Origin of the sequence: Bacillus sp. NP157, from assembly GCA_018889975.1 — a bacterium.
In the GTDB taxonomy this organism is placed as follows: Bacteria; Pseudomonadota; Gammaproteobacteria; order Xanthomonadales; family Rhodanobacteraceae; genus Luteibacter.
Genome location: CP076546.1, coordinates 226,678 through 342,020 on the forward strand (window position 1 = coordinate 226,678; position 115,343 = coordinate 342,020).

The 115,343-nt window shown below is 66.4% G+C and carries 93 protein-coding genes, 2 tRNA genes and 1 pseudogene (2 of these 96 only partly in view); 63 read left to right on the forward strand and 33 right to left on the reverse strand.

Going from position 1 to position 115,343, the window contains the following annotated elements; translation table 11 throughout:
- The 19 genes from KPL74_01110 to KPL74_01200 all read left to right on the forward strand — a co-directional run.
- Positions 1-792, forward strand: the 3' portion of a protein-coding gene (locus tag KPL74_01110; GenBank protein QWT20622.1) for a methyl-accepting chemotaxis protein. Its footprint begins 1,194 nt before the window's first position; 792 of the gene's 1,986 nt are visible here — the last part of the coding sequence; its start codon lies off the left edge, out of view; its stop codon occupies positions 790-792.
- A gap of 4 nt (positions 793-796) precedes the next feature.
- The gene (locus KPL74_01115) at positions 797-7,246 is read left to right on the forward strand and encodes an Hpt domain-containing protein (GenBank protein ID QWT20623.1); all 6,450 of its coding nucleotides are present in this window, start codon (positions 797-799) and stop codon (positions 7,244-7,246) included.
- Positions 7,239-8,960 (forward strand): chemotaxis protein CheB, encoded by a 1,722-nt coding sequence (locus tag KPL74_01120; GenBank protein QWT20624.1) that lies wholly within the window; start codon positions 7,239-7,241, stop codon positions 8,958-8,960. The genes KPL74_01115 and KPL74_01120 overlap by 8 nt, the downstream gene beginning before the upstream one ends.
- The gene (locus tag KPL74_01125) at positions 8,957-9,427 is read left to right on the forward strand and encodes a chemotaxis protein CheW (protein QWT20625.1); all 471 of its coding nucleotides are present in this window, start codon (positions 8,957-8,959) and stop codon (positions 9,425-9,427) included. Before KPL74_01120 ends, KPL74_01125 begins: the two co-directional genes overlap by 4 nt.
- A 76-nt stretch (positions 9,428-9,503) precedes the next feature.
- Positions 9,504-9,701, forward strand: coding sequence for a hemin uptake protein HemP (locus KPL74_01130; protein QWT20626.1), 198 nt, complete (start codon positions 9,504-9,506; stop codon positions 9,699-9,701).
- A gap of 89 nt (positions 9,702-9,790) precedes the next feature.
- A complete protein-coding gene (locus KPL74_01135) occupies positions 9,791-10,354 on the forward strand; it encodes a hypothetical protein (GenBank protein ID QWT20627.1) in 564 nt (187 codons plus the stop codon).
- A 755-nt stretch (positions 10,355-11,109) separates the two neighbouring features.
- Positions 11,110-12,381: an efflux RND transporter periplasmic adaptor subunit gene (locus KPL74_01140; GenBank protein QWT20628.1), complete on the forward strand. Its 1,272-nt coding sequence runs from the start codon at positions 11,110-11,112 to the stop codon at positions 12,379-12,381.
- A 116-nt stretch (positions 12,382-12,497) separates the two neighbouring features.
- Positions 12,498-13,211, forward strand: a complete 714-nt coding sequence (locus KPL74_01145) for an ABC transporter ATP-binding protein (GenBank protein QWT20629.1) — start codon at positions 12,498-12,500, stop codon at positions 13,209-13,211.
- Positions 13,212-13,239: 28 nt separating this feature from the next.
- Positions 13,240-14,547 (forward strand): ABC transporter permease, encoded by a 1,308-nt coding sequence (locus KPL74_01150; protein QWT20630.1) that lies wholly within the window; start codon positions 13,240-13,242, stop codon positions 14,545-14,547.
- Positions 14,548-14,560: 13 nt separating this feature from the next.
- Positions 14,561-15,781: an ABC transporter permease gene (locus tag KPL74_01155; protein ID QWT20631.1), complete on the forward strand. Its 1,221-nt coding sequence runs from the start codon at positions 14,561-14,563 to the stop codon at positions 15,779-15,781.
- Positions 15,782-15,800: 19 nt separating this feature from the next.
- On the forward strand, positions 15,801-17,108 hold the full coding sequence (locus tag KPL74_01160; GenBank protein ID QWT20632.1) for an ABC transporter permease: 1,308 nt from the start codon (positions 15,801-15,803) through the stop codon (positions 17,106-17,108).
- Positions 17,108-18,295 carry an ABC transporter permease gene (locus KPL74_01165; GenBank protein ID QWT20633.1) on the forward strand — a complete coding sequence of 396 codons (1,188 nt, stop codon included), beginning with the start codon at positions 17,108-17,110 and terminating at the stop codon, positions 18,293-18,295. The genes KPL74_01160 and KPL74_01165 overlap by 1 nt, the downstream gene beginning before the upstream one ends.
- On the forward strand, positions 18,285-19,592 hold the full coding sequence (locus tag KPL74_01170) for an ABC transporter permease (GenBank protein QWT20634.1): 1,308 nt from the start codon (positions 18,285-18,287) through the stop codon (positions 19,590-19,592). The genes KPL74_01165 and KPL74_01170 overlap by 11 nt, the downstream gene beginning before the upstream one ends.
- A gap of 1 nt (position 19,593) precedes the next feature.
- Entirely contained in the window at positions 19,594-20,808 is a 1,215-nt protein-coding gene (locus KPL74_01175) for an ABC transporter permease (GenBank protein QWT20635.1), read from the forward strand.
- Positions 20,809-20,853: 45 nt separating this feature from the next.
- The gene (locus tag KPL74_01180; GenBank protein ID QWT20636.1) at positions 20,854-22,203 is read left to right on the forward strand and encodes a sigma-54 dependent transcriptional regulator; all 1,350 of its coding nucleotides are present in this window, start codon (positions 20,854-20,856) and stop codon (positions 22,201-22,203) included.
- A gap of 11 nt (positions 22,204-22,214) precedes the next feature.
- Positions 22,215-23,606, forward strand: coding sequence for a hypothetical protein (locus KPL74_01185; GenBank protein ID QWT20637.1), 1,392 nt, complete (start codon positions 22,215-22,217; stop codon positions 23,604-23,606).
- 65 nt (positions 23,607-23,671) lie between these two features.
- Entirely contained in the window at positions 23,672-24,640 is a 969-nt protein-coding gene (locus KPL74_01190; GenBank protein ID QWT20638.1) for an SPFH/Band 7/PHB domain protein, read from the forward strand.
- A gap of 5 nt (positions 24,641-24,645) precedes the next feature.
- Positions 24,646-25,098, forward strand: a complete 453-nt coding sequence (locus KPL74_01195; GenBank protein QWT20639.1) for an NfeD family protein — start codon at positions 24,646-24,648, stop codon at positions 25,096-25,098.
- On the forward strand, positions 25,091-26,374 hold the full coding sequence (locus KPL74_01200; GenBank protein ID QWT20640.1) for a threonine/serine exporter family protein: 1,284 nt from the start codon (positions 25,091-25,093) through the stop codon (positions 26,372-26,374). Before KPL74_01195 ends, KPL74_01200 begins: the two co-directional genes overlap by 8 nt.
- A gap of 6 nt (positions 26,375-26,380) precedes the next feature.
- On the opposite strand, the gene KPL74_01205 is transcribed toward KPL74_01200, so the two are convergent.
- The 4 genes from KPL74_01205 to KPL74_01220 all read right to left on the reverse strand — a co-directional run bounded on the left by KPL74_01205 (position 26,381) and on the right by KPL74_01220 (position 30,447).
- Positions 26,381-26,761 (reverse strand): tautomerase family protein, encoded by a 381-nt coding sequence (locus KPL74_01205; GenBank protein ID QWT20641.1) that lies wholly within the window; start codon positions 26,759-26,761, stop codon positions 26,381-26,383.
- Positions 26,762-26,851: 90 nt separating this feature from the next.
- Positions 26,852-27,175, reverse strand: coding sequence for an H-NS histone family protein (locus KPL74_01210; protein ID QWT20642.1), 324 nt, complete (start codon positions 27,173-27,175; stop codon positions 26,852-26,854).
- 1,111 nt (positions 27,176-28,286) lie between these two features.
- Positions 28,287-29,987: a proline--tRNA ligase gene (locus tag KPL74_01215; protein QWT20643.1), complete on the reverse strand. Its 1,701-nt coding sequence runs from the start codon at positions 29,985-29,987 to the stop codon at positions 28,287-28,289.
- A gap of 40 nt (positions 29,988-30,027) precedes the next feature.
- On the reverse strand, positions 30,028-30,447 hold the full coding sequence (locus KPL74_01220; GenBank protein QWT20644.1) for a DUF4124 domain-containing protein: 420 nt from the start codon (positions 30,445-30,447) through the stop codon (positions 30,028-30,030).
- Positions 30,448-30,604: 157 nt separating this feature from the next.
- Between KPL74_01220 and pssA the strand changes: the two genes are divergently transcribed.
- From pssA to rimI, 3 genes are read left to right on the forward strand one after another with little or no spacing between them, the layout of a single operon-like run.
- The gene (gene pssA, locus KPL74_01225) at positions 30,605-31,390 is read left to right on the forward strand and encodes a CDP-diacylglycerol--serine O-phosphatidyltransferase (protein ID QWT20645.1); all 786 of its coding nucleotides are present in this window, start codon (positions 30,605-30,607) and stop codon (positions 31,388-31,390) included.
- A 3-nt stretch (positions 31,391-31,393) separates the two neighbouring features.
- A complete protein-coding gene (locus KPL74_01230) occupies positions 31,394-31,864 on the forward strand; it encodes a hypothetical protein (GenBank protein QWT20646.1) in 471 nt (156 codons plus the stop codon).
- A 4-nt stretch (positions 31,865-31,868) separates the two neighbouring features.
- Positions 31,869-32,342: a ribosomal protein S18-alanine N-acetyltransferase gene (gene rimI, locus KPL74_01235; protein QWT20647.1), complete on the forward strand. Its 474-nt coding sequence runs from the start codon at positions 31,869-31,871 to the stop codon at positions 32,340-32,342.
- A 13-nt stretch (positions 32,343-32,355) separates the two neighbouring features.
- Here rimI and KPL74_01240 read toward each other — a convergent pair whose 3' ends face one another.
- Entirely contained in the window at positions 32,356-34,836 is a 2,481-nt protein-coding gene (locus KPL74_01240; GenBank protein ID QWT20648.1) for an FtsX-like permease family protein, read from the reverse strand.
- Positions 34,833-35,519, reverse strand: a complete 687-nt coding sequence (locus KPL74_01245; GenBank protein ID QWT20649.1) for an ATP-binding cassette domain-containing protein — start codon at positions 35,517-35,519, stop codon at positions 34,833-34,835. The genes KPL74_01240 and KPL74_01245 overlap by 4 nt, the downstream gene beginning before the upstream one ends.
- Here KPL74_01245 and KPL74_01250 point away from each other — a divergent pair.
- From KPL74_01250 to KPL74_01260, 3 genes are all read left to right on the forward strand, one after another.
- Positions 35,518-36,141, forward strand: a complete 624-nt coding sequence (locus KPL74_01250; GenBank protein QWT20650.1) for an arylesterase — start codon at positions 35,518-35,520, stop codon at positions 36,139-36,141. The genes KPL74_01245 and KPL74_01250 overlap by 2 nt on opposite strands.
- Before the next feature lie 121 nt (positions 36,142-36,262).
- Entirely contained in the window at positions 36,263-36,991 is a 729-nt protein-coding gene (locus tag KPL74_01255) for a response regulator transcription factor (GenBank protein QWT20651.1), read from the forward strand.
- A gap of 25 nt (positions 36,992-37,016) precedes the next feature.
- The gene (locus tag KPL74_01260; GenBank protein QWT20652.1) at positions 37,017-38,009 is read left to right on the forward strand and encodes a HAMP domain-containing histidine kinase; all 993 of its coding nucleotides are present in this window, start codon (positions 37,017-37,019) and stop codon (positions 38,007-38,009) included.
- Between the two features lie 87 nt (positions 38,010-38,096).
- On the opposite strand, the gene KPL74_01265 is transcribed toward KPL74_01260, so the two are convergent.
- From KPL74_01265 to KPL74_01285, 5 genes are read right to left on the reverse strand one after another with little or no spacing between them, the layout of a single operon-like run.
- Positions 38,097-38,597 carry a hypothetical protein gene (locus KPL74_01265; protein ID QWT20653.1) on the reverse strand — a complete coding sequence of 167 codons (501 nt, stop codon included), beginning with the start codon at positions 38,595-38,597 and terminating at the stop codon, positions 38,097-38,099.
- Positions 38,597-39,775 (reverse strand): hypothetical protein, encoded by a 1,179-nt coding sequence (locus KPL74_01270; protein QWT20654.1) that lies wholly within the window; start codon positions 39,773-39,775, stop codon positions 38,597-38,599. The genes KPL74_01265 and KPL74_01270 overlap by 1 nt, the downstream gene beginning before the upstream one ends.
- Positions 39,775-40,356, reverse strand: coding sequence for a response regulator transcription factor (locus KPL74_01275; GenBank protein QWT20655.1), 582 nt, complete (start codon positions 40,354-40,356; stop codon positions 39,775-39,777). Before KPL74_01275 ends, KPL74_01270 begins: the two co-directional genes overlap by 1 nt.
- A complete protein-coding gene (locus KPL74_01280; protein QWT20656.1) occupies positions 40,353-41,633 on the reverse strand; it encodes a hypothetical protein in 1,281 nt (426 codons plus the stop codon). Before KPL74_01280 ends, KPL74_01275 begins: the two co-directional genes overlap by 4 nt.
- Before the next feature lie 49 nt (positions 41,634-41,682).
- Positions 41,683-43,218: an oligopeptide:H+ symporter gene (locus KPL74_01285; GenBank protein QWT20657.1), complete on the reverse strand. Its 1,536-nt coding sequence runs from the start codon at positions 43,216-43,218 to the stop codon at positions 41,683-41,685.
- 295 nt (positions 43,219-43,513) lie between these two features.
- Between KPL74_01285 and KPL74_01290 the strand changes: the two genes are divergently transcribed.
- From KPL74_01290 to KPL74_01305, 4 genes and pseudogenes are all read left to right on the forward strand, one after another.
- Positions 43,514-43,885: a diacylglycerol kinase gene (locus tag KPL74_01290; protein QWT20658.1), complete on the forward strand. Its 372-nt coding sequence runs from the start codon at positions 43,514-43,516 to the stop codon at positions 43,883-43,885.
- A gap of 88 nt (positions 43,886-43,973) precedes the next feature.
- Positions 43,974-44,597, forward strand: a complete 624-nt coding sequence (locus KPL74_01295) for a LemA family protein (protein ID QWT20659.1) — start codon at positions 43,974-43,976, stop codon at positions 44,595-44,597.
- Between the two features lie 68 nt (positions 44,598-44,665).
- Positions 44,666-45,013 (forward strand): annotated as a pseudogene (locus tag KPL74_01300) (TPM domain-containing protein).
- Positions 45,014-45,513: 500 nt separating this feature from the next.
- Complete coding sequence (locus tag KPL74_01305; GenBank protein QWT20660.1) at positions 45,514-46,014, forward strand: TPM domain-containing protein; 501 nt, start codon at positions 45,514-45,516, stop codon at positions 46,012-46,014.
- Positions 46,015-46,201: 187 nt separating this feature from the next.
- Here KPL74_01305 and KPL74_01310 read toward each other — a convergent pair whose 3' ends face one another.
- The 3 genes from KPL74_01310 to KPL74_01320 all read right to left on the reverse strand — a co-directional run bounded on the left by KPL74_01310 (position 46,202) and on the right by KPL74_01320 (position 54,508).
- On the reverse strand, positions 46,202-49,222 hold the full coding sequence (locus tag KPL74_01310; GenBank protein QWT20661.1) for a TonB-dependent receptor: 3,021 nt from the start codon (positions 49,220-49,222) through the stop codon (positions 46,202-46,204).
- A gap of 269 nt (positions 49,223-49,491) precedes the next feature.
- Positions 49,492-52,404 (reverse strand): TonB-dependent receptor, encoded by a 2,913-nt coding sequence (locus KPL74_01315; protein ID QWT20662.1) that lies wholly within the window; start codon positions 52,402-52,404, stop codon positions 49,492-49,494.
- A 121-nt stretch (positions 52,405-52,525) separates the two neighbouring features.
- The gene (locus KPL74_01320) at positions 52,526-54,508 is read right to left on the reverse strand and encodes a prolyl oligopeptidase family serine peptidase (GenBank protein ID QWT20663.1); all 1,983 of its coding nucleotides are present in this window, start codon (positions 54,506-54,508) and stop codon (positions 52,526-52,528) included.
- 152 nt (positions 54,509-54,660) lie between these two features.
- Between KPL74_01320 and lgt the strand changes: the two genes are divergently transcribed.
- A complete protein-coding gene (gene lgt / locus KPL74_01325; protein QWT20664.1) occupies positions 54,661-55,500 on the forward strand; it encodes a prolipoprotein diacylglyceryl transferase in 840 nt (279 codons plus the stop codon).
- A gap of 10 nt (positions 55,501-55,510) precedes the next feature.
- Positions 55,511-56,305 carry a thymidylate synthase gene (locus KPL74_01330; protein ID QWT20665.1) on the forward strand — a complete coding sequence of 265 codons (795 nt, stop codon included), beginning with the start codon at positions 55,511-55,513 and terminating at the stop codon, positions 56,303-56,305.
- Positions 56,306-57,148: 843 nt separating this feature from the next.
- Here KPL74_01330 and KPL74_01335 read toward each other — a convergent pair.
- Entirely contained in the window at positions 57,149-58,255 is a 1,107-nt protein-coding gene (locus KPL74_01335; GenBank protein ID QWT20666.1) for an NADH:flavin oxidoreductase/NADH oxidase, read from the reverse strand.
- A 97-nt stretch (positions 58,256-58,352) separates the two neighbouring features.
- Here KPL74_01335 and KPL74_01340 point away from each other — a divergent pair, with 97 nt between their 5' ends.
- A complete protein-coding gene (locus KPL74_01340) occupies positions 58,353-59,228 on the forward strand; it encodes a LysR family transcriptional regulator (protein ID QWT20667.1) in 876 nt (291 codons plus the stop codon).
- A 61-nt stretch (positions 59,229-59,289) separates the two neighbouring features.
- Here KPL74_01340 and KPL74_01345 read toward each other — a convergent pair whose 3' ends face one another.
- Positions 59,290-60,321 carry an alpha/beta hydrolase gene (locus KPL74_01345; GenBank protein QWT20668.1) on the reverse strand — a complete coding sequence of 344 codons (1,032 nt, stop codon included), beginning with the start codon at positions 60,319-60,321 and terminating at the stop codon, positions 59,290-59,292.
- Between the two features lie 223 nt (positions 60,322-60,544).
- Between KPL74_01345 and KPL74_01350 the strand changes: the two genes are divergently transcribed.
- Together KPL74_01350 and KPL74_01355 are read left to right on the forward strand one after the other, a co-directional pair.
- Positions 60,545-61,033: a dihydrofolate reductase gene (locus KPL74_01350; protein ID QWT20669.1), complete on the forward strand. Its 489-nt coding sequence runs from the start codon at positions 60,545-60,547 to the stop codon at positions 61,031-61,033.
- The gene (locus tag KPL74_01355; protein ID QWT20670.1) at positions 61,033-61,956 is read left to right on the forward strand and encodes a Nudix family hydrolase; all 924 of its coding nucleotides are present in this window, start codon (positions 61,033-61,035) and stop codon (positions 61,954-61,956) included. The genes KPL74_01350 and KPL74_01355 overlap by 1 nt, the downstream gene beginning before the upstream one ends.
- Before the next feature lie 191 nt (positions 61,957-62,147).
- Here KPL74_01355 and KPL74_01360 read toward each other — a convergent pair whose 3' ends face one another.
- The 4 genes from KPL74_01360 to uvrA form a co-directional block, all read right to left on the reverse strand.
- Positions 62,148-62,903: an enoyl-CoA hydratase/isomerase family protein gene (locus KPL74_01360; GenBank protein ID QWT20671.1), complete on the reverse strand. Its 756-nt coding sequence runs from the start codon at positions 62,901-62,903 to the stop codon at positions 62,148-62,150.
- Positions 62,904-62,923: 20 nt separating this feature from the next.
- Entirely contained in the window at positions 62,924-64,381 is a 1,458-nt protein-coding gene (locus KPL74_01365) for a DUF4139 domain-containing protein (GenBank protein ID QWT20672.1), read from the reverse strand.
- Positions 64,382-64,576: 195 nt separating this feature from the next.
- Positions 64,577-64,999 (reverse strand): acyl-CoA thioesterase, encoded by a 423-nt coding sequence (locus tag KPL74_01370; GenBank protein QWT20673.1) that lies wholly within the window; start codon positions 64,997-64,999, stop codon positions 64,577-64,579.
- Positions 64,996-67,959, reverse strand: coding sequence for an excinuclease ABC subunit UvrA (uvrA, locus tag KPL74_01375; GenBank protein ID QWT20674.1), 2,964 nt, complete (start codon positions 67,957-67,959; stop codon positions 64,996-64,998). The genes KPL74_01370 and uvrA overlap by 4 nt, the downstream gene beginning before the upstream one ends.
- Before the next feature lie 139 nt (positions 67,960-68,098).
- On the opposite strand from uvrA, the gene KPL74_01380 reads away from it, so the two are divergent.
- The 4 genes from KPL74_01380 (at position 68,099) to obgE (ending at position 70,640) form a co-directional block, all read left to right on the forward strand.
- Entirely contained in the window at positions 68,099-68,617 is a 519-nt protein-coding gene (locus KPL74_01380) for a DUF2059 domain-containing protein (GenBank protein ID QWT20675.1), read from the forward strand.
- Positions 68,618-68,892: 275 nt separating this feature from the next.
- Positions 68,893-69,207 carry a 50S ribosomal protein L21 gene (gene rplU, locus KPL74_01385; GenBank protein QWT20676.1) on the forward strand — a complete coding sequence of 105 codons (315 nt, stop codon included), beginning with the start codon at positions 68,893-68,895 and terminating at the stop codon, positions 69,205-69,207.
- A 21-nt stretch (positions 69,208-69,228) separates the two neighbouring features.
- Positions 69,229-69,486, forward strand: a complete 258-nt coding sequence (gene rpmA, locus KPL74_01390; protein QWT20677.1) for a 50S ribosomal protein L27 — start codon at positions 69,229-69,231, stop codon at positions 69,484-69,486.
- Positions 69,487-69,572: 86 nt separating this feature from the next.
- Positions 69,573-70,640, forward strand: a complete 1,068-nt coding sequence (obgE, locus tag KPL74_01395; protein QWT20678.1) for a GTPase ObgE — start codon at positions 69,573-69,575, stop codon at positions 70,638-70,640.
- An 84-nt stretch (positions 70,641-70,724) separates the two neighbouring features.
- Here obgE and KPL74_01400 read toward each other — a convergent pair whose 3' ends face one another.
- The 3 genes from KPL74_01400 to rpsT all read right to left on the reverse strand — a co-directional run bounded on the left by KPL74_01400 (position 70,725) and on the right by rpsT (position 71,984).
- The gene (locus KPL74_01400) at positions 70,725-71,144 is read right to left on the reverse strand and encodes a type II toxin-antitoxin system VapC family toxin (GenBank protein QWT20679.1); all 420 of its coding nucleotides are present in this window, start codon (positions 71,142-71,144) and stop codon (positions 70,725-70,727) included.
- The gene (locus KPL74_01405; GenBank protein ID QWT20680.1) at positions 71,144-71,467 is read right to left on the reverse strand and encodes a hypothetical protein; all 324 of its coding nucleotides are present in this window, start codon (positions 71,465-71,467) and stop codon (positions 71,144-71,146) included. The genes KPL74_01400 and KPL74_01405 overlap by 1 nt, the downstream gene beginning before the upstream one ends.
- Before the next feature lie 253 nt (positions 71,468-71,720).
- On the reverse strand, positions 71,721-71,984 hold the full coding sequence (gene rpsT, locus KPL74_01410; protein ID QWT20681.1) for a 30S ribosomal protein S20: 264 nt from the start codon (positions 71,982-71,984) through the stop codon (positions 71,721-71,723).
- Between the two features lie 201 nt (positions 71,985-72,185).
- Here rpsT and murJ point away from each other — a divergent pair, with 201 nt between their 5' ends.
- From murJ to KPL74_01450, 8 genes are all read left to right on the forward strand, one after another.
- Positions 72,186-73,793: a murein biosynthesis integral membrane protein MurJ gene (gene murJ / locus KPL74_01415; protein QWT20682.1), complete on the forward strand. Its 1,608-nt coding sequence runs from the start codon at positions 72,186-72,188 to the stop codon at positions 73,791-73,793.
- Positions 73,794-73,881: 88 nt separating this feature from the next.
- On the forward strand, positions 73,882-74,838 hold the full coding sequence (locus tag KPL74_01420) for a bifunctional riboflavin kinase/FAD synthetase (GenBank protein QWT20683.1): 957 nt from the start codon (positions 73,882-73,884) through the stop codon (positions 74,836-74,838).
- Between the two features lie 19 nt (positions 74,839-74,857).
- A complete protein-coding gene (gene ileS / locus KPL74_01425) occupies positions 74,858-77,716 on the forward strand; it encodes an isoleucine--tRNA ligase (GenBank protein ID QWT20684.1) in 2,859 nt (952 codons plus the stop codon).
- A 41-nt stretch (positions 77,717-77,757) separates the two neighbouring features.
- On the forward strand, positions 77,758-78,258 hold the full coding sequence (lspA, locus tag KPL74_01430; protein ID QWT20685.1) for a signal peptidase II: 501 nt from the start codon (positions 77,758-77,760) through the stop codon (positions 78,256-78,258).
- A 75-nt stretch (positions 78,259-78,333) separates the two neighbouring features.
- Entirely contained in the window at positions 78,334-79,275 is a 942-nt protein-coding gene (gene ispH, locus KPL74_01435; GenBank protein QWT20686.1) for a 4-hydroxy-3-methylbut-2-enyl diphosphate reductase, read from the forward strand.
- Between the two features lie 42 nt (positions 79,276-79,317).
- Positions 79,318-79,393: transfer RNA gene (locus tag KPL74_01440), tRNA-Thr, on the forward strand.
- A 129-nt stretch (positions 79,394-79,522) separates the two neighbouring features.
- On the forward strand, positions 79,523-80,083 hold the full coding sequence (locus tag KPL74_01445; GenBank protein ID QWT20687.1) for a GNAT family N-acetyltransferase: 561 nt from the start codon (positions 79,523-79,525) through the stop codon (positions 80,081-80,083).
- A gap of 174 nt (positions 80,084-80,257) precedes the next feature.
- Positions 80,258-80,467 (forward strand): hypothetical protein, encoded by a 210-nt coding sequence (locus tag KPL74_01450; protein ID QWT20688.1) that lies wholly within the window; start codon positions 80,258-80,260, stop codon positions 80,465-80,467.
- A gap of 2 nt (positions 80,468-80,469) precedes the next feature.
- On the opposite strand, the gene KPL74_01455 is transcribed toward KPL74_01450, so the two are convergent.
- Positions 80,470-80,733 carry a hypothetical protein gene (locus tag KPL74_01455; GenBank protein ID QWT20689.1) on the reverse strand — a complete coding sequence of 88 codons (264 nt, stop codon included), beginning with the start codon at positions 80,731-80,733 and terminating at the stop codon, positions 80,470-80,472.
- 251 nt (positions 80,734-80,984) lie between these two features.
- Between KPL74_01455 and KPL74_01460 the strand changes: the two genes are divergently transcribed.
- From KPL74_01460 to KPL74_01495, 8 genes are all read left to right on the forward strand, one after another.
- Positions 80,985-81,383, forward strand: coding sequence for a hypothetical protein (locus tag KPL74_01460; protein QWT22561.1), 399 nt, complete (start codon positions 80,985-80,987; stop codon positions 81,381-81,383).
- On the forward strand, positions 81,380-81,976 hold the full coding sequence (locus KPL74_01465) for a GspH/FimT family pseudopilin (GenBank protein QWT20690.1): 597 nt from the start codon (positions 81,380-81,382) through the stop codon (positions 81,974-81,976). Before KPL74_01460 ends, KPL74_01465 begins: the two co-directional genes overlap by 4 nt.
- Before the next feature lie 10 nt (positions 81,977-81,986).
- A complete protein-coding gene (locus KPL74_01470; GenBank protein ID QWT20691.1) occupies positions 81,987-82,427 on the forward strand; it encodes a hypothetical protein in 441 nt (146 codons plus the stop codon).
- 8 nt (positions 82,428-82,435) lie between these two features.
- Positions 82,436-83,620, forward strand: coding sequence for a PilW family protein (locus KPL74_01475; protein ID QWT20692.1), 1,185 nt, complete (start codon positions 82,436-82,438; stop codon positions 83,618-83,620).
- 17 nt (positions 83,621-83,637) lie between these two features.
- A complete protein-coding gene (locus tag KPL74_01480; protein ID QWT20693.1) occupies positions 83,638-84,240 on the forward strand; it encodes a hypothetical protein in 603 nt (200 codons plus the stop codon).
- A 31-nt stretch (positions 84,241-84,271) separates the two neighbouring features.
- Positions 84,272-88,168 carry a hypothetical protein gene (locus tag KPL74_01485; protein QWT20694.1) on the forward strand — a complete coding sequence of 1,299 codons (3,897 nt, stop codon included), beginning with the start codon at positions 84,272-84,274 and terminating at the stop codon, positions 88,166-88,168.
- Between the two features lie 61 nt (positions 88,169-88,229).
- Positions 88,230-88,304, forward strand: a tRNA-Val gene (locus KPL74_01490).
- 110 nt (positions 88,305-88,414) lie between these two features.
- Entirely contained in the window at positions 88,415-88,747 is a 333-nt protein-coding gene (locus tag KPL74_01495) for a lipid-A-disaccharide synthase N-terminal domain-containing protein (protein QWT20695.1), read from the forward strand.
- Here the strand turns inward: KPL74_01495 and metH are convergent, their stop codons facing one another.
- Genes metH through KPL74_01510 form a run of 3 tightly spaced genes read right to left on the reverse strand, consistent with a single transcriptional unit; the run spans position 88,748 to position 93,467 of the window.
- Entirely contained in the window at positions 88,748-91,537 is a 2,790-nt protein-coding gene (gene metH / locus KPL74_01500) for a methionine synthase (GenBank protein QWT20696.1), read from the reverse strand.
- Positions 91,444-92,526, reverse strand: a complete 1,083-nt coding sequence (locus KPL74_01505) for a homocysteine S-methyltransferase family protein (GenBank protein ID QWT20697.1) — start codon at positions 92,524-92,526, stop codon at positions 91,444-91,446. The genes metH and KPL74_01505 overlap by 94 nt, the downstream gene beginning before the upstream one ends.
- A gap of 14 nt (positions 92,527-92,540) precedes the next feature.
- Positions 92,541-93,467: a metalloregulator ArsR/SmtB family transcription factor gene (locus tag KPL74_01510; GenBank protein QWT20698.1), complete on the reverse strand. Its 927-nt coding sequence runs from the start codon at positions 93,465-93,467 to the stop codon at positions 92,541-92,543.
- 170 nt (positions 93,468-93,637) lie between these two features.
- On the opposite strand from KPL74_01510, the gene KPL74_01515 reads away from it, so the two are divergent.
- On the forward strand, positions 93,638-94,798 hold the full coding sequence (locus KPL74_01515) for an acyl-CoA dehydrogenase family protein (protein QWT20699.1): 1,161 nt from the start codon (positions 93,638-93,640) through the stop codon (positions 94,796-94,798).
- A gap of 228 nt (positions 94,799-95,026) precedes the next feature.
- Here the strand turns inward: KPL74_01515 and KPL74_01520 are convergent, their stop codons facing one another.
- From KPL74_01520 to KPL74_01540, 5 genes are all read right to left on the reverse strand, one after another.
- Entirely contained in the window at positions 95,027-95,317 is a 291-nt protein-coding gene (locus KPL74_01520) for a BrnT family toxin (GenBank protein QWT20700.1), read from the reverse strand.
- A 213-nt stretch (positions 95,318-95,530) separates the two neighbouring features.
- Positions 95,531-97,960 (reverse strand): TonB-dependent receptor, encoded by a 2,430-nt coding sequence (locus tag KPL74_01525; protein QWT20701.1) that lies wholly within the window; start codon positions 97,958-97,960, stop codon positions 95,531-95,533.
- 391 nt (positions 97,961-98,351) lie between these two features.
- Positions 98,352-101,696, reverse strand: coding sequence for a multidrug efflux RND transporter permease subunit (locus tag KPL74_01530; protein ID QWT20702.1), 3,345 nt, complete (start codon positions 101,694-101,696; stop codon positions 98,352-98,354).
- A 12-nt stretch (positions 101,697-101,708) separates the two neighbouring features.
- A complete protein-coding gene (locus KPL74_01535) occupies positions 101,709-102,944 on the reverse strand; it encodes an efflux RND transporter periplasmic adaptor subunit (protein QWT20703.1) in 1,236 nt (411 codons plus the stop codon).
- Positions 102,941-103,597, reverse strand: a complete 657-nt coding sequence (locus tag KPL74_01540; protein QWT20704.1) for a TetR/AcrR family transcriptional regulator — start codon at positions 103,595-103,597, stop codon at positions 102,941-102,943. The genes KPL74_01535 and KPL74_01540 overlap by 4 nt, the downstream gene beginning before the upstream one ends.
- Before the next feature lie 266 nt (positions 103,598-103,863).
- Between KPL74_01540 and KPL74_01545 the strand changes: the two genes are divergently transcribed.
- The 4 genes from KPL74_01545 to KPL74_01560 all read left to right on the forward strand — a co-directional run bounded on the left by KPL74_01545 (position 103,864) and on the right by KPL74_01560 (position 111,549).
- A complete protein-coding gene (locus KPL74_01545; protein ID QWT20705.1) occupies positions 103,864-108,786 on the forward strand; it encodes an NAD-glutamate dehydrogenase in 4,923 nt (1,640 codons plus the stop codon).
- A gap of 128 nt (positions 108,787-108,914) precedes the next feature.
- Entirely contained in the window at positions 108,915-109,673 is a 759-nt protein-coding gene (locus KPL74_01550) for an NAD kinase (GenBank protein QWT20706.1), read from the forward strand.
- A gap of 12 nt (positions 109,674-109,685) precedes the next feature.
- The gene (locus tag KPL74_01555; protein QWT20707.1) at positions 109,686-110,630 is read left to right on the forward strand and encodes a 5'-nucleotidase; all 945 of its coding nucleotides are present in this window, start codon (positions 109,686-109,688) and stop codon (positions 110,628-110,630) included.
- A 292-nt stretch (positions 110,631-110,922) separates the two neighbouring features.
- Positions 110,923-111,549: a hypothetical protein gene (locus tag KPL74_01560; protein ID QWT20708.1), complete on the forward strand. Its 627-nt coding sequence runs from the start codon at positions 110,923-110,925 to the stop codon at positions 111,547-111,549.
- Positions 111,550-111,815: 266 nt separating this feature from the next.
- Here KPL74_01560 and KPL74_01565 read toward each other — a convergent pair whose 3' ends face one another.
- Positions 111,816-112,691, reverse strand: a complete 876-nt coding sequence (locus KPL74_01565) for a DMT family transporter (protein QWT20709.1) — start codon at positions 112,689-112,691, stop codon at positions 111,816-111,818.
- 209 nt (positions 112,692-112,900) lie between these two features.
- Between KPL74_01565 and KPL74_01570 the strand changes: the two genes are divergently transcribed.
- The 4 genes in view from KPL74_01570 to KPL74_01585 are tightly spaced (at most 22 nt apart) and all read left to right on the forward strand, a layout consistent with a single transcriptional unit that may run on beyond the window.
- Positions 112,901-114,070: an acyl-CoA dehydrogenase family protein gene (locus tag KPL74_01570; protein QWT20710.1), complete on the forward strand. Its 1,170-nt coding sequence runs from the start codon at positions 112,901-112,903 to the stop codon at positions 114,068-114,070.
- 10 nt (positions 114,071-114,080) lie between these two features.
- The gene (locus KPL74_01575; GenBank protein QWT20711.1) at positions 114,081-114,617 is read left to right on the forward strand and encodes a GNAT family N-acetyltransferase; all 537 of its coding nucleotides are present in this window, start codon (positions 114,081-114,083) and stop codon (positions 114,615-114,617) included.
- Positions 114,618-114,639: 22 nt separating this feature from the next.
- Entirely contained in the window at positions 114,640-115,251 is a 612-nt protein-coding gene (locus KPL74_01580) for a glutathione S-transferase family protein (protein ID QWT20712.1), read from the forward strand.
- 17 nt (positions 115,252-115,268) lie between these two features.
- On the forward strand, positions 115,269-115,343 hold the 5' end (the start) of the coding sequence (locus KPL74_01585) for a hypothetical protein (GenBank protein ID QWT20713.1). 2,190 nt of this gene lie beyond the right edge of the window; only the first 75 of its 2,265 coding nucleotides appear in the window; the start codon lies at positions 115,269-115,271; its stop codon lies beyond the right edge, outside the window.

The following is a 115,343-nucleotide window of genomic DNA, read 5'->3' on the forward strand; positions in this document are numbered from 1 at the left end:
CAGGCCACCGCCATGCACCTGGCCGACGCGGCCGAGCAGCAGGCGCAGCAGATCACCTCGGCGACCTCCGCGATCAACCAGATCGCCACCTCGATGGATACGGTGTCGAAGGACTCCGCGGAATCCGCCGACGTGGCGCAGCGCTCGGTGCAGATCGCATCGCGCGGTGCCGAAGTGGTGCGCGAAACCATCCAGGGCATGGATTCCATCCGTGACCAGATCCAGGAAACCTCAAAGCGCATCAAGCGCCTGGGCGAGTCGTCGCAGGAAATCGGCTCGATCGTGGAACTGATCAACGACATCGCCGAGCAGACCAACATCCTCGCACTGAACGCGGCCATCCAGGCCGCCTCGGCGGGTGAGGCGGGCCGCGGCTTCGCGGTCGTGGCGGACGAAGTGCAGCGCCTGGCAGAACGTTCCGCCAGCGCGACCAAGCGAATCGAAACGCTGGTGCAGGCGATTCAGTCCGATACCAACGAAGCGGTGAGCTCGATGGAACAGACCACCGCGGAAGTGGTGGCAGGCGCACGCCTCGCCGAGGATGCCGGTACGGCCCTGGGCGACATCGAGCGCGTGTCGAACGATCTGTCGGCACTCATCCAGAACATCTCGGCGGCAGCCCGCCAGCAGTCGGCGGCGGCGACGGATACGTCGGCCACGATGAACGTCATCCAGGAGATCACCTCGCAGACGTCGCTCGGCGCAAGCCAGACGGCGGAATCGATCGGTAACCTGGCCCAGCTCGCGAACGACCTGCGACTCTCCGTCGCGAACTTCAAGCTGCCGGGCTAATGCAGTGAGACTTCAAGACCATACCGATTTCACCACGCTGCACTGGGTCAAGGCGGAGCTCGACGACGCCTTGTCCAAGGCACGCCAGGCGCTCGAGTCGTACGTCGAGGATTCCCGCGACACCTACGTCATGCATACGTGCGCCGCGGACCTGCACCAGGTCCACGGCACGCTGCGCATGGTGGAGTTGTATGGCGCGGCGATGGTCGTGGGCGAGATGGAGCAGCTGGTCGCAGCGCTCATCGGCGACCGTGTAGCCCATCGCGACGATGCCTATGCCGCGCTGATGCGCGGCATGATGCAGATGCCCGATTACCTCGAGCGCCTGCAGAGCGGCCATCGCGACGTACCCATCGTGCTGTTGCCGCTGCTCAACGACCTGCGCGCCAGCCGTGGCGAGCAGTCGCTGCACGAGTCGGCGCTGTTCACCCCGAACCTGGATACCCCGCTGCCGGTCGGCGCGCCGGGTGCGTCCGATCCGGGCGTGGCCGAAGACCACCGTAGCGAGTTGCCCGAACTGCGCGCCCGTTTCCAGCAACAACTGCTGGCATGGTTCCGCGGGCAGGGGGGCGACCGCCAGTTGCTCGGCATGCGTGCGACGCTGGACAGCATCGCGGCCCGTTGTTACACCATCGCGGGCCGTCGCCTGTGGTGGATCGCCGCAGGCGTGCTCGAAGGCCTCGAGCGCGGCGTGCTGCGTGCCCACGAAAAAGACGTTCGCCAGCTCATCGGCCGCGTCGACCGCTCGATCCGCGAGCTGGTCGATGGTGGCGAAGAGGCCATGCTCACCGGTGATTCGGACGAGCTGGCCCGCAAGCTGCTTTATTACGTCGCGCAGGCCCGCCCGGGCAGCGAGCGCCTGGACGAACTGCGTCAGGCCTATCGCCTTGACGGCCTCCTGCCGCAGGCATCGGAAGTCGAGCACGCGCGTGGGTCCATGTCGGGCCACAACCGCGCGTTGCTGGACACGGTGTCCGTGGCGATCAAGGACGACCTGCTGCGCGTGAAGGAATCGCTCGACCTGTTCCTGCGCCGTCCCGATGGCGACCCGGCACAGCTCGGCCCGCAGGCCGACGTGCTCGACCGCGTGGGCGATACGCTGGGCATGCTGGCGCTCGGCGTGCCGCGCCGCGTCGTCGGCGAACAGCGCCGGATCATCGGCGAGATCGCCACGGGCGCGCGTGCGCCGGACGAAGAGTCGCTGCTCGACGTCGCCGGTGCGCTGCTCTACGTCGAAGCGTCGCTGGACGACCACATCGAGCGCCTCGGCGCCGAGGGCGAGACGCCCCTGTCGGACAGCGGCCCCTCGCCGCTGCCGCGCAGCGAAGCGCGCCACATCCTGACCGCGCTGATGCGCGAAGCCACCACGAACACCTCGCGGGTGAAGGACGCCATCGTCGCCTTCGTCGAGTCGTCGTGGGACCACGACCAGCTTGCCGGCACGCCGGACATGATGGCCGAGATCGGTGGCGCCATGCGCATGCTGGGCGCGCCGCGTCCGGCTGACCTGGCCGACGGCATCGGCATGTTCATCCACCGCGAACTGCTCGGCGATCGCCGCGTGCCGAACGGTGCGCAGATGGATCGGCTGGCGGATGCGCTTGCGGCGCTGGAGTATTACCTCGAAGCCGCCCGCGAGCATCGCGGTGGCCTGGACCACATCCTCGACGTCACCCAGCAGAGCCTGGCCGAACTCGGCTACTGGCCGCTGCCGGTCGATGAAGAGAATGAAGAGCTTGGCAGCGAAGCGCTCGAAACCATCGAGGCCGAAGCGGTCGAGCACATCGCCGTGCCGTCCAGCAGTGAAGACGTGGGCGAAACGGTTTCGACCTTCGCCGATACCTTCGACCTGATCGACGAGCCGCCGGCCGACGACGTCGTGCTGCCTGCGGCAGCCGAGGTGGCGCAGGCCGCCCCGGCACCGGAAGACGACTGGGTCGAGATCGAAGAAGAAATCGAGCAGGAAGTGGGCGGGACCGGCATGGCCGAGTTCGCCGGCTTCCAGGTCACCGTCGACGGTATCGACGACGAGATCCGCGAAATCTTCCTGGAGGAAACCCAGGAGGAAATCGACAACCTGCGCAGCGCCGTCGCCGCGTGGATGAAGGATCCGGAGCGCATCGAAGCGCTCACCCCGATCCGTCGCTCGTTCCACACGCTGAAGGGTTCCGGTCGCCTGGTCGGTGCCCGCCTGCTGGGCGAGTTCGCCTGGAAGGTCGAAAACATGCTCAACCGCGTGCTGGATGGCACGATCGGCCCGCACGAGGGCGTGCAGGCGCTGGTCGGCCATGCGGTCGACGCATTGCCGCAGCTCAAGGCCGCGCTGGAAGGCGATGCGCACGTCAACGCGCCGATCGGCGCGATCATGGAGACCGCCGATCGCGTGGCCATGGGCGACATGGCGTTCCTCGAGGACATCGCGCGCAATTCGGTCAAGCTGGTCCGCACGAAGGTGAAGCGCCGCGTGCCGCGCGACACCATCGCCGCGGTCCCGACGGCCGCGTTCGCCAGCTACGGTCGCACCCCCGAGCCCGAACCGGCCCAGGTGGAAGAGCCGGCTTACGTGGCGCCGCCGTTGCCGCCGGTCGACGCCGTGCTGCTCGACATCCTGCGCACCGAAGTGGCGCAGTACCTCAACATCATCCGCGCCAACCTCGCGCGTGCCGGCGACGGTCCGTTGCCGGTGGATGACGGGCTGCTGCGTGCCGTGCACACCCTGCACGGTGCCATCGGCATGGTCGATATCCCGGTGCTGATCCAGGTGCTGGCACCGCTGGAAGGACTGATCAAGCGCGTGCGCGCCTCTGGCGTGCCGCTGCGCGCGGCTGGCGTGGATGCGCTCACCGACGCGGCCGACCTCGTCGATCACGTCATGGACCTGTTCGATACCGTCGATCCGCGCGTGCCCGACGTTTCCGCGCTCGCCGCGCAGATCATCGCCTTGCGCGACGAGCAGCCGGAAGCCACGGTCGCGCATATCCTTTACGAGCCCGATCCGCTGCCGGTGGACGACGAGCCGGCCAGCGCGCTCGATGCCGTTGCCGATGAAATCGTTGCCGACGATGCCGTCGCCGACGATGTCGCCGTGGCCGCGCCGCTGTCGTCCGACGACGAAGCCGAGCTCGACGCGTTCCTGCACGAACACGAGCGTTTCGACAACGACGTGCGCGAAGCCGAGGCGCATCTCGCTGCCGACGCATCCGACGCCCATCGCGTCGAAGAGACGGCGACGAACGACGAGCTGGTCGCCGCGGAAGCGACGCCGGAGTCGCTCGAAGCCGAGCTCGAGGCGATGCTTGCAGGTGAACTGGCCAGCATCGAAGCCGCCGCTGCCGAAGCCGACGCACCTGTGGCTGAGCCTGTGGCTGGCGACGAGGCAGGTGACGAAACCGTCGACGAAACCGCATCGCCGGCTGTCGTGACCTCCGACGAACACATCGAGGAGCAGTTGCAGCCGGACGCAGGCGACGGGCAGGGCACCGACCTCGCCCCGATCCACCTGGCGGATGCCGAGCACGACCTCACCGCCGAGCTGATGGCGTCGCTGGAAGGCTTCGCGATCGACGTTCCGAAGATCGAAGTCACGCCGATCGGCAAGTACGACGCATCGCAGGACGCGGCGTGGCGCGCGCTCGTGGGCGAGACCGGCGACATGCCGGAACTGACCCTTGACGCTCCGTCGGAAAGCGAATCGGAAAGCGAGCCGGTCGTACACGCGGCCGACGCCGAAGCCGACGCCGAAACGCTCCCGCAGCCGATGTCGCACGACGGCGACGTCCTGCACCTCGACGACGGGGTCCTCGACGAACAGCCCGATGCGCGCCTGGCGTTCGAAGCGGACGTCACCGACGAAACCCAGCTCGATCCCGACCTCGCCTTCGAGCCTGAGCTGCAGTCGGAATCCGAGGCTGCTGCCGAGTCCGCGTCCGAGGCCGAGTCCGAGCCCGAGTCCGAGCCCGAAGCCCCCGTCACCATCGAAGACCAGTCGCACGAGCCGCGCGCCGAGCCCGTGCATGAACCGGTCGACGACGTGGCCCCGGCCCTCGTGCCCGAGCTGTCGCCCTACGCCGATATCGATCCCGACCTGCTCGAAGTCTTCGTCGAAGAAGGCCGCGAGATCCTCGACCACGCCGATGCATCGCTGGCGGCATGGCGCACCGAGCCGCAGCAGGGCGAGCATGTCGCCGCGCTGCAGCGCGACCTGCACACGCTGAAGGGCAGTGCACGCATGGCGGGCCTGCCGCCGGTCGGCGACCTCGCCCATGCGATGGAAGCCGTGCTCGATGCGGTCGCGGGTGGCCATCGCGAAAGCGACGACGCCTCCATCTCGGCCATGGAAAGCGGTTTCGATCGCCTCCACGGGATGATCCAGTCGATCGCGAAGCTGCGTCCGATCGGGCTCAGCGAAGCCGACATCGAACCGTTCGCCCGCCTTGCGGGTGCGCCGATCGCGCCGGACACGCTCACCGCGGAGAACTATCGCGACGAGCGCGAAGCCGCCGCGCAGCCGGAGCATGCGGAGACGACCGTCGTGCCGCCGGAAGCCATCCCGGTGCTCGACCGCGTTCTGCCCGACCTTCTTCCGGAAATGGAAGAAGAGGAGATCCAGCGCGCGTCGCAGGAACAGATCCGTGTCCGCGCCGACATGCTCGACACGCTGGTGAACCATGCCGGTGAAGTGTCGATCTACCGTTCGCGCCTGGAACAGCAGACGGCCAGCTTCCGTTCGGCGCTGACTGAGCACGAACAGACGGTGAGCCGCCTGCGCAGCCAGCTGCGCATGCTCGAAATCGAAACCGAAACGCAGATCATCGCGCGTTACCACCAGGAGCACCGGGACGCGGGCGCGACCAGCTTCGATCCGCTCGAACTGGATCGCTTCTCGCAGCTGCAGCAGTACTCGCGTGCTCTGGCCGAGTCGGTTTCCGACCTTGTGTCCCTGCAGACGATGCTGGACGACCTGACCCGCCAGACCGAAACGCTGCTGTTGCAGCAGCAGAAGGTCAACGCGGAGCTGCAGGAAGGCCTGATGCAGACGCGCATGTTGCCGTTCGATGCGATGGTGCCCAACCTGCGCCGCACGCTGCGCCAGGCCGCCTCCGACGTGGGCAAGCGCGCCCAGCTGGTGGTGGAGGGTGCCAACGGCGAAATGGACCGCAACATGCTCGATCGCATCAAGGCGCCGTTCGAGCACATGCTGCGTAACGCGGTGGCCCACGGCATCGAGACGCCGGAGACCCGCGAAGCGAGCGGCAAGAACGCCGAAGGCACGGTGCGTATCCAGGTCGCGCGCGAAGCGACCGAAGTGGTGGTGCGGCTGTCCGACGACGGTGCCGGCATGGACCGCGACGCGATCCGCGACAAGGCCATCGAGCGCGGCCTGCTGCGTCCCGATGCCCGCGTCTCCGACGACCAGATCTTCCAGCTCACCCAGGTGCCGGGTTTCTCCACCGCCGAAAAGGTCACCCAGGTGGCCGGCCGCGGCGTCGGCATGGACGTGGTCGCCAACGAGATCAAGCAGCTCGGCGGCACCCTGGCCATCGAATCGCAGCGCGGCACGGGAACCACGTTCGTGATGCGCCTGCCATTCACCCTCGCCGTGACCCAGGCCCTGATCGTCCGCATCGGCGAAACCAACTTCGCCATCCCGATGACTTCGGTGCATGGCGTGGCGAAGGTCGAACCCAACGAACTCGCCCATCGCATGGCGGACGAGCATTCGCAGTTCGAATACGCCGGCGAGGACTATGCGATCCACGACCTGCCGCAGCTGCTGGGCGTGCACGTGATCGCGTCGCCCGACGAAGGCGACATCCCGTTGCTGCTGGCCCGCTCGGGCGACCTGCGTGCCGCCATCCGCGTGGATGCCGTGCTCGGTTCGCGCGAAATCGTGGTCAAGCCGGTCGGCCCGCAGGTCAGTTCTGTGCCGGGTATCCTCGGCGCGACGATCATGGGCGACGGTTCGGTGCTGATGATCCTCGACCTCGCCCCGCTGGTGCGCCATGGCGTTGCCCGCCGTGCGTTCGAAGCGGAAGCGGCCCTGCCGCAGGCCCCGCGCAAGCAGGACGAAGTGCGCGTGAAGCCCCTGGTCATGGTGGTCGACGATTCGATCACGATGCGCAAGGTGACCGGCCGCGTGCTTGAGCGCCATGAGTTCGAAGTCATGACGGCGAAGGACGGCGTGGATGCACTCGAAAAGCTCAACGAGCGCGTGCCCGACCTGATGCTGCTCGATATCGAGATGCCGCGCATGGACGGTTACGAGCTCGCCACCGCGATGAAGGCGGACGAGCGACTGGCCGGCGTGCCGATCATCATGATCACCTCGCGTACCGGCGATAAGCATCGCCAGCGCGCCTTCGATATCGGCGTCGAGCGTTACATCGGCAAGCCCTATCAGGAGAACGACCTGGTGGTACAGATCAACGACGTGCTCGGGGTGCTCCATGGATGAGCGGGAACCGGCGGTCGCGCTGTTGTTCGATGATTCGGCGTTGTCCGCCCACCTGCGCGACGCCCTCGTCGAGCACGGTGCGCGGATCGTCTACGAATCCGACCTGAAGGCTTTCGCGCCGGCCGAACTGGTCGGCTCGTCCGCCGACGTGGTGGTCGTCGACCTCGACGATCCGAGCGATTCCGATCTCGATCGCCTCTATGAAACGGTCGAGGGCGGGCATCCGCGCCTGGTGTTCAACGACGCCGACGCGACCCGCGACCTTGCCGGCTGGGACCGCGCACGCTGGGCCCGCCACCTGGCCGCGAAGCTGGTCGGCAGTTCGCCGCTGGATCCGCCGCGACCCGGGGATGCCCGGGCGATCGAACCGCGCATCGCCGCGCTGGCGAGCGAACCGGCACCCGCCGAAGAGCTGCTGGCGGAACCGGTCGTCGACGATCTTTCGATCACCGGCGTACACGGCTATCCCGAAGCACCGATGGCCACGCTCGATGAGCCGCAGGCCCTGGTCTCGCTGGACAACGTGGCCGACATCGAAGGCGACGTGCCCGACGACCTGAGTTTCTCGACGACGCTGTCGTCCACCGACGAAGTGGAAGGCGCGGCGGATCCGGAAGACCTCGCCGCCGAGCTCGAAGCCGTGCTCGCCGAAGTGGGATCGGCCAACGTCGATGGCACCGATGGTATCGACGACTTGCCGTCGATGCCGCTCGAACTCACCGAACTGGCCTCGCTGGATCTCTCCGGCTTCGAGGTAGTTGACGAGACACCGCCGCCGGCACCGGCGCCGGAACGCGAATTCGATGCCAGCCAGTTCAGCCTGGCGTCGATGGAGGAGGGCGTTCCGCCCGCCGCTTCGCTGGCGACACCGACGCTGGAGATCACCTCGCGTTCGACTGAATACGCTCCGCCCCCGGCGCCCGAATGGGACCTGCTCGACCACGACACGATCGTGGCCGACGCTCCCGTGCGTGGCGACGCCGCCGACTTCGGCATCGAAACGATGAGTGCGGCCGAGTTCCTCGCGCAGGATATCGTCGACGACGGTAGCGTCGCGATCGAGAGCGGGCTGAAGCTCGAACTGGTGTCGCTGGAGGATGCCGTGGCGCCTCGCACGGACGGCCACTTCGCCCACGAGATGATCCTCGAATCGAATACCCGTGCCGTTCGCCGCGTGATCGCGCTGGCCGGCACGGTGGACAGCGAGGCATCGATCCAGGCGTTCATCGCTGGCATGCCGCAACGCATCCCCGCGACGGTGCTCGTCGTGGCCCATCACCTCGGTGACAGCCAGGCGTTCGCAGAGCGCCTCGGACGCAGCAAGGTCGCCGCCGACGGCGTGCCGACCAACCACGGCGAAGTGCTCGTAGTGCCGCGTGGCGCGCATGTGCAGGTACGCCGCGATGGCGGCGTGATCGTTCGCGAGGATGCCAGCGCGTCCAACATGGCCGGCCCGTCGATCGACGGTGTGTTCAGCACGCTCGCGGGTGGCTTTGGTGCCGACGCCCTGGCCGTGGTCTTCGCGGGCCGGGGCAACGATGCCGTGGCCGGCGCGCAGGCGATCTATGACGGCGGTGGGCGGGTCTGGGTTGAAACGGTGCCGCCGGACGACGAGCGCGGACACATGGTTACCGGCATCCGCGAAGAGCGGGTCGCTTCCTATGCCGGCGACGTTGGCGCCCTGGCGAAGAAATTGAACGAGGAATTCCCATGAGCGAGCCGTTACCGCGCGAAATCCGCTGCGTCCTGATCCCGAGCGGTGGCGTGCGCCTGCTGCTGCCCAACGCGGCCGTCGCGGAAGTGATCACGCTCGCCCAGGTCGCGCCGGTCGACGGCGCGCCGGAGTGGTTGCTGGGCCAGATCGAATGGCGCGGCTGGCACATCCCGCTGGTTAACTTCGACCACGTGGCGAAGCTGGCCGAGGACGCGCCCGCGCAGGCGGCCCGCGTCGCCGTGCTGAAGGCCATCGGCAATCGCCCGGACATGCCCTACATCGCCGTGCTTACCCATGGCTTCCCGCGCCTCACGACGCTCAATGCGGAGCTGTTGCTGCCGACCCACGATGGCCGCGACCTGCCGTTCGGCGTCCGTGCGCGCGTGCTGGTGCGCGACGACACCGCGGTGATCCCGGACCTGGAAGGCATCGAGTCCGCACTCGTCGAGATGAACGAAGCGGCCTGAGCGGCACATCGGGGCTTGACTCGTAATTGAGAATCATTATCATCAACTCCGCACCCTCACTTGCGGAGAGTTAGCCATGTTGATGAGAAGCCTGCCCCTGACCGAGACCGCCGGCCGAGACAAGGTCGTTCCGCTGCGTGCCAGCGCGGCCCCGACCCGTCGCGTCGAGAGCAAGAACCTGCTCGACGGCTCGCGCGAGCTGGTCATTGAGCACCAGGGCGCCGAGTACCACCTGCGCCTCACGCGCAACGACAAGCTGATCCTTACCAAGTAAGCACCCCTCTCCCCGACGCCAAGCCACGCGGTACCTCCCCGGGCCGCGCCAGCCAGGCCTCCGCTCCATCGCAGCAACCGGGAGGCGACATGTTCGGCTGGCTTTCGTCCTTCGGCGCGTCCACGCGCGCCCGCAGCACCCCCACCACGCGCTGGCTCGCGCTCGCGCCGCGCACCCTATTCGAGGGCCTGGGCCAGCTCGGCTGCGTGCTCTACCTCGCGCCACCGCTGCGTGGCGGCGCCCTCGACGCGCCGGCCGTGGACGGTTGCCTCGTCGAGTCGGCCGATCTCGCGCCGCTCTTGGTTGCCCGACACGTCGGTCTGACCTGCGCGATCACCGCCGAGGGCCCGCGCGAATGGATCGATTGCGTGGGCGTGGAGGGCGATACCGTCGCCCGAATTTACCTGTTGCCCGACACCGACTATCTCGCATGGGACGGTCTTTTCGCCGAAGCCCTGCCGATCGACGCCCCGAACCGCCGCGCGCCGAACCGCGAATGGTTGCGGACCTCGCGCGCGCGCGTGCTCACGTTCACCCGTCGCCGCATGACGGGCTTCACCGTGCTGGGGGCACGCGATGCGCGCATCTCCACGCTCGGCCACGGCGTGGCGCGCGACATCGCCATCTCCGAATCGGTCGGCATCGCCGGTTAGGTTCTGGATGCCTGCTTTGAATGGGGCGTCATAGCTTTGGCGCCACTGGCCGAAGACAGTGAAGATGAACGTTGCGATGGGATCGTTCGGCGTAGCCTGGCCTTTGTTCGGAGATGGCTTGGCGTCGGGTTGCTGAGTCGTCGTTGCGCTGACGTCCAGGCTTTCATCTTCGAGGTCCCCGTCGTCCGCCGAGTCGTCCTCATCGCCCTGGAAAGATCGATTTCCCCTCGGATTTGCTACCGTGTCCACCGCCTGACCGCTCAGCTTCTGCACGATCTCCTTTTGGCCCGACGTTGCAGGCACGTCGACGATGCCGCTGTAGTCCAACACCGTGTCGAATTTCTTTTCGTCTGACATAGAGCCTCCGTGGAGATGCGTCCGATCCTTCGACGAGAGGCTTCCGACCATACGCGCCGTGGGAACGACGTCGATAGGCCTTAAGCGATAGATGCACTCGCGCCGCGTCGTGGAAACAACCGGATGCCGCGCGCCGGCCGAAAACGCGTCGCCGTCCCACGCCCCTGTAGGAGCGCGCCTGCGCGCGATGGCGGCCACGGGCCGCCCCTGTAAAGACATCCCCACCGGCATGCGATGGCGTCTCCGTAGGGCTGCGGACGGAGCGTGTGTGTCCGGACAGTTGTCCGCGGACACCTCCCATCGTCATCCGTATTTACGTAAGTCACGGATTCTCGGCTGGATTTTTCGTTGGCACGCGGATTGCTGAAGTCCCTGGCAAGTACTCCAGGGAAGCCGCCATGATTCGTGACACCTCTGCCCAGGACCGCCTCGTCGAGGTTCGGCCCAGTCGCCACCGCAAGCTGCTGATCGCCGGTGGCGCGGTGGCCGTGCTTGTTGCCATCGGCTTCTCGGTGCCGAAGCTGGCCACGATGTTCTCGGCGGATAGCTCGGTCAGCGCCTCGCGCCTCACCTTCGGTACCGTCACCCGCGGCCCGTTCGTCCGCGACATCGCCGCCGAAGGCAAGGTCGTCGCCGCGGTGAGCCCGACCCTCTACGCACCGTACGGTGGTGCGGTGGTGCTCCAGGTCCACGCCGGTGACGTGGTGAAGAAAGGCCAGGTGCTGGCCATCGTCACCAGCCCGGAACTGACCAACAAGCTGGCCCAGGAACAGTCGGCCGCCGATGCCATGCAGGTCGAATACCTGCGCGCCCAGGTCGACGCCAAGAAGAAGCGCTCCGAACTGCAGAAGGCCTACGACAACGCGGTGGTCGACCAGACCGCGGCCGACCGCGACCTCAAGCGTTTCCAGGGTGCGTACGACAAGGGCGCCGTGATGACGGCCGACGTCGACAAGGCGAAGTCCGCGCTCGAGAAGGCCGCGATCACGCAGAAGCATGCGGCGACGGACCTCACCATGGACAACGACAGCCTGACCTTCGACATCCAGTCGAAGAAGCTCGCACACGATCGCCAGCTGCTGCTGGTGGAAGACCTCAAGCGCCAGGTCGAAGACCTCAACGTGAAGTCCCCGGTGGACGGCCAGGTCGGCCAGCTCTTCATCGCCGAGCGCGCTACGGTCGCCAAGGACGCGCAGCTGGTGAGCGTCATCGACCTCACCGCGCTGGAAGTCGAAATGAAGGTGCCCGAAAGCTTCGCCCGCGACCTCGCCATCGGCATGCCGGGCGAGATCGCCGGCAACGGCAAGACCTGGAACGGCAAGGTCAGCGCCATCTCGCCGGAAGTCGTCAATGGCGAAGTCGCCGCCCGCCTGCGCTTCGACGGCGAATCGCCGCGCCAGCTGCGCCAGAGCCAGCGCCTCTCCGTCCGCATCCTGCTCGACCGCCGCGACAATGTGCTCACCGTGCAGCGTGGGTCGTTCGTCGACGAGAGCGCCGGCCGCTACGCCTACATCGTGAACGACGGCATGGCCGATCGCCGCGACATCCGCGTCGGCGCCAGCAGCATCGACAAGGTCGAAATCCTCTCCGGCCTGAAGGAAGGCGACAAGATCGTCATCTCCGGCGCCGACACCTTCGGCGATGCAAAGCATGTAGCGATAGCTCGTTAAGCGTAAATCGTAAAGCGGTAGGTGGACGTTGCGCGCTGTTACTGACTATTGACGTTTCACGCTTCACGCCCTTGCCCCCTAAACCCTCGAAGTTCGTACGAAAGGAGCACCTCCTAATGCTAAAGATGACCCACCTCGCCAAGGTCTACCGCACGGAAGTCGTCGAGACCTATGCGCTTCGCGACTTCAACATCGACGTGAAGGAAGGCGAGTTCGTCGCCGTCACCGGTCCGTCGGGTTCGGGCAAGACCACCTTCCTCACCATCGCCGGGCTGCTCGAAACGTTCACCGGTGGCGAATACCACCTCGACGGCATTGAAGTCAGCCAGCTCAACGACAACGCCCGCTCGAAGATCCGCAACGAGAAGATCGGCTTCATCTTCCAGGCGTTCAACCTGATCCCCGACCTCAACGTGTTCGATAACGTGGAAGTGCCGTTGCGCTATCGCGGCATGAAGGCCGCCGAGCGCAAGCAGCGCATCATGGACGCGCTGGAGCGGGTCGGCCTCGCCTCGCGTGCGCGCCACTACCCGGCGGAACTGTCCGGCGGGCAGCAGCAGCGCGTCGCCATCGCCCGTGCCCTGGCCGGTTCGCCGCGCCTGCTGCTGGCCGACGAACCGACCGGCAACCTGGATACGCAGATGGCCCGTGGCGTCATGGAGCTGCTGGAAGAGATCCACCGCGAGGGCGCGACCATCGTCATGGTGACCCATGACCCGGAGCTCGCCGCGCGCGCCCAGCGCAACGTGCACGTCATCGATGGCCAGGTCGTCGACCTGTCCGAAGAGCCGCGCTTCCACGCGCACAACCAGCACGTCGTCCGTTCCTGACCTGGCCTCATCGCCGAAGGTGGCACCCATGTTCGCCTACTACCTCCAGCTCGGCCTGCGTAGCCTGCGCCGCAACCCGATGCTCACCGCACTGATGGTGATGGCCATCGGCTTCGGCGTGGCCGCGTCGATGACGACGTACTCAGTCTTCCGGGCGACGTCGCGCGATCCGATCCCGCAGAAGTCGCACGTGCTGTACAACACGCAGCTCGATGCGTTCGGGCCGGAAAACATCGAGAAGGGCGAGCCACCGCCGGCGCTGAGCTACACCGATGCCACGGCGATCCTGCGCGCACACAAGGCGACCCGCCAGGCGATCATCTATCCGGTGAGCGTGTCGGTGATCCCGGACGAGCCGTCGCGGCTGCCGATGCGTGAAGGGGCATATGCCGCCGGCGCGGACATGTTCCCGATGTTCGACGTGCCCTTCATCCAGGGCCAGGGCTGGACCCGCGACGACGACGAGAAACACGCCAGCGTGGTGGTCATCAACAAGGAACTGAACGAAAAGATCTTCAACGGCGGCCAGAGCGTCGGCAAGCAGGTCAATCTCGATGGCCGGCTGTTCCGCGTGGTCGGCGTGATCGACAACTGGGCGCCGCAGCCGGTGTTCTTCGACGTCCCGAACACGGGCGGTTTCGACGAAGGCGCGGCGGTGTTCATCCCGTTCACCCGCGCCATCGACATCCAGCTGTCCACCGCCGGCAACAACAACTGCGTGAAGGAGCCCGCGCCGGGCTGGGACGGTTACCTGCATTCGGAGTGCATCTGGCTGGCCCTGTGGAGCGAGATGGGCTCGCAGTCGGAAGTCGACGCCTACCGCAACTACCTCAATGGATACGCCGCCGAACAGCAGCGTGCCGGCCGCTGGAACTGGGCGCCGAACGTGAAGGTGCGCAACGTCGTGGACTGGCTCGACGTGCAGAAGGTCGTGCCGCCGGAATCGCAGGTTTCGCTGATCGTCTCGTTGGGCTTCCTGGTCATCTGCCTGGTCAACACCGTGGGCCTGCTGCTGGCGAAATTCCTGCGCCGCGCCCCGGAGATCGGCGTACGCCGTGCGCTGGGTGCATCGCGCAGCCACATCTACGCACAGTTCCTGATCGAGGCGGGCGCGGTCGGCGTGGCGGGTGGCCTGCTCGGCCTGGTCCTGACCGGGCTGGGCATCCTCGGCACGAAGCTGGTTTTTCCCGAAAATATCTCCCGGCTTGCCACCGTCGACCCCGTACTGATCCTGCTCACCCTGGCGACGTCGATCGCCGCCTCGGTGATCGCGGCGTTCTATCCCACGTGGCGCGCCGCACAGGTGCAGCCGGCGTGGCAGCTGAAGTCCAATTGAAGGCGCGCGGACCATGAACCTGCAGATCAAGCCTATCCTCGCCGCATTGCGCCGCCACAAGGCGGGCACCATCCTCATCGCGCTGCAGATCGCGCTGACTCTGGCCATCGTCTGCAATGCCCTGTTCATCGTGCACCAGCGCATCGAGCGCGTGCACCGCACCACGGGCATGGACGAGACCAACCTGGTCATCCTGCAGAACCGCTACGTGGGTACGCCCACGTCGTTCATCCCGCAGATGAAGACCGACGTCGAGGCGCTGCGTAACCTGCCGGGGGTCGAGTCGGCCTATGCCACCAACGCCTACCCGTTGCGCCGCGGCGGATGGTCCACCGGCATCCAGACCGAGCCGGACAAGACCAAGGACAGCCTGCCCAGCGCGCTGTACTTCGTCGACGAGCAGGCGCTGAAGACGCTCGGCGTGAAGCTCCTGGCCGGGCGTAACTTCAACCCGTCCGAAGTGGTGGTGGTGGGTCCGCAGACCACGCCGGCACCGCCGCAGGTGATCATCACCAAGGCCATCGCCGACAAGCTGTTCCCCAAGGGGGATGCGCTGGGCAAGACGATCTATTACTCGAAGGGCAAGCCCTCGACCATCATTGGCATCGTCGAAAAGCTGACCGTGCCCTGGATCGACTTCGACCACATGGATAACGTGACGCTGATGCCGGTGCGATTCGACAGTGGCTACCAGCAGTTCCTCGTCCGCACCAAGCCGGGCCAGCAGGATGCGGTGTTCAAGGCTGCGCCGACGGCCCTGTACGCCACCAACCGGATGCGCGTCCTGCCCGAGAAGTACGGTGTGCGCACCTTTGAGACCGTCCGTGCCACCGCCTATGAAGCCGACCGTGGGATGGCGATCCTGATGACCGTGGTCTGCGGCGTGCTGCTGGCCATCACCGCCGCGGGCATCGTCGGCCTGTCCAGCTTCTGGGTCGGCCAGCGCCGCAAGCAGATCGGCGTCCGCCGCGCACTGGGCGCACGCCGTTCCGACATCCTCAGCTATTTCATGACCGAAAACTTCCTGATCGCGTTGGGCGGCGTCATCGTCGGCACGGTCCTGGCGGTGGGCCTGAGCCAGTGGATGTTCACGCATTTCGAAATGCAGCGCTTGTCGTTCACCTACGTGCTGGTCGGCGTCGTCCTGCTCCTCGCGCTGGGCCAGGCGGCCGTCTTCGCGCCGGCGCTGCGTGCCTCGAAAGTGTCCCCCGTGGAAGCGACGCGCAGCGTCTGATTCGCACTAAGGAGCGGTGATGTTTGGTTATTACCTTGAGTTGGCCTTGCGCAGCCTGAAGCGCGGCAAGGCCCTCACGGCACTGATGGTGCTGGCGGTGGCGATGGGCATTGGCGCGTGCATGACGACCCTGACCGTCCTGCACGTGGTCTCGGGTGATCCCTTGCCGTCGAAGAGCCACCAGCTGTTCTACCCGCAGCTGGAGCCGCGCGACGAAGACAATCAGATATACGCATCGGGCGAGCCGCCCGAGCAGGTGTCCTGGGTCGATGGCATGAACCTGATGCGTGCACACCGGGCCGATCGCCAGGTGCTCATGACCGGTGGCATGTCGCCAGTGCAGCCCATCGACGGTTCGCTGGATCCGTTCTTCGCACACGCCCGGATGACCACGGCCGACTTCTTCCCAATGTTCGACGTGCCGTTCCATTTTGGCCGTGGCTGGTCGGCAGCCGACGACGAGGATCGTGCGCGCGTGGTGGTGCTCAGCCACGACATGAATGACCGGCTGTTCCACGGCGAAGACAGCACGGGGCGCACGGTCCGCTTCAATGGCAAGGAGCTGCGCGTGGTCGGCGTGCTGGAGCCGTGGCGTCCCCATCCGCACTTCTACGACCTCAATACGGGCAGCTACGCCGATACCGAAGAGGTTTTCCTGCCACTTTCGACCGGGCGTGCCATCCACGTGCAGCGCGCCGGTTCGCGTGATTGCTGGGGGCAGGGCAAGGCCGTGGAAGACCAGCTGGAAGCCGCGAACTGCACGTGGCTGCAGCTATGGGTGCAGATCAACGACCCGGCGAAGGTCGCCGACTACAAGGCATTCCTAACGCACTATTCGGACGAACAGCGCGCGGCGGGCCGGTTCAAGCTGCCGACAAACGTGCGCCTGCGCAATGTCGTGGAGTGGCTGGAATTCCAGCGCGTGGTGCCCAGCGACGTGCGTCTGCAGGTATGGCTGGCGCTCGGCTTCTTCGTGGTCTGCCTGGTCAATACCGTGGGGCTGATGCTGGCCAAGTTCATGCGTCGCTCGGGCGAGGTCGGCGTGCGCCGCGCGCTCGGTGCTTCGCGCCGCGCGGTTTTTGCCCAGTTGCTGACCGAGGCCGGCATCGTCGGCCTCGCGGGCGGCTTGCTGGGCATGTTGTTCGCACTGGGCGGCCTGTGGCTGGTACGGCAGCAACCCGATCAGTACGCATCGCTTGCGCACCTGGACCTGACGATGCTGGCGACGACCTTCGCGATGGCGATCGTTGCCACGGTCTTCGCCGGGCTACTTCCGGCGTGGCGCGCGTGCCAGGTCACTCCCGCCCTCCAATTGAAGAGCTCGTGATGCTGGAAATCCGCCCCATACTCTCGACCCTTCGCCGGCACAAGGTGACCGCGATGCTGCTCGTGCTGGAAATCGCCCTGACCTGCGCCATCGTGTGCAATGCGGTGTTCCTGGTGCGCGAGCGACTCGACTGGATCCATATCAGCAGCGGCATCGACGAAGCGAACATCGTGCAGGTCCGGCCGGTCAACGTCGACGGCGATGCGTCCGGCACCCACGCCCGTGCGCAAGCGACCGCCGCGGCGCTGCGCGAGCTGCCCGGCGTGGCCTCGGTGTCGCTGGTCAACCAGGTGCCGCTGGGCAACGAGTCCTGGAACTCCGGGATCAAGCTCGATCGCGAGATTGCCAAGCCGGCGATGCACGTCACCACCTATTACGGCGAACACCTGATCGACACGCTCGGCCTGCAGCTCGTCGCCGGCCGCGATTTCACGGACAGCGAGTACGCCTGGTTCGACGACGTGGTGATCGTCACCGAGTTCATGGCGCAGCGGCTGTTCAAGGGCAACGCCCTGGGCAAGACGATCTGGTACGGCGACGAGCCGCTGCGGATCATCGGCGTGGTGCGTAACGTCGTGCGCCCGAGCACGGACGATCGGGACGTGGTCTACGGCAGCGTCATCATGCCGATCCGCATGGTCGAATCGATGGGCGCAAGCTATGTGTTGCGCACGAAGCCGGGGCAGGCCGCCTCGGTGGTGAACGCGGCCGCGGCGACCCTGCGTGGGCTTGATCCCAACCGGGTCATCATGCAGAAGCGCACCTTCGCCGAGATTCGCAAGGCCTACTTCGCCAGCGACCGCGCCATGGCCAACCTCCTCGTTGGCGTGTGCCTGGCGCTGCTGATCGTCACCGCCCTGGGCATCGTCGGCCTCGGTAGCTTCTGGGTCTCGCAACGCCGCCGCCAGATCGGCGTGCGGCGTGCGCTTGGCGCGACGCGGCGCGACGTGCTGCGCTATTTCCAGACCGAGAACTTCCTGCTCGCCACCATGGGCATCGCCCTGGGCATGGTGCTGGCCTACGCCATCAACATCGTGCTGATGGTTCACTACGAATTGCCACGGTTGCCCTTCGCCTACCTGCCGCTGGGCGCGGTGATCCTCTGGCTGCTCGGCCAGGCGGCGGTGTTCGCGCCGGCCTACAGGGCGTCGAACGTACCGCCCGTGGAGGCCACGCGTGGCAACTGAACCGGGTTACCACCTTGAGATGGCCGTGCGCAGCCTGCGTCGCAACCCGGTCCTGACCGCGCTGATGGTCCTCGCCGTCGCACTGGGCATCGGTGCGTGCATGACGACGCTCACCGCACTGCACGTGTTGAGCGGCGATCCGCTGCCCGGGCGCAGCGACCACCTCTACACGCCACGGATCGAAGCCCGCTCGGCCGGGGGCGGCGAGACGGTGCTGCCGTTCCTGCTGACCTGGACCGATGGCATGGCGCTGCTCCACGCCGGCCGTGCGACCCACCAGGCGGTCATGGTCGGCGGCGCGGCGACGATCCATCCGGCCGATCCGTCGACCGATGCGTTCCTTACGTCGGCGCAATACACCAGCGCCGATTTCTTTCCCATGTTCGAGGTGCCGATGCAGTTCGGCCAGGCCTGGGCCGGCGCCGAGGACGAAAGCCATGCGCGCGTCGCGGTGATCAGCGATGCGCTCAACATGCGTCTGTTTGCCGGCGAAAACAGCGTCGGTCGTTCGATCCAGGTCAACGATGCGTCCTTCCGCATCGTCGGCGTGATGCTGCCGTGGCGGCCCGTGCCGCACTTCTACAACCTGGACACCGGCGATTTCGCCAAGGCGGAAGACGTCCTGGTGCCGCTGACGTCGGCGCGCGACGCCCACCTGCCGCGCAACGGCGGCATCGAGTGCTGGGCCGGTGGAAGTGGTGACGAAGAAAACATGGAAACGGCGCCGTGCGTCTGGCTGACAGTCTGGGTCCAGCTGGACGATGCCGCCGCCGTGAAGGCCTACCAGGCCTTCCTCGACGGCTACTCGCGCGAGCAGCACGCCGCGGGGCGCTTCGACCAGCTGCAGCCGGCCGCGCTGTCGAGCGTCAAGGCGCTGTTGGCCGAACGCCAGGTGGTTCCCAGCGACGTCCGCCTGCAGTTCTGGCTGGCGTCCGCGTTTTTCGTGGTCTGCCTGGTCAACACGGTGGGGCTGATGCTGGCCAAGTTCATGCGCCGTGCCGGTGAACTCGGTGTCCGGCGCGCGCTGGGTGCGTCGCGCGGCGACATCTTTGCGCAGCTGCTGGCGGAAGCCGCCATGATCGGCCTCGCCGGTGGGCTGCTCGGCCTCGGCTTCGCATGGCTCGGGCTGATGCTGGTCCGGATCAATCCCGATCGCAGCGCCCAGCTGGCGCACCTGGACCCGACCATGCTGGCGACGACCTTCGTCCTTTCGGTGGTGGCGGCGACGCTTGCGGGGTTGTTCCCTGCATGGCGCGTTTGTCAGGTACCGCCCGGCCTCCACCTGAAGGTCCAGTGACATGCGCCTCGACATAGCTCCGATCCTCGCGGCGCTGCGCAAGCACCGGGTGACCTCGACCCTGCTGGTGCTGCAGATCGCGCTGACCTGCGCGATCGTCTGCAACGCGGTGTTCCTCGTGTCGGAACGGGCACGCTGGATTGGCACGCCCAGCGGCATCGACGAAGACCGGATCGCGTCCATCGAACTTTCGGCCCCCGGCAAGGGCGTGGACATCCACGCGCGTACCGAGGCGGATCTCGCGACGCTGCGCGCGGTTCCCGGCGTCGAAGCGGCGTCGGTGATCAACTCCTTGCCCTTCGGTGGGCGTTCGTGGAGCAGCGGGGTGCGCCTCAGCCTCGACGAGAAAGTATCCACGGCCAGTGTCGCGATGTACTACGGCGAGTCGGTGGGCGAACTGTTCGGCGCGCGGTTGCAAGCCGGACGCTGGTTCCGCCCCGACGAGTACCGCTGGATCGACGACGTGTCGTTGAAGCGCGTGCCGAGCGCCCCGGTCGTGGTGGTCACCGCACCGTTCGCGACACGCCTTTTCCCTCGGGGTGACGCGCTGGGCAAGACGATCTACATCGGCGAAACCGCGTATCGCATCGTCGGCATCGTGCACTGGCTTGCGCATGCCGCGTCGGGTCGTGGCCAGGTGGGAGAGGCCGTGCTGGCGCCATGGCGGATGGTGCCAACCTATGGTGCGGGCTTCGCGATCCGCACCGCGCCGGGCCAGGCCGGCGCCGTGCTGCAAGCCGCCGCGGCCGCGCTGAGGAAATCGGATCCACGCCGTGTGGTAACCGACACGCAGACCTTCGCCGAGATCCGCTCCAACTTTTTCGCCAGCGATCGCTCGCTGACGGCGATGCTGGTCGGCGCCTGCGTGGTGCTGCTGGCGATCACCGCGCTGGGCATCGTTGGCCTGGCCAGCTTCTGGGTCGCGCAGCGGCGGCGCCAGATCGGCGTGCGCCGCGCCCTCGGCGCCACCCGCGGCGACGTGCTGCGCTATTTCCAGACCGAGAACTTCCTGCTCGCCAGCATGGGTATCGTCCTGGGCATGCTGCTCGCCTATGCGATGAACATCGTGCTGATGGTGCACTACGAGATTCCACGCCTGCCCTGGGGCTACCTGCCCGCCGGGGCAGTGACGCTGTGGCTGGTCGGCCAGCTGGCCGTGCTGGCCCCGGCCCTGCGGGCGGCATCGGTTCCCCCCGTGGAGGCCACCCGTGGCTAGAATGGCCGTTGCAACCTTTTCCGGGGGAGATGCATCCATGACCGCATGGCTAGGGACAAGATGCGCTGCGTACTGATCATTGACGATAACCCCGCCGTCGGCGAGGCCCTTTCGCTTGCACTGAGCCTGCGGGATATCCGCCCGCTGGTGGCGTTCACGCCGGAAGAAGGCCTGGCCACGCTGGCCCGCGAGCGCGTGGACGTGGTCATCCAGGACATGAACTTCACCGCCGACACCACGTCGGGCGAGGAGGGGGCTGACCTGTTCCGCGCGATCCGCGGTCGCCACACCGACCTGCCAGTGATCCTGCTCACGGCATGGACCCATCTCGAAGCGGCGGTGGAACTGGTCAAGGCCGGCGCCGCCGACTATCTCGCCAAGCCGTGGGACGACACCAAGCTGCTGGCGACGGTCGAGAACCTGCTGGAGCTTTCCGAGACCACCCGCGAAGTGACCCGCGCGCGCAACGAGCGTCGCCGCCGCCGCGAGGCACTGGAAAGCAAATATGACCTCGACGGACTGGTGTTCTCGTCCGAGGCCATGAGCCGCACGGTGGAGCTCGCCTGCCAGGTCGCCCGCTCGGACGTGCCGGTGCTGATTACCGGGCCGAACGGCGCCGGCAAGGAGCGCATCGCGGCGATCGTCCATGCCAATTCGCCGGTGCGCCGTGGACCGTTCATCGCCGTGAACTGCGGTGCGTTGCCGGGTGAGCTGATCGAAGCGGAATTGTTCGGTGCCGACGCTGGCGCCTACACCGGTGCGAACAAGGCCCGTGAAGGCCGCTTCGAACTGGCCGATGGCGGCACGCTATTCCTCGACGAGATCGGCAACCTGCCGCTGCCGGGGCAGATGAAGCTGCTGCGCGTGCTCGAGACCGGGCAGTTCGAACGCCTCGGTTCCGGCCGGACGCGCCAGGCCAAGGTGCGCGTGGTCAGCGCGACCAACGCCGACCTGAAGGCGATGATCGCAGCAGGCACCTTCCGCGAAGACCTTTACTACCGTCTCAACGTCATCGACGTGAACCTGCCGCCGCTGTCCGAGCGTAGCGACGATATCCTGCCGCTGGCCGAGTTCTTCCTCGACGGCAAGGCGGAGCTCAGCGAAGACGCGCGCGAAGCACTTCTCGCCCATGCGTGGCCCGGCAACGTCCGCGAGTTGAAGAATGCGATGGCCCGTGCCGCGCTGCTCGCGATGGGCAGCCGGATCGAACCGTCGCACCTGAACCTGCCCATGCCCACGCCCGCCAGTAACCGCAACCTGGACGAACCCACGCGTGAATCGGTCGAGGCCGCCCTGGCGACCGCGGGTGGGGTGATCAGCCGTGCGGCAAGCAGCCTCGGCCTGTCGCGCCAGGCGCTGTACCGGCGGATGGAGCGTTACGGGCTGGCGGTCTGATCCGCGCGACCATGAAACGCTTCTCGCTCGAGGGACGGATGACCATCGTCGTCGCGGCTGCGGCGATCATGGGCGCGCTGGTCTTCGCCGGCGTGGCGATCTGGCCTTTCCCCCAGGCGATGGCATGGTTGCACGCCCTGGCCGAGAAACCCGGCCAGCCCGTGGTGCCGGGTCCGCCGGAGCCCTTCGATACCAGCACGGCGCTGATCATCTGCCTGCTGGTGCTGGTCCCGCTTTCGGCGTGGATGTCGCACGTGCTGGTCGAGCCGATCCGTCGGCTGATCCGTGCGCTGGAAAGCGCCGTGGCCAGCTATCGCGACGGCGACTACAGCATGTCCATCGGCAGCGATCGCTCGGATGAACTGGGCGACCTGATCCGCATGCACAACGACCTAGGCACGATCCTGCGCGAGCAACGCCAGCATCTCGCCCAGCGCGAGCTGCTGCTCGACACCGTGGTGCAGAACACGCCGGTGGCGCTGGTGCTCACGGATGCCACCGGCAAGGTCACCTACGCGAACATCGCGGCCCGCCACCTGTTCAACGAAGGCCGCACGCTTGCCGGGCTGGACTTCGCGCGCGTGCTCGAAGCCATGCCCGAAAACCTGCGGGTCGCGGCGGAAGCGGGCGAGGACGCGCTGTTCACCGTGGAGATGGAAGGCAGCGAAGAGACCTTCCATCTGTCGCAACGCGGTTTCCGCCTGCAGGGCAGGCCACACAGGCTGCAGTTGTACCGGCGAATGACGCGCGAACTGTCGCGGCAGGAAGTGCATACGTGGAAGCGCGTGATTCGCGTGATCAGCCACGAGTTGAACAATTCGCTCGCACCGATTTCTTCGCTGTCGCACTCGGGCGCGGAACTGGCGCGGCGCGGCGACCTCGCGCGATTGCCCGGCGTGTTCGCATCCATCGGCGATCGCGCGAAGCATCTGCACGGCTTCATTTCGGGTTACGCCAGCTTCGCCAAGCTGCCGACACCGCAGGCCCGCGAGATCGCCTGGGGGCCGTTCCTCGAGGCGCTCGCGCTGCATGCGCGGTTCCGGCTGGACAGCGCGTTGCCAAAGCAGCCGGGCTGGTTCGATCCCACCCAGGTCGAGCAGGTGCTGATCAACCTGATCAAGAACGCCCATGAAGCCGGTGGCGACGACGATGAAGTGACCGTCTGCGTCCACGCCGTGGGCCGCGAATGCCTGATCGAGGTGGCCGATCGCGGCCCCGGTATGAGCGAAACCGTACTCGCCCAGGCCTTGTTACCGTTTTATTCCACCAAGCGATCGGGAACGGGGCTGGGCCTGGCCCTGGCCCGTGAAATCTCCGAAGCCCATGGCGGCCGCATTGGGCTGGCCAATCGCGAGGGTGGTGGCCTCAGGGTCACCCTGGTGTTGCCGGCCGGTCCCCACTAGCCGCGGATGGAACCGCCAGCGCTTCGCCTATACTCCGGAGGAATCCAGGAGAGGGAGTGAGGCACATGGGAAGCATCGTTGCGTTGTTTGTCGTCGTGGTCGCGGTCGTCGTGCTGGCCAAGCTGATCCGCATCGTGCCGCAGGGCTACGAGTGGACGGTGGAGATGTTCGGCAAGTACACCGGCACGCTCACCCCGGGCCTGCACTTCCTGATCCCGTTCGTCTACAACATCGGCCGCAAGATCAACATGATGGAGCAGGTGCTCGACGTCCCCTCGCAGGACGTGATCACCAAGGACAACGCCGTGGTCCGGGTGGACGGCGTGGTGTTCTACCAGGTGCTGGATGCCGCCAAGGCGGCCTACGAAGTGGCCAACCTCGAAGCGGCCGCGCTCGCCCTGATCATGACCAACATCCGCACGGTGCTGGGTTCGATGGACCTGGACGAGAGCCTCAGCCAGCGCGACGCGATCAACGCCAAGCTGCTCGGCGTGATCGACGACGCGACCCACCCGTGGGGCGTCAAGGTCACCCGCATCGAGATCAAGGACATTTCACCGCCGCGCGATCTTGTCGATGCCATGGCGCGCCAGATGAAGGCCGAGCGCGAGAAGCGCGCGAACATCCTCGACGCCGAGGGTTTCCGCCAGGCGGCGATCCTCAAGGCGGACGGCGAGAAGCAGTCCGCGATCCTCGAAGCCGAAGGCAAGAAGGAAGCTGCGTTCCGTGAAGCGGAGGCCCGCGAGCGCCTCGCCGAGGCCGAAGCGAAGGCCACCACCATGGTCTCGAACGCCATCGCTGGCGGCGACGTCAACGCGCTGAATTACTTCATCGCCACGAAATACGTCGATTCGCTAAAGGAAATGGCCAAGAGCCCGAACCAGAAGACCCTGTTGCTGCCGATGGAATCGGTGGGCATCCTCGGTTCGCTGGCGGGCATCGCCGAGCTGGCGAAGGATTCCCTGACCAGCCAGCGCGCCAACGTGCAGCAGCCGGCGCCGCAACCGCCGCGCACGCCGCCGCAGGTTCGCTGATCGCCATGGAAGCCCTGTCCATGCATTACATCTGGTGGATCGTCGCCCTGCTGCTGATCGGCGGCGAGGTGATCATGCCCGGCTACTTCATGCTGTGGATCGGCATCGCCGCCGCCGGGATGGGCATCGTGATGCTGGTGTTCCCGGACATGGGTGCGCTGGCCCAGGCCGTGCTGTTCGCGGTGTTCACCTTCGTCTCGTGCTTCGTCTACTGGAAGATGGTGCGGCCGCGCATCGCACGGGTGCCCTCCGGCAACGAGCGCCTCAACCGGCGCGGCGAACAGTTGATCGGCGAGACGTTCACCGTCTGCGACGCGATCGTCCACGGCCGTGGCAAAGTCCGCGTGGGCGACAGCGTCTGGCTGGTGACCGGCCCGGACCTGCCGGCCGGGGCGACGGTGCGCGTGCTCGGCGTCGACGGCACCACGTTGCGCGTGGAGGCGGTGGCCGTTGGCTGAGGCTGTGCCCCTGAGCGTGCCGGTGAGTTTCGCCACGACGGCGATCAACACCCGCATCGCCTTTCTCACTGAACTTGCTCGTCGACTGCATCAGTACGGCACCACGGCGCCGCGCCTGGAAACGGCCATCGCGCGTTCGGCGCAGCGGCTCGGCCTGTCGGCGGAAGTCTGGTCCAGCCCCACGGCGATCATCGTGTCGTTCGCCGACCTGGGGCAGGGCGAGGAGAGCGTCGCACAGGTGACCCAGGTAATGCGCCTGCCTCCGGGCGACGTGAACCTTGGCCGCCTCTGCGAAGCCGACCGGATCGCCGACGCGGTTATCGACGGCAAGCTGGAATTGCGCGAAGGCTTCCACCTGCTGCGCAAGCTGGGCGCGCCGGATACCTTCCGCGCCGAGCTGGGTGTCATCGCCAGCTATGGGTTGTGCGCGGCCAGCGTCGTGGCCTTGCTATTGCACAGCGCGTGGCCCGACCTGGTCACGGCCGGCATCATCGGCGTCGTCATCGGCTGCATCACCGTGGCATCGGGTAGCCGGCCGCGCCTCGCCGCCGCGAGCGAGGCGATCAGCGCGCTGGTGGCCACGATCATCGCCACCGTGGTGGCTGCTTACATCGTGCCGCTGGCGTTGAAGTCGGTGATCCTCGGCAGCCTGATCGTGCTGTTGCCGGGCATGGCGTTGACCACGGCGGTGCGCGAAATCTCCAGCCAGCACCTCGTGGCGGGCGTCGCCCGCATGGGTGGCGCCGTGGCGACCTTGCTGAAGCTGACCTTCGGCACCGTCGCCGCCACCCAGATCTGCGAAGCACTGGGCATCGTCCCGCACGACTACGCGCTGCCACCCCTGCCGGGCTGGGCCGACTGGCCATTCCTGGTGATGGGTGCGTTCTCGTTTGCCATCCTGTTCCGCGCCGCCACGCGCGACTGGCTGGTGGTGATGGCGTCGGTCATCGTCGGCTACCTGGCGACACGCTGGGGCGGGCAGATCTCGGGCTCGCTACCGGGCGCACCGTTCGGCGTGTTCATCGGCGGCGTATTGCTCGGGTCGCTGAGCAACGTCTATGCCCGCTATGCGCAACAGCCCGGTGCCGTGGTCCGCGAGCCCGGCATCATCCTGCTCGTGCCGGGCTCGGTCAGTTTCCGCAGCGTGTCCTACCTGCTCGACCACGATGCGTCGCTGAGCATGGATACCGGCCTGCTCGGCGTCACGTTGCTGGTCTCGCTGGTGGCCGGCCTGCTGTTTGGCGACCTGATCGTGGCGCCGCGCCGTTCGCTCTGACGACGGTCAGGGCGCGTACTGCGCCTCGCCGTTGCCGAACGACCAGTTCTCCTTCTTCACTTCGACCAGGCTGACCAGGACGTCGCCAGGCTTCACGCCGGGTGATTTGCCGAGATTTTCGGCGATCGCCTTGTAAAGCGCCTTCTTCTGGTCGAGCGTGCGGGTGTCGTTGAAGGTGATCTGGACGAAGACGACATCGTCGGTGCGATGGATGCCGAGATAATCCGGATCGTAGACGAGGCCTTCGGCACCGTGTTCGGCGATCACCTGGAAACGATCGTCGGGCGGAACGCCAATCGAAACGAGTGCGTCGTGGACACCTTTGCCAAGCGCGGTGCGATAAGCGGCGTCCTTTCCGCGACGGACATCGATGCGAATCAGGGGCATGGGAGATTCCTTAGGGAGGAGGTCACCCATCATATGCCCAAAAATAAACCCCGCCATTGGCGGGGTTTATTAGTGAACTGGCGATAGCGATCAGGCCAGCATGTCTTTTTCGCTGGTACCGGCTTTCAATGCCTCATTGAACCAGCGCGGGCGCTTGCCACGGCCCGACCAGGTCTGCTCGGCGTCTGCCGGATTGCGGTATTTGGCGGCCACCGTGGTGCCTGCACGCTTCGAGCGCGGGGCGCGCTGGCCGAACACGTCGTCGAAGGTGAAGCCTTCGGCCTTGATCATCGCGTTGATTTTGTCGCGAAGCGTGGTGACCTTCTCTTTCTGGAGCTCGGTCTGGCGGGTCTGCGCCTTGGCAATCAGCTCGGTGAGCTGGTTATGGTTGAGGTTTTTGATATCGACGGCCATGGCGTCCTCCCGAGTGGTGGTATCGACAATCCATTAGCCCGGAACTAATCCGCTTCCGGCTAATGGTGATTTGTCCCGATTGTGGACTAATGCCAGGCGAAAAGGGAGGCATTTGATTATCTGACCCCTAATATCAGGTAATTCCTACAAAGAAATAGTCCATCGCCCACCCAAATCTTGATCCAACCCCGGCAATTGGTCGTAACCTCGACCTCCGCGCGGCGCTCGTGCGTGGTCGCGGACACCCCGCGGCGCTCGGGCGTGGTCGCAGGACCAGCCCTCGGCGCCCACCCTCGCTGCTCAGACAGCGTTCTGGCGTGCGACAGGGAAGGGCTGCTCCGCAGCCCGTTTTCTTTATTGGCCTACGGCCGCGCACCAGGTGCCGGGCGGAGGTTCTTGATTCGGCATCCTGCCTCAACAAGAACGGCCGGCCATCGTGGCCGGCCCCCTTCGGGCTTTTCCCGCCCAGCCCCCTCGCCGCCACGAACTCGCCTCGAGGGTGGGCGCCGAGGGCTGTTCTTGCAGGCCGCGCGCGACATGCGGGAAACCGGCCTGGGGCCTGGCCCGACGCTGCGTGCTGTTGGTAGGAGCGCGCCTGCGCGCGATTGGGCGACAGGGCGGGGATGATTGAGCCTGATTGACCGATCCATGCGAACGCACTCGACGAACATCAACATGGTGATCGTGGACTAAGGCCATTGCTGTGTTTTGGCAAACCCATTCGCGCGCAGGCGCGCTCCTACAAGAGCCGCCGTGGCGTCGGGTCGTCCAAACCAGCTTGCGGGAACGTGGAGAAAGAGCCCTCGGCGCCTACCCTCGAGGCGAGTTCGTGGCGGCGAGGGGGGCGGGCGGAAGAAGCCCGAAGGGGGCCGGCCACGATGGCCGGCCGTTTCTGCCGAGACAGGATGTCGAGTCAGAAACCGCCGCCCGGGACCCGGTGCGCGGCCGCAGGCCCATAGATAAACGGGCTGCGGAGCAGCCCCTCCCTATCGCACGCCAGAACGCTGTCTGAGCAGCGAGGGTAGGCGCCGAGGGCTCTTCCTGCGACCAAGCCCGAGCGCCGCGCGGAGGTCGGGTCCTGCGACCAAGCCCGAGCGCCGCGCGGATTTGCCTACGGAGCGAGTAGCGCCAGCAGTTCCGCGCGGGTGACGTTGCGGGCTTCGGCGTCCGTGCGGGCGCGGTATTCGAACGTGCCGGCTTCGAGGCCGCGGCCGCTCACCACGACGCGGTGCGGGATGCCGATCAGCTCGATATCCGCAAACATCGAACCGGGACGCAGGCCACGATCGTCCAGCACCGTATCGATGCCCGCCTGCGACAGCTCGGCATACAGCGACTCCGCGGCTTCCGCCACGGCGACATCGTTCTTCGGATTGATCACGCACACGGCCACGCGCCAGGGTGCCATTGCATCGGTCCAGATCATGCCGTTCTCGTCGTGGCGCTGCTCGATGGCGGCGGCGACGATGCGGCTGACACCAACGCCGTAGCAACCCATGAACATCGTGCTCATCTTGCCGTTGCTGTCCAGCACGCCGGCGCCCATGGCCTCGGCGTACTTCTGGCCGAGCTGGAAGATGTGGCCCACTTCGATGCCGCGGGCCAGGCGCAGCGTGCCCTTGCCGTCCGGCGACGCGTCGCCGTCGACGACCTTGCGGATGTCTTCGACGCGGGTGACCTGCGCATCGCGGCCCCAGTTGGCGCCGGTGTAATGCGTGCCGTCCTGGTTGCCACCGCAGACGAAGTCGGCGAGCACGGCGGCGTCGCGATCGACGATGACCGGGATGCTGGCGGGCAGGCCGACCGGGCCGATGAAGCCCGGGCGCGTGCCCGTGGCGGCGAGGATCTCTTCTTCGCTGGCCAGCACCGGCTCGTCGCCGAGTTCGGCCAGGTGTGAGACCTTCACCTCGTTGACTTCGTGGTCGCCGCGCAGGCACAGGGCAACGACGCCCTCGATGCCACGGACGAGGATCGTCTTGACCGTCTGTGCCGCCGGCACGCCGAGGAAAGCGCTGACGTCGTCGATGGTGCGCTGGGTCGGCGTGTCGACGCGCTGCAGCGGCGCCGACGGGGCGGGGCGCTCGCTGGCGGGCGCGAGGGCTTCGGCCTTTTCGATGTTGGCGGCGTACTGCGAGCCGTCCGAGAACGCGATCGCGTCTTCGCCCGAATCGGCCAGCACCTGGAACTCGTGGCTGGCGCTGCCACCGATGGCGCCGGTGTCCGCGTCGACGGCACGGAACTCCAGGCCCAGCCGGGAGAAGATTCGGCTGTACGCGTCATACATCACCGCGTAGGTCTCGCCGAGCGATTCCGGGGTGAGGTGGAACGAGTAGGCATCCTTCATCAGGAACTCGCGCGCACGCATCACGCCGAAGCGCGGGCGGATCTCGTCGCGGAACTTGGTCTGGATCTGGAAGAAATTCAGCGGCAACTGCTTGTAACTCTTCAGCTCGTTGCGCGCGAAGTCGGTGATGACTTCCTCGTGCGTCGGGCCGTAGCAGAATTCCTGCTCCTTGCGATCCTGGATCTTCAGGAGCTGGCCGCCGAACTTCTCCCAGCGGCCGGTCTCTTCCCACAGCTCGCGCGGCTGCACCGAAGGCATCAGCACTTCGATGGCACCGGCGCGGACCATTTCCTCGCGCACCACGGCCTCCACCTTGCGCAGCACGCGCAGGCCCAGCGGGCTCCACGTGTACAGGCCCGAGGCCAGCTTGCGCAGCATGCCGGCGCGCAGCATGAGCTGGTGGCTGGCGATTTCCGCGTCGGCGGGTACTTCCTTGACGGTGGCGAGATGGAACTGGCTAAGGCGCATCGGGTCGGGATCGTCGGGTAAAACCGGGATTATAGGCCGGTTACTTGCAGTAGAGCGTCATCTGGGCCTGGTTGGTTTCCATCTGGCGCTTGCGGGCGGTGTCGTCCAACTGGGTCTGGCCACCCTTTCCGTCGTCCATGGTCACGACCTTTTCCTTGTTCAGGACGTCCATGTTCTTCCGCAGCTGGTCGCACAGCTTCGACCGGTTCGCGGCGTTGTCGGCGACAGCCGTGCCTGCCGGGGGCGTCGCGGCGGTCGCGGCCTTTGCCGGGCCGGCATCGCTGGAGGAGGGCGACGAGACGCCTCCCTTCATCTGGATCTTCTCCACCTTCTGGCTGCTGCCGGGCGGCGGCGAGTCCGAATAATGGGTGACGCCCTGGGCGTCCTTCCACTTGTAAGCCTGGGCGAAGGCCAGCGGGCAGGCGGCGACGAGCAGGATCAGGGCGATGCAACGGCGCATGCGGGCGTTCCCAGGCGATGGTGGAGAGTGGCGCACACATCTATCACCGCCCCCCGGGCTACGCAAGCGACGGCGTCGCGGTTCCTGCCGGTAATGCGCGGACTGACGGTTCACGGCGGCTGGGATAGACTGAAGGCCCTCTCAAAGACCAAGGCCCATGAGCGAACCGATTCCAGCCCGCAGGCCACGCCACCGTGGCATCTACCTGCTGCCGAACCTGTTCACGACGGGCGCGATGTTCGCGGGCTTCTACGCGATCGTCTCCGCCATCAACGCGAACTACGGCACGGCAGCGCTGGCCGTGTTCGTGGCCGCCATCCTCGACGGCATGGATGGGCGCGTGGCTCGCCTTACCAACACCCAGAGCGAGTTCGGCGTCCAGTTCGACTCCCTCTCGGACCTGGTCAGCTTCGGCCTGGCGCCGTCGCTGGTGCTGTACACGTGGTCGCTGTCCTCGCTGGTCGAGTACGGCCGGGTGTGGGGCAAGATCGGCTGGGCCGGTGCCTTCATCTATGCCGTGTGCGCCGCGTTGCGGCTGGCCCGCTTCAATACCCAGGTGGGCGTCGCCGACAAGCGTTACTTCCAGGGGCTGGCCAGCCCGGCGGCGGCCGCGCTGTGCATGTCCTTCGTCTGGACCATGACCAAGTTCGATATCCCGGGTAACCAGGTCGCGTTCTTCGCGCTGCCGCTGGCGGTCATCGCGGGCCTGCTGATGGTCAGCAACGTGCGTTACTACAGCTTCAAGGCCTGGCCGAAGGGCGACCGCGTGCCCTTCATCTGGCTGATCGCCGCCGTGCTGATCGTGGTCCTGCTGTTCATCGACCCGGCCCGCGTGCTGTTCGCCGGCACGGTGATCTACACCATCTCCGGTCCGGTAATGACGCTGTGGGGCCGCGCCACGCACCGCCGTCGCGTGCGTCGCCACGCCAAGGCCGCGGAATAAGCCATGGCCGCCGTTTCGCCCGGTCGACGCGAGCGCCTGCTGAAGGTCATGGGGGTTACCCCGTGGCGCTTGCGAGGCTCGGGCGTCGTGCGCGCGGACGGCGACGCAGCGGCAGCCAACGATGGCTTGCCGGGCGAACGCGTCGCCTGCGTCGTCGTGTTGCCCGCCGGTCCGAGCGAGCGTGAGCTGGAACTCGTCGGTCGCGCCCTGCGCGCGTCCGGACCGGTGATGGCGCGTGCGGCGCGGCTGGAAGCGGGTGAGCGCGGCCTTGGCCACGTGCCCGAGGCGGCGAATTACCTGGTCTTCGGCGAAGCCCAGGCACACGCACTTGGCCACGAATTGTCGGCGGCGGTGATGAGCGCCGCGCAGATCGTGCTGGTGGACACCCCCGCCGCGATCCTTGCCGACCCGGCCGCCAAGCGCCGCCTGTGGAATGGCCTGCGCGCCGTGGGCCGGGCGCTGGGCAGGGGCTGACGCCATGGTCGCCGTCGCACGCCCGTCCACCGAGGTCCGTGCCATGCGTCGGGAAGACCTGGACGCGGTGGTGGCGATCGAGCATGCGTCCTACGAGTTTCCCTGGAGCGCTGGCATCTTCCGCGACTGCCTGCAGGCGGGGCACAACTGCTGGGTGATCAGCCATGACGGCGAGATCGCCGGCTACGGCATCCTCTCGGTGGCCGCCGGCGAAGCCCATGTCCTGAACGTTTGCATCGGTAACGCCCACCGCGGCCTGGGCTACGGCCGGCGGATGATGCGCAGGCTGATCGACCTCGCCCGCTGGTACGGCGCCGAGCGCATCTTCCTTGAAGTGCGCCCGTCCAATCCCGTCGCTCACGCCCTATACGGCACGCTCGGCTTCAACGAGATCGGCCGCCGCCCGGCGTACTATCCGGCAAAACACGGCCGCGAGGAGGCGATCGTGATGGCGCTGGACATGCACGTCGGCGATTGAGGCCCTCCGGGCCTCACTCCCGCAACAGTGCCATCGGCGACGTCCTCAGCACGCTGCGCGTCCCGAACAGGCCAATCAGCATCACCACGAAAGCAGCCAGCGCGGCTGCGCCGAACAGTGGCCACAGCGGCGGCACGAAATCCTCGATGCGGAACACCGCGTGGCCGAGCCACAGGCCGGCACCTGCCGCGCCGAGGCCGGCGGTGAGGCCGGCGACCAGGCCGAGCAGGGCGAACTCACAGGCCGCGGCAAGGCGAAGCTGGGCACGGGTGGCACCAAGCGTGCGCAGCAGGGCGGCTTCCTTGCGCCGCTCCTGCGCGCTTGCGGCGAGCGCGGCGGTTAGCACGAGCGCTCCGGCCAGCAGGCTGAAGCCAAGCACCCAGCGCACGGCGCCACCGACCCGGTCGACGATCTCGCGGACCCGGTCGAGCAGGGCGTCGACGTCGATCAGGCTGAGGTTGCCGTAGTCGCGCGACAGCTTCGACAGCTGGTCGCCATGGCCGCGCGGCAGGTAAAAGCTGGTCAGCCACGTATGCGGCAGGTCGCCGGCGTGGGCCGGATCCACCATCAGGAAGAAGTTCACCCGGAACGAGGTCCAGTCGACCTTGCGCACGCTGGTGACGCGGGCATCCAGCGCGCCTTCGCCGACTTCGAAACGCAGGGTGTCGCCGAGCTTCAGGTGGTAGCGGTCGCGCCACGATGTGTCCACGGAGACCTCGGCCTGCGCGGGCGAGGCGCCTGGCCAGGTGCCGGCCACCACCTCGTTCGACGGCGGCAACTCGGCCGCCCACGACAGGCGTAGCTGGCGATCGGCGTTGTCGCGCTCGTCGTCGCGCAGGAACGGCAGCTTGTCCACCGGCGTGCCGTTCACCGCGGTCAGCTTGCCCACGGCGAGCGGCATCATGTTGGTCTTGGATGCGCCGATCTGCTGCAGTTGCTGGGCGAAGGCATCGCGCTGGTCGTCCTGCAGGTTGAGGACGAACCAGTTCGGGGTGTCGGCGGGAAGTTCGCGGCGCCAGCCTTCCAGCAGTGACGGCGCGATCACCGCCAGCAGCAACAGCGCGCAGAGGCCGAGCGACAACGCGGTGGCCTGGACCAGCGAGAGGCCGCGTCGGCGTGCCAGTGCCGCGAGGCCGAGGCGCAGGGCAGGGTGGGCGCCCGGTGCGACGCGGCGCGCGATGACCAGCAACAGCGCGGCCAGCAGCGCCGCCACGGCGGCGACGGCGGCAAGGCTCACGGCGAGGATGCCGGCCAGTTTCGCGGAGTCGCTCTGCAACCACATCAGGCCGACGGCGGTGGCCAGTGGGACGAGATAAAGCACGTCGAAGCGGCGCAGGCGGCGCTGCATCGATTCGCGGAACACGGCTACCGGCGGCACTTCTGCCAGCCGGACCAGGGGCGGCAGGGCGAAGCCGGCGAGCACGGCCAGGCCCATCGCCGCCGCCGCGAACGCAGGTGCGAGCGGCAGGCTGGTCGGGATGTTGTCGAACAGCTGGCGGGCGAAATACCACGCGCCTTCGGTCAGGCCCAGCGCGATCACGACGCCCACCGCAGCGGCGGGCAGCGCGAGCGCGGCCAGGGTCATCACCAGCAGCGACGCGATCTTCCGCCGCGGCGTACCCAGTGCGCGCAGCAGGGCCACTTCGCCTGCTTTGCGCCGTGCATAGCGGGCCGAGGCCAGCGCGATCGCGACGCCGGATAGCAGGGCCGAGAGCAGGGCCGTGAGCCGCAGGAAGGCACTCGCACGATCGAACGCGCTGCGCATGCGTTCCTGCATCTTCTCCGGCGTGATCAGTTCCGCACCGGCCGGCAGGCTGCCTTGTTCGACGCTTGACCGCCACCGGGCAACGGCGGACAGGTCGCCCGAGACCAGCAGCCGGTGCCGGGCACGGCTACCGACGCCGAGCAGGCCTGCCGTGGTCGCATCGTCGAGGTTCATCAGCGCACGCGGCGCCAGTGCAAACAGCTCGCCACCATCGGGCTGGCGCACCAGTTCGGCGGAGGCGACCAGGTCCTGGCCACCGATCTGCACGCGCTGGCCCGGCTTGATGCCCAGCCCGACCATCGCGCGATGATCGAGGTAGACCTCGCCGCGCGGCGGCCCGTGGGCGACGCGGCCATGGCCGTCGGCGCCGCTGACTTCCAGCGTGCCGCGCAGCGGATAGGCGGCGTCACTGGCCAGTACGTCGAGCAACTGGCTGTGCTCGCCAACGAAGGCCACGCTGCGGAATTGCGCGCCGCGGGTCACCGCCAGCCCGTCCGCGCGTGCGGAGCTGGCCATGGCGTCGGGCAGGGGGGCTGGCGCCGAGACGCCGAGGTCGCCGCCGATCAGTTCAGCCGCACTGGCGAGGATGCCGCGCTCGATGCGCGTGGAAAGGGTGGCGACGACGCCCAGGGCGACCACGGCCAGCACCAGCGACGCGGCCAGCGTGCGCAGTTCGACCAGGTGCCATTCGCGACGCAGCGTGCGCAGTGCAAGCCGCGTCACGTTCATGCGGGTACCCCGAGGCGGCCTTCGCGCAGCTCGGCCGAGCGGGCGCAACGAGCGGCCAGTCGCGGGTCGTGGGTGACCAGGATCAGGGTGGTGCCGTGCTGGCGGTTCATCTCGAAAAGCAGGTCACCCACGTGTTCGCCGGTGTGCTGGTCGAGGTTGCCGGTGGGCTCGTCGGCGAAGAGGATGCGTGGCCGATGGACGAAGGCCCGCGCCAGGGCGACGCGCTGTTGCTCGCCACCGGACAGCTGTGCCGGGTAATGGCGGCGGCGTGCGGCCAGGCCCACCGCGTCCAGTGCGGCGTGGGCACGCTCGCGCGCGCCATCGTCACCTTCCAGTTCGAGCGGAAGCATGACGTTTTCCTCGGCGGTCAGCGCCGGCAGCAGGTGGAACGACTGGAAGACGAAACCGACCAGGCGGCGGCGGATCGCGGCGCGGGCTTCTTCGTCAACCGCCTCGAGCGCCTGGCCGTCGATCTTCACCGACCCATCCGTCGGCACGTCGAGGCCGGCCAGCAAGCCCAGCAACGTGGTCTTTCCCGAGCCTGAAGCACCGACGATGGCGAAACTTTCGCCTGCGGCCACCGCGAGGTTCACGCCGGACAGGATATCCAGTCGTCCCTCCGGTCCGAAAACCGACTTGCTAACATCCACTACTTCAAGAAGAACACGGGAAGAATCGCTCATGCGTCGTAGCCTGGTCCTGGTGATGGTCGTGCTGCTCATGGTCTGTGGCGCCGTGGCCCACGCGGCGGGTGCGCCGCGCAAGGTGCTGGTGCTGGGCGACTCGTTGTCGGCGGCGCACAACATCCCGGTGGATGCCGGCTGGGTGCGTTTGCTGGACGCTCGCACAACCAACATGGCGACGCCGTGGACGCTGGTCAATGCCAGCATCAGCGGCGAGACCTCGCTGAGCGGGCGCAACCGACTGCCCGCGCTATTAGAGAAGGAAAAACCGGGCGTCGTGGTGATCGAGCTGGGCGCAAACGATGGCCTGCAGGGCCTTCCGCTGGACAAACTGGCCGCGAACCTCGAGGCGATGGTGACCGCGGCCCAGGCGGCCGGGGCGAAAGTGCTCCTGCTGGGGATCGAGCTTCCGGTCAACTACGGGCCGCAGTACCGCGATGGCCTGCGCAAGGTCTATGCGGACCTCGCCGCACGTCATAAGCTCGCGCTGGTCCCGTTCCTGCTCGACGGCGTAGCGCTCGACCCGACTCTCATGCAAGATGACGGGCTTCATCCCACGGCAAAGGGTGAGCCCCGGGTCGCGGCAAATGTATGGAAAGCGCTTGCACCCCTGCTCATGTAACTGACGAAACGTCGACGTACGCGTGCCCAGAATGAACGCATGTTTTCGGTCTTCACGCTGTTCTCACCGGTCCGGCCGTTAACTCTTCACATTTGTGAATCAGCGAAAGGAGAGTTGAGCGATGAGCAACCGCGACGAACAAGCTGGCCTGATCCTTCTTGTGGAAGACAATCGCCAGATCGCTGAAATGGTGGGCGAGTTCCTCGAGCGCCGGGGTTACTCCGTCGACTATGCAGCGGATGGCGTCAGTGGCCTGCACCTCGCCGTGTCCAACAGCTACGACGTCATCGTCCTCGACCTGATGCTCCCGGGCATGGACGGCCTCGATGTCTGCCGCAAGCTGCGCAAGGATGGCAAGAAGTCCACGCCGGTCCTGATGCTTACCGCGCGCGACACGCTTGAAGACAAGCTCGTTGGCCTCGAAGCCGGTGCCGACGATTACCTCGTCAAGCCGTTCGAAGTGCGCGAACTGGAAGCCCGCCTGCGTGCCCTGATCCGTCGTGATCGCCGCCAGGTGTCGTCGGAAGTGCTGACCGTGGGCGACATGACCCTCGACACGGCCACGCTGCGCCTGACCCGTGGCGGCCAGGAACTGACCGTCTCGCCGATCGGCCTGAAGCTGCTCGCCATCCTGATGCGTGAATCGCCGCGCGTGGTCAGCCGCCGCGACATCGAGCGCGAAATCTGGGGCGACACCCTGCCTGATTCGGACACCCTCCGCTCGCATCTGTACAACCTGCGCCGCGTGATCGACAAGCCGTTCGACCGCCCGCTCCTGCACACGATCCACTCCGCCGGTTATCGCCTCGCGGACCTCGACTCCGAGGTTGCCGCCTCGCAGACCGCCTGACGGGAATGCGGGCCGGAACTAACTGATGGCAGGCGAGACGACGCAGGGGACAAGGCGACGCAGGCGCGGATTCCGCGCTCACGTCGCCATCGTCTTCGGTTTACAGACGCTGGTGGTGCTCATCGCTTCGGTGATGACGGCCTATAACGTCGCGCCCCTCGGCGCGGCGCTGGCGATCATGCTCTGTTCGGGCGGACTGGCCTGGCTGGCGGTTTCGCGTGCGTGGCTGCCGATCGCCGCGCTGGCCAAGCTGCTGAATGGTTGGGACCCGGACCACCCGGACATGGCTGGCCTGGCGGCCGAGGGCGACAAGCGCTCGGACGGCGATGTCGCGTCGTTGATTCGTGGGTTGCATGGCTTGGCCACGCGTATCGAAGGTTTCGGCGAGCGCGAGCGCAACTTCACCCGCGACGCCAGCCATGAGCTGCGTAGTCCGTTGACCGTGATCAAGATGTCGTCGGACATGCTTGCCGACGAAATGGACATGTCCGAGTTCGGCCACCGTTCGCTGGAGCGGATCCGTCGTTCGACGCGCGAGCTCGAGTCGTTGGTCGAGGCCTTCCTGATCCTTTCGCGAGAGTCGGACCAGGGCCTGGCCGAAGAAGACTTCATCGTAAACAAGGTGCTTCGCCAGGAAGTGGACTACGCGCGCGAGTTGATCGCGGGTCGTCCGGTCGAGTTGATCCTCGACGAGCCGGCATCGTTCGCCCTGCATGCCTCGCCGCGGGTGTTCGCGGTGTTGTGCGGACAGTTGATCCGCCACGCGTTGCAGCAGACCGACCAGGGCACCATCGTCGTGACGGTGATGCCCGGCAGCGTAAGCGTGATCAACCCGGCGGTCGACGTGCCGGAGCCGGGCAGCCGGCGGCATGCGGCGGTCGACCGGCATGGCTTCGACCTGGCGATCGCACGGCGCTTGTCCGACCGCTTCCAGTGGCCGCTCGAGTTGCGCGCACTCCCCGGCGCATCCCGCGTCGCCAGCGTACGCTTCCCCAACCCCCAACCCATCGAAGCCTGACGCCCGCTCCCGCCGCTCCCGCCGCTCCTGTAGGAGCGCGCCTGCGCGCGACAGCCCCGCTGCGTCCTCGCACCACCGCGCAACCAGTTATTTAAACAACGCCTCGATACGCCCCGCCGTCAACGCCCCACTAACGGCCTTCCGCGACCCATCCGCATAAACCACCAGCGTCCGCGGCGTCTCCCCGCCCCATGTCGGGTCGAGCAGGAAATTGATCCGCTCCGGCGTCGCATCCGCATAGGCGCGCGAGGGCACGTCGTCCAGCTTCGCCCGCTTCAGCCGCGCCTCGAGCGCCTGTACCTGCGATGCCGGATCGGTGGCGACGAACACAAGCTCGACACCACCATGCGTGCGCTGGTAATCGCGCAGCGCGGCGAGGTTCTGCTCGCAATAAGCGCAATCGAGCGACCACAGGGCCAGGATCCTCGCCCCCTTCGCCGGCGGCGCGACCAGCGCCTTTGCGTCGGCCGGCGCCAGCGGCACCGGCGCGGCAGCGAATGCGGGCGAGGCAAACAGAGGCACGGCTGCCGCCAGGGCCACGCCCACGCAGGCCAGCCTGATCGTCGCCGTGCGCGGCCAGCGGCGCATCACTGCAACGCTTCCGTCGGCACCAGCCGGAACGTACCGCCAGGATTCCATGCCACGAAGGCGCGGTGATCGAGCAACACGAGCCTGGGCCAGCCCGATGGACCGTCAGTGTGGGCAATGCTGCGCGGATCCGAGAACGTCAGGCCACCGTCGGTGGACTGGCGAAGCATCAGCTCCAGGCCCTTGTCGGTCATCTGGTGCCAGGCGATCCAGACCTGCTTGCCGTCGACCGCGAGGTCGGCATGCGAGGCGCCATTACCGGCCACGGTGAACGCATGCTGGGGCGGCTTGCCCGGCGCCAGCTGGCCGTACGTGATCGTCGGCTTGCCATCGCCGGCGCTGAACCACACCGCATGGCGGACGCCCGTGCCATCGATGGCAAGCGACGGGCCGTGGTGCGGGCAGCCTTCGATGTGCCACTGCGTGAACGTGGCGCGCTGCACGTCGGGCGTGCCGCCGACGGGCAGGGTGGCGTAGGCGTGGTCGCGGATATTGTCGCCGTAGATCGCGCGGAAGAAGGCGTCGATGCTGCCGTCCGGCGCACGGGACAACGCAATGCGGCAGCACTCGCAGCTCTGGTCGGTGATCTTGCGCTCCGCGGCGAAGGTCGCGCCACGATCGGTCGACCAGCTGTAGTACGTGGCGGCGCCGAGGTAGGCCTTGTGGGCCTTGGTCGCGGCCTCGAGGTCGCGTTTGTCGATCCACGCAACGAGGATATTGCCCTTGCCGTCGACCGCCATCGAATCGAAGCGATGGGTGATCTCGGCGCGATCGGCATGCACGGTCTTCGGTGCGTCGAAGTGCGCGCCGTGGTCGAGCGAGCGCGAGAAGCGCACGAAGCCGGTCCACGGCGCCTTCCGCGGCTGCGACCAAGATACGTACAGCTCGCCCTTCGGGCCCAGCGCGATCTTCGGCCGGTTTTCGCCTTCCGCGTAGATCGGCTCGCCGGTGGGATTGACGATGGTGGAGAGCGCGAACTCGCGGCCCATGTCGTCGGAACGACGCACGCGCACATGCTCACCGATCGTGTCGACCACCCAGAGATGACCGCTGGCATCGATGGCGGCGTCGAAGCCGAGCGGTGCTTCGTGGCCCATCGCCATGCCGTGCATGTCGTCGGCGAGGGCGACGGCCGGCGCCAGGCAGGCCAGCCAGGCGAGTGCGTGCAGGCGCTTCATCAGGTTTCGTCCGGGCGTTCGCGTACGGGATGCTTGCTGAGCTTGCGCTGCAGCGTGCGGCGATGCATGCCGAGCCGGCGCGCGGTCTCGGAGATATTGCCTTCGCATTCGGTGAGCACGCGCTGGATGTGTTCCCACTCGAGGCGGCGCAACGGCAGCGGCGCGTCCGGTGCGTCGAGGAAATCGTCGGCATCGGCGGGGCCGGCGTCGCCATCCAGCAACGCGCGGACCACGGCGTCGGCGTCGACCGGCTTGGCGAGGTAGTCGTGCGCACCGCGCTTGATCGCCTCGACCGCCGTGGCGATCGACGCATAGCCGGTCAGCAGCAACACCCGCATGTCGGGCACCAGCGACTGCAGCTCGGGGATCAGGCGCAGGCCGTTCTCGTCGCCGAGCTTCAGGTCGAGCACGCAATAACGCGGCTGATGGCGGCGGGTGAGGGCGCGCGCATCGTCGGCGTTGTCGGCAGTGATCACTTCGAACCCGCGCGAACCCAGCGCGCGGCCGAGCACGCGTGCGAACGTCGCGTCGTCATCGACGATCAGCAGGGGGCGGCCGGTGGGCGGGGCAAGATCGTTCATGTGTGGTCTCCGATGACCGAGAGGGGCAGGCGCAGGCGCATCTGTGCGCCGTGGCCGGTATTGCTGGCAGCGAGTTCACCGTCGAGGCGTTCGGCCGTGGCTTCGGCCAGGGCCAGGCCGATGCCCAGGCCCGTCGCCTTCTGCGACAGGCCGAGGGTACCGAGTTCGTCGGCTTCGTCGAAGCCGGGGCCTTCGTCGGTCACCGTGAGCACGAGCCAGGGGCCTTCGACGCGAATGTCGAAGCCCACGTAGGCGCTGCCGTTCAACGAAGACGCTTCGACGGCGTTGTTCAACAGGTTGATCAGGGCATGGCGCAGGCCGGCGGGGGAGCGCAGGGCGAGACGCTCGGCGCCGGGTTCCACGCTCAATGCGACGTCGGCCTCGGGACGCAGCAGCTGGAAACGCTCCATGCAGACATGGATGAACTGGGCGACGGTGAGTCGCTCCGGCTCCTGGGAAAGCTGGGCCTGGCCGAACGCGACCATCTCGCGCAGGATCGTGCGGCAACGCTCCACCTGGCCGTCGAGCAGGTCGAGGTCGTCACCCAGTGCGTTGTCGCCCGCGTGTTCGCGGCGAATCTCCGGCAGCAGCGTACGCATGGTCGACAGCGGGGTGTTGAGTTCGTGCGCGGCACCGGCGGCCTGTGTCGCGATGGCCAGGATGCCTTCGTCGCGCAAGGCACGCTCGCGCACGCGCTGCACTTCGCCCTGTTGGGTGCGGATGGCCTTGGCCAGGTTGCTGATGAACACGCCGAGCAGGATCGCCATGATGACGAAGTTCACGCCCATGCCGGCGACGTACAGGTCGAAATCCAGGCTGGTGCTTCCCAGCGTCGGAAGCGGCAGGTGGTAAGGCACCAGCAGTACGTAGGCCACGCCGGTGAGGATGGCGACGAGGGACACGCCGACGATCGACAGCGCGGCCGCGGACAGCGCGATGGGCACCAGCAGCAGGGTGACGAAGGGATTGGAGGCGCCACCGGTGAAGTAGAGCAGGTAGCCGAGCACCAGCGTATCGGCCGCGATATGGACGACGGCCTCGCCTTCGCTGATCTTCCAGGGCATGCCCAGGCGGAACGATGCCGCCGCGGCGAACACCGCCAGCGTGCCGACACCGACCATCAGCGGCAGCAGCGGCACGTCGAGCTTCAGCAGCGTGACGCAGGACAGGATGGCGATGCTCTGCCCGGCGATGGCGCACAGGCGCAGCCAGGCCAGGGTGCGTGCCAGGACGAACGGACCGGAGCGTGATGAAGGGGTGTGGAGGTGGTCGCTCATGGTCTCTTCAAGGCAAAGGGCCGCCCTTGCGGGGCGGCCCTTGCCGGGGTTAGTAGTCTTCGTTGTGCACGGGCGGCACCGGCTGCACGTCGGCCAACGCGTGGTCGAGCGAAAGCTTGCGCATCAGCGGGAGCATGACGACCGCGATGACCGTGCAACCCACGCCGACGAACCCCAGCTTGTTGAACAGACTGGTGTAGACCGGGAGCGACTGCAGCGGATCGGTGATGTTGTCGGGGATGGCGGCGTAGTTGGCGACGACGCTGCCCATGTACTGGGCCACGCCAACGGCTACGTAGTAGGCGCCCATCATGAAGCCACCCATGCGCGCCGGCACGTAGCGGGCGATCATCGCGAGGCCCAGGCCGCTGACCAGGATTTCGCCCAGCGAGTAGGCGCCGTAGCCCCAGACCATGTACCAGGAGGAGATCTTGCCGTCGACGGCGGTGTGCGCGCCCAGGCCATACATGAAGAAGCCAGCGGCGACGGCGACGAAGCCGAGGGCGAACTTCGCGGCAACCGAGAAATCCTTGCCGTGCCTGCCGAGCGCGTTGTACAGCCAGACCAGGATCGGCGAGAGGATCACGATCCAGATCGCATTGAGCGACTGGAACTGCTCGGGGATCCAGTTGAAGATGTGCAGGCCGAACAGGTCGAAGGAGAGGTCGACGTTGCGCTGCGCGAACAGGTTCAGCGAGGTCGACATCTGCTGGTAGAAGATGAAGAAGGCGATCGTCTGCACCGTCAGCACCAGCGCGGCGACGAGACCGGCGCGCTCGCCGGGTTCCACGGAATAGATGAGGTAGGCGAAGATGCCGAGGACGACGACGCCCGCCAGATACACGCAGTATTCCGCAACCGTCTGGTTCTGGAGGATGACCGCAGACACGCCGATGATGGCGAGGCCACCGACCAGCACGCCCAGGATGTGCTTCATCGACGGGCGCGTTTCATCCGGAGCCGAGCCGATGTGCGCCAGGGTGTGACGCATGAAGAAGTAGTTGACGAGGCCGAGGACAAGGCCGATGGAGCAGACGCCGAACGCGGTATGCCAACCGAGGGCATCGCCGTAATGCTGGCCCACGTAGTCGCGGATCCACGGCGTGAGCAGCATCGAGATCGTCGAGCCGACGTTCACCGCCATGTAGTAGATGGTGAAGGCGCTATCGATCTTCACTTCGTCACCCTCGTAGATCTTGCGCACGAGGTTGCCGGCGTTCGGCTTGAACAGGCCGTTGCCGAGGACGATGACGCCCAGGGCGACGTAAAGGAAGACTGCGTTGTTCGTGGGGACCCAGAGCATCGCGTAACCGATCATCAGCACGACGGCGCCGGTGAGCATGGTGCGGCGGGTGCCCAGGAACTTATCGCCGATCCAGCCGCCGATGGCGGGGGTGGCGTAGATGAGGGCTGCGGCAGCGCCCCAGACGAGGTTCGAATCGGCTTCGGCGAAGCCGAGCTTCTTCACCATGTAGGTGACCATCAGCACCTGCATGCCGTAGAAGCCGAAGCGCTCCCACATTTCGATGAGGAAGACGGTGCTGAATGACTTGGTCTGTGAAACGGGCGGGTTCTGGATTGCCATTTAGATTCCGGAAACATTGGAAACAGCGAACGGCCCAAGAGGGCCGTTCCCGTTGCCATGACCCTGAACGGGGCCACAACCGGTCAAGCGTAATACAAATGGTCCGCCGGGTTGTGCTGCAGCGCCAGAGGGGCGCGGCGATACGCCACAAGGGAAGGCCGTAAGCTTGTGCGAAGACCGGCTGTGGCATCATAGAGGGCTGGAACCCAAGCCCTGACCGTCCATCATGTCGCAGCCCACCTACAACCCGACCCGCCCGGCGCCCTCGCTCGCCGCCCACCTCGGGGGCTGATCGATGGCATCCAACGTCAACCGCGGCCCGCGGCAGATTTTCGCGGCCTTCCAGTGGTCCATGAAGGGCCTGAAAGCCTGTTTCCAGTACGAAGCCTCGTTCCGCCTCGAGGTCCTCGTCGCCGTGATCGTCATCCCGCTGGGCCTGTGGCTGGGTAATGGCCCGGTCGAGAAGATTATTCTCATCACCTTCCCGATCCTGGTCCTCTCCGCCGAGCTGCTGAACTCGGCCGTCGAGGCGGTGGTCGACAAGGTCAGCCCGGAGTTCCACGAGCTGGCCGGAAGGGCCAAGGACATGGGTTCCGCGGCGGTATTCCTGCTGTTGGTCATGGTCGGCGTGAGCTGGGCGATGATCCTGCTGCCGCGGTATTTCTGACTCGACCATATGGCTTAGGGGCTGGGCCATCCGCCCGGGCCGGCTTTGGGTTAACGTGTGCCTCGCACACCCCAAGGACCCTGCCACCATGAAGACTTTCCTCCGCGCCTTTGCCCTCGTCGTGATCGCCGGGTTCCTCTCCGGTTGCGGCTATAACGCCATGCAGCGTGAGGACGAGGCCGTCAAGGCGGCCTGGTCCCAGGTGCTCAACCAATACCAGCGCCGTGCCGACCTGGTGCCCAACCTGGTCAACACCGTGAAGGGCTACGCCCAGCACGAAGAGCGCGTGCTCACCGAAGTCACCAATGCCCGCGCCAAGGTCGGCCAGGTGCAGCTGAGCCCCGACCAGGCCAACGATCCCGAGGCGATGGCGAAGTTCCAGGCCGCGCAGGGCCAGCTTTCCGGCGCGCTTTCGCGCCTGCTCGTGGTCAGCGAGAACTACCCGCAGCTGAAGGCCGACGGTTCGTTCCGCGACCTGCAGGCCCAGCTGGAAAGCACCGAGAACCGCATCTCCGTCGCGCGCCGTGACTACGTCGCCGCCGTGCAGTCGTACAACACGCTGATCCGCTCGTTCCCGAACAACCTCACGGCGAAGGTCATGGGTTACAAGGTCAAGCCGAACTTCAGCGTCGAGAACGAGAAAGCCATCTCGACCGCGCCGACGGTCGACTTCAATAGCACCCCGGCACCGGCGGCTTCGGCGGCCCACTGATGCCTCGCCTGGTGGCACGCTGGCTGTCCACGCTGGCCGTGCTCGCGCTGGCCCCGCTGGCGTCGCCGATGGCGGCGCTGGCGGCCGACGCGGCCGTGCCGAAGCTCGCCCGGCACGCCACCGACCTGACCGGTACGCTCAGCGCCGACCAGCTGAACCAGCTCGACACGCAGCTGACCGCCCTCGAAAAGGCCAAGGGCGCGCAGGTCGTCGTGCTGATGGTGCCGACCACCGAGCCGGATGACCTGGAAACCTATTCGCTCAACGTCGGCCGCCAGAACAAGGTCGGCCGCGAGGGCACCAACGACGGCGTGCTGCTCCTGCTGGCCAAGGACGACCGGCGTGTCCGCATCGAGGTCGGTTACGGCCTGGAAGGCGCGATACCCGACGTCATCGCCTCGCGGATCATTCGCGAATACATGGCACCCAAGCTGCGTACCAACGATTACTACGGCGGCATCACCGAAGCGCTCAACGCGATCACCCAACTGGTCAACGGCGAGCAGTTGCCGCCGCCGGTGCAGCCGGACGACAGCCATGAGCGCCGCCGCAGCGGGGGAGGGCATTTCCTCATCCCGTTGCTGTTCGGCGTGCTGTTCCTGCGCAGCGTGCTTGGCCGCGCACCGCTCGGCGTTCGTGCACCCATCGGCGGCATCGTCGCCGGCGGCCTCGGTTGGCTGCTGCTCAATTCGCTGTTCTTCGGTGCGCTTGGCCTGGTCGGCGGCGCGCTGCTGATGGCCATCCCGATGGGTGCCGGCCGCTCCATCGGCGGCGGTGGCTGGGGTGGTTGGGGCGGCTTCGGCGGTGGCGGAGGTTTTGGCGGCGGCGGCTTTGGTGGTGGTGGAGGCGGCGGTGGCGGTGGTTTCAGCGGCGGCGGCGGCAGCTTCGGCGGCGGCGGTTCGTCGGGGAGCTGGTGATGGATATGCAACGGATCTTCACCAACCTCTTCGGCGCCTGGTTCCAGATCGGCAAGCAGTTTCCCCCCGATGCGCTCGAGGCCATCGCACAGCGCGTCGGCGTGGGCGAGAAGACCCATCGCGGTGAGCTACGCGTCGCCATCGAGTCGCGCCTGCCGGTCGGCGAAGTCATGGCCGGCCTCACCGCGCGCGAGCGGGCGACATCGCTGTTCGCCCACCTGCGGGTGTGGGACACCGAAGAAAACTGCGGTGTATTGCTGTACGTGTTGCTCGCCGAACACCGCATCGAAATCGTCGCGGATCGCGGCATCGCGGCGAAGGTCAATGCGGCAGAGTGGGCGGCGATTACCGCGCACATGCGCGATGAATTTGCCAAGGGTCATTTCCGCGAGGCGGCGCTGACGGGCGTCGACGAAGCTGGCGCGTTGCTGGCCCGACATTTTCCTGCCGATGGTAAGCCGCGCGCGAACGAATTGCCGGACCAGCCGTTGCTGCTCTGACGTTCCGACTTTTCGCACTGCGCCGCTAGGCTCGTGTCGTCTTCGCGGTGTTGGCTTTCGCGCGCAGGCGCGCTCCTACAGAAGCGTTGCATGCGGCCTGGGTTTTTTCCGCACGTCGCGCGTGGCGGGGGCGGCAAAGAAAAAGGCCGCCTTGCGGCGGCCTTTTTCGACTCACGGGTACGACGACTTACAGGCTGAAGTCGTACTGCACCATCAGGCGCATGTAGCGCGGCGTCTGGTAGTACGTCGGCACACGGTAGGTCGTGCCGTAGTAGTTCGAGTCCGAACCATTCTCGCCGATCTCGTTGATCGCGGTCTTGGTGTCGTTGTTGAACAGGTTGATCACGTCCAGCTGCAGCGTCAGGCCCTTGGCGTATGCCGGGGTATAGACGACGTTCGGGCTGATCGACCAGTTCCACGGCAGGCGCTTCGCGGTGCCACGGCTCGAGATCTTGCCGTCGCAGTAGAAGAACTCCGAGTTGTAGCTCGGGATGCCGCCGACGGTTTCGTCGCCGCCGCCGAAGCAGCTGGTCGGACGACCAGACTCGAGCAGGCCGTTGACGCCAACCTGCCATTCCGGGGTGATCCGGTAGCCACCGTAGATCTTGAAGCTGTGGCGACGATCGTTCGGCAGGTAGCCGGTCGCGCCGACCATTAGTTCCGGGTAATCGAACGCGCTGGTCGTGCCGGTGTCGTCCTGGCCGTTATCCGACTTCACGAGGCCTTCCGTGTTGCCACGGTTCTTCGACCAGGTGTACGACGCGTTGACGTACCAGTTGTCCGTCGCCTTCTCGGCCGACAGGGTGACGGCTTCGTACGTGCGCTTCGCCTTCTCGCCGAACGCGGTGCCCGGCAGGGTGACGTTGCGCAGCTGGCCGCTGCCGTCGAGGTCGACGTCGACCGAGACCTTGCTGCCCGGGTTGTAGATGAAGCAGCCCGGCATCGTGGACGGCGGGGTGAACTGGTCGCCGTTGGCGTCCATGTCCAGGCCGATCGACTTGCCGTAAGCGTAGAACGGGCGCCAGTCGCAGGTATCGTCGATTGCGTTGTTGAGCTTGCGGTAGGTCGCCTTGGCGCCGACCACCCAGTCGTTCAGGAAATCGTTGTCGCTGGTGATGCGGTGCTGGATACCGAGGATGAACTCATCCTGCGAGTACGGCTTGAGATCCTTCGTAGCGACCGAGCGCGGGTCCGGGGTGGAACCGTTCTCGCCGTTCACGATCGACTGGCCGGTCAGCGGGGCGCCGAGGGTCGGCACGCCGGTCACCGGGTCGATGCTGGAGTAGCCGAAGTTCTGGATCGTGTAGTACGACGCGGTGGCGGCGCGCAGGGCGACGTTCGCGGCGATCGGCAGCGAGTAGCGGCCAGCGGTACCGAAGACCTTGGTCGTCGAATCGCCGAACACGTCCCACGAGAAGCCCAGGCGCGGCTGCCAGATGTTGCCCTGGCGGACGAAGTTCTGGCCGGCGCCGTTCTGGTTGTTGAACGAGTCGTTGCGCACGCCGATGTAGGCGAGGACCTTATCGGTCACCTGCCAGTTGTCCTGCAGGTACCACGACTTCTGGTCGATCGCGACCGAACCACCGGTGCGGTAGTTGTAGAGCGAGACGTAGTCCTGGCCCTGGGCGTTCGTGCGGTAGTAGTACAGCGCGCCGCCGGCGTAGCTCTGGCCCGAATCCGACTTCCACTTCTCGCGCGAGAAACCGCCCGACAGGTCGTGGTCGCCGATCTTCCAGTCCAGGTCGACGCGGTAAGCGGTGCGCTGGTCTTCGCCGTTGAAGCGGTCGATGGTGCTCGACAGGTAGCACGAGTTGACCGGATCGGTCAGGCCGCTCTGGGTGCTCGAGCGACGATCGATCACGTACGGGCAACCCTGGTTCGGGCTGTTGATGTTGCCGTCGTACTTGGTTTCGGTACCGTCGGCCGAGGTGTAGTCCGAGGAGTTCTTGGACTTCATCTTGCCCCACTGCGCCGTCAGGGTCAGGTCGTCGGTGAGGTAGCTGGTGTACTTGAACACGTTGACCGCGCCGCCGGTCTTGACCTGGCGGTTACCCAGGTAATCGGTCGTCGACGGGGTGCCGTCGGCGTTGATTTCCGAGTTGTAGTAGCGGTTGGTCGTGTGCTTGGTGTTGTTCATCCCCGTCCATTCGAGGATGTTCGAATCGTTGATGTTCCAGTCCATCTTGATGAGATAGAACGGGTCATCGTAGCGATTGCGCTCTGCCGGGGCCGACGAGGTCGCGCCAGGATAGGCGGTCGCGGTTTCCTTGTGCGACTGGAAGATGCCGTAGAAGAACAGCTTGTCCTTGACCAGCGCGCCACCCAGCCATGCCGAGTAGACGTTGTCGTTGTCGTTGTTCTTCTGGTACGTGCGGTAGAGGTTGCCGTCCTTCGTGTACGTGGTCGGCTGCTGCTCGCGGCCCCATGCCGGGGTGTAGACCCACGACGCGCCGCCCTTCCACTCGTTGGTGCCACGCTTGGTGATCACCGAGGTCACGCCGCCGGTCGAGAAACCGTACTGCGCGCCGTAGCCACCGGTCTGCACGTCGAGCTGCTGGATGGCCTGGAACGGCACTTCCGAGAACGACAGGTTGTTGTACAGGTTGGTGACGTTGAAGCCGTTGACGTAGTAGCTGTTCTCGGCGACCGAGGCGCCACCGAACGACGGCAGGTTGCCGAAGGCGGAGTCGCCCTTGACGGTGCCCGGGGTCAGCGCGGCGACGTCGACGACGTTGCGCGGGACCGGCAGTTTGTCGAGCTTGTCAGCGGTGAAGCTGGTGCGCGATTCGACCGAGGCGACGTCGATGGCCGACAGAGCGTTGGCCGAGACGGTCACGGTGTCGAGCGCCTGCGCGTCGGCGTTGCCGCCCGCGGCAGCCGCGAAATTGATCTGTGCGGACTGGCCGGCCACGACGTTGACGTCGCGGGTCGACACGGTCTGGCCGTTCTCGATCACGTTGATGCGGTAGCTGCCGATCGGCAGCGACGAGGCACGATAGTGGCCTGTCTGGTCGGCGGAAACGGTGCGCGCAGCGCCCGAGCCGAGGTTCTGGATCTGCAGGGTCTGCGACGCCGAGGCGGTGCCGTAGATGTCGCCGACGGTGCTCTGGGCATACGCGGTGCCGGCGAGCAGGCAGGCGCCGAGCGCCGATACGAGCGCAGTGCGCTTCAACACGCGAGAGCGCGCGAACAGGGTGGTGCTTGTCATGAGGTCAAAAACTCCCTGGCCCTGCGTAAAACGCAAGGCTGAACAGCTTGTAGTAGCGCCGCGATACGGCACTCGTTTGTGGGTGTGTGAGGTTTTCGGCGTGGGGACACCGACGTCGCGCCCACCTCGGGGCGAATGGCGACGTAACAGGAACATAACGCCGTCGTCATATGACTGCAAGCGTTTACGGCATTTCACGCACACTCGTGCGGATATCGCTTGATATCACTGGATATCGCGCAATTGTGCGAATGCGAGTGGTTCTCAGCTTAGAAGCGCTGTTGATAGCCGATGTAGAAATAGCGGTCGATATCGAATGCGGGGTTATACGGCGGGCTGCCGCCACCCGCGCTGGACACGTTGTAGTAGAACGGGCCCTTCTTCGCGAACACGTTATTGACGCCTACCCGGACGCTGCCATTCCATGGCGTCATCCAGCGGAACTGGAAGTCGTGGAAGGCGACCGAGCCCTTGCGGCTCACGCCGGTGACGCCGCTGATGACGTTGAGCTCGTCCGGGCGATTGCATTCTTCCGTGGCCGACCAGCACGAATCCTTCAGGCCTGAGTAATAACGCACGGTCCAGGTCGCACCGAAACGTTCGTAGCCCCAGTCCAGCGTGAGGTTGGAGCGCACGCGATACAGGCCCTGCACGCCATTCATGTAGCCCGCGAGCTGGCGCGGTTCCGCGCTGGCGCTGCTGCGCTGCGTGTAGTCCTGCAGGTAGGTGCTATCGGACGCCAGCGCGAACTCGCCGTAGCGCGTTTGCGGGAACCGGTAATGCATGCCCAGGTCGTAGCCTTCGGTGCGCAACGAGCCAAGGTTCACGAGGCTTTCGTCGAGCGAAGTAATGCGTCCGTCGGTGCTGCGCGTGAAACGCCCGCAATACGTGGGGTCGTTGCGCACATAGCAGAAATTGAGGATATCGCCGGCGAGGATCGGAGTAATGACGTCGCGAATATCGACTTTGTAATAGTCGAGCGTCATGTCCAGTCCGTCCAGATACACCGGGCTATAGACCAGGCCAGCCGTGCGGGTGATCGACGATTCCGGCTTCAGGCGTGGATTCGCGCCGGTGGTGAATGCGGTCGGATTCTGTCCGCCGGTGTTCGACGACACCTGTGCGCCCGACTGATCTACCTGGCGGTAATTGGCAGGCACGCCCGCGGCGGCGCAACGCGAGCGCACGGCGGCATCCGTTGCCGAGGCGCCGAATGCGCTGTCGCACGGGTCGAGGAAGCTTTCGAACGTTTCCGACGCGCCGGCATACAGATCCGACACGGTCGGCGCGCGGAAGCCCTGGGCATAGGTGCCGCGGACCAGCAGGTCATCGAACGGCTTCCAGCGGAAGCTGTATTTATTGTTGGTGCGGCCGCCGAACGCGGTGTAGTGCGAATAACGCGAGGAAGCGTTCACCGCCAGTTCGCGCGCCAGCGGCAGGTCGGCCAGCAATGGCACGTCGAATTCGAGGTAAGCCTCGTTGACGACATAGCCGCCATTGGTGGGGTCGCTGGCCAGTTGCGTGGTCAGGCCCGCGGAATCGGCCGGATCGGGCTCATAGCGGCCGTTCTCGCGGCGGTGCTCAAGCCCGCCCGCCACGCGCAGCGTGCCCGCGGGCAGGTCGACGATGCCACCGGTAAGGTTGGCGATGATGTCGTTGGTACGCGTGGTTTCGTGCGAGGTCGTCGTCGACGACACGTAACGCCACACCGCATCCGGCGTGCCGCCCGGGCCGGCGAGGATGTTCCACGGCACGCAGCCGGCGGCGCGATCAGCGGCATCGGCGCAGGCGACCTGGCCGTCGATGGTCGCGGTCGGGCCGAGCGCCTTGCGCGCGTTGACCAGGTTGATGTTGCCGCTGGTGGTGCGGCTCGCGCGGTCTTCCGAGTACGCGTAGGTCACGTCCCAGTTCCAGGCGTGGCCGCCCCAGTCGAACGTGCCCTCGGCGCCGGCGTCGGCGTGGAATACCTTCGATTTCGCCCAGTCCATGCGCGGCATTTCCACCGTGCGCCGGAAGAACGAGGTGTCGTAGCCGGGGAAGGGGTTGTACGCATTGGCGGGGTCGATGAACAGGCCATCGGCACGCCCCGTGGCGCTCTGCAGCGGGTAGCCCGACGCCTGGCTGCGCGTGTCGCGCACGCTGTAGGTCGCCATGCCACGCAGGGTGATGTCGTCGGTCAGGTTGTAGCGACCCGTCGCGAACAGGTTGCGCAGCTTGCTACCCGAGCGGAAGGTCATGTCGCGTGACGTGTTGTATTTGTCCGCGATGCTGTTGACGTCGTATGGGTGGTAGTCGGAGAGGTTCGCCGCGTCGGTCGCGCCGTGGTTGATCACGTAGCGGTTGGGCACCCAGCTGCCATCCGATGCATAGTTGCCGGCACCGGTGGTCCCGGCCGCACGCGGGTCGACGACGCCACCGTACGGGCCCATGTTGAATCCGTCGTCGGGATGGCGGGGGCCGTACGCGGTGCCGGTCAGCGAACGCTTCGCGTCGTCGATCGCATCGAGGTCTTCATAGCTAGCGCCGAGGATGACCGACGAGCGCTCAGTACTCTTGCCCCAGGTGAACGTGCCGTTCTTCTGCGCGCCGTCGCCCTTGCCATTGACGCCGTAGAGCACGTCGGCCGAGGCGCCTTCGAAGCGATCGGTGGTGATGATGTTGACCACGCCGCCGATGGCGTCGGAGCCGTAGATGGACGATGCGCCATCCTTGAGCACTTCGATCCGCTCGACGATCGCCACGGGGATGGTGGACAGGTCGGTGAGGCCGCCCAGGCTGGTCGTCCAGCGGCGGCCGTTGACCAGCACCAGTGTGCGCACGGCACCGAGGTTGCGCAGGTTGGCGTAGCGGCCACCAGCGTCGTTGCTGGAAGAGAGCGTGTCCTGCGGGGTGACCTCGGGCGTGGCCGCGGAGGGCATGCGCGCCACGATGTCGCCGAGGCTGGTCAGGCCGGTGGCGCGGATCGCCTGGCGATCCATGGTGTAGACGGGCTGGGCCGTCTCCACGTCGATGCCGCGGATACGTGAGCCGGTGACGGTGACATTGACCGGGGCAAGGGTCTCCGGGGTTTCACCGGCATCCTGGGCGCGTGACGCGCCGGATCCAAGGCAGGCGACCAGTGCCACGGCAAGCACCGCCCGCCGCGCCGCGACGTGGCGCTTTTGCCCGCAACTGACAACCATACCCCGACAACCTCCCGATCCCCGCCAGGTACCACCCGGACCCAGCGATCACGCGACCATAACGCTTGCGAGCGCAAGGGGCAACCGCCGGAAGGTATGGGGTTGCCCCTGCGGGGAGGGCTCAGAGCGAGGCGGTCTTTTTCGCCGCGCCATCGCCGATATTGCGGTCCAGGAACGCGGCGAGCTTGTCGTAGAGCTCCTCGACGTTCTCCGGCTTGACGAAGCCGTGCTTCTCGCCGGACTTGGTCAGGGTCTCGTACGGCTTGTGCGCCGCGTCCAGGGCAGCTTTCATGGCCTTGAACTGGGCGAACGGCGCGCGCTCGTCGTCTTCGCCGTGGACCAGCATGATCGGCAGGTCGAGCTTGTCGGCCATCCGGTCGGGCGAGTTGGCCACCAGCATCGCCGGGTCGGTACCCAGGGTCAGCTTCAGGTCGCTCAGGGCGCTCTTGCTCTGCTGGATGTCGCCCTTCTCGTACATCATCGGCAGGTCGTAAACGCCGGCGTAGCCCACCGCGCACTTGAACATGCCTGGCGCGCGGATCGGCGCCATCATCGCCGAGTAACCGCCGAAGCTGGCACCGAACACGCACACCCGCGAGGCGTCGGCGAAGTTCTGCGCGATGGCCCACTTCACGCTGTCGATCAGGTCGTCCTGGATGCGTGTGCCCCACTTCTGGTACCCGGACTGGACGAAGCCCACGCCGCGGCCGGCGGAACCGCGGAAGTTGACCTGCAGCACGAGGTAGCCACGGTTGGCGAGGAACTGGGCATCGGCTTCGTAGCCCCACTTGTCGCTGATGTCGAACGGGCCGCCGTGCGGCATCAACACCATCGGCAGGTTCGCCTCGCCCTTGCCCTTGGGGAAGGTGAGGATGGCTTCCAGTTCCTGTCCGTCGCTGGCCTTGAAATGCATCGAGCGCTGCTCGGACATCTTCGCCGGATCGATCCATGCCGCCGCCGTGATCAACGGGGACACCTTGAAGGTCTTCGTATTGATCAGCATCACGCGGCCGGGGTCGCGGTCGCTGTAGATGGAGAACATCAGTTCGGAACCATCCTCGCTGAACGAGTTGAAGTTGACGGCGTAGCCCGGGAATTTCTGCGAAATCGCCATGTGCAGGCGGGCAGTCGGATCGGTCTGGTCCACGTAGGTGACGGTGGGCAGCCCGGTCTTGGCGCGCGTGGCGAACGGGCGGTGCGGCGCCGGCGTCCAAAGATAGTTGGACGACACTTCGCTGAACTCATCACGGCGAATCACGCGCGGGTTGCCGCCGTCTTCATCCTGCTCCACCAGGGCGCCGCCCTGGCCGTGCGGGCTGTAGGTGGCGTACATGCGGGTGCTGCCCGACACCTGGGCGAACGGGGAAAACCGCTGGTGCTCGTCGTCAAGATTGACCTTGGCCCAGCCGCCGCTGGCGTCGCGATGGAACACCACCCACTTGTGGTCCGGATTGACGCCGAAGGTGAAGCGGGTGTTGCCCTGCGGATCGACCATGAAGTCCATGTCGCCGATGCCGACGTCGGCCATCTGGCGGCGCACGCTGGTCTTGGCGTCCACGTCGTAGAGCGTGCTGCGGTCCTGGTCCGACCAGGACACGGCACGCATGTAGAAATGGCCGTTGGCCGCGGGCGGGGCACCGTTGATGAAGCCCCAGCCCTTGTCGGTCGCGCGGGTGGCCGCGCGCTTGCCCACGTTTTCAAAGCCGTACAGGTAATCGGGGTTCTTGCCATCGATGTCGATGGCCATCAGCTCGCCGGTGTAAGTCGTGTTGCCGATCGAGCCGTCGACCTTGCCGCGGGCGACGACCAGTCGGGTGTTGCTCGCCCACATCACGTCCGCCGGTAGCTCGTAGGGAGGCATGCGGATCAGCGAGATCGGCTTGCTCATGTCGGCGATGCTGTAGATCGCCAGGCCGTGCGTCTTGCCGTCGGCATCGTGGAAGGCCATCGACACGTGCAGGCCGTCGGGCGACAGCTCGGGGTCGGTCAGCGGTTCGTGCCGGGCGAAATCGGCGGCCGGCACGAGGTCGGCGGCCACGGCGCCGGTGGCGCACGCGGAAAAGCACAACGCGGCCAGCAGCGGCCGGGCAAGGCGGAAGGTCATCTTCGTTTTTCCCCTGGTAAAGCGTCCATACCCGCCGTCCCTCTGGATGGCGTTCCGGCTGGCTCTATAGCCCATTCCGGGCCTTCCACACAAGGCAGCATGCGCCATGCCGTGGCGGTACACTGGGGGATCACCCTTTTTCGTGCCCGTCCATGGCCAATCCGTTCGTCGTCGAGTTCAACTCCGTTGCTGTCCAGCTGGGCCCGCTCAAGGTCCACTGGTATGGCCTGATGTACCTCGGCGGCTTCCTCGGCGGCTGGGCACTCGGCGAATACCGCCGCCGCCAGGGACGCCTCCCGGTCAGCGCGGACCGCTTCGGCGACCTGATGTTCTACTGCATGATGGGCGTGGTGCTCGGTGGCCGCGTGGGCTACATGCTGTTCTACACGGCGATCGACTGGATCTGGACCGACCCGCTGGCGCTGTTCCGGGTCTGGGACGGCGGCATGTCGTTCCATGGCGGCCTGCTCGGCGTGCTCGCCGCGGGCCTGTGGTGGTCGCGGCGCAACGGCGTAAAATTTTTCGACACCGTCGATTTCGTCGCGCCGCTGGTCCCGGTCGGCCTCGGCCTGGGCCGCCTGGGCAACTTCATCAACGGCGAGCTGTGGGGCAAGCCCACCGACCTGCCGATCGGCATGATCTTCCCGCACGCCCCGGACGCGCTGCCGCGCCACCCGAACCCGCTGTACGAATTCGCGCTGGAAGGCGTCGTGATGTTCACCGTGTTGTGGATCTTCTCGCTGAAGCCGCGCCCGCGCTATGCGGTGTCGGGCCTGTTCGGCCTGATGTACGGCGTGTTCCGCTTCATCATCGAGTTCGTCCGCGTGCCGGATCCCCAGCTCGGCTACCTCGCGTTCGGCTGGCTGACCATGGGCCAGATCCTGTCGCTGCCGCTGATCGCGGTGGGCATCCTGTTGTTGCTGATGTCGCGCCGCGCACCGTATGCGCCGGTCGCCACGCCGGCCGCCGAACCCGTCGCCTCGACCCGATAACGGCACCGCCATGCAGCCCTACCTCGAACTGCTCCGACATGTCCTCGACCATGGTGCCGACAAGTCGGACCGTACCGGCACGGGCACGCGCAGCGTGTTCGGCTGGCAGATGCGCTACGACCTGGCGAAGGGCTTCCCGCTCGTCACCACCAAGAAGCTGCACCTGCGTTCGATCATCCACGAGCTGATCTGGTTCCTGCAGGGCGATACCAATACGGCGTACCTGAAGGAAAACGGCGTCAGCATCTGGGACGAATGGGCCGACGAAAACGGCGACCTTGGCCCGGTGTACGGTCGGCAGTGGCGTGCGTGGCCGACGGCGGACGGCAAGGTGGTCGACCAGATTGCCTGGGTGGTGGATGAGATCCGCCGCAACCCGGATTCTCGCCGGTTGATCGTGTCGGCGTGGAACGTCGGCGAGCTGCCGAAGATGGCGCTGATGCCGTGCCATGCGCTGTTCCAGTTCTACGTGGCGAACGGCAAGCTGTCGTGCCAGCTGTACCAGCGCTCGGGCGACATCTTCCTGGGCATCCCGTTCAACATCGCGAGCTATGCGTTGCTGACGCACATGATCGCGCAGGTGACCGGGCTGGAGGTGGGTGATTTCGTCCACACCATCGGCGATGCGCACCTGTATTCGAACCACGTGGAGCAGGCGACCCTGCAGCTGACGCGCGAGCCGCGGCCCCTGCCGAAGCTGGTGCTCAATCCGGAAGTGACGTCGGTCTTCGACTTCCGCTTCGACGATGTGTCGATCGTCGACTACAACCCGCATCCGGCGATCAAGGCACCGGTCGCTGTCTAGCGCGCGGCGCTCGGGCTTGGTCGCAGGACCCGCGGCGCTCGGGCGTGGTCGCAGGACCAGCCCTCGGCGCCCACCCTCGCTGCTCAGACAGGTCCTCCGCGCTCGATAAGGTTGGCCGCAGCCGCGGCCCGTGTATTTGATTAGCCTTCGGCTGCTTGCTTGTGCGGAACTCGCCTCGAGGGTGGGCGCCGAGGGCTGTTCTTGCACGCCTCCGCAAGCCTTGTCCGTAGGAGCGCGCCTGCGCGCGAAAATCCAACCGGGCGAGGACGATGGAACCGATGCAAAGACTCGTGGAACGCCTTCGAATCACTTTGAAATGATGATCCTGGGCGCTGGGACCTGCTGCGTTTAGGCCATCCCATTCGCGTGCAGGCGCGCTCCTACAAGAGCTGTCGTAGCGTCAGGCCGTCCAATCCACCTTGCGGGAACGTGGAAGAAGAGCCCTCGGCGCCTACCCTCGAGGCGAGTTCGTGGCGGCGAGGGGGCTGGGCGGAAGAAGCCCGAAGGGGGCCGGCCACGATGGCCGGTTGTTCTTGTTGAGGCAGGATGCCGAATCAAGAACCTCCGCCCGGCACCCGGTGCGCGGCCGTAGGCCCATAGATAAACGGGCTGCGGAGCAGCCCCTCCTTTTCGCACGCCAGAACGCTGTTTGAGCAGCGAGGGTAGGCGCCGAGGGCTCTTCGTGCGACGACGCCCGAGCGCTGCGGGGTAGGCGCCGAGGGCTCTTCCTGCGACGACGCCCGAGCGCTGCGGGGTAGGCACCGAGGGCTGTCCTGCGACCACGTACGAGCGCTGCGGGGAGATGGGGAAAGAGGAATGCCCCAATCGCGCGCAGGCGCGCTCCTACGCGGGTTTCGTGGGGGTGTAGCGTTCTAGCCAGTGGGCGTAGGACGGGGGCAGGGTCCATGACGGGCGCGGCACGTCCAGCGCCATCGCCGCCTTGTACGGCCAGTGCGGATCCGACAGGTGGGCGCGGCCGACCATCACCAGGTCCATCTGGCCATCCGCGATCACGCGATTGGCCGCACGCGGATCGTCGATGCCCCACGACGATGCCACCGGCAGGCCGGCTTCGCGGCGCACGCGTTCGGCGATCGGACCAAGGAACGCCGAACCCCAGGGGATCTGCGTTTCGGCGATGGTGAAACCAACACTGACGTTGAGCATGTCCAGGCCGTCGGCGTGCATCTTGCGGACAAGGTCGATGGCTTCGACCAGTGTTTCTTCGTCGCGGCCGTCGTACTCGATGACGCCGAAGCGCGCCGTCAGCGGCAGGTGCTCCGGCCATACTTCACGCACGGCGGCCAGCGTTTCCAGCAGGAAGCGTCCGCGGTTTTCCGCGTTGCCGCCGTAAATGTCGTCGCGCTGGTTGCTGTGTGCGGAGAAGAACGTCTGCGCCAGGTAGCCGTGGGCGAAATGCAGTTCCAGCCATTCGAAGCCGGCGTCGCGGGCGCGCCGCGCGGAGGCGACGAAATCCGCCTTGACCCGGGCGATGTCGTCCTGGGTCATGGCGCGCGGCACGCGCGGCAGGCCGCGACCGTAGGCGATCGCCGACGGTGCAAGGGTTTCCCACGCGCGCGGGTCGGTCGTATCGATATGGTCGTCGCCTTCCCACGGGCGCTCGGCGTTGGCCTTGCGGCCGGCGTGGGCGATCTGGATACCGGGCACGGCGCCGGCGGACCGGATCGACGCCGCGATCCGAGCGAGGCCTTCGGCCTGGGCGTCGTTCCACAGGCCCAGGCACGCCGGGGTGATCCTGCCCTCGGGCGATACCGCCGTGGCCTCGACGATGACCAGCCCGGCGCCGCCACGGGCGAGGGCGGGGTAGTGGATCTGGTGCCACTCGTTCGTCAGGCCATCCACGGCGCGGTACTGGCACATCGGCGGAATGGCGATGCGATTGCGAAGGGTGATGTCCTTCAGCGAGAAAGGGGAAAAGAGGGCAGACATGGGACGTGTCTTCGGTTATCGGGGAAGGGCGTCACGATAGGGAGAACGAGATATAATAAGAAGCGCATATGACTAATGGTTTCCATAAGACTTCGTTATGATCAATCCGGCATGGCTCCGTTCGTTCCGTGCGCTCGCCGCCGAGGGCACGTTCACCCGTGCGGCCGAGTCGCTGGGGCTGACCCAGGCGGCGGTGAGCCAGCACATCCGTCAGCTCGAAGAACGCTATGGCGCGCTGCTGATCCGCCGCCCGCGCCGCGTCGAACTCACCCCTGCCGGCGAAGCGCTGCTGGCCTACTGCGACGAGGTCGCCCGTGCCGACCGATGCCTCACGTCGCGCCTGGCTGACGCCGATGCCATGCAGGGCGCCGTGTCCATCGTGACGCCGGGTAGCGTCGGCCTGTCGATCTACCCGAAGTTGCTGGAGATCCAGCGCCGGACGCCGGGCGTCGTCATCCGCCATCGTTTCGCGCCCGACGAGGAAGTGCTCGAAGCGGTGCTCGACAACCGATACGAGATCGGTGTGGTGTCTCGCCGGCCCGATGACGAGCGGATCGCCGTACGGGCGTTCTGCGAGGAAGCCCTCGAGCTGGTCGTTCCCGCAGGTGCCAGCGTCCATGGATGGGACGACCTGGTCCGGCTGGGCTTCATCGACCACCCCGACGGCCAGGCCATGGCCACGCGCCTGATGGCGCGCTGGTATCCCGGCAAGCGCAGCATGGCCGACGTACCGGTCACCGGCTTTACCAACCAGATCGGGCTGATCCTCGAGCCCGTCTCGCGGGGCCTTGGCTTCAGCGTCATGCCGCGGCATGCACGCCAGGCCTTCCTCCGTCCCGAAAGCATTCGCGTGCTGCAGGAATGCACGCCGGTGGTCGACGCCCTGTGGCTGATCCACCGTGCGGAATGGCCGCTTTCCCGACGGGCGCAGTACGTCATCGACGAACTCGACCGAGACCTGGCCAGGCACTGATCGACGACGCTGCACGCTGCGCCGAGGCACGGCACGGCGGGCACGGGATGTGGGCCGGCGCCTACAGCGTGCCGAAGGCTTCGCGCAGTCGATTGCCGACGAACGCCTGCGCCTTGCGGGCCTTTTCGAGCACCGCGGCCGCGCCGAAGAATTCGTGCGTCACACCCGTGTAGACCTCGCGCTGCACCGGCACGCCGGCATCCTGCAGGGCTTCTTCGAGCATGCCGCCGTCGCTGCGCAGCGGATCCAGCGTTGCATTGACGATGGTTACCGGGGGCAGGTCGTTGAGGTTCGCGTGGATGAGATCGATCCGCGGATCCTTGAGGTCGTCGGGATTGTTGGTGAGGTGGCCGACGAACCATTCGATCATGGCCCGGTTGAGCGGCTTGGCGATCGCATTCTCGATGTACGACTCGGTATGCAGGTTGCCGGTCTGCGCCACCGGGTAGACGGCGACGATGTGGCGGGGCGCGGCAAGCCCGGCGTCGCGCGCGGCGATGGCCGTCGCCACGGCCATGCAGCCACCGGCACTTTCGCCGACGATGGCCAGGCGGCCCGGATCGCCGCCCAGCGATGCAGCGTTGGCGGCGATCCAGCTCCAGGCATCGATGCAGTCGTTCCATGCCGCCGGGAACTTGTGTTCCGGGGCCTGGCGGTAGTCGATCGACACCACGATGGCGCCGGACTGGCCGGCGACGCCGCGGGCACCGCCGTCGTACACCTCCGCGCTCGCGATCACCCAGCCGCCACCGTGGATGTAAAGCACCACCGGGGCGTTGGCCGCGCCCTCGGGCGTGTAGACCAGCGCGGGCAAGCCACCGGCGCGCGTGGGCACGGTGATGCTGGTGCGGGCGACGCCGGGCACCAGCACCTGCGGGTCCATCGGCTTGCCCTGCTTGCCGAGCAGGCGCTCGACCGCATCGGCGATGGTGGGCTGCTGGCGCGCTTCGGCGGGCGACAGCTTCTCGATCGCCTTGGGCTCGAGCTCATTGAGGGCCGTCGCCAGTTCGTGCATGTCGTGATCCGCCCGGATCGCGCCGATGGCATCGGCAAGGGCGTTGACGATGGGGTTGGGCTTGCCTTGGCCAGTCATGGAATCTCCGAGGTGGTTGCGCAGGCACAGCGCCTGGAAGCATCCATGGTGGCCGGCGGGTCAATCAAAACGGTGTGCAGCGCAGGGCAGGGACCCGTCACATACGTCACGGCCTGCATCTTCAAACGACTGTTTCGTTCCCCCATCACATTCCTAGGACTACTATCTGCATCACACGGGCCATCGCGCCCGGCTCCCCAATGAATTGCTGAAAGGATGTTCCATGGCCGTCCACCTGGTTGCCGCGCTCGACGAAAACTTTGCCATCGGCAAGCAGGGCGGGTTGCCCTGGCACCTCCCCGACGATCTTCGCTACTTCAAGACGCTGACCACCGATCGCGCCGTGCTGATGGGCCGCAAGACGGCCGAATCGATCGGTCGCGCGCTGCCGGACCGGGTCAATTACGTGCTCTCGCGCAAGGGCGAAGCACCGTACCCGGGCCAGGTCACCGTGCGTTCCATCCCCGAAGCGCAGGCCAGCTGCGGCCACACGGGCCTGATGGTGATCGGCGGCGGTGAAGTCTTCCGCGAGGCGCTGCCCTACGCGCGCACGCTTTACCTGACCTGGGTCTACGCCTCGGTCGACGGTGCGGACGTGTTCTTCCCGGGCATCGACTTCAAGGAATGGAGCGAAGTGTCGCGCGTCCACCACAAGGCGGATGCGCAGCACGCGCATTCGTTCGACATGGTCGAATACGTCCGGAACGTCTGATGCACGTGGTGGCCGGCGTGCTGGTGGACGGCGCCGGGCGGATCCTCATCGCACAGCGCCCGCCGGGCAAGCACCTGGCGGGCATGTGGGAGTTTCCCGGCGGCAAGCTGGAGCCGGGTGAGCAGGCCATGGCCGCGCTGGAGCGCGAACTCGACGAAGAGTTGGGCATCGCGGTGGATCCGCTGTCGTTCGAGTCCCTGGTCAGGATTCCGTGGAACTACGGCGAGCGCAGCATGCTGCTCGAGGCCGTGACCGTGCGCGCCTGGAGCGGCGAGCCGCGGGCGCTGGATGCTTCGGCGATCGAGTGGCGGCTTCCGCGCGACATCGATCCGGCCATCCTGGCGCCGGCGGACCGGCCGATCCTTGCGGCGGCGTGGCTGCCCGAGCACGTGGCGATCACCCCGGCGGATGCGAGCGTGGCCGTGGCGTCGACGTGGCTGCGCGCAGCCCTTGCCCGCGGCGAGCGGCTACTGCAATGGCGTATGCCGGCTATGACGGTTGCTGCATCGCGCGAGGCGGTGGCGGCCCTGCTGCCCGAAGTCCATCGCTTCGGTGCCCACCTGTTGCTGTGCGACGACGTGGAAGGTGCACGGGCGCTGGGCGTCGGCGTGCAGCTATCGGCGTTGCGGCTTGAAGGGCTCTCTGAACGTCCCTTGCCGCTCGGCACCCTGGTCGGGGCGTCGTGCCACGACGCCGAAGGCCTGGCGCTGGCCGGTCGGTTGGGTTGCGACTTCGCGACGCTCTCACCCGTCGAGCCGGATGCCGGCAGTCCCGACACCCCGCCGTTGGGCTGGCCGCGTTTCGCCAAGTGGGTCGAGAACGCGTCGCTGCCGGTTTATGCGCTCGGGGGTGTCGGGCCAGACGACGTCGCGATGGCGCGGATGCATGCCGCCCAAGGCATCGCCAGTTCGCTATTTCTGTAGGAGCGCGCCTGCGCGCGATGGGCCTGATCCGTGCAGGAAACCCCGCGCGCGCGATGGGCCTGATCCGTGCAGGAAACCACCCGCGCGCGATGGGCCTGATCCCTGCAGGAAACCACCTGCTCGCGGTGGATGTGGCGTGGGTAGTGGCATCTTTCGCCACGCCCATCGCGCGCAGGCGCGCTCCTACACGGTCATTTGGCTTTGAGGCGGGCGACCAGGGCGTTGAGCACGGCCTGGGTTTCCTTGGCGAAGAAGTCGTCGATGAACCCGGCATCGAGCAGGCCGTTGGTATCGCCCCAGACCTCGAGCAAATCGGCGCGGGCGATGGCGCGCGTGCGCAGCATCGCGTGCGGCGGCGATTTGAGCAGCTCGCCCAGCCAGAGCACCGCGCGGGTCACCACCTGTTCCACCGTCGCCAGCTCGTCGACCAGGCCTAGCGCGTGCGCGGCTTCGGCGTCGACCATGGCGCCGGCAACCAGCAGGCGCTCGGCGCGGTAGCCGCCGACGAGGCGGCGCATCGCGAACTGGATCGGCTCGGGCACGGACAGGCCCACCTGCACTTCGTTCAGGCCGATCTTGTACATGCCGTGGGCCATGACCCGGTAATCCGCGAACAGGGACAGCACCGCGCCACCGGCAGGGCTGTGCCCGGTGATCGCCGCGACCACCGGAACCGGTGAGGCGGCGATGGCGCCGCACAACGCGAAGAAGTCGTTCCAGAACGTCTCCACGCCGGCACGGTCCAGCTTGAGCAGCGCAGGCACGTCGACGCCCGCGGAGAACATGCCCTGGGCGCCAGATAGCACGATGCCGCGTGCGCCGTTGACCGGCGCGTCCTGGATAGCCTCGCGCAAGGCGTTTACCAGTGCTGTATCCAGCGCATTGACCGGCGGGCGCGCCATGCGGATTTCGTGGATGTCGCCGTCGTGGGGAAGGATGTCCAGCATGTACGTGCCTCGGGTTGGGGTTAGCGCGGCGACAGGTCGGCGTCGGTCCAGCTGTAGCGTACGGCGAAGTCGAGGCTGGCGCTGCCATGCGCCGGCACGTCCACCTTGAACTCCAGCATATCGGGGGTGTTCTTCGAGGGCTTCACCGACGACGACACGAGGCTCCACGCACGCCAGCGGTAGGGATGTTCGCGCACCGTGACCACGCGCGCCGCATCGCCCGCATTGGTCAGGGTGATGCGGGTGCCTTCGTCGATCTGGTGGGCAGCGGCCGTGTAGGTGGTCTGTTCGCGCTTCGCGCGCAGGTCGAAGGCGTTGCCCAGGGAGATCGTGGCGTCCTCACCCTTCGGTGTGTCGTTGAAGCGGCCTTCGCCCAGCAGCTCCGCGTCGCCGTCGCGGTCATTGGTCATGACCCGGACGTAGCCGGCGGGCAGGCTGTCGAATGCCTTGAACTTCAGGCTGGTGGTGACTGGCACGCCGTCCGGCGGCGGCAAGGCCATCTCGCGCTGGCTGATCGGCACGTTGGCGAAGAAGCGCTGGCCGCTTTCGTACAGCGTCTCGCGTTCGCAAGCGAGTTCCCTGCGGTCGTAGAGGGGGGCGAGGGTGACACTGCCGTCGGGCAGGTCCACGGCGTGGGGCAGGGTGTACGTGCGCAGGTCGCCGAGGGTCGCCTGTGTCGGGTTGGCGTCGGCGCTGAAGCCCTGCGCGACCGGCGCACGGGCCATCATCATCACTGGCCTCGGTGCTGCCGACTTCGAACGCTGCGCGTCGCCCGCGACAAGCTTCAGCGAGACATCCTTCCAGTCGCGCCCGCTGCGATTGGCGATGCTGGCGCTGGCGTCGAACGCCATGCTGCAGGCACTGCCATTGGCGAGCGTCGCCACGTAGGCGGCGCGCCAGCCAAGGCCGGTGGTGGGGTAGTCGAGCTGGGCGGTGGTGTTGCCGGCGGCGGCGCCGTCGACGCGTACCTGCAGGGTGGAACCGCGGGCGATGCTGTCCTGGCCGGTAACGCGCAGGGCCGCGTAGTCGCGGACCAGGGCGAGGTCGCCATTCGCGGTGCGGATCACCATCGGGGTACCGCCCTGGACGAGCGTGCCGGAGGCGAGCTCCTGGCCGCCGGTGCCGACCACCTGCACCTTCTGGCCGACCAGCCCGGACACCGCGCCGTCGAAACCCTGGCCGAGCAGCAGCCGCTGCGAGACCACGCGGGTGCCCTTGCCGGGGAAGCGCAATGTCAGCGCTTCGCTGTCGAGTGCCGAGGGCAGGCCGCCGATGGAGAGGTCCTGCGTGCCGCCCTTGAGGTCGAAGGCGCGACGCTCGTGGACCACGGCGTAGCCATCGTTCGACACGGCGTCGCCGGTCGCCTGGAACAGCTGGTCACCGTCGGCACGGTAGAGGGTGAGGGCGGTGCGGTCGTTCGCGGCGAAGGCGGGCAGGGTCATGGCGCAGGCAAGGGCCAGAACGAGGGGGCGGCGCATGGGTCTCTCTCCGTGTAGATCGCGACGGCGATCATACCCGCAGGCTCCATGAACCTTTTCTGTAGGAGCGCGCCTGCGCGCGAAGAGGTGGTGCGAATGGGTTTCCAGTCGTGGCGGTCTGAGCCTGGTCGCCGTGGTCGGTGCTCACCGCGACGATGGACGACGATGGACACCCATTCGCGCGCAGGCGCGCTCCTACACGGCGTCGCGAATGACCTGGGGCAGCGGCACCGGGCGGCCGGTTTTGGTGTTGATCCAGACCATGGTGACGCTGCCGTCCGCGTGGATGCGGGTGGCGTCGGTGCTGTCGACGATGCGGTGGCCGACCGTCATCGAGCTGCTGCCCATCCGGTTGACGTATAGCTCGATCTGGATGTCGGCCGGCCATTCGATCGGCAAGCGATAGTTGATCTCGCTATGCGCCATCACCGGCGCGGCTTCTTCGCTGTACCAGCGGTCCGGCAGGGTCTGCAGCCACTTCAGGCGGGCTTCCTGGAGGTACACCAGGTAGTTCGCGTTATTGACGTGGTTGTAGGCGTCCAGGTCCTGCCAGCGCACGTCCATCGGCGTGATGAACAGCGGCAGCGGGGCGGACGTCGGGGAAGCGTCGGTGCTCATGCGGTCTTTTTCTTCTTTGCGGCCGGTGCCGCCTTGGTCGTGGTCTTGCCGGCGGCCTTCGTCGCCGTCGTCTTCTTTGCAGCAGCCGTGGCCGCCGGCTTCGTCTTCGCCGCGGCCTTCGGTGCCGGGGCAGTGCCCGGCTTCAGGTGCGGCAGCAGGAAGCGCCCGGTATGCGAGGATTTGGTCGCCGCCACCGTTTCCGGCGTGCCGCTGACCAGGATCTGTCCGCCGCCGGAACCGCCTTCGGGGCCGAGGTCGACCAGCCAGTCCGCCGTCTTGATGACGTCGAGGTTGTGCTCGATCACCACCACGGTGTTGCCGTGCTCGACCAGCCGGTGCAGTACGTCGAGCAACTGCTCGATATCGTGGAAGTGCAGGCCGGTGGTCGGTTCGTCCAGGATGTACAGCGTGCTGCCCGTGTCGCGCTTGGACAGTTCCTTCGACAGCTTCACGCGCTGCGCTTCGCCGCCGGACAACGTGGTCGCGCTCTGGCCAAGCTTGATGTAGTCCAGGCCGACCGCCCGCAGCGTTTCCAGCTTGCGCGCGATGACCGGCACGTTCTCGAACAGCTTGAACGCATCTTCCACCGTCATGTCGAGCACGTCCGCGATGGTGTGGCCCTTGTACAGGACCTCCAGCGTTTCGCGGTTGTAGCGCTTGCCATGGCAGACGTCGCAAGGCACGTACACATCGGGGAGGAAGTGCATCTCCACCTTGATCATGCCGTCGCCTTCGCAGGCCTCGCAGCGGCCACCGCGCACGTTGAAGCTGAAGCGTCCCGCCTGGTAGCCGCGCTGGCGCGCTTCGGGCACCTGCGAGTAGAGCTCGCGCAGCGGGGTGAACAGGCCGGTGTACGTCGCCGGGTTCGAGCGTGGGGTGCGGCCGATCGGCGACTGGTCGATGTCGACGACCTTGTCGAACAGGTTCAGGCCTTCGATGGACTCGTACGGCGCTGGCTGTTCGCCTGCCCCGTTCAGTTCCATCGCTGCGATGCGGTAGAAGGTGTCGTTGATCAGCGTGGACTTACCCGAGCCGGACACGCCGGTGACGCAGGTAAACGTGCCCACGGGCACGCGCAGGTCGACGTCCTTCAGGTTGTTGCCGGTGGCGCCCTTCAGCTCGACCCACTGGCCGTCCTTCGCCTCGCGGCGCTTCGCCGGCACCTTGATGCCGCGTTCGCCGCTGAGGTACTTGGCTGTGATCGAGCGCGGCGACTTCATCAGCTGTTCGAAGGTGCCTTCGCCGACGATGGCGCCGCCATGCACGCCCGCACCGGGGCCGATGTCCAGGATGTGGTCGGCGGCACGGATCGCGTCTTCGTCATGCTCGACCACGATCACCGTGTTACCGAGGTCGCGCAGGCGCGTAAGCGTGCCGAGCAGGCGCTCGTTATCGCGCTGGTGCAGGCCGATCGACGGCTCGTCGAGCACGTACATCACGCCGACGAGGCCGGCACCGATCTGGCTGGCCAGGCGGATGCGCTGCGCTTCGCCACCGGACAGGGAATCGGCCTGGCGATCCAGGGTGAGGTAGTTGAGCCCGACGTCGTTGAGGAAAGTCAGGCGCTCGCGGATCTCCTTGACGATCTTCACCGCGATCTCGCCGCGCCAGCCGGCGAGCTTCAGCGTGGCGAAGAAATCCAGCGCGTTGTCTATCGCCAGCGAGGTTATCTGGGGGATCGCCATGTCGGCGACGAACACGTTGCGCGCGGACGGATTGAGGCGCTGGCCGCCGCAATCCGGGCACGGATGGTCCGCGATGTAGCGCTGCAACTCTTCGCGCACCGCCACCGATTCGGTTTCGCGGTAGCGGCGTTCGAGGTTGTTGAGGATGCCTTCGAACTTGTGCTCGCGGGTGACCTTGCCGCCGCGGTCGGTGATGTAGCGGAACGGGATGAGTTCCTTGCCCGAGCCGTACAGCACGGCGTTCTGCTGAGTCTTGGTCAGCTGGCGCCAGGGCGTCTCCGCGTCGAAGCCGTAATGCTTCGCCAGGGAGATGATCATCTGGAAGTAGTACGCGTTGCGACGGTCCCAGCCGCGGATCGCACCGCCCGCGAGGCTGAGCTCGGGGTGGCCGACGACGCGCGCGGGGTCGAACACCTGGGTCACGCCCAGGCCGTCGCAGGTCGGGCAGGCGCCGACCGGCGAGTTGAACGAGAACAGGCGCGGCTCGAGTTCCGGCAGCGAGTAGTCGCACATCGGGCAGGAGAAACGCGACGAGAACACTTGCTCGGTCGCCTTCGCGTCGTCCATGTTGACCAGGATGGCGATGCCGTCGCCCAGGCGCAGGGCTGTTTCAAACGACTCGGCCAGGCGCTGCTTGATGTCGTCGCGCGGGCGGAAGCGGTCGATCACCGCTTCGATGGTGTGCTTCTGGCGCAGGGTAAGCGGCGGGACGGCGTCCAGGTCGTAGACCTCGCCGTCGACGCGCGCACGGACGAAGCCCTGCGCACGCAACTGCTCGAACACCTGGACATGTTCGCCCTTGCGCTCGCGGATGACTGGCGCCAGCAGCATCCAGCGCTTTTCGGCATCCTGCGCCATGGCCGAATCGACCATCTGGCTGACGGTCTGTGCCTCCAGCGGGATGCCGTGGTTCGGGCAACGGGGCGTGCCGACGCGCGCGTAGAGCAGGCGCAGGTAGTCGTACACCTCGGTGATCGTACCGACGGTGGAGCGGGGGTTGTGCGACGTCGACTTCTGCTCGATCGAGATGGCCGGCGAGAGGCCTTCGATCGTGTCCACGTCCGGCTTTTCCATCATCGAGAGGAACTGCCGCGCGTAGGCGGACAGGGACTCCACGTAACGGCGCTGGCCTTCGGCGTAGATCGTGTCGAAGGCGAGCGAAGATTTGCCGGACCCGGACAGCCCCGTAATGACAATGAGCTTGTCACGGGGCAGGTCGAGGTCGATGTTCTTGAGATTGTGCGTGCGGGCGCCGCGGATGCGAATGCTGTCCATGTGCCGACGTAGATGGGGGAAAGCGACGACTATACCAAGGGGTAGTGACGGTCAGGTCAGCCCCATGTCTCCACGACCTCGGCTACCATGCCTCGTCCCCCGGGGAGGGGCATCCACCATCATGAAGAGGAATCGAACCATGCGGAAATGGACAGGGATCGCAGCCGGCGTGCTGCTGGCGATGGGCGCGGCAGGCCAGGCCATGGCAGCGCCGCCCAGCGAGGCGCAGGTGCGCCAGCTGATGGACGCCGTGGGAATGGGCCGCATGCTCAGCCAGATGAACAGCCAGATGGCCGGCGTGATGGCGAACGCGCTGCCGTGCGTGCCGGCCAGCTACTGGCAGGGTTTCGTGGATGCGAATGCCACCAACCAGCTGATCGGCCGCATGGTGCCGGTCTACCAGAAGCACTTCACGGCCGAAGACATCGACGGCCTGCTCAAGTTCTACAAGTCGCCGCTGGGCCAGAAGGTCATCACCCAGATGCCGGCCACCATGGCCGAGGGCATGCAGGTCGGTAAGCAGTGGGGCCAGGAACGCGGCCAGCAGATGATTTCCCAGCTGCAGGGCCAGGGCACGCTGAACGCCCAGGGCCAGTGCCCGGCGACCGGCCAGGCCGGCAAGCCCGCCGCCACCCCGGCCCCCGCCAAGAAAAAGTAGGAGCGCGCCTGCGCGCGATCGACCGTGCCATGGACGGCGCGGTCGGCGAGGGTGACTGACCCATTGGCTCAATAAGATCTTGTTCGTATCACAATAAAATGTTGTTTTTATTGACTTTTGTATTCTGGACAACGTTGCGGACCCATTCGGTCGCGCGCAGGCGCGCTCCTACAACCGCCTGATTGACCTTGGCTTTTCGGCTCCGCTATAATTCGCGGTTCGTAACACCCGCAACACCCTAAAAAGAACTACATAATCAGTAACAGGAATCCATCATGAGCTACGCAGTCATCAAGACCGGTGGCAAGCAGTACCGCGTTATGCAGGGCGAAGTCCTGCGCGTTGAGTTGCTGCCCGCCGAAGTCGATGCCACCTTCACGTTCGAGGAAGTCCTCCTCATCGGTGAAGGCGAGTCGATCACCGTTGGCGCCCCGCTGGTCGCCGGTGCCACCGTCAGCGCGAAGATCCGCGCCCACGGCCGCGCCGATAAGATCCGCATCGTCAAGTTCCGTCGTCGCAAGCACTACAAGCGTACGCAGGGACATCGTCAGCATTACACCGAAATCGAGATCACGGGCATCAACGCCTGAGTCGCCGGAGGATATTGAGTCATGGCACATAAAAAAGGCGTAGGTTCCAGCCGTAACGGTCGCGATTCGAACCCGAAGTATCTCGGTGTGAAGATCTATGGCGGCCAGGCTGTCGAAGCCGGCAACATCATCGTTCGTCAGCGTGGCACCAAGTTCCACGCTGGCGTGGGCGTCGGCCTCGGCCGCGACCACACCCTGTTCGCGCTGGTCGATGGCACGGTTGCCTTCAAGACCCGCGGCGACAAGGGTCGCAAGTTCGTCGACGTCGTCCAGGCGTAAGCCGTACCGACGCGACAGCGAAGGCCCCGCCCAACGGCGGGGCTTTTCGTTTGTAAGGCCCCCTATTCATTACCCCAGGTTGTTCCATGAAATTCGTCGACGAAGCCCAGATTCGAGTCCAGGCCGGTAACGGTGGCAACGGCTGCGCCAGCTTCCGCCGCGAAAAGTTCATCCCGTTCGGCGGCCCCGATGGCGGTGACGGCGGCGACGGCGGCTCCGTCTGGCTGGTCGCCGACGAAGGCCTGAACACCCTGGTGGATTTTCGCCACATGCGTCAGTTCAAGGCCGTCCGCGGCCAGAACGGCATGGGCAGCCAAATGTATGGCAAGGGTGGCGAAGACACCGATATCCGCGTGCCCGTCGGCACCGTGGTCACGAACGTCGATACCGACGAGGTCATCGGTGACCTTACCTCGCACGGCCAGCGCCTGAAGGTCGCCGAAGGCGGTCGTGGCGGCCTCGGCAACATCCACTTCAAGAGCTCGGTCAACCGGGCGCCGCGCAAGGCCACGCCGGGTACGCCGGGCGAGGTGCGCGACCTGAAGCTGGAGCTGCGCCTGCTGGCCGACGTTGGCCTGCTTGGCTTCCCGAATGCCGGCAAGAGCACCTTCATCCGCGCCGTGTCGGCGGCGACGCCGCGCGTGGCCGATTACCCGTTCACCACGCTGCACCCGAACCTGGGCGTGGTTCGCATCGGCACCGACCAGAGCTTCGTCATCGCCGACATCCCCGGCATCATCGAGGGTGCGGCCGAGGGTGCGGGCCTGGGTATCCAGTTCCTTCGCCACGTGTCGCGCACCAGCCTGCTGCTGCACGTGGTCGACATCCGCCCGATCGACGGATCCGACCCGGTGGAGCAGGTGCAGACCATCGAGCGCGAGCTGGCCAGCTTCGACGCGGAACTGGTCGAGCGCCCGCGCTGGCTGGTGATCAACAAGATGGACGTGTTCGACGACGAGGAAGAGCTCGAGGCTGCCGCGAACGACATCGTCAATCGCCTCGGCTGGACGGCCCCGTCGTTCCTGGTCTCGGCCGCCGGCCAGCAGGGCACCCGTGAGGTCTGCCTGCAGGTCCAGCAGTTCTTCGACGCCGAGCGCGCCGCCCGCAAGACCGAAAAGGAAGTCATCGACGACGTCCGCATGCGCACCGAATAACGCGCTCCTGCTCAATCAGGTAGCAGAAAGCCGGCTTGCGCCGGCTTTCTTATAACTGCCGGTGTGACTTCCCCGGCACCATGGCTAGTCCGGCAGCATCTCGATGTTCCGTCTCGCGCACACATCGTGGAAGTCGCCGTGATTGAAGCCTACGAAGCCATCGATGCGCACCTCGGGGTCTTCCATGATCGACCGGAGGATGTGGTCTACCAGGCTGAAGGTATGCCCTCGGTTTCCGAGCGTGAAGTCGAGTGAGCTGTCGCGGTAAGGCAGGTCGTTGATGAGCTCGTTCCCGTCGCGCTTCAAGATCTTTCTGAGGCGTTCTCCGTCCGACGCATTGCGGGCAAGGCGCGTATCCACGAACTCAAAAAGAGTGGGCCAGGGAATGAGTAGATGATGGGTCGCCAGGTCTTCTTCCAGAATCAGGGCCGTGGTGTGGTGCCGATCTCCCTTGGTCAGGAGTGCGATCCAGAATCCGGTATCTACCAGGACTTTCTTGGTCATCAGGCGTCGTCCTGATCAGGCGTGGCGTCTCCATGTCCCTGCCAGGGCGATCCGCGCCGCTTGCCAGATATGAAGCGACCCCTGTTCTGACCGTCATCTCCCGTCCAGATGACGTAGATGCGGTCAGATTTCGAGACCGACACGTGCTCATCGATCTGCGTCTTCACGAAATCGGGCGGGTCGTCGGTTGAGGGAATGTCGAGCTTCAATACTGCGAGATTGTCGCCGCACTCTACCGCGCCGATATTGTCGAACCAGCGATATAGGCCCGGGTAATCGGCTTTAACCCCGAAGGCGTAGGAAATCCATATGGTCTTCTTCATGTCAGTCCTTTGGTTGAGCGGAGCCTGCTGTGGCTTAGCTCAAGCCTACGGTCTTCTCGTTCCAACGCCAGTCTCGTGTGCCTTGGTACGCTGTAGTCGTTCGCTGTATTGCTGTAGGGTGGTGGTTCGCAAGGGCGGCGCAAAAGGCGGAGTGTTTGGCGCGCTTGCCGTGGCTCTCGGCGTCGGCGCGCACTAGACAACAAAAAAGCCGGCTTGCGCCGGCTTTTTCGCGAACAGCGATGTCGCGCAGGCGTTAAGCCAGTTCGCGGATCTTCGCGTTCAGGCGGCTCTTGTGGCGAGCGGCCTTGTTCTTGTGGATCAGGCCGCGGGCGGCGTAGCGGTCCATGACCGGCACGGCGACGGCGTAAGCCGAGGCAGCAGCTGCCTTATCCTTGGCGTCGATCGCCTTGACGACCTTCTTCAGTGCGGAACGCACCATGGAACGCGCGCTGACGTTGCGCAGCCGGCGCTGCTCCGACTGACGCGCACGCTTCTTCGCGGACTTGATGTTGGCCAAGGTAAAGCTCCAGAGTTCGGTGGGTTTTAAAAAAGACGCCCATTGTGATGCCAAACTGGGGCAGCGTCAATAGGTTAGCCCCGCGCGGGGCGCCCGGGCGGGAGAGGCCGGCTCGGGATGCCCGGGACGTGCCAGAACGCGGACTGTCCGCCGACCGCCCGGCTTTGTCAAACTAGCGGTTTACCGGTAAGCCAGGCACGGATGAAAACCCCCAGCCTTCTCCGCGGCGTGCTGTCCTTCAGCGGCATGACCATGGTCTCGCGCGTGCTCGGCCTGGTCCGCGACATGGCGATCAACGCATCGTTCGGCGCCAACGCCGCCACCGACGCCTTCTGGGTGGCGTTCCGCATCCCCAACTTCATGCGCCGCCTGTTCGCCGAGGGCTCGTTTTCCACGGCCTTCGTCCCCGTGTTTACCGAGGTCAAGGAGACCCGTCCGCACGCCGAGCTGAAGTCCTTGATGGCGCGCACGTCGGGCACGCTCGGTGGCGTGTTGCTGATCGTCGCGGCGATGGGCGTGATCTTCGCCCCGCAGGTCACCGCGCTGTTTTCGCCCGGCGCGGTGGAGACGCCGGAAAAATTCGAGCTCACGGTGAGCCTGCTGCGGCTGACGTTCCCGTTCCTGCTGTTCGTTTCGCTGACGGCGCTGTGCGGTGGGGCCCTGAACAGCTTCCACCGCTTCGGCCTGCCTGCGCTGACGCCGGTGATCCTCAACCTGTGCATGATCGCCGGCGCGCTGTGGCTGGCGCCGAAGTTGCACACGCCGATCATGGCGATGGGCTGGGCGATCCTGGTGGCCGGCATCCTGCAGCTGGCGTTCCAGTTGCCGGCCCTGCGCCAGCTCGACCTGCTGGCGATCCCGCGCTGGGGCTGGCAGTCGCCGGACGTGCGCCGGATCATGCGACTGATGGTGCCGACCCTGTTCGGCTCGTCGGTGGCGCAGATCAACCTGCTGCTGGATACGGTGATCGCCTCGCTGCTGGTTGCCGGTTCGCAGAGCTGGCTGTCCCAGGCCGACCGCTTCCTCGAGCTGCCGCTGGGCGTCTTCGGCGTCGCGTTGGGCACGGTGATCCTGCCGTCGCTCTCGCGCCACCACGTGGGCAGCGATCGCGAGGGATTCTCGCGCGCGCTGGACTGGGGCCTGCGCACGACGTTGCTGATCGCCGTGCCGGCCATGTTCGCGCTGATGATCCTGTCGTTCCCGCTCGTGGCCACGATCTTCCAGCACGGCGCGTTCACTGCCTTCGACACGAAAATGGCCTCCCTGTCGATCTCCGCCCTGAGCTTCGGCCTGCCTGCGTTTGCCCTGGTCAAGGTCGTGCTGCCGGCCTTCTATGCGCGCAAGGACACGACGACGCCGGTCCGCGCCGGCGTGGCGTCGCTGGTCTCCAACATGCTGCTGAACGGGCTGTTCCTGGCCCTGCTGTTCGCCCTGTGGGCGTCGCCGGCACAGAAGGCCGGTTCGTGGATGCAGGCGCTGGCCAGCATTCCCGGCCTGCACATGGCCCTGGGCCTGGCCAGCGCCGTGGCCAGCTACATCAACCTGGGCCTGCTCTGGCGCTGGCTGGGCAAGGCCGGGGTGTACGAGCGCCAGCCGGGCTGGTCGCGCCACCTGCTGCGCCTGGCGGTGGCCTGCGCCACGATGTCCGCCGTGCTGCTCGCGGGCCTGCACGCGTGGCCCGAATGGAGCGACGTGGAAAAGTGGACCCGGGTAGGGCGCCTGGCAGTGCTGGTCGGGGCGGGCGGGGCGTCCTACCTGGCAGCCCTGTTCGCCATGGGTTTCCGCCTCTCGGAGCTGCGCGGCCGCTGATCCGGCGGGCCTCGCATTGTGCGGCGCAATGGGGCCGCTATACTGGCCCGATGGCTTTTATTCCGCACCGACTCCAGGGTGGCCGCGCATGACGCTGCGACTGCATCGCGACGTGGCAGGCGCCTGCCTGACACCGCAGGGTAGCGTCGTCGCGATTGGCGCGTTCGATGGCCTGCACCTCGGCCACCAGGCGATCCTCTCCGAGGTGCGCCAGCGCGCCGAAGCGCGCGGCCTCGCCCCGGCGGTCATCACCTTCGACCCGCTGCCGCGTGCCTTCTTCTCGAAGGAGCCCGTGCCGCGCCTGTCCGGCGTGCGCGAGAAGGCCGAGGGCATGACCGCTGCCGGCATCGTCGAGCTGCTTTCCCTGCGCTTCGACGAAGCGCTGACGACGATGTCCGCCGAGGATTTCGTCCGCCAGGTGATCGTCGGCCGGCTCGCGGCGCGCGAAGTCTGGGTGGGTGAGGATTTCCGCTTCGGCCATCGCCGTGGCGGCGACTTTGCCCTGCTGCAGTCGATGGGCGCCGAGCTGGGCTTCACCGCCCACGCGGTGGCGCCGGTGCTGGTCGACGGCGAGCGCGTCTCCTCGTCGAAGGTGCGCACGCTGCTCGCGGAAGGCCGCTTCGCCGATGCATCGACCCTGCTCGGCCGTCCCTTCGTCATCGACGGCCACGTAGAGCACGGCAAGCAGCTCGGCCGCGAGCTCGGCTACCCCACCGCCAACGTGCACCTGCGCGACCGGGTCAGCCCGATCCAGGGCATCTTCGCGGTGCGCATCGGCATCGGCGACGGCCCGTGCAGCTGGCCCGGCGTGGCCAGCCTGGGCTTCCGGCCCACGGTGAACGAAGTGACCGAGCCGCTGCTCGAAGCCCATCTGTTCGATTTCTCCGGCGATCTCTACGGCCAGCGCATCGGCGTGGAGTTTGTCCGCAAGTTGCGCGATGAAGAAAAATTCGACGGCCTGGACGCCCTGTGCGCGCAGATGCGCCAGGACGACCGCGCCGCCCGGCAGGCGCTGGGGATGAACCCCATCCTTGCCGATGCCTGACACACCACGGTTGCCCGCAATGACCCAGGACTACAAGAACACCATCAACCTGCCGCAGACGGAATTCCCGATGCGCGGCGACCTGCCCAAGCGCGAGCCGACCTGGCTGGCGAACTGGGAGCGCGTGGGCCGCTATGCGCAGATCCAGGAAAAGACCGCCCACCGCGACAAGGTGTTCGTGCTGCACGACGGCCCGCCCTACGCGAACGGCGCGATCCACCTGGGCCACGCGGTCAACAAGGTGCTCAAGGACGTCATCGTCAAGTCGAAGCTGATCGCCGGCTACCGCGCACCGTACGTGCCGGGCTGGGATTGCCATGGCCTGCCGATCGAGATCGCGATCGAGAAGAAGTTCGGCAAGGCCGGCGACAAGCTCGACGCCGCCGCGTTCCGGCAGAAGTGCCGTGAATACGCGCTGGCGCAGATCGACCTGCAGCGGACCGACTTCAAGCGCCTGGGCGTGCTCGGTGACTGGGAGCGCCCGTACCGCACGCTCGACTTCACCTACGAAGCCGACATGATCCGCGCGCTGGCGCGCATCGTCGACAACGGCCACGTGGTGCGCGGCGCCAAGCCCGTGTACTGGTGCTTCGACTGTGGTTCCGCACTGGCCGAGGCCGAGATCGAATACGCCGACAAGACCTCGCCGGCGGTGGACGTGGCGTACGACGCCGTCTATCCGAAGGAGATGGGCGCCGAGTTCGGCGTCGACGTCGGTGACGCGATCGTCGCCGTGCCGATCTGGACCACCACGCCGTGGACGCTGCCGTCCAGCCAGGCCGTGTCGCTCGGTGGCGAAATCGAATACTCGCTGGTCGAAGGCCCGGCGCGCGACGGCAAGCGCGTGTTGCTGGTGATCGCGTCGGCGCTGGCCGGCAAGGCGCTGGCGCGCTATGGCGTGGAAAACGCCGTCGTGCTCGGCCACAAGCAGGGCGCCGCGCTGGAAAACCAGCAGCTGAAGCACCCGTTCTACGACAAGCGCGTGCCGATCATCCTCGGCGACCACGTGTCGGACGAAGACGGCACCGGTGCCGTGCACACCGCTCCGGACCACGGCGCGGAGGACTTTGCCGTGGGCCAGCAGTACGGCATCGGTACGCTCAACTACGTGGACGGCCGCGGCGTCTATCGCAGCGACCTGCCGCTCGCGGGCGACGTCACCTTTGCCGGCATGCACATCTGGAAGGGCAACGACGCCGTCGTCGACCTGCTGCGCACCCGTGGCGTGTTGCTCGCCTTCGCGAAGCTCACGCACAGCTACCCGCATTGCTGGCGCCACAAGACGCCGGTGATCTACCGTGCCACCCCGCAGTGGTTCATCGGCATGGAAACGGCCGGGCTGCGCGACACCGCGCTGAGCTCGATCAAGTCCGTGCGCTGGGTGCCGGCGTGGGGCGAAGAGCGCATCCGCGGCATGGTCGAAGGCCGCCCGGACTGGTGCATCTCGCGCCAGCGCACCTGGGGCGTGCCGATCACCCTGTTCGTCGACAGGAACACGCACGAGCCGCATCCGGATACCGTCCCGCTGATGGAGAAGGTGGCGCAGAAGGTCGCGCACGAAGGCATCGACAGCTGGTTCAACCTCGATCCGCGCGAGCTGATCGGTGACGACGCCGACCGCTATGAGAAGGTCACCGACGTCCTCGACGTCTGGTTCGACTCGGGCGTGAGCCACTTCGCCGTGGTCGGCCAGCGGCCGGAACTGCAGGCGGGCGAAGCCAGCGAATACAAGGTGATGTACCTGGAAGGCTCCGACCAGCATCGCGGCTGGTTCCAGTCGTCGCTGCTGACCTCGGCCGCGATCAACGGCCGCGCGCCCTACGACCACGTGCTGACCCACGGCTTCACCGTGGACGCGCAGGGCCGCAAGATGTCCAAGTCGCTGGGCAACGGCATCGAGCCGCAGGACATCATGAAGACCCTGGGTGCGGACATCCTGCGCCTGTGGATCTGCTCGACCGACTACCGCAACGAGATGTCGCTGTCGGACGAAATCCTCAAGCGCGTCGCGGATACCTATCGGCGCATCCGCAACACGGCACGCTTCCTGCTCGGCAACCTCGATGGCTTCGATCCGGACAAGCACCTGCTTGCCACCGATGCCTGCCTGCCGCTGGACCAGTGGGCCGTGCAGCAGGCCGCGGATACGCAGGCCGCCATCGTCGCCGCCTACGAGCGCTACGACTTCCCGGAGATCGTCCAGCGCGTGCAGAACTTCTGCACCACCGAGCTGGGCGCGCTGTACCTGGACGTCACCAAGGACCGGCTCTACACGATGCCGACCGACAGCCATGGCCGCCGCAGCGCGCAGAGCGCGATGTACCGCATCGCCGAAGCGATGGTGCGCTGGATCGCCCCGATGCTGAGCTTCACCGCCGAGGAAATCTGGCAGCACCTGCCGGGTTCGCGCAGCGAGTCGGTGCTGTTCGAGACCTTCTACGAAGGCCTCGACGCGCGCCAGGATGCGGATGCCCGTGCGTGGTGGGGCAAGCTGCTCGCCATCCGCGAGACCGCCTCGCGCGTGCTCGAAGGCATGCGCAAGGCCAGCCTCATCGGTGCGTCGCTGGATGCGACCCTCACCATCCATGCCGACCTGCCCACGCAGTCGGCCCTGGCCGAGGCCGCGGGCGAGCTGCGCTTCTTCTTCATCACCTCGGACGTGGCGCTGGCCCCGCTCGAAGGCCGGCCGGCGACGGCGGAGCGGGTGGAGCTGGAGGGTGCCGAGGTCTACGTCTCGGCGGCCGTCACCGACTGGGCCAAGTGCATCCGTTGCTGGCAGCACCAGCCCGACGTGGGTGCGGATCCTGCACATCCGGAGATCTGTGGCCGCTGCGTCGGCAACGTCACCGGCGCCGGCGAAGACCGCCGCTGGTTCTGACCAGTGGCGCCCATGCTTTACCTCTACCGTAGGCTCGTTGCATGACTCTTCGCCCCCGCCCCAGCGCGCTGTCGTGGCTCTGGCTGACCGCCGGCATGATCGCGCTGGACCAGCTCACCAAGTGGTGGGCCCTGGTCGCCCTGCAGCCGGCCGAAACGCCGCATCCGGTGATCCCGGGCATCCTGAACTGGACGCTGACCTTCAACACCGGCGCGGCGTTCAGCTTCCTGGCGGACGGCGCCGGCTGGCAGCGCTGGTTCTTCGCGGTTCTGGCGATCGGGATCAGCGCCATCCTGGCTGTCTGGCTGTCGCGGACGCCGCGTGGTGACTGGCGCACGGCCGCTCCGCTGGCCCTGATCATCGCCGGTGCGCTGGGTAACCTCATCGACCGGCTGCACGCGGCGAAGGTCACGGATTTCATCCAGGTGTTCCTGGGCAGCTATCCGTTCCCGGTGTTCAACGTGGCCGATTGCGCGATCAGCGTGGGCGCGGCGGGGTTGATCGTGTTCAGCCTGTTCCAGGCTAGCCCGAAGAAGGCCTGAGGCCCCCCGGACCCCACCCATGCGATAATCCCGCCCATCCCCACCAGCGGCGCGATCGCCGCCCCGAGGCCTCCTTTGGACATCCTGCTCGCCAACCCCCGCGGCTTCTGCGCCGGCGTCGATCGCGCCATCGCCATCGTCGAGCGTGCGCTCGAGTCGTACGGCGCGCCGATCTACGTTCGCCACGAAGTGGTTCACAACCGCTACGTTGTCGAACGCCTGCGCGCCGATGGCGCCGTGTTCGTCGAAGAACTGGACGAAGTGCCGGACAACTCCACCGTGATCTTCAGCGCGCATGGCGTGCCGAAGGCCGTGCGCGAGGAAGCCGACCGCCGCGGCTTGCGCGTGTTCGACGCCACCTGCCCATTGGTGACCAAGGTGCACATGGAGGTGGCTCGCCTGGGCCGCGCTGGCCACGACGTGGTGCTGATCGGCCACGCCGGCCACCCCGAGGTGGAAGGCACCATGGGCCAGTGGAACCCGGCGAACAGTGGCAGCATCTACCTGGTCGAGTCCGTCGAGGACGTCGAGGCCCTGCAGCCGGGCCAGCCCGAGCAGCTCGCCTTCGTCACCCAGACCACGCTGTCGGTGGACGACACAATTGCCATCATCGGGGCGCTGCGCACGAAGTTCGCGTCCATCCACGGCCCGCGCAAGGACGACATCTGCTATGCGACGCAGAATCGCCAGGATGCGGTGCGCCGTCTCGCCGATGCCGTGGACCTTGTGCTGGTGGTCGGTTCGGTCAACAGCTCCAACTCCAATCGCCTGAAGGAACTGGCCGAAAAGCAGGGCGTCACGTCGTACCTGATCGACGGCGCAGAGCACATCGACCAGGCATGGATCGAGGGCAAGACCCGCATCGGCGTCACCGCTGGCGCCTCCGCGCCGGAAAAGCTGGTGAAGGAAGTCATCGCACGCTTGCAGTCGTGGGGCGCGGGCAGCGTCCGCGAGCTCGATGGCGAAGCCGAAAGCATCACCTTCGCGTTGCCCAGGGAGCTGCGACTTGCCTCTTGAGGCTTGCGCGGGGATCGTCACTCCCCTAGAATTCTGCGTCTCGCCGGGATAGCTCAGTTGGTAGAGCGCGTCATTCGTAATGATGAGGTCGTAGGTTCGATTCCTATTTCCGGCACCACATGCTTCCCCGATTGCCGTCGCGCGCTCGCGGAAGAAACGAAAAACCCGCCCTGGCGGGTTTTTTTATGCCCGCTGCCCGTGCGACCCGAGGCAGGTTATCGTTGCGCGAACCTACCAGGGAGGCCGCATGAACGCGACCCAGGACACGCATATCGACACGGCGCGCCTGCGCCTGGACGCGTTGGCCGCAGCCGATGCGGCCACGCTGTTCGCTTACCGCGGCGACGACGCCGTGGCGCGCTACCAGGGCTGGCGGCCGGCCGCCCTTGAAGATGCCGAGGCCTTCATCGCCAGCCAGTTGGCCGTCCCGTTTGCGACGCCGGGTGCGTGGTGCCAACTCGCCGTACGCGACCGCGCCTCGGGAGAGCTGCTGGGTGACCTCGGCATCCACTTCCCGGATTCGCCCGAGGGCGCCATCGAGTTCGGCGTGTCGTTGCGTCCGGACCGGCAGGGCAGGGGATACGCCCACGAAGCCATGCGTGCCGCCCTCGACCTCGCCTTCGGCGAGTGGGGATACCGTCGCTCGATCGGGTCGGTCGACCCGCGCAATGTCGCCAGCATCGCCCTGCTGCGCTCGCTGGGCTTTCGCCAGGAGGCGCACCACGTGGAGAGCTACTTCTTCCGAGGCGAGTGGGTCGACGACGTGATCTTTGCCCTGCTGGCGCGCGAATGGCGCCAGCGCGGCTGAACGGAGCGGGAAAGTTGGCCGAAAACGCTTAGGTGTGCCGTCGCCGGGAACACGGCACCTTCATGGCCGGCGTTCCATATCTCACGGGGCGGCTTGAGTGGGCAGACCGAGTGCGCAGGACCGGCGACACCTCCAGCGCGGTTGACGGCTGGGCAAACCTCAAGCGGACGCCCCATGACTCACCACCCCGAGCATCACTACCGCGGCTACGACATCCTTTGCAGTACGTCGGGCTATACCGTCATGCAGCGCCACGTCGAGGTGCTCAACGTCGGCGCCATGGACGCCGGCTCAGGCCTCGCGGACTGTGCGGAGGTGGACCACATGCTCGAGCACGCGCGCAAGGCGATCGACCGCCTGATCGAGGACGAAGGCCGGGGCTGAGCTCAGGCCGCGCTGGCGAGCCTGGCCAGCGCCGCCGCCGTCGGCGGTGACAGGTGGGCGAGTGCCGCGGCCGGCAGGAAGCGCCAGTCGGCGAGGCGGCGGGGCAGGCGCAGCGTGGGGCTGGCTTCGCGAAGGTCGCGCACGGCGTCTTCTGCCGAATCGAAGCGGCCGATCTCGACATTATCGCGCAGCGCGCGCCAGCGATGGCCGTGGCGGACGATGCGGAACAGGGCTTCGGATGAGGTGTGGACGTATTGCGCGAGCACGGTGTACGACTCCTTCGTGACCTCGCCATTGTCTCGTGCGCCTCGTGACCGTCTTGTTATCCCGGGACTACGGCAGGGTGTCGCCGCCGCCGCTTGTCGGTGAAACCCTGCCGCCCGTCGTCCGCCCCCTTGGCCTCGCCGCAGGCTCCGGTTAGCGTGCAATCGGCTGAATATCGGTCCAGGGGGACATCGTGGCTGCTTTCCTTTCGCGCCTTCCGGCGCGCGCCCAGCGTGGCTTCACGCTTATCGAGATGATGATCGTCGTGGCGATCATCGCGATCCTCGCCGCGATCGCCATGCCGATCTATCGCGACTACATCATCCGTACCCGCCTGAGCGAGGTGCAGGGGCTGATGTCCGGCGCGCGGACCTCGCTGGAGCAGTACTACCAGGACAACCGCAACTACGGACCGACCACGGGCACCGCCTGCGGCGGCACGTTGCCGGCGTCGAACTACTTCACCTTCACCTGCACCACCTCCAACTCCGGCCAGGCCTTCGTGCTGCAGGCGCAGGCGAAGGCGGCACCGGTGATGGGCTTCACCTACACGGTGGACCAGACCAACCTGCGCCAGACCACGGCGGCGCCGGCCCGGTGGAGCCAGAGCACAACGTGCTGGACCACCCGCAAGGACGGCAGCTGCTCATGATGCGCCGCGACGCCAGGGGCTTCTCGTTGATCGAGCTGATGGTGACCATCACCATCCTGTTCATCCTTGTCACGTTCGGCATCCCCAGCTTCCGCGATTTCCTCAACAACTCGCGCATCCGCTCGGCGGCCGAGTCGATCCAGAACGGCCTGCGCGAAGCGCGCAATGAAGCCGCGCAGCGCGGCACCAACGTGCGCTTCGAGCTGACCTCGGGTACGGGTGCCAGCTGGCAGGTGTGCCAGCTGAAGACCACCGAGACCACCTGCGCGACGCCGACGAACATCTTCGACAAGCGCGACGCCACCGAGACGAACATCACGGTCTCGGCGTCGACCGCGTCGGCCAAGCAGGCCAGCGGCCAGCTGGGTACGGCGCTGACCGGTGGCGTGCCCGCCGGGGTCACCTATACGGCGCTTGGCCGCCCCTCGAGTTTCAACGCCAATTCGATCGCCCGTGTCGACGTGTACGGCACGACCACGGCTGGCCGCCGGCAGGTCGTGCTGGTTTCGGCAGGCGGGATGACGCGCATGTGCGATCCCGTCTCCAACACCATCCTGGCAAGCACGGACGCCCAGTCCTGCGGTTCCAACTGAGGCTCACGCCATGGCCAACCTTTTCAAACCCATGAAAGCTGCGCGCGGCATCGTGCTGCTCGACGCGCTGATCGCCATCCTCGTGTTCACCTTCGGCATCCTGGCAATCGTTGCTCTGCAGGCCAGCGCGACCAAGCTCAGCGGCGACTCTAAGTACCGCGTCGACGCCGCCCTGCTGGCCAACCGGTTCATCTCGGGTATGTGGACGGCCGATTCGTCGCTGTTGGCCACCGACTACGTCACCGGTGGCACCGCTTACAACAAGTGGTTCGCCGACACCGTGGACTGCACCACCGCCAAGGTGACGAGCAACTGCCTGCCGGGCATCACCACGGCGCTGAAGCCGACGGTCACCATCGATGCGAACAACCTCGTCACCATCACCCTGAAGTGGCAGGCCCCGCAGGACACCGGTCCGCATCAGTACATCTCCATTTCGCAGATCCAGTGAGCGCCCGCATGACTCGCACCCCGATCGCATCCTCCAAGCGCGGCGCCGCAGGCTTCTCACTCATCGAGCTGATGGTGGGTACCGTGATCGCCATCATCTGCACGGTCGGCGTCCTGACCGCGTTCGCGGCGTTCGAGGGCCAGAAGCGCACGACCACCAATGGCAGCGATGCCCAGCAGAACGGTAGCTATGCGGCGTTTACCCTCGAGCGTGAGTTGCGCACCGCCGGCTCGGACATCGTCCAGGGCAAGAATTACGGCGTCTGGGGCTGCACCCTGCAGACCTGGTCCGGTGGTACCCAGCGCCTGCCGCTGACGACCGCGCTTGCCGCGCCGTTTGCCAACTGGCCGTTGAAGACGCGTGCCGTGCCCGTGCTCATCGCCGCCGGCACGGGCGACGTCGCCGATGCGATCGGCATCGTCCGCGGCAACGCCATCGCGCGCACGTTCCGCACCAACCTCGTCTCCGCGACCAGCAACAAGGCCACGGTGGACAACGGCATGGCGATCTTCCCCAACGAGTACCTGCTGCTGTCCGACAAGTCGGGCACCTGCACGATGGCGAAGATCTCCTCCATCGACGTCGCCGGCACGACGATGACTTTCGATACCAACAACAGCGACTCCACCAGCTTCGCCGGCCACTACACGGGTGCGGGCTACGTGTTCGACATGGGCATCACGCCCGCGGTGACCCTGTACAGCGTCAACCAGACCAACTTCAGCCTGGTCTCCTACGACCTGCTTCAAGTCGGCAATACGGCGAGCACCAACCAGCCCGCGATCAGCCTTGCCGACAACGTCGTGCAGATGAAGGCGCTCTATGGCATCAGTGCCACGGTCAATGACCTGCCGATCGCCTCGTGGGTCAAGCCGACGGGGAACACGTGGGCCATCGGCAAGCTGATGCCCGATACCGACACGGCAGCCGCGTTGAACGCGCGCGGCCAGATCCGCGCCATCCGCATCGCGGTAGTGGTGCGTAGCCGGCAGCAGGAACGCGCGCCGGCCGGTTCCGGCACGGTCGCGGGCAGGGCGTCGTACATCGGCTATAGCGGCCCGACCTCGCTAACGCTGTTCGGCGACCTGGACGCGACGCTGCAGTACACCGTCACCACGGATGCGTCCTATCGCTACAAGGTCTACGACTTCGTGGTGCCGGTCCGCAACAGCCTGATCACCAAATTCTTCTGAGGCCGGGCATGAATCGCATGTCTTATCGTTATCCACTGCCCGCCGCATCCCGCCAGCGTGGCGTCATCGCGACCCTGATCGCCGTGATCGTGCTGGTCGCCACCTTGCTCGCGGCAATGGCGCTGATGCGTTCGGTCGACACGGCCACGGCCATCGCCAGCAGCGTCACGTTCCGCCAGGCCGCGTTCCAGGAAGCCGAGCGTGCGTACACCGACATCCGTACGAACCTCGACAGCACGTTCGCACCGCCGATCAGCGACACGGATGCGCCGTCCAAGGGTTACTACGCGTCGTTGCAGCCGCATACCTCGGTCCGTCCGGAAATCCCGGATGTACTCGTGAACCTGACGGCCGGCAAGATCGTCACCATGGCGCCGCTCAGCACGGGCGGCAACACCGTGTCCTACGTCGTCGAGCGGCTCTGCCCGGCGGCGGGCGCGGCGTCGCTGAACACCTGCATCGTGCCGGGCACGGCGATCGGTGGCGGCACCAGCTCCAACCTCACGACCGATCCGGGCATCCCGTTCAACACCACCGGCTCGGCCGCGGCGTTCCGCCTGACCGTCCGCGTGGACGGTCCGCGCAACGCCATCGCCTACGTCCAGACCATCATCCGTTGACCCCTGACGCCACGACGCCACGGAACTTGCCATGACCTCTCTTCGCCAGGCGCTCAACAAATCGTTCGCGGCGGCCGTGCTCGCCACGGCGCTGATCGTTCCCATGCCTTCGGTGGCGGACACCACGCTGTCCGACCTGCCGCTGTACAGCGCATCGAACGTACCCGCCAACCTCATGCTCGCGCTGTCGGTGGAGTTCCCCACCGGCACGGTGGCGGCCTATACGGACTCGGCAGGCTTCTCGATCACCAACACGTACCTGGGCTACTTCGATCCGCTCAAGTGCTACACCTACTCGGCCACCAACGGCTATTTCTCGCCGTCGACGCAGAAGCTGGCCGACACCACCGTTGCGTGCAGTTCGAACGGCTGGAGCGGCAACATGCTGAACTGGGCGACGATGACCGCCCTGGACGAGTTCCGCAAAACGCTGACCGGCGGCACGCGTGACGCGGGTGAAACCGCGGCGCTGACCGTGCTGGTGCGCTCCAACCTCAACAGCCAGAGTAACAGCGGCAACTTCCCCGACAAGAACATCACGTTCGGGCCTCCGTTGTTCCCGGCATCGGCCCTGGTCGGCGACAGCACCTTCAGCGGTTCTAGCCGCCTGTGGTTCCGCTCGTACCAGAAGGGCTACACATTCCAGGTTTCCGATAACAGCAGCTTCAGCACGAGTGGCACCGGTAAGGTCGTCACTTACAACGTCAAGGTGCAGGCCTGCTCGACGGCATCGACCACCGCGCTCGAAGACAACTGCACCAAGTACGGTTCCAACTACAAGCCGGAAGGCCTGATCCAGCAGAACTACAAGCGCATCCGCGTGGGCGCCGTGGCCTACGGCGCGGTCACCGGCGGCGCGAACCCGAACGGTGTCGTCCGCGCGCTGCTGCGCGATAACGGACCGACGACGTACAACGGCAACGCGACGCGCCAGACCAACACCTACGCGGAGTGGAGTGCAACCGACGGCACGCTGGTCGGCAACCCGGCGGCGGGCGACGCGGCGCTTTACGGCGCGCGGACGCCCAGCGGTGCCGCGTTCACCCAGAGCGGCACGATCAACTACCTCAACTCGTTCGGTGCCAACGGGTACGAGACCTACGACACCATCGGAGAACTGTACTGGTCGGCGCTGGCGTACATGATGCGCCAACCGCTCAACCCCAATTACACGAACAACTACGGCACGCTCGGCTCGCTCGACAACACCTTCCCGGTGTTCAAGGGCCTGAAGAACGACACCACCGACTCCAACGATCCGATGCAGTACAAGTGCGCGGCGAACGCCATCGTGGTGATCGGCGACGCGCATACCCATTGCGACCAGCGCGTGCCCAGCAGCACGGCGCCGTCGGGCGGTTCGAACGGCTACTGCGCGATGCAGAGCCCGACGGCCCTTCAGGGCGGCCTCGATGCCGGCCTGTGGACGACCAAGCTCGGCAAGCTGCCGATGATCGAAGCCGACGGCAACGGCGGCACCGCGAGCGCGACCTTCTCCAATGCCAAGCTGGGCGGCGTCGATGCCGGCAAGGCCTACCAGAACGGCGGCAACCTCGCGACGTGGATGATTGCCGGCATGGCGTACTACGCCCACGTCAACGACATCCGCGGCGACCTGACCGGCAAGCAGACCGTGGACACCTACGTGGTCGACGTGATGGAGCCGGGCGCGTTCGACGGCAGCTCCAGCAATCCGATCTATGGCTCCAGCGGCAATGCAGGCCCCAACCAGTACTGGCTCGCCGCAAAGTACGGTGGCTTCACCGATAGCAAGGGCGACGGTGTCCCGTCGTCGTACCTGACCTGGCACACCAATACGTCGTCGGGTTCGAGCCTGCGCCCGGACAACTATTTCGTCGGTAACCGCCCCGACCTGATCGCGTCCGGCCTCACCAGCATCTTCACCAACGTGGCCACGACGGCTTCGCTGAGCGCGTCCGGCCCCAGCGTGTCGCCGACCCGCGTGCTGACCGCCGTCGCGGCCAACACCGCCCCATACAACTCGCCGGTGGCGGGCTTTCCGATCTACACCACCTCGTATTTCCCGGGTACCTGGAGCGGTGAGGTGAACGGCTTCGTCGCCACCGCCGCGCTCGGTGCCGACGTGACCGCCGCGACCGGTGCCAATACCTGGAGCGCGCAGACCAAACTCGACCAGCTGGGCGCCTACACCGATGCCCTCAACGGCGTGCTCGGCTGGCGCGACCTGCGCCGCATCCTCACCATGAAGGGCACGACGGTGGTGCCGTTCCAGTGGGGCAACCTCAGCTCGGGGCAGCAGACCGCACTGGGCAGCAGCGACATCCTGAATTTCCTGCGCGGCGATCGCAGCAAGGAAGGCTCGTCGTTCCGCATCCGTACCCACCTGCTCGGCGACATCGTGAACTCGCAGGCGAGCCTGGTGCAGGGTGCCCTGTCGACCAACTACAGCGACACCTACAACCCCGGTTACAGCGCCTTCGCCACGTCGGTGAAGACCCGCCTGCCGGTGGTCTATGTCGGTGCCAACGACGGCATGGTGCACGCGATCCAGGCCGACTTCTCCGCCGCGACCAACACGCTCAATGGCGGTGGCTCGGAGCTCTATGCCTACGTGCCGAGCTTCACCTTCAGCGGCCCGAACAACACGCCGACGGTCGATGGCCTGGCTGCGCTGGCCAACCTGAAGGGCGCAACCACGAACGCGTTCGTCCATCACTTCTACGTGGACCAGACCCCGCAGGCCGCGGACGTCGATTTCAATCGCGCCGGCACCTCATCGACGCCAGGCACCTACGACTGGCGCACGGTGATCGTCGGTGGCATGGGCAAGGGCGGCAAGGGCATCTACGCGCTCGACGCCACCTCGGTCCCGACCGGCATGGGCACGACCAAGTCGACTACGTTCGAAAGCAGCCTCACCAGCAAGGTGCTGTGGGAATTCACCAACAGCCACATGGGCTATTCGTTCTCGCGTCCGCTGATCGCGAAGACCCGCAAATACGGCTGGGTGGTCCTGCTTACCTCGGGCTATAACAACGATGACGGCAAGGGCTACCTGTTCATCATCAACGTCAAGGACGGCACGCTGCTGGAGACGATGACCACGACCTCGGGTACCACGGCCAACCCGGTCGGCCTGTCGCGTCCGTCGGGCTACGTGCAGAACACCTCCGACAATACGGTGGAACAGGTGTATGCGGGCGACCTGCAAGGCAACGTCTGGCGCTTCGACCTGTCTTCCGCGTCGAGCGGCTACCCCTCGCCGGTGGTCATCGCCCAGCTCACCGACCCGAGCGGGAACCCGCAGCCGATCACCACGGCACCGCGCATCGAGCTGGACTTCGACACTTCGGGCCTGAACACGCGCCGTTGGGTGTTCGTCGGCACGGGCAAGTTCCTGGATACCAGCGACCTGACCGATACCCAGCAGCAGACCATGTACGCGCTGCGCGACGGCACCGGCAGCACGCCGAAAACGTTCGCCACGCCGGTCAAGCGGGCCAACCTGAAGCAGAATGACCTCGTCACCGACCTGAACATGCAGGACACGGACGCAGGCTGGTACTACGACCTCACCGGCGTGGCGCCGAACACGAATGGTGCGACCGAGCGCATCGTGGTCGACCCGGATGCGGTGGCCGGTATCTTCTCGATCAACTGGGGCACGCTGATCCCGACGGCCGATCCGTGCTCGCTCAATGGCGCGGTGTATTCGGCGGCGTATGCCTCCGGCCAGAGCAACCTGCTGACGGCATCGGGTGCACCGGTACCGTTCCTGACCACCAACAGCGCCATCACCAACCTGCAGATGGTGCAGTTGCCGGACAGCAACAAGTTCGTGCTGCTTTACGGCCAGACCGGCCAGGCGCCGCAGGTGGCGAACATGCTCCAGCCGGGCAGTTCCGCCCGCCTGCTGCGTACCAACTGGCGTGAGATCCTGGACTGATCCGACCCCGGCCCGCCCCGTTGACCGGGGTGGGTCGGGCCGGTAGAATGCGCGGCTCGATGGGCGGTTAGCTCAGCGGTAGAGCACTGCCTTCACACGGCAGGTGTCACAAGTTCGATCCTTGTACCGCCCACCATCGATTCCTGGAAACCCGGCCTTGCGCCGGGTTTTCTTTTGCCCGGGGTCGTAAACCGCCAGTAAGGCGCCGCGTTTAGAATGTCCTTTACGCTCGCCGGGATCAAAGCCATGCACGAAGCCCTTGCCGAACTCCACATGATCACGCTCACGCCGTGGAAGATCATTGGCCTCATCGGCACCCTGTTGTTCACCGCGCGCTGGTTCGTGCAGTTCTACGCCACGAAGAAGAACAAGAAGGTGACCGTGCCGATGTCGTTCTGGTACCTGTCGGTGAGCGGCAGCGTGCTCACCCTGGCGTACTTCATCTGGGGCAAGAACGATTCGGTCGGCATCATCCAGACCGCGTTCCCGATGCTGGTGTCGTTCTACAACGTGTTCGCGCACCTCAAGCACAAGGACGTGGCGGAGACGACCCGGCCGGGTGGCCCCGAAGACAACTGATCAGTCCGGATCGTAATCGAGCAACGTAGCCAGCCACCGCTCGGCCTCGCGCCGGTCCCAGCCCTTGCGCTTCGCGTAATCGTCGACCTGCTCGCGACCAAGCCGGCCGACCACGAAATACTGGCTGTCCGGGTGCGAGAAATACCAGCCTGACACGGCGGCGGTGGGGTACATCGCCATGCTTTCGGTCAGTTCCACCGTGGTGTGCTTCGTGGCGTCGAGCAGGGCGAACAACGTGCGCTTCTCGGTGTGTTCCGGGCAGGCCGGATAGCCCGGGGCAGGGCGGATACCGCGGTACGCTTCGTCGATCAGCGCGTCGTTATCCAGCACTTCGTCAGGCTGGTAACCCCAGAATTCCTTGCGCACGCGTTCGTGCAAGCGTTCGGCGAAGGCCTCGGCGAGGCGGTCGGCCAGGGCCTTGAGCAGGATGGCAGAGTAGTCGTCGTGGGCCGCTTCGAAGCGCGCCACGTGGGCGTCGATGCCGATGCCCGCGGTGACCGCGAAGCCGCCGACCCAGTCCTGCACGCCGCTGTCCCTGGGCGCCACGAAGTCGGAAAGGCAGAAGTCCGGGCGTTCCACCGGCTTGTCGACCTGCTGGCGCAGGTGGTGCAGCACGCAGACCGGCTTGCGCTTGCCGATGCCCGGCGCGTCGTAGAGCTCGATGTCGTCGCCCACCTGGGCGGCCGGCCAGAAGCCGATCACGCCCTTGGCGGTGAGCCATTTTTCAGCGATGACCTTGTCGAGCATCGCCTGCGCGTCGTTGAACAGTTCGCTGGCCTGGGCGCCCACTACCTCATCGGTGAGGATGGCCGGAAACTTCCCGGCCAGTTCCCACGCGTTGAAGAAGGGCGACCAGTCGATGTAGCGGCGAAGCTCGGCGAGGTCGTAATCGTCGAACACCGTGATGCCTGGCGCCTGCGGCGTGGGCGGCGTGTACGCCTGCCAGTCGCCCTGGAAGCGCTGCTCGCGGGCCTTTGCAAGCGGCACCAGCGTCTTGCCGGTCCCGCGGCCCTTGTGGCGCTCGCGGACCTCGGCGTACTCGGCACGGACCTTGGCCATGAACTCGTCGACCAGGTCCTTGCTCACCAGCGACTGGGCGACGCCGACCGCGCGCGACGCGTCCTTCACCCACACGGTGGGCGACTTGTAATGCGGTTCGATCCGCAGCGCCGTATGCGCGCGCGAGGTGGTGGCGCCACCGATCAGCAGCGGCAGGTAGAAGTCCTGGCGCTGCATCTCGCGCGCGACCTGGCTCATCTCTTCCAGCGACGGCGTGATCAGGCCGGAGAGGCCGATGATGTCGGCGTTCTCGGCGCGGGCGGTGTCGAGGATCTTCTGCGTCGGCACCATCACGCCGAGGTCGATCACCTCGAAGTTATTGCACTGGAGCACCACGCCAACGATGTTCTTGCCGATGTCGTGGACATCGCCCTTTACCGTCGCCAGCACGATCTTGCCGTTGCTGCGCACGGCTTCGCCGGAGCGCTTCTTCTCTTCCTCGATGAAGGGGATGAGGTGTGCGACGGCCTTCTTCATCACGCGTGCGGATTTCACCACCTGCGGCAGGAACATCTTGCCGGCACCGAACAGGTCGCCGACCACGTTCATGCCGGACATCAACGGCCCTTCGATCACATCCAGCGGACGGGTGGAAAGCTGGCGGGCTTCCTCGGTGTCTTCCACCACGAACTGGTCGATGCCGTGCACGAGCGCATGGCTGAGCCGGTCCTGCACGTTCTTCTCGCGCCAGGCGGCGGATTCGACGACCGCGCCGCCCTTGCCGCCCTTGTACTTGTCGGCGATCTCGAGCAGGCGCTCGGTCGCGTCGGCGCGGCGGTTGAGCACCACGTCCTCGACGCGCTCGCGCAACTCGTCCGGCAGGTCGTCGTAGATGGACAGGCCACCGGCGTTGACGATGCCCATGTCCATGCCCGCGGCGATCGCGTGGAAAAGGAACACGGAATGGATCGCCTCGCGCACGGGGTTGTTGCCGCGGAACGAGAACGAGACGTTGGAGACGCCGCCGGAGATATGCGAAGCCGGGAAGCGTTTCTTCAGCTCGCGCGTGGCTTCGATGAAGTCCACTGCGTAGTTGTTGTGCTCTTCGATGCCGGTACCGATGGCAAAAATATTCGGATCGAAGATGATGTCTTCCGGCGGGAAGCCGATGCCGTCCACGAGCAGCTCATATGCCCGCGAGCAGATCTCGACCTTGCGATCCCTGGTGTCCGCCTGGCCCTGCTCGTCGAACGCCATGACCACCACGGCCGCGCCGTACTGACGCACCTTGCGCGCATGTTCCAGGAACAGGGCCTCGCCTTCCTTCATGGAGATCGAGTTGACGATGCCCTTGCCCTGCATGCAGCGCAGCCCGGCTTCGATCACGCTCCACTTCGACGAATCGACCATCACCGGCACGCGGGCGATGTCCGGCTCGGAGGAGATCAGGTTCACGAAGCGCGTCATCGCGGCCTCGGAGTCGATCAGGCCCTCGTCCATGTTGATGTCGATGATCTGCGCGCCGTTCTCCACCTGCTGGCGGGCGACGTCGACGGCCTCTTCGTAGCGACCTTCCTTGATCAGCTTGCGAAACTGGGCCGAGCCGGTGACGTTGGTACGTTCGCCGACGTTGATGAAGTTCAGGTCCGGGGTGAGGACCAGCGGCTCCAGGCCGGAAAGGCGGGTGTAGCGAATGCTCATGCGGCTTCGGCAGTGCTCTTGGGGGCGCGCGGCGCGTACGGCGCGACGGCGGCGGCGATCGCCGCGATATGGGCGGGCGTGGTGCCACAACAGCCGCCGACGATGTTGATCAGGCCACTGGCGGCGAAATCACGGATGGTCGCCGCCATCATCTCCGGGGTTTCGTCGTATTCGCCGAACGCGTTCGGCAGGCCGGCGTTCGGATGCGTGCTCACCGCCGCGTTGGCGATGCGCGCCAGCATCGCGACGTGCGGGCGCAGGTCTTCCGCGCCGAGCGCGCAGTTGAGGCCCACCGAGAGCGGCTGGATGTGTTCGACCGAGTAGAAGAAGGCCTCGGCGGTCTGGCCCGACAGGGTGCGGCCGGAGCGGTCCGTGATCGTGCCGGAGATCATCACCGGCACGCGCGCACCCAGTTCGTCGAACAGTTCGGACAGGGCGAACAGCGCGGCCTTGGCATTGAGCGTGTCGAAGATGGTCTCGACCATGATCGTGTCGGCGCCGCCTTCGATCAGCGCGCGCGCCGACTCGATGTAGTTCGCCTTCAGCGTGTCGAAGTCGATGTTGCGGAAGCCGGGGTCGTTCACGTCCGGCGAAATCGACGCCGTGCGACTGGTCGGTCCGAGCACGCCAATGACGAAGCGCGGCTTTTCCGGTGTCTCCAGCGTCATTGCGTCGCAGACTTCGCGGGCGAGCCGAGCGCCTTCGCGGTTCAGTTCCGGCACCAGGTGTTCCAGGTGGTAATCGGCCTGGCTGACCCGCGTGGCGTTGAACGTGTTGGTTTCGACGAAGTCCGCACCGGCTTCGAGGTAGGCCCGGTGCACGCCCTTGATGATCTCCGGCTGGGTGATCAGCAACAGGTCGTTGTTGCCTTTCAGGTCGCACTCGCCCGGATGGTCATGGTCGTGCGCGTGCGTGCCATCGAGGCCCCCGGCGAAGCGTTCGCCGCGGTAGCCGGACTCGTCCAGCTGGTGGCCTTGCAGCATGGTGCCCATGCCGCCGTCGAGGATCATGATGCGTTCGGCCAGGCCTTTTTCGATCAGGGCCACGCGGTCGGGATGGAGCCAGGGAAGGTTGCTCATGGGGTGGTCTCCGGTCAGGGCTTGCGCGCCAACAGGCTGATGACTTCGAAATGCGGGGCACGGCGCTCGCGGCTAAGGCGATCGCAGCTGACGACGTCAAGGCCGGCGGCACGCGCCATGTCGCCCAGCGCGTCGCAGCCAAAGCCCAGGTTGCGGTGATCGAACGGCTCCACCACGGCGCGGTGGTCGTGCTCGCCGAGGGTGACTGCGAGCACGCGACCACCGGGCTTGAGCACGCCGGCGACCTGGCCGAAGACCTCCGCCGGGCGCTCGGCGTAGGTGAGGGCGTGCATCATCAGCACAAGGTCGAAGCGGCGGTCGCCGACGTCGAGCGCATGCATGTCGCCCTGGCGGACTTCGACGTTCTTGAACGAGGCCACGCGCTGGCGGGCGGCCTCGACCACGCGGTCCGAGCTGTCGATGCAGAGGATGGAGTGGGCGTGCGGGGCCAGCAGCTCGGCGGTAACGCCGTCGCCCGATGCGATGTCCAGCACGTCGCCGGTTTCCAGCAGCTGGAGCAGCGAGCGGGCCAGGGTTTCCCAGGTGCGCCCGGGCGAGTAGTGGCGTTCCATGTCGCCCGCCACGGTGTCGGCCCAGCCCTCGTTGCTGGCGCGCTGGGCGAGCACGGCTGGCAGGCGCTCGGCGTCCTCGCGAAGCAGGGCGTCGCTCAGGGTGTCGCGCAGGGTGGCGACCAGCGCGACCAGGGTGGGGTCGGCTTCGGCGTTGGCCCGGTAATAAGCCGACACACCGGCACGGCGGTCCCGCACCAGTTCGGCTTCCTTGAGCTTGGCCAGGTGGGTGGAGACGCGCGGCTGGGCGAGGTGCAGCACCGCCGCCAGTTCGGCCACGGTAAGCTCTTCCCGGTCCAGCAGGGCCAGCAGGCGGACGCGGGTCGGGTCGGCCAGCAGCCGCAGGACGGCCGAGGCGGTCGACAGATCCATGCCACATCCTTATATCGCGATACAGAGATACCAAGGATGCGGCCCAGTGGGCCCAACGTCAAGGTCGCATGTTGCGGTGCACGGCGGCAAAGAGTCGAACGACCGTTAGAATGGGCGGATTGCTCCCCACCCAGACTTGCCGGCCCATCGGACCGGCCGAGGTATGACCCATGGATTTCCGCTTTACCGACGACCAGCTGTCGATCCAGTCCATCGCACGCGATTTCGCGCAGAAGCGCATCGCCCCGGTGGCCGCCGAATTCGATGCCAGGGGTGAATTCCCCCTGGAGAACATCCAGGAAATGGGCCAGCTGGGCCTGATGGGCATCGAAGTGCCGGAAGAGTACGGCGGCGCGGGCATGGACCCGGTCGCTTACGTCCTGGCCATGGTCGAGATCGCCGCGGCCGATGCCGCCACCTCGACCATCATGTCGGTCAACAATTCGCTGTTCTGCAACGGCATCCTGAAGAGCGGCACCGAAGAGCAGAAGCAGAAGTACGTCCGCGCCATCGCCTCGGGCGAGGCCATCGGCGCCTACGCGCTGACCGAGCCGCAGTCGGGTTCGGATGCTTCCAACATGCACACCCGCGCGGTGAAGAACGCCGACGGCGACTGGGTCATCAACGGCAAGAAGAGCTGGATCACCTCCGGCCCGGTGGCCCGCTACATCGTGCTGTTCGCCGTGACCACGCCGGGGATCGGCGCCAAGGGCGTGTCGGCTTTCATCATCGACACCCAGCGTCCGGGCTTCCTCGCCGGCAAGACCGAGCCGAAGCTCGGCATCCGCGCCTCGGCGACGTGCGAGATCGAATTCCACGACTATGTCTGCCCGAAGGAAGACATGCTCGGCACCGAAGGCAAGGGCTTCTCGATCGCGATGGGCGTGCTCGACGCCGGCCGCATCGGCATCGCGTCGCAGGCCATCGGCATCGCCCGTGCCGCTTACGAAGCCACCCTGCAGTGGTCGCGTGACCGCAAGGCGTTCGGTACGCCGATCGGCACGTTCCAGATGACCCAGGCCAAGATCGCCGACATGAAGTGCAAGCTGGACTCGGCCCTGCTGCTGACCCTGCGCGCCGCGTGGACGAAGGCCCAGGTCGAGAAGACCGGCGGCCGTTTCGGCACCGAAGCGTCCATGGCCAAGCTCGTCGCCTCCGAAGCCGCCATGTGGATCACCCACCAGGCCGTGCAGATCCACGGTGGCATGGGCTACTCGAAGGAAATGCCGCTGGAGCGGTACTTCCGCGATGCGAAGATCACCGAGATCTACGAGGGCACGAGCGAGATCCAGCGTCTGGTGATTGCGCGTGCGGAGACGGGCTTGCGCTAAGCGCAGGTAGATCCGCCTTCCAACGAAAGCCCTGGCCGTGTGCCAGGGCTTTTTTGTTGACGAAAAAACGCTTATCCCTGCGATTCGCGTCGACCGATCTCGAGCGCCCATGCGGGGTGATACCACGTCTCGTCAACGATCGTCCGCGGGATGTCGCTGTAGTCGATCGGCCGCCTTCGCAGCGCAGCGCGCTCAGCGGCGGTCATCGGCGGCGGCGGGTTATCGGGGTCAAGCGTAAAGTAAACGATCTTCCCAGTATCTTGCTGCTTCATGCCGGGTAGCCCTCCGGGCTGATATGAGGCGGATGCGATCTCCGCGTAACGTAAAGACGACGAACAATGTTTCGCTGTCGACGATTCCGATCGTGAAATGGCGATGTTCGTCGTGCTCGTTTCTATCCAGCTCCTCCATGGCGGAACGGTCGAGAAATACCTTCGTGGCTTTGATGAACGAGATGCCGTGCTTTGACAAGTTGCCGGCGGCCTTCTCTTCGTCCCATTCGAACTGGATGCCGCTCATGGCGAGCGGCGCCGCATGAACGCATGACGGTAGCGTCGATGTAAATGCTGGCGACGTACGATCTGCACGGCGGGAAGAAGCCTCGGAGACGGAAAACAAGCGTCTCCGAAGCGTCAGTCCAGCTATGCAGGGTATTTCCGCGGGCGGTGTAAGCTGCGCACTCGATGGTTGTCAGGCAAGGTCCAGGTTGCGAATCCCCTCAGGAAATGGCGCTTACCAGCGGTACGCCACGCGCGTGTACAGGTAACGCCCGCTATACCCGAACGGCGAGTAATCCGGATACGGCCAGGTGCCACCGACGGCGCCGTCGCTTCCGGTCTTGTACTTCTGCGGATAGACGTTGGTGAGGTTGTCGACGCCCGCGGTGAAGGTCCATCCATCCACGGCGTAGCTGGTCGACAGGTCGAGCACCCAGCGCGCGGCGAACCACTGGTCGTAGCCCGGGTTGCTCACGGGATCCTGGTTCTGCAGGAAGGTGCCATAGCGGGTCAGCGTGCCGTGCGCGCTCCAGTTGCCTAGCGTGTAATCGGTGCCCAGGGCGATCTTGTCGCGCGGCGCGCCGTTGGTGATGTAGCCCTGCGCAATGTGGCCGACGCGTACGAGTTCGAGGCCGTTTTCCGCGAGTTGCGGTGGGTTCGGCGCGACGCTGAGGATCGAGGTGTGGTTGCGGTTGTACGCGGCGGTGAACTGGACGATGCCTGAGTTGCCCAGGTCGAGCCGATAGCCGCTGCTGAAGTCGACGCCGCGCGTGCGGGTCTTCAGCGCATTGGTGAAGTAGCTGCCACCCTGGATGTTCGCGTAGCCCTGGCTGGTCAGGTAGGCCCGCACGTCGTCGCCGACGAGGTTCTCCGACGGCACGACGCGATCGCCGATGGTGATCTGGTAAACATCCAGCGAGAAGGTCCACGCGCCAGGCAGGTAGGTCGCGCCCAGCGTGTAGTTGTGCGATTTCTCGGCCTTGAGCGGCTCGGCACCGAGCGCCTGCGCGACCGGGTCGTTGACCGAAAAATTGCGGATCTGCGTCGGCACGCCGCCGATCACGTTGGTCGAGGTCGTGGTGTAGAACTGCTGCGCCAGCGACGGCGCGCGGAAGCCCGTTCCCGCCGTACCGCGCAGGGCGAACGTATCGGTGAAGTCGTAACGCGCGGACAGCGTGCCCGAGGTGGTGTTGCCGAAGTCCGTGTAGTCCTCGTGCCGCAGCGCGAGCGAGCCGCTCAGCTTGTCGGTGACCTGGTTCTCCAGGCTGACGTACTCGGCCACGTCGTGGCGCGAGTGATTGCCCGCATCGCCCGGTGTGAACCCCGGGAAGCCCTGCGAGCCGGTGCCGAAGTACGAGGCGGGATCGCCCGCTTCGATGCCGTAGCGCTGGTAAAGGTATTCCGCGCCGAATGCCAGCGTGACGGGATTTTGCAGCCAGCCGACCGACAGGTCTTTCGCGACGTCGACATCGAACGCCTTCTGCGTGGAAATAAGTCGCCCGGCGTTGAAGCGGGTGGGGCTGGCCGCGCCCAGGTCCACGTTCAGGGTATGGATCGGGTCGATGCTGACGTGGTCGCGGCCGTAGTTACCGCTGATGTCCCAGCGCCAGCCGCTGGCGGTCGTACCGCGTACCCCGGCCACCAGCGCACTGTCGATCGAGCGAACGTCGTTGAGGGGAAGGAAGCCCTCGGGATAGATCGACGGCACGTTGCGCGCGCTGTCGTAGGGGCGAAACAGCGCCGGCGAGGTGCCTTCGCGGCTGCTGGTGCTGGCGAAGGCGTAGAAATCGATGTTCGACGCCAGCGCGTACTGCACGTTAAGCAGCGCCTGGTGGTTGGTGATGTCCGGCTCGCCGATGCGTTGCGTGAGCTGTCCATACACCGGTGAAGTGGGATCGCGGAAATCGCGGCCGCCGCGGTTGGTTGCGTCGGCATGGCCATCCACCACGCTAAGCCGTGCCCAGCCCTTGTCGCCACCCAGCGGCACGCCCAGGCTGGCCTCGCCCTGCCATTGCTTGCCGTCGCCCGCACTGTAGCGACCCGCGGTGATGCTGGCTTCGTTGCTGCCGGGCTTGGCCGCACCCTTCAGCACGATGTTGATCACGCCGGCGATCGCATCCGAGCCGTACTGGGCAGACGCGCCGTCGCGTAGCACTTCGATGTGGTCGATGGCCGAGATCGGGATCGAATTCAGGTCGGCCGGCGCGGAGCCGCGTCCCAACGCGCCTTGCAGGTTGAGCAGCGCGGTGGTGTGCCAGCGCTTGCCGTTGACCAGCACCAGGGTCTGGTCGGGCGACAGGCCGCGCAGGGCGGCCGGGCGGACGATGCCCGAGCCATCGTTGCCGGGCGCGCGCGGGAAGTTCAGCGAGGGCACGAGGCGCGAGAGCACGGCGGCGAGCTGGGTGTCGCCGGCGGTCTGCAGGTCTTTGGCGGTCACGATGTCGATGGGTGACAGCGAACTTTCCTGGCTGCGGTTGACCGAGCGGGTGCCCGTGACGACGACCGTGTCGAGCTGGGTCGAGGCCTTGGTGAGAGCCTCGGCCGGGGCTGGGCCAGGCGATGCGGCTGCGGCAGGCTGTGTGTCCTGCGCACGCGCGGTGGGCGTGCCCAGGCTGGCGGCGACGAACAGGGGCAGGGCGAGGCGGCGGAGCGAAACGTGCGGCATGGTGCGGTCCTGGTGGGGGCGGACGGCGGCAGGCGCCGGTTCGCAAAAACGCACGCGAACGACGCTAGCTCGCCGGTGGGGGCGATGGCTTGTATGGAATGGAGGGGGATTGGCGGAGGGTGGGGCCGTTAGGGGCCCGGATCGCGCGCAGGCGCGCTCCTACTGGGGCGCGCGGGGTGTTACGCCATGCAGCGACAACACGCCTGGACCGGCAGGGCGGTCGACAGGGCGGGCGTGTTGTTGATGTGCTGCATGGTCGTGGTCACGTAAGCCTCGGTGTCTGGGCCGGTGAGACGTCTGGACGTCCAGATCGAAAAATCATGCTGTGGGATGACCGGACGAATGTCAACACCGGCGCAAAAAAAACCCGGCTTTCGCCGGGTTTTTCTCTTTACTGGCGTTCGACGCCGCGTCGGGGGTCGGAGTCGAAGGCCCTCACGTCACCGACGTTCGGTGCGTGCGGCTCGACGACGTTCACCGGCGAGTTACCGCCGCCACCGCCGTGCGGATCGGTACCGCCGCCCTGCGGACCGTCGTGGTCATCGTGCGGACCGTCGCCGTGGTGGCGAATCGTCTTCGATGCCTCGTCCAGCTTGTCGCCCAGCATGCGGCGCACGATCACGTAGAACACCGGGATCAGTAGCAGGCCGAGGAAGGTGGCGAACAGCATGCCGCCGATCACGCCGGTACCGATCGCGTGGCGGGAGTTCGCACCCGCGCCGGTCGAGATCGCCAGGGGCATCACGCCGAGGATGAAGGCCAGCGAGGTCATCAGGATCGGGCGCAGTCGCAGGCGGGAAGCTTCGACCACCGAGTCCTTCAGCGTCTTGCCTTCGCCCTGCTTCTCCACCGCGAATTCCACGATAAGGATCGCGTTCTTCGCGGCCAGGCCGATCACGGTGATCAGGCCGATCTTGAAGAAGATGTCGTTGGGCAGGCCACGCAGCTGCGAGAACACCACCGTGCCCAGCATGCCCAGCGGCACCACCAGCAGCACGGCCACCGGGATCGACCAGCTTTCGTACAGCGCGGCAAGGCAGAGGAACACGATGACGATGGACAGCACCATGAGCATGGTGGCCGAGTTGCCCGCCAGGATTTCCTGGTAGGACTGGCCGGTCCAGTCATAGCCGAAGCCCTTCGGCAGCTTGTCGTTCACCATGCCTTCCACGATCGACATGGCCTGGCCGGTCGAGAAGCCCGGTGCCTGGTTACCCACGATTTCCACGGCCGAGTAGCCGTTGTAGCGGGTCAGGCTGGGCGAAACGTTGGTCCACTTCGAGTGCACCACGGTCGACAACGGAATCATGTTGTCGGTCGAGGTCGACGAGCTGCTTACGCTGCTGCCGGTCGTCGAGCTTGACGCGGACGACGCCGCGAGCGAGCTCGGGGTGAAGATGTGGTCGAACGCATCGGTACCCATGCGGTACGGGGCGTCGGCCTGCAACATCACGCGCTTCACGCGGCCGCCGTACTGGAAGTCATTGATGTACACCGGCGCCAGTGTGAGCTGGATGGCGGTGTAGATATCGCTGACCGACAGGCCCATCGTCTGTGCCTGCGTACGGTCCACGGCGAGCTGCAAGGTGGGCGCATCTTCCAGCGTGTTCGGGCGGATGCCGACCAGGCGCTTGTCCTGTGCGGCGGCGCCGAGCAGCTGGTTGCGTGCCTGGGTCAGTTCGGTGCGCGACTGTCCGGCACGTGCCTGCAGGTACATGTCGATGCCGCCGAACTGCGAGAGGCCGCGGATCGTCGGCAGGTTCACCACGAAGATCGTGGCGTTGCGCACCGACTGCATCTTGCCGTTCATCTGCTGGATGAACTCGGCGGCCGTGGAATCACGGTCCGACCAGTCCTTCAGGCGGATGAAGTTCATGCCCACGTTCTCGCCCTGGCCGAGGAAGCTGAAGCCAGAGATCTGGAACACGCCATCCACGGCGGGATCCTTCAGGAGCACGGCGCGCATGTCTTCCTGGACCTTCTGCGTACGCGCGAGGCTGGCGCCCGGCGGCAGCTGCACGATGGCCAGCGCGTAGCCCTGGTCTTCGTCGGGGACGAAGCTGGTGGGCAGGCGCGTGAACAGGAATCCGCAGAGGATCGCGATCAGCACGAACACGATCATCCAGCGCGGGGCGTGGCGCACGGCGGAGGTTATGTGACCCGCGTAGGTGTGCGTCGTCCAGTCGAAGACGTCGTTGAACTTGCGATAGACGACGTTCTTCTTCTTGGTGCCGTGGTCGTCCTTGAGGATCGTGGCGCACAGGGCCGGCGTGAACGACAGCGCGAGGAAGGCCGAGAAGCCCATCGACACCGCGATCGTCAGCGCGAACTGCTTGTAGATGATGCCCGAGGCACCCGGCTGCAGTGCCGAAGGCACGAACACGGCCGCCAGCACCACGGTGATCGCGATGATCGCGCCGGTGATCTGGCCCATCGCCTTGCGCGTCGCTTCCTTCGGGGAAAGGTGCTCCTCCGACATGATGCGTTCGACGTTCTCGATCACGACGATCGCGTCATCCACCACGATGCCGATCGCCAGCACCATGCCGAACAGGGTCAGCTGGTTGATGGTGAAGCCCAGCGGCGACAAGCCCAGGAAGGTGCCCAGCAGGGCGACCGGGATGACCAGGGTGGGGATGATCGTGGCGCGGAAGTTCTGCAGGAACAGCAGCATCACGAGGAAGACGAGGATGATCGCCTCGACGAGGGTGTGGACCACTTCCTCGATCGAGATCACCACGAACTTCGTCGTGTCGTACGGGGCGAACCAGGTCACGCCATCCGGGAAGCTCTTGGCCAGGTCGGCCATCTTCGCGCGCACGGCGTTGGCCACGTCCAGCGCGTTCGCGCCGGGCAGGAGCTGGACACCGAAGGCGCCCGTCGGGGTGCCGTTCCACTCGGTGGCGAAACCGTAGCTCTGCGGGCCGAGTTCAACGCGGGCCACGTCCTTCAGCTTCACCACGGTGCCATCGTTGTTGGCACGCAGGATGATGTTGGAGAACTCTTCGGCCGAGGTGAAACGGCCTTCGGCGGACACGGTGGCGCTGAAGCCCTGGCCATCGCTGGCCGGGTCGGTACCGATGGAGCCGGCGGCGAACTGCACGTTCTGGCTCGACAGGGCGCTCTGCAGGTCGGTGGCCGAGAGGCCGTAACCGCGCAGCTTGTCCGGGTTGAGCCACACGCGCATGCCGTATTCGGCACCCAGCTGGCGGGTGCTACCCACGCCGGGGATACGTGCAACCTGGTCCAGCACCTGCGAGGACACGATGTCCATCAGGCGATGGCTGTCGATCGACGGGTTGGTCGAGGTCAGCGCGACGAACATCAGGAAGTCGGGGTTGGACTTCGCCACCACGACGCCCTGCTGGGTCACTTCGGACGGCAGGCGCGGGGTCGCCAGCGACACCTTGTTCTGGACCTGCACCTGCGCGATGTCAGGATCGGTACCGGTTTCGAAGGTGAGGGTGACCGTGGCCTGGCCCGACGAGCTGGACTGCGAGCTGAAGTAAAGCAGGTGATCGATACCGGTCAGCTGCTGCTCGATCACCTGCGTCACGGTGCTTTCGGTCGTATCCGCACTCGCACCCGGGTAGGTCGCCGTGACGACGACCTGCGGGGGCGCGATGTTCGGATACGACTCGATGCCCATGTTCAACAGCGAGATCGTGCCGGTCAGGCTGATCAGGATCGCCACGACCCATGCAAAGATGGGGCGGTCGATGAAGAAACTCGGCATGACGTGGCTCCCTTACTGCTTGCCGGCAGGGGCGGCCGAGGAGCCCGCCTGTGCCGGGGCCGCGCCAGCGGCAGGCTGCTGCTGGGCAGGCTGCGCGTTGACCGGCGCGTTGTCCTTCGCCTTGGGCACGCCCTCGACGATGACCTTGTCGCCGGGCTGCAGGCCACCGGTCACGACCCAGTTAGAGCCGCTGATGCGGTCGGTCTGGATCGGGTGGCGGATGGCGGCCGACTCGATGGTCTTTTCCTGGCCGCTCTGCGGGTCCTTCACCTTGGCGGTGCCAACGACCATCACGTAGGCCGAGTTGGAATCGCGCAGCACCGCGGTCTGCGGCACAAGGTAGACGTTATGCAGGTCGCCCAGGGTGGCCTTCACGGTCACGAACTGGCCGGGCAGCAGGCGCTGGCCGGGGTTGGCGAGCAGTGCGCGCAGGTCGGTGGTGCCGGTCTGCGGGTTCACCGTGGCCGACGAGAAGTCGAGCTGGCCGGCTTCGCCGAAGTCCGAGCCGTCCGGCAACTGGATGCGCACCTTCGACTGGTCGGTGGCCGACAGCGTGGCGGCGCCCTTGGCAGCGGCGGTGCGCAGCGTGTCCAGGTCCGACACGGACATGCTGAAGTTGATGTAGACCTTGTCCAGCTCGTCCACCTGGGTGAGCAGGGTGGTGTCACCCTGGCCAACCAGTGCGCCTTCGGTCACCTGCTGCTTGCCGGCGCGGCCGTCGATCGGCGAGCGCACGTCGGTAAAGCCCAGGTTGATGCGGGCCGACTGCACGGCGGCATCGGCCTGCTTGACGGCGGCATTGGAGGTGCGTTCGGTCGCCTCGGCGGTGTCGAGGTCGGCGCGCGACACGTAGTTCTTGCCGATCAGGCCACGGGCACGGTCGGCCTGGGCCTTGCTGTTCACCGCCGTGGCCTTCGCCGAGGCGAGGTTGGCCAGCTGGGCGTCCAGTTCGGCCTGCAGCGGCGCCGGGTCGATCTTGAACAGCGACTGGCCGGCCTTCACGTCCGTGCCTTCGTCATACAGGCGATGCAGGAGGATGCCCGGTACGCGTGCGCGGACGTCGGCCGTACGGTACGAAGACACGCGCCCGACCTGGTCCTGGACCAGCGGGACGTCCTGCGGCTGTACGGTGATGACACCCACCTGCGGCGGGGGCGGTTGCTGCGGGGCTTCCTGCTTGTGGCAGGCGGCAAGCGCGACGATGAGGCCAGCGGCCAGCAGGGTGGTGCGCATGGGCAGGGGTTTCATGAGAACTCCGTTCCTTTTCCAGGTTTCTTGTTCGTTCGCGGCCGGGCATCCGGGAGGATGTCGTACGCGTGCATAAATACGGTGACGGCGTGGCGGGCCCAGTCGTCCTGCGCCTTGGGCCCCCTCGCGCGCAAGCCAAACAGGCGGCGGTCCCCTTCCAGCCCATGCAACATGGACAGGAACAGCTCCGCTGCCACGTCCGGGTCCTCCCGGCGCATCTCGCCGTTATCCATCGCCTCGGCCATGCAACTGGACAGCCGGGACGCCACGGTTTCGATCGCCGTACGGAAGAATGTCCGCGCGGCGCCTGGAAAACGGGGCGCCTCTGCGATCAGCATCCGCCCAAGGGCGACGTTGTCGTGGTCCATCACGTGGGTCTGGTGCGCCTGGGCCAACGCCAGTAGCGTGGCGGCCAGGCCGCGGCGCTCCGGGGAGAGGCTCGCGTGCAAGGGAAGGACAAGTTGTTCGACGGCAGCGTGGAAGAGGGTGTCCTTGTTTTCGAAATGCGCGTACACGGTCTGCTTGGATACCCCCGCCTCGCGGGCCACGGCCCCCATGCTGACGCGATATCCGTCGCGCAGGAACAGTGAGCACGCCGCCTGGAGCACCCGTTGTTGCCGGTTTGGCGCCGGGAGGTTATCCAGGTGAGACATAGCTGTACCTGCTGGACTATACCGTCCAGTTTAGAATCTCCCCCGGACCAGCGTCAACGGGCATGAGTGCCATTCGCACGCGAATTGTTGCGTCGCACATTCCGTGCCAGCCGTGTGGGCATGCAGCACCCGACGCCGGTTCCTTGATATATGCCGCGCTGCGGTGAATTTAGCTGCAATAAGCATCGCCGTTGGTGTGGCCCAATGACACGTGCGGGAGCTATCCTTTTACGGTTTTCCCAACTTCCCCACATCGATATCCGCCCATGAATGCGATTCGCTCGGCCGAGAATGGCCAGTTCCAGACGCACGTTTTCGATGAACTGAAGAAAATCGACTACCCCGCGGAGCGCCTCAATGAAGCGCGCTTCTTCATCGACGCCTTCTTCGAGCGCATGGCGGAGGCTGACCATGCCCTGCACACGCCCGCTCGCTGGGCTGCCCTGATCGCCGACCTTCTGGCCTTCGCGCGCCAGCGCGCCCCCGGCAAGGCCAGCGTCCGGGTCTATAACCCGGGCGTCACCGGCACCCGTGCCGTGATCGAAGTCGTCACCGACGACATGCCGTTCCTGGTCGACACCGTGTCGATGGTGGCCGCGGCGCATGCCGACATCCACGCGATCATCCACCCGGTCGTCCCGGTGACGCGCTCGGCCGCCGGCCAGCTGGAAGCCATGGGGGTCGGCGAGCACGCCGAATCGATCATGCGTTTCGAGATCGACCGGATCGACGACACCGAGCTGGACACCGTGAAGGCCAGCGTCGAAACCGCCCTCGCCGACGTTCGTGAGGCCGTGGTCGACTGGCGCGCGATGCGCGCGAAGATGAACGAGGTCGCCGATGACCTCGGCAAGCGCGCCCTCCCGTATACCGCGGAAGAAGTGCACGAGGCTTCGGATTTCCTCCGCTGGGTCGCCGATAACCACTTCACCTTCATGGGTTACCGTGAATACGAAGTGGCGGCCGACGCCGGCGACGAAGTGCTGAAGACCGTCGAAGGCTCGGGCCTTGGCATCCTGCGCACCGCGGAGCGTTCGCTCGCACCGCGTTCGCTGCGCACGCTGGTGGCCAGCGAGCTGCCGCGCTCGGGTTCCACCGACGCGATCATCCTGACCAAGACCAACGCCCGCTCGCCGATCCATCGCGCGGGCTACATGGACTACATCGGCGTGCTTCGCTTCGACGCCAACGGCCGCCCGGCCGCGGAGCAGCGCTTCCTGGGCCTGTTCTCGTCGAATGCCTACATGGCCCATCCGCAGCACGTCCCGCTGGTGCGCGACAAGTGCGAAGCCGTGATGACCCGCTCGGGCCTGAAGCGCGATTCGCATTCGGGCAAGGCGCTGCAGCACATCCTCGATACCCTGCCGCGCGACGAACTGTTCCAGTGCAGCACCGACGAGCTGTTCGCGCTGGCCTCCGGCCTGCTCGAGCTGGCCCAGCGCACCCGCACCCGCCTGTTCATCCGCCGCGACAGCTACGGCCGGTTCTTCTCCTGCCTGGTCTACATCCCGCGCGATCGTTTCAACACCACGGTGCGCGAGCGCGTGGAAGCCGTGCTGCGCGAAGCGTTCCACGGCGAGCACGTGGATTCGGCCGTGTTGATGGGCGAATCGGCGCTGGTCCGCCTGCACGTCACCGTGCGTCCGCGCATCGGCGACCACCCGGCTTACGACGCGGCCGACATCGAGTCGAAGATCGTGTCGATCGCGCGTAACTGGTACGACGAACTGCGCGACCAGCTGGTCGCGACCGCTGGCGAGCAGCCGGGCATCATCCTCGCCAATCGCTATGGCAAGGCGCTGCCGGCCGGTTACGTGGACGAAGTCTCGCCGGCCGTGGCCGCGGCCGACGTACGCGCGCTGGCTGGCCTGGATGGCCCCGACGCCATCAGCATGTCGTTCTACCACCCGCCGCATCGCCCGGAAGAGCTGCGCTTCAAGGTCTACCGTTCCGGCTCGGACATCGCCCTTTCCGAAGTGTTGCCGCAGCTGGAAAACCTCGGCCTGCGCGTGCTCACCGAGCACATGTATGAAGTGAAGCTGGGCGACGCCGCCCTGTTCATCCAGGACTTCGAGGTGCAGCCGGTCGGCCGCCTCGCGTTCGACGTGGCGCAGGTTGGCAGCATCTTCGAAGATGCCTTCGAGCAGATCTGGCGTGGCAACGCCGAGAACGACGGCTTCAACCGCCTGGTGCTGGGCGCGAAGCTCAACTGGCGCCAGGTCGCCATCCTGCGCGGCTACTGCAAGTACCTGCTGCAGACCGGCGTGGCGTTCTCGCAGGCGTACATGGAAGACGCCCTGAACCGCTACCCGGCCATTGCCGGCCTGATCATCGAGATGTTCAACGCGCGCTTCGATCCACGCCGCGAAAGCCTCGATGGCGACCAGCGCAAGCGTGCCGAGGAACTGCTCTCGCACGAAATGCACGCGCTGATGGACCCGGAAACCCTGGCCGCGCACCCTGGCCTGATCGGCAACCTGATCGCCTCGCTGGCACTGCCGCGCGAGCAGCAGGCCACGGCCGTCGAGGAGGCCATCAACGCGCTGCTCGACAACGTGTCCAGCCTCGACGAAGACCGCATCCTGCGCAGCTTCATCTCGCTGGTCCACGCCACCCTGCGGACCAGCTTCTTCCAGGCCTGGGACGGCAGCTTCCGCGCCTACATCGCCTTCAAGTTCGATTCGCACAAGGTCCCCGAGCTGGCCAAGCCGGTGCCGTTCCGCGAAATCTTCGTCTACGCCCCGCGCGTGGAAGGCATCCACCTGCGCTTCGGTTCCGTCGCCCGCGGCGGCCTGCGCTGGTCGGACCGCCGCGAAGATTTCCGCACGGAAGTGCTCGGCCTGGTCAAGGCGCAGATGGTGAAGAACACCGTCATCGTGCCGGTCGGCTCGAAGGGCGGCTTCTTCGTCAAGCGTCCGCCCGTGGGCGGCGATCGCGACGCACAGCTGGCCGAGGGCATCGCGTGCTATCGCATGTTCATCAACGGCCTGCTCGACATCACCGACAACCTGGTCGAAGGCAAGGTCGTCCCGCCGCACGATGTGGTTCGCCATGACAACGACGACCCCTACCTGGTCGTTGCCGCGGACAAGGGCACGGCCACGTTCTCGGATATCGCCAACGCGATCTCCACCGAGCACGGCTTCTGGCTGGACGACGCCTTCGCCTCGGGCGGCTCCAACGGTTACGACCACAAGGGCATGGGCATCACGGCCAATGGCGCGTGGGAGTCGGTCAAGCGCCACTTCCGTGCCATGGGCCGGGATAGCCAGACCCAGGACTTCACCACGGTGGGCGTGGGCGACATGTCCGGCGACGTGTTCGGCAACGGCATGCTGCTCTCTGAGCACATCCGCCTGCTGGCTGCGTTCGACCACCGGCACATCTTCCTCGACCCGAACCCGGATGCGGCGAAGAGCTTCGTCGAGCGCCAGCGCATGTTCGCGCTGCCGCGTTCCTCGTGGGAGGACTACGACAAGTCGCTGATCTCCGCCGGTGGCGGTGTCTATCCGCGCACCGCCAAGTCGATCCCCGTGTCAGCCGAGGCGAAGGCCGCGCTGGGCATCCGCTCGGAAGGCACGCACATGGCGCCGAACGACCTGCTGTCGGCGATCCTGAAGGCACCGGTCGACCTGCTGTGGAACGGCGGTATCGGTACCTACGTGAAGGCCACCAGCGAGACGCATGCGGAAGTCGGCGATCGCGCCAACAACGCGCTGCGTGTCAACGGCAACGAGCTGCGCTGCAAGGTGGTGGGCGAGGGCGGCAACCTGGGCATGACGCAGAAGGGCCGCATCGAGGCCGCCCAGGCCGGCGTGCTGCTCAACACCGACTTCATCGACAACTCCGCCGGCGTGGACACCTCCGACCACGAGGTGAACATCAAGATCCTGCTGAACGATGCCGTCCAGCGTGGCGAGCTCACCTTCGAAGGTCGCAACAAGCAGCTCGCCGAGATGACCGATGAAGTCGGCCGCCTCGTGCTGTGGGACAACTATCGCCAGAACCAGGCCATCACCGTGATGGAGCACCAGTCGGTGCGCCGCCTGGGTTCGATGGCGCACTTCATCAGCACGCTGGAAGCCGAAGGGCTGCTCGATCGCCAGGTGGAGTCGCTGCCGACCTCGGCCGAGCTGACCGAGCGCAAGCAGCGTGGCCAGGGCATGACCCGTCCGGAGCTGTCGGTGCTGCTGTCGTACGACAAGATCCGCCTGTTCCAGCAGTTGCTCGATTCGGACGTGCCGGAAGATCCGTACCTGTCGCGCGAGCTGGTCCGCTACTTCCCCGTGCCGCTGCACGAAAAGTACGCCGGGCACATGCAGCGCCATCGCCTGAAGCGCGAGATCATCGCCACCGCCGTGACCAATTCCACGGTCAACCGCATGGGCGCGACGTTCATGATGCGCATGCAGGAAGACACCGGCCACGGCCCGGCGGCGATCGCCAAGGCCTACACCGCCGCCCGCGAAATCCTCGACGCCCGCGACCTGTGGGCCGAACTGGAGGCGCTGGACGGCAAGGTGGCCGAGGACACGCAGATCGACGCGATCCTGCAGATCTGGTCGCTGCTGCGCCACCTCACCCGCTGGCTGCTCAACCGTCCGGGCGGCTCGCTGGACATCGCGGCCAACGTCGACCGCTATGCGGCCGAGGTGACCACGCTGCGCAAGGCGTTGCCGGATGCCCTGACCGACACCGGTCGCGGTGACTTCAGCGCGAGCCAGGAAAAGTGGGAAGGCCTGGACGTGCCGGCCGAGCTGGCCGTCCGCCTCGCCCGCATCCCGGTGCTGCGCGCAGCGCTGGACATGGTCGAGGTGTCCAAGCAGAGCGGCAAGGACATGGCCACCGTGGCGCGCGTGTTCTACGAACTGGGCGAGGCCCTGGACCTGGAGTGGCTGCGCGGCCAGATCGAAGCGCTGCCGGTGGAAGGTGCATGGCACGCCCAGGCCCGCGGTTCGCTGCTGGACGAGCTCAACGCCCAGCATCGTGCGCTGGCCCTGCAGGTGCTCGCCATCGCCGGCGATCGTTCCGACATCAGCCCGGTCAAGGCCTGGCTGGAACGCGACGACGCCACGCTGAAGTACACCCGCACGATGCTTGCCGAGATCCTGACCCAGAACGCCGACTACCCGATCGCATCGGTCGCCGTCCGCCGCCTGGCCCAGCTGGCCCAGATCCCCGTCACCTGACGGGGATCGATCCCGCGCCTGCCCCGATGCCGCTGCACCTACGGGTGTCGGTGTCGCGCGCAGGCGCGCTCCTACAGTTTTGGCGGTTCGTGGGCTAAGCTGGCCGCTGGTCCTCCAAGCCGTCCTTCATGCGCCTAGCCTTCGTAGCCAGCGAAACAGACGTCGCCCAACGCGCCCGCCATGCGCTGGTGAAGCTTTACGGTGGCGTGGAGCCGGCGGACGCGGAAATCATCGTGTCGCTCGGTGGTGACGGCTTCATGCTGCGCACGCTGCACGCGCACCGCACGCTTGGCATCCCGTTCTACGGCATGAAGCTGGGGCGCCTCGGCTTCCTCATGAACAAGCACGACACCGAGAGCCTGGTCGAGCGAATCGAGCGGGCCCATCCCGCGGTGTTGCATCCGTTGGAAATGCACAGCACCTGCTGCGATGGCGTGGAACACCGCGCACTCGCGTTCAACGAAGTGGCCTTGCTGCGCCAGAGCAACCAGGCGGCGCACCTGCAGGTACGCCTCAACGGCGAGGTGAAACTCGACGAGCTGGTCTGCGACGGCATCCTCGTGGCCACGCCGGCAGGCTCCACGGCCTACAACCTCTCGGCCCACGGCCCGATCCTGCCGCTGGACGCCAATGTGCTGGCGCTGACGCCGATCAGCCCGTTCCGCCCACGCCGCTGGCGTGGCGCGATCCTGCCGCACGCGACGAAGGTCGGGTTCGACACGAAGGATCCGAACAAGCGCCCGATCAGCGCCACCGCGGATTTCCACGAGGTGCGCGACGTACGCAGCGTCGAGATCCGCCAGAGCCGCCGCCACGGCGTACGCCTCCTGTTCGATCCCGAACACAACCTGCAGCAACGCATCCTCGACGAACAGTTCGCAGGCTAACCCCACGCCCCCATGAATTCCCCTGACACCGACAACTCGTCCACCAACGCCCACGCCGACGCCTCCGTCCAGGACAACCGTCTCGTCGTCGCCATCTCCTCGCGCGCGCTGTTCGACATGGGCAGCAGCCACGAGCTGTTCGAACGGGACGGGCTGGACGCCTACCGCGCCTTCCAGATCGAGCACGAAGACGAACTGCTGAAGCCCGGCGTGGCGTTCCCGCTGGTGCAGAAACTGCTCGACCTCAACAAGCTCTCCGGCGACCTGCCGGCCGTGGAAGTCATCCTGCTGTCGCGTAACTCAGGCGACACCGGCCTGCGCATCTTCAACGCCATCCAGCACTACGGCCTGGGCATCTCCCGCGCAGCCTTCACCAGTGGCGCGCCGACCTCCGATTACATCGCGCCGTTCAAGGCCGATCTGTTCCTCTCGGCGAACGCCGAAGACGTGGGCCGCGCCTTGCGCGCCGGCGTTGCCGCCGCGACGATCCTGCCGTCGACCGCGCCGCCGCGTTCCACCGAGCAGCTGCGCATCGCCTTCGACGGCGACGCGGTGATCTTCGGTGACGAAGGCGAGCGTGTCTCGAAAGAGCAGGGCCTCGACGCGTTCCATCGCAACGAGTCCGAGCTCTGGGCCGAACCGCTTTCCGGCGGTCCGTTCCGCGGCTTCCTGTCGGCATTGCATCGCCTGCAGGCCGCGTTCCCGGCCGAAACCTCGCCGATCCGCACGGCGCTGGTCACCGCGCGCTCCGCACCCGCGCACAAACGCGTGATCCTAACCCTGCGCCGCTGGGGCGTCCGCATCGACGAAGCGCTGTTCCTGGGTGGTCGCGACAAGGGCCCGTTCCTGGACGCCTTCGGCGCCGACATCTTCTTCGACGACAGCCCGGCCAACGTCGAATCCGCCCGCCGCCACGTCGCCACCGGCCACGTCCCGCATGGCGTTAGCAACACCTGAACGATGATCCCACTGTAGGAGCGGCCCTGGCCGCGACATCTCCTCGCGAGGCGTCAAACGATATGTCGACGTGCCACAAGCGACACGCTTGAGGTCCTTGGTATAGACTGACGCCTGGGCGCGTACTAAAGTACGCCTCAGACGCCAAAGCCGGATGGCCACAAGCCAGCGTCGCCTGCCACCCAGTGGCTCCGCCCGGTGCGGACGCAAGAGGTTTTCGGACTACGGAGCCCCGCACTGCGGGGCTTTCGCTTATCTAGCGAGGCGGTTTTGGTCGCGTGCCCTTCAAGGCGTGGCGTACCAGTACGTCGAAGCCAATTCGACCGTTTGCCGGCAACTTCCTCTGCGTAGCAAGTGGATAGGCGCTCTGCACCACAAGGAGTACGGCTCGCGATCCGTCTCTCGGCCATCGTTTCAGATTGAAGAAGACGGCGAGGCGGATCGGAATTCCTTCATCGTCGACAATGTCGACGGTTACGAAGTTGTCGTCTTTGCCAAACGAACACCGTCGATTGGCCAGATCTCGGACAATTTTGGGAAGGTGCCGAGACAATCGATAGCGTATGGCGTCGAATTCGCGTGTTTCGCGCGCATCGCCATAACGGCCCTGCGAGTTTTCGTCTGTGCTCGGATGGCGGGTGAAGCAGTGGAGTCCGAATCCAACATGGATGAGCACATGCTCAGGTGCGGCAGCGCCGCGTTGCGCCATCGAGTGTACAAATCTAAACGGGTGAAGGTGGTTCAGTGGGTAGGCTCGCCCCCGTGGATCAACGTACGGAAGCCACCGCATCAGGCCTGCGTTCCAATGGACGCCCATGGTCGACCATTACCTTCGGGGCGTGCGGGAAAGCGCTGCCAGGATCTGGTGCTCGTGATGCATGACATGCTCCGTGTGAGGGAGTGCCGTCTTTTCGAATGAGGTAGCACGTAAAAATCGGTGCCTGCTGAGATGTGCGTCATCCCCGGAGCACAACGGCGTAGGCCGTGCGGCATTGCTCGCATTCAAGAAAATCGATAGTCTCGACGAAGACGCCAAAGCCGGATGGCCACAAGCCAGCGTCGCCTGCCACCCAGTGGCTCCGCCCGGTGCGGACGCAAGAGGTTTTCGGACTAAGAAGCCCCGCTATGCGGGGCTTCGCTTTTCTAGGCAGGTGCATGGACGCGCATTGCACGCGTCCAGCAACATCAAACGATGTTCGTCCACCGCCACCAGTCGGTTTTCTTCTCTTCGCGCACGAAGGTGAACAGGCCCGCGCCGAGGATCAGCACGATGCCGACCAGCATCGGCCAGTCGAGGTGGTCGTGGAAGATGAGATAGCCGAACAGGATCGCCCACAGCATCTGGCTGTACTGCGTGGGCGCCACGCGCGCCGCCGGCGCGTTCTGCGTCGCCAGCATCAGCAACACGGCGCCCACCGCGGCGAAGAGGCCGTAGCCAAGCACCAGGAACCACTGATGCGCGTCCGGCCAGACGAAGTGCGGCAGCATCATGATGAAGCCGGCGATCATCGGGCCGATCACGCCGGCACCGTACAGCGTGATGCGCTTTTCGCTGGCGCCGGCCATGCGAAGCGCGATGATCGAGAGCGCGCCGGTGATGCCGCAGATGATCGCGGCGACATGGCCTGTGCCGAGGTGGCGGAAGCCCGGGCGCAGCACCACCAGCACGCCGAGGAAACCGACCACCACGGCCGACCAGCGCCGCCAGCCCACGTGCTCGCGCAGGAAGATCACCGAGAGGATGGTGACGAAGATCGGCAAGAGGAAGATCAGGCAGAACGCCTCGGCCATCGGCAATGCGGTGAATGCCATCACCGCGGTGACGTTGCCGATGGCACCGGCCATGGCACGCAACAGCCACAGGCCCGGCAGCTTCGACACGACGATTTCGCTCCAGCGGTCGCCGGGCTTTTTCAGGAAGGGCAGGGCGGCCAGGGCCAGCACGGCGCCGAAAAACACCGCCTCGTACGCGGGCAGCGTGCCCTCCAGGGACTTCACGAAGGCGTCGCTCCACGCGTAGGCCGCGTAGCAGGCGAAGCCGAGCATCACACCCTTGAACATGGGGAGGGGTCCGGTAGGGGGTAGGCAGGGCCATTATGTAATCGTTTACCGGCCGGCACACCCTTCGCGGGCGCATGGTGGCTGGCGCGGCGCCCAGGCGGCGTGGCCGGAACGGCGCCAGCCACCGCCGATGCTGCGGGACGCCATGACCCCGCCACCCCGGGATCGCTACAATCGGGGGCTCATCCAACGACGAAACGACTCCCCGCATGGCAACCCGTCTCGACCCGCTCGATCTCTACGATGTTCGTTCGCTGCTCACGGAAGAAGAGCGCATGGTCCAGGACGCCGTCGGCCGCTTCGTCGACGAAAAGGTGCTCCCGATCATCGGTGACTGCTTCGACCAGGGCCGTTTCCCGGCCGAGCTGGTTCCCGAGATCGCCTCGCTGGGCCTGCTGGGCGCCACGCTGCCCGAGGAATACGGCTGCGCCGGCATGAACGGTGTCAGCTACGGCCTGATCTGCCAGGAACTGGAGCGCGGCGATTCCGGCCTGCGCAGCTTCGCTTCCGTGCAGAGCTCGCTGTGCATGTACCCGATCTTCGCCTACGGCTCCGAGGAGCAGAAGAGCGAATACCTGCCGCGGATGGCCGCGGGCGAGGTCATCGGCTGCTTCGGCCTCACCGAGCCGCACGGCGGTTCCGACCCGGCCAACATGAAGACCGTGGCCCGCAAGGACGGTGGCGACTGGGTGATCAACGGCGCCAAGATGTGGATCACCAACGGCAACCTCGCGCACATCGCCATCGTCTGGGCGCAGACCGACGAGGGCATCCAGGGCTTCATCGTGCCGACCGATACGAAGGGCTTCGCGGCGCAGGAAGTGCACAAGAAGATGAGCCTGCGTGCCTCGGTCACCTCGGGCCTGTTCTTCGACGACGTGCGCGTGCCCGACAGCGCTCGCCTGCCGAACGTGAAGGGCCTCAAAGGCCCGCTTGGCTGCCTCAACCAGGCCCGCTACGGCATCACCTGGGGCCCGATCGGCGCCGCCCAGGCCTGCCTGAAGGAAGTGCTGGACTACACCGAGCAGCGCATCCTGTTCGGCCGCCCGCTGGCCGCGAACCAGGCCGTGCAGCTGCGCATGGCCGACATGGCCCGCCGCATCACCACGGCCCAGCTGCTGTCGCTGCAGCTCGGCCGGCTGAAGGATGCCGGCCGCCTGCAGCCGACCCAGGTGTCGCTGGCGAAGTGGAACAACGTGCGCATGGCGCTGGACATCGCGCGCGACTGCCGCGACATCCTCGGCGGCGCCGGCATCACCACCGAGCACTCGGCGATCCGGCACGCGCTGAACCTCGAGTCGGTCATCACCTACGAAGGCACCGAGACGGTGCACCAGCTGGTGGTGGGCCGCGAGCTCACCGGCATCAACGCGTTCTGATCGCGGCGCCATGCACGGCCCGCGCATCGAAACGGATCGGCTGATCCTGCGTCCCACCGCGCCAGACGATTTTGGCGCATGGGCCGAGTGCATGGCCGATCCGGAAGTGAATCGCTTCCTCGGCGGCCCGCAACCGCGCGCGCTGGCATGGCGCAACTTCATGACCATGGCCGGTTCGTGGAGCATGCTCGGCTTTGGCATGTTCTCGGTGATCGAGCGCGCCACCGGCCGCTGGGTCGGCCGGCTTGGACCCTGGGAGCCCGAGGGCTGGCCCGGCCATGAAATCGGCTGGGGCCTGCTGCGCGAGACCTGGGGCAAGGGCTACGCTACCGAAGGCGCCGCGGCTTCCATGGACTGGGCCTTCGAACACCTGGGCTGGACCGAGATCATCCACTCGATCAATACGGAAAACATCGCCTCGATCCGCGTCGCCGAAAAGCTGGGCTCCACCTGGCAGGGCAAGGGCGTGCTGCCCGCACCGTTCGAAGGCGATGTCATCGACCTCTGGGGCCAGACGCGCGAGCAGTGGCTCGCCCGTCGCCGCTGATCCAACCACTCCGGGATTCCGCATGAGCCACCTGCCTACCGTGTACGGCCTGCGCTCGTCGGGCAACTGCTACAAGCTGCAGCTGCTGCTGGACCTGCTCGGCAAGCCCTACCGCTGGATCGACACCGACAGCTCCAAAGGCGCCACGCGCACGCCCGAATTCCTCGCGCTGAACCCCAACGGCAAGGTGCCGCTGCTGGTGCTCGAGGATGGCCGGCGGCTGGCGGAATCCAACGCGATCCTTTGCTACCTCGCCGAAGGCACGGCCTTCCTGCCTGCCGATGCGTGGGATCGCGCACGCACGCTGCAGTGGCTGTTCTTCGAGCAGTACAGCCACGAGCCGTACATCGCCGTCGCCCGTTTCGTCCGTCGCTGGCTGCCGGAAGACCACGAGCGCCAGGCCGAGATCCCGCGCCTGCACGAACGCGGCGGCCACGCACTGGACGTCATGGAAGACCACCTCGGCACCGAATCGTTCTTCAGCGGCGGTACGTTCGGCGTCGCCGACATCGCGCTGTTCGCCTACACCCATTGTGCCGCCGATGGCGGCTTCGACCTGTCCCGTTGGCCGCGCGTCGGCGCCTGGCTGGAGCGCGTGCGCGCCCAGCCGCGCTTCTCGCCGATGGCCGCCTGACCTTTCCCGAGCACACCATGTCCGTCCCGTACACCATCGCTGCCCGCCACAAGGGCTTCAACCGCGCCGAGATCGTCGACCAGAACTTCGTC

Coding starts and splice junctions, on each gene's coding strand:
- KPL74_01465 (QWT20690.1), top strand. CDS start 81,380: ATGATGCGCCGCGACGCCAGGGGCTTCTCGTTGATCGAGCTGATGGTG.
- KPL74_01120 (QWT20624.1), top strand. CDS start 7,239: ATGGATGAGCGGGAACCGGCGGTCGCGCTGTTGTTCGATGATTCGGCG.
- KPL74_01570 (QWT20710.1), top strand. CDS start 112,901: ATGGCAACCCGTCTCGACCCGCTCGATCTCTACGATGTTCGTTCGCTG.
- obgE (QWT20678.1), top strand. CDS start 69,573: ATGAAATTCGTCGACGAAGCCCAGATTCGAGTCCAGGCCGGTAACGGT.
- KPL74_01545 (QWT20705.1), top strand. CDS start 103,864: ATGAATGCGATTCGCTCGGCCGAGAATGGCCAGTTCCAGACGCACGTT.
- KPL74_01350 (QWT20669.1), top strand. CDS start 60,545: ATGGCCGTCCACCTGGTTGCCGCGCTCGACGAAAACTTTGCCATCGGC.
- KPL74_01330 (QWT20665.1), top strand. CDS start 55,511: ATGCAGCCCTACCTCGAACTGCTCCGACATGTCCTCGACCATGGTGCC.
- KPL74_01150 (QWT20630.1), top strand. CDS start 13,240: ATGTTCGCCTACTACCTCCAGCTCGGCCTGCGTAGCCTGCGCCGCAAC.
- KPL74_01245 (QWT20649.1), bottom strand. CDS start 35,519: ATGAGCGATTCTTCCCGTGTTCTTCTTGAAGTAGTGGATGTTAGCAAG.
- KPL74_01295 (QWT20659.1), top strand. CDS start 43,974: ATGAAGACTTTCCTCCGCGCCTTTGCCCTCGTCGTGATCGCCGGGTTC.
- KPL74_01530 (QWT20702.1), bottom strand. CDS start 101,696: ATGCCGAGTTTCTTCATCGACCGCCCCATCTTTGCATGGGTCGTGGCG.
- KPL74_01255 (QWT20651.1), top strand. CDS start 36,263: ATGAGCAACCGCGACGAACAAGCTGGCCTGATCCTTCTTGTGGAAGAC.
- KPL74_01185 (QWT20637.1), top strand. CDS start 22,215: ATGAAACGCTTCTCGCTCGAGGGACGGATGACCATCGTCGTCGCGGCT.
- KPL74_01290 (QWT20658.1), top strand. CDS start 43,514: ATGGCATCCAACGTCAACCGCGGCCCGCGGCAGATTTTCGCGGCCTTC.
- KPL74_01555 (QWT20707.1), top strand. CDS start 109,686: ATGAATTCCCCTGACACCGACAACTCGTCCACCAACGCCCACGCCGAC.
- KPL74_01340 (QWT20667.1), top strand. CDS start 58,353: ATGATCAATCCGGCATGGCTCCGTTCGTTCCGTGCGCTCGCCGCCGAG.
- KPL74_01480 (QWT20693.1), top strand. CDS start 83,638: ATGTCTTATCGTTATCCACTGCCCGCCGCATCCCGCCAGCGTGGCGTC.
- KPL74_01130 (QWT20626.1), top strand. CDS start 9,504: ATGTTGATGAGAAGCCTGCCCCTGACCGAGACCGCCGGCCGAGACAAG.
- KPL74_01580 (QWT20712.1), top strand. CDS start 114,640: ATGAGCCACCTGCCTACCGTGTACGGCCTGCGCTCGTCGGGCAACTGC.
- KPL74_01565 (QWT20709.1), bottom strand. CDS start 112,691: ATGTTCAAGGGTGTGATGCTCGGCTTCGCCTGCTACGCGGCCTACGCG.
- KPL74_01135 (QWT20627.1), top strand. CDS start 9,791: ATGTTCGGCTGGCTTTCGTCCTTCGGCGCGTCCACGCGCGCCCGCAGC.
- KPL74_01575 (QWT20711.1), top strand. CDS start 114,081: ATGCACGGCCCGCGCATCGAAACGGATCGGCTGATCCTGCGTCCCACC.
- rimI (QWT20647.1), top strand. CDS start 31,869: ATGGTCGCCGTCGCACGCCCGTCCACCGAGGTCCGTGCCATGCGTCGG.
- KPL74_01145 (QWT20629.1), top strand. CDS start 12,498: ATGCTAAAGATGACCCACCTCGCCAAGGTCTACCGCACGGAAGTCGTC.
- rpmA (QWT20677.1), top strand. CDS start 69,229: ATGGCACATAAAAAAGGCGTAGGTTCCAGCCGTAACGGTCGCGATTCG.
- KPL74_01400 (QWT20679.1), bottom strand. CDS start 71,144: ATGACCAAGAAAGTCCTGGTAGATACCGGATTCTGGATCGCACTCCTG.
- KPL74_01495 (QWT20695.1), top strand. CDS start 88,415: ATGCACGAAGCCCTTGCCGAACTCCACATGATCACGCTCACGCCGTGG.
- KPL74_01175 (QWT20635.1), top strand. CDS start 19,594: ATGCGCCTCGACATAGCTCCGATCCTCGCGGCGCTGCGCAAGCACCGG.
- KPL74_01355 (QWT20670.1), top strand. CDS start 61,033: ATGCACGTGGTGGCCGGCGTGCTGGTGGACGGCGCCGGGCGGATCCTC.
- KPL74_01230 (QWT20646.1), top strand. CDS start 31,394: ATGGCCGCCGTTTCGCCCGGTCGACGCGAGCGCCTGCTGAAGGTCATG.
- KPL74_01305 (QWT20660.1), top strand. CDS start 45,514: ATGGATATGCAACGGATCTTCACCAACCTCTTCGGCGCCTGGTTCCAG.
- murJ (QWT20682.1), top strand. CDS start 72,186: ATGAAAACCCCCAGCCTTCTCCGCGGCGTGCTGTCCTTCAGCGGCATG.
- KPL74_01260 (QWT20652.1), top strand. CDS start 37,017: ATGGCAGGCGAGACGACGCAGGGGACAAGGCGACGCAGGCGCGGATTC.
- KPL74_01420 (QWT20683.1), top strand. CDS start 73,882: ATGACGCTGCGACTGCATCGCGACGTGGCAGGCGCCTGCCTGACACCG.
- KPL74_01140 (QWT20628.1), top strand. CDS start 11,110: ATGATTCGTGACACCTCTGCCCAGGACCGCCTCGTCGAGGTTCGGCCC.
- KPL74_01160 (QWT20632.1), top strand. CDS start 15,801: ATGTTTGGTTATTACCTTGAGTTGGCCTTGCGCAGCCTGAAGCGCGGC.
- KPL74_01470 (QWT20691.1), top strand. CDS start 81,987: ATGGCCAACCTTTTCAAACCCATGAAAGCTGCGCGCGGCATCGTGCTG.
- KPL74_01510 (QWT20698.1), bottom strand. CDS start 93,467: ATGGATCTGTCGACCGCCTCGGCCGTCCTGCGGCTGCTGGCCGACCCG.
- KPL74_01310 (QWT20661.1), bottom strand. CDS start 49,222: ATGACAAGCACCACCCTGTTCGCGCGCTCTCGCGTGTTGAAGCGCACT.
- KPL74_01345 (QWT20668.1), bottom strand. CDS start 60,321: ATGACTGGCCAAGGCAAGCCCAACCCCATCGTCAACGCCCTTGCCGAT.
- KPL74_01265 (QWT20653.1), bottom strand. CDS start 38,597: ATGCGCCGCTGGCCGCGCACGGCGACGATCAGGCTGGCCTGCGTGGGC.
- KPL74_01380 (QWT20675.1), top strand. CDS start 68,099: ATGCGGAAATGGACAGGGATCGCAGCCGGCGTGCTGCTGGCGATGGGC.
- KPL74_01155 (QWT20631.1), top strand. CDS start 14,561: ATGAACCTGCAGATCAAGCCTATCCTCGCCGCATTGCGCCGCCACAAG.
- KPL74_01485 (QWT20694.1), top strand. CDS start 84,272: ATGACCTCTCTTCGCCAGGCGCTCAACAAATCGTTCGCGGCGGCCGTG.
- KPL74_01445 (QWT20687.1), top strand. CDS start 79,523: ATGAACGCGACCCAGGACACGCATATCGACACGGCGCGCCTGCGCCTG.
- KPL74_01220 (QWT20644.1), bottom strand. CDS start 30,447: ATGCGCCGTTGCATCGCCCTGATCCTGCTCGTCGCCGCCTGCCCGCTG.
- KPL74_01165 (QWT20633.1), top strand. CDS start 17,108: ATGCTGGAAATCCGCCCCATACTCTCGACCCTTCGCCGGCACAAGGTG.
- KPL74_01505 (QWT20697.1), bottom strand. CDS start 92,526: ATGAGCAACCTTCCCTGGCTCCATCCCGACCGCGTGGCCCTGATCGAA.
- KPL74_01460 (QWT22561.1), top strand. CDS start 80,985: ATGATGATCGTCGTGGCGATCATCGCGATCCTCGCCGCGATCGCCATG.
- KPL74_01205 (QWT20641.1), bottom strand. CDS start 26,761: ATGCCCCTGATTCGCATCGATGTCCGTCGCGGAAAGGACGCCGCTTAT.
- KPL74_01520 (QWT20700.1), bottom strand. CDS start 95,317: ATGAGCGGCATCCAGTTCGAATGGGACGAAGAGAAGGCCGCCGGCAAC.
- KPL74_01370 (QWT20673.1), bottom strand. CDS start 64,999: ATGAGCACCGACGCTTCCCCGACGTCCGCCCCGCTGCCGCTGTTCATC.
- KPL74_01250 (QWT20650.1), top strand. CDS start 35,518: ATGCGTCGTAGCCTGGTCCTGGTGATGGTCGTGCTGCTCATGGTCTGT.
- rplU (QWT20676.1), top strand. CDS start 68,893: ATGAGCTACGCAGTCATCAAGACCGGTGGCAAGCAGTACCGCGTTATG.
- KPL74_01275 (QWT20655.1), bottom strand. CDS start 40,356: ATGAACGATCTTGCCCCGCCCACCGGCCGCCCCCTGCTGATCGTCGAT.
- KPL74_01280 (QWT20656.1), bottom strand. CDS start 41,633: ATGAGCGACCACCTCCACACCCCTTCATCACGCTCCGGTCCGTTCGTC.
- uvrA (QWT20674.1), bottom strand. CDS start 67,959: ATGGACAGCATTCGCATCCGCGGCGCCCGCACGCACAATCTCAAGAAC.
- KPL74_01515 (QWT20699.1), top strand. CDS start 93,638: ATGGATTTCCGCTTTACCGACGACCAGCTGTCGATCCAGTCCATCGCA.
- KPL74_01360 (QWT20671.1), bottom strand. CDS start 62,903: ATGCTGGACATCCTTCCCCACGACGGCGACATCCACGAAATCCGCATG.
- KPL74_01525 (QWT20701.1), bottom strand. CDS start 97,960: ATGCCGCACGTTTCGCTCCGCCGCCTCGCCCTGCCCCTGTTCGTCGCC.
- KPL74_01475 (QWT20692.1), top strand. CDS start 82,436: ATGACTCGCACCCCGATCGCATCCTCCAAGCGCGGCGCCGCAGGCTTC.
- lspA (QWT20685.1), top strand. CDS start 77,758: ATGACTCTTCGCCCCCGCCCCAGCGCGCTGTCGTGGCTCTGGCTGACC.
- KPL74_01365 (QWT20672.1), bottom strand. CDS start 64,381: ATGCGCCGCCCCCTCGTTCTGGCCCTTGCCTGCGCCATGACCCTGCCC.
- KPL74_01320 (QWT20663.1), bottom strand. CDS start 54,508: ATGACCTTCCGCCTTGCCCGGCCGCTGCTGGCCGCGTTGTGCTTTTCC.
- lgt (QWT20664.1), top strand. CDS start 54,661: ATGGCCAATCCGTTCGTCGTCGAGTTCAACTCCGTTGCTGTCCAGCTG.
- KPL74_01405 (QWT20680.1), bottom strand. CDS start 71,467: ATGAAGAAGACCATATGGATTTCCTACGCCTTCGGGGTTAAAGCCGAT.
- KPL74_01315 (QWT20662.1), bottom strand. CDS start 52,404: ATGGTTGTCAGTTGCGGGCAAAAGCGCCACGTCGCGGCGCGGCGGGCG.
- KPL74_01285 (QWT20657.1), bottom strand. CDS start 43,218: ATGGCAATCCAGAACCCGCCCGTTTCACAGACCAAGTCATTCAGCACC.
- KPL74_01180 (QWT20636.1), top strand. CDS start 20,854: ATGGCTAGGGACAAGATGCGCTGCGTACTGATCATTGACGATAACCCC.
- KPL74_01215 (QWT20643.1), bottom strand. CDS start 29,987: ATGCGCCTTAGCCAGTTCCATCTCGCCACCGTCAAGGAAGTACCCGCC.
- KPL74_01335 (QWT20666.1), bottom strand. CDS start 58,255: ATGTCTGCCCTCTTTTCCCCTTTCTCGCTGAAGGACATCACCCTTCGC.
- KPL74_01190 (QWT20638.1), top strand. CDS start 23,672: ATGGGAAGCATCGTTGCGTTGTTTGTCGTCGTGGTCGCGGTCGTCGTG.
- KPL74_01535 (QWT20703.1), bottom strand. CDS start 102,944: ATGAAACCCCTGCCCATGCGCACCACCCTGCTGGCCGCTGGCCTCATC.
- pssA (QWT20645.1), top strand. CDS start 30,605: ATGAGCGAACCGATTCCAGCCCGCAGGCCACGCCACCGTGGCATCTAC.
- KPL74_01540 (QWT20704.1), bottom strand. CDS start 103,597: ATGTCTCACCTGGATAACCTCCCGGCGCCAAACCGGCAACAACGGGTG.
- KPL74_01240 (QWT20648.1), bottom strand. CDS start 34,836: ATGAACGTGACGCGGCTTGCACTGCGCACGCTGCGTCGCGAATGGCAC.
- KPL74_01270 (QWT20654.1), bottom strand. CDS start 39,775: ATGAAGCGCCTGCACGCACTCGCCTGGCTGGCCTGCCTGGCGCCGGCC.
- KPL74_01125 (QWT20625.1), top strand. CDS start 8,957: ATGAGCGAGCCGTTACCGCGCGAAATCCGCTGCGTCCTGATCCCGAGC.
- KPL74_01195 (QWT20639.1), top strand. CDS start 24,646: ATGGAAGCCCTGTCCATGCATTACATCTGGTGGATCGTCGCCCTGCTG.
- ileS (QWT20684.1), top strand. CDS start 74,858: ATGACCCAGGACTACAAGAACACCATCAACCTGCCGCAGACGGAATTC.
- KPL74_01450 (QWT20688.1), top strand. CDS start 80,258: ATGACTCACCACCCCGAGCATCACTACCGCGGCTACGACATCCTTTGC.
- KPL74_01550 (QWT20706.1), top strand. CDS start 108,915: ATGCGCCTAGCCTTCGTAGCCAGCGAAACAGACGTCGCCCAACGCGCC.
- KPL74_01210 (QWT20642.1), bottom strand. CDS start 27,175: ATGGCCGTCGATATCAAAAACCTCAACCATAACCAGCTCACCGAGCTG.